The organism is Phocaeicola sp. RTP21198st1_B8_RTP21198_201120 (genome assembly GCF_040929485.1).
GTDB classification, from domain to species: Bacteria; Bacteroidota; Bacteroidia; order Bacteroidales; family Bacteroidaceae; genus Phocaeicola; species Phocaeicola dorei.
Window position 1 is genome coordinate 1 of the sequence record NZ_JBCOCI010000004.1, and the last position, 115,343, is coordinate 115,343.

The 115,343-nt window shown below is 42.7% G+C and carries 73 protein-coding genes, 1 tRNA gene and 1 pseudogene (1 of these 75 running past the window's edge); 54 read left to right on the forward strand and 21 right to left on the reverse strand.

Annotated features, from left to right (window positions below; all coding sequences use genetic code 11):
- Positions 1 to 80: 80 nt before the first annotated feature.
- The 3 genes from AB5935_RS03435 to AB5935_RS03445 all read right to left on the reverse strand — a co-directional run bounded on the left by AB5935_RS03435 (position 81) and on the right by AB5935_RS03445 (position 4,766).
- A complete protein-coding gene (locus AB5935_RS03435; protein ID WP_038611979.1) occupies positions 81 to 1,841 on the reverse strand; it encodes a fimbria major subunit in 1,761 nt (586 codons plus the stop codon).
- 882 nt (positions 1,842 to 2,723) lie between these two features.
- The gene (locus tag AB5935_RS03440; RefSeq protein ID WP_368327326.1) at positions 2,724 to 4,184 is read right to left on the reverse strand and encodes a DUF3868 domain-containing protein; all 1,461 of its coding nucleotides are present in this window, start codon (positions 4,182 to 4,184) and stop codon (positions 2,724 to 2,726) included.
- A 12-nt stretch (positions 4,185 to 4,196) separates the two neighbouring features.
- Positions 4,197 to 4,766 carry a DUF3575 domain-containing protein gene (locus tag AB5935_RS03445; protein WP_038611982.1) on the reverse strand — a complete coding sequence of 190 codons (570 nt, stop codon included), beginning with the start codon at positions 4,764 to 4,766 and terminating at the stop codon, positions 4,197 to 4,199.
- 436 nt (positions 4,767 to 5,202) lie between these two features.
- On the opposite strand from AB5935_RS03445, the gene AB5935_RS03450 reads away from it, so the two are divergent.
- From AB5935_RS03450 to typA, 3 genes and pseudogenes are all read left to right on the forward strand, one after another.
- Positions 5,203 to 5,808, forward strand: a complete 606-nt coding sequence (locus tag AB5935_RS03450; protein ID WP_007833707.1) for a DUF5033 domain-containing protein — start codon at positions 5,203 to 5,205, stop codon at positions 5,806 to 5,808.
- A 350-nt stretch (positions 5,809 to 6,158) separates the two neighbouring features.
- Positions 6,159 to 10,280, forward strand: a pseudogene (locus tag AB5935_RS03455) (two-component regulator propeller domain-containing protein).
- 66 nt (positions 10,281 to 10,346) lie between these two features.
- The gene (gene typA / locus AB5935_RS03460; RefSeq protein ID WP_007841350.1) at positions 10,347 to 12,149 is read left to right on the forward strand and encodes a translational GTPase TypA; all 1,803 of its coding nucleotides are present in this window, start codon (positions 10,347 to 10,349) and stop codon (positions 12,147 to 12,149) included.
- Between the two features lie 61 nt (positions 12,150 to 12,210).
- On the opposite strand, the gene AB5935_RS03465 is transcribed toward typA, so the two are convergent.
- Positions 12,211 to 12,861, reverse strand: a complete 651-nt coding sequence (locus AB5935_RS03465; RefSeq protein ID WP_007833714.1) for a nitroreductase family protein — start codon at positions 12,859 to 12,861, stop codon at positions 12,211 to 12,213.
- Positions 12,862 to 12,968: 107 nt separating this feature from the next.
- On the reverse strand, positions 12,969 to 14,576 hold the full coding sequence (gene pckA / locus AB5935_RS03470) for a phosphoenolpyruvate carboxykinase (ATP) (RefSeq protein ID WP_007833719.1): 1,608 nt from the start codon (positions 14,574 to 14,576) through the stop codon (positions 12,969 to 12,971).
- A gap of 260 nt (positions 14,577 to 14,836) precedes the next feature.
- Here pckA and upp point away from each other — a divergent pair, with 260 nt between their 5' ends.
- Positions 14,837 to 15,496: a uracil phosphoribosyltransferase gene (gene upp, locus AB5935_RS03475; protein WP_007841352.1), complete on the forward strand. Its 660-nt coding sequence runs from the start codon at positions 14,837 to 14,839 to the stop codon at positions 15,494 to 15,496.
- A 159-nt stretch (positions 15,497 to 15,655) separates the two neighbouring features.
- On the opposite strand, the gene AB5935_RS03480 is transcribed toward upp, so the two are convergent.
- Positions 15,656 to 16,660 (reverse strand): 2-oxoacid:ferredoxin oxidoreductase subunit beta, encoded by a 1,005-nt coding sequence (locus AB5935_RS03480; protein ID WP_007833723.1) that lies wholly within the window; start codon positions 16,658 to 16,660, stop codon positions 15,656 to 15,658.
- A gap of 23 nt (positions 16,661 to 16,683) precedes the next feature.
- Complete coding sequence (locus tag AB5935_RS03485) at positions 16,684 to 18,531, reverse strand: 2-oxoacid:acceptor oxidoreductase subunit alpha (protein WP_038611988.1); 1,848 nt, start codon at positions 18,529 to 18,531, stop codon at positions 16,684 to 16,686.
- A gap of 410 nt (positions 18,532 to 18,941) precedes the next feature.
- On the opposite strand from AB5935_RS03485, the gene AB5935_RS03490 reads away from it, so the two are divergent.
- Positions 18,942 to 19,013, forward strand: a tRNA-Arg gene (locus AB5935_RS03490).
- A 69-nt stretch (positions 19,014 to 19,082) separates the two neighbouring features.
- Here AB5935_RS03490 and kbl read toward each other — a convergent pair.
- The gene (gene kbl, locus AB5935_RS03495; RefSeq protein ID WP_007833739.1) at positions 19,083 to 20,273 is read right to left on the reverse strand and encodes a glycine C-acetyltransferase; all 1,191 of its coding nucleotides are present in this window, start codon (positions 20,271 to 20,273) and stop codon (positions 19,083 to 19,085) included.
- 170 nt (positions 20,274 to 20,443) lie between these two features.
- Between kbl and AB5935_RS03500 the strand changes: the two genes are divergently transcribed.
- Complete coding sequence (locus AB5935_RS03500; RefSeq protein WP_007833742.1) at positions 20,444 to 21,397, forward strand: NAD-dependent epimerase/dehydratase family protein; 954 nt, start codon at positions 20,444 to 20,446, stop codon at positions 21,395 to 21,397.
- A 143-nt stretch (positions 21,398 to 21,540) separates the two neighbouring features.
- Entirely contained in the window at positions 21,541 to 22,605 is a 1,065-nt protein-coding gene (locus AB5935_RS03505) for a sugar kinase (RefSeq protein WP_007833743.1), read from the forward strand.
- Positions 22,606 to 22,851: 246 nt separating this feature from the next.
- Here AB5935_RS03505 and secDF read toward each other — a convergent pair whose 3' ends face one another.
- From secDF to AB5935_RS03530, 5 genes are all read right to left on the reverse strand, one after another.
- Complete coding sequence (gene secDF / locus AB5935_RS03510; RefSeq protein WP_007833744.1) at positions 22,852 to 25,839, reverse strand: protein translocase subunit SecDF; 2,988 nt, start codon at positions 25,837 to 25,839, stop codon at positions 22,852 to 22,854.
- Positions 25,840 to 26,017: 178 nt separating this feature from the next.
- Positions 26,018 to 28,105, reverse strand: a complete 2,088-nt coding sequence (locus AB5935_RS03515) for a M3 family metallopeptidase (RefSeq protein ID WP_038611991.1) — start codon at positions 28,103 to 28,105, stop codon at positions 26,018 to 26,020.
- Between the two features lie 26 nt (positions 28,106 to 28,131).
- Positions 28,132 to 29,211, reverse strand: a complete 1,080-nt coding sequence (locus AB5935_RS03520) for an endonuclease/exonuclease/phosphatase family protein (protein WP_007833748.1) — start codon at positions 29,209 to 29,211, stop codon at positions 28,132 to 28,134.
- 3 nt (positions 29,212 to 29,214) lie between these two features.
- Positions 29,215 to 30,108, reverse strand: a complete 894-nt coding sequence (locus AB5935_RS03525) for a rhomboid family intramembrane serine protease (RefSeq protein ID WP_007833752.1) — start codon at positions 30,106 to 30,108, stop codon at positions 29,215 to 29,217.
- The gene (locus tag AB5935_RS03530; protein WP_007841361.1) at positions 30,089 to 30,766 is read right to left on the reverse strand and encodes a rhomboid family intramembrane serine protease; all 678 of its coding nucleotides are present in this window, start codon (positions 30,764 to 30,766) and stop codon (positions 30,089 to 30,091) included. The genes AB5935_RS03525 and AB5935_RS03530 overlap by 20 nt, the downstream gene beginning before the upstream one ends.
- Positions 30,767 to 30,976: 210 nt before the next feature.
- Here AB5935_RS03530 and AB5935_RS03535 point away from each other — a divergent pair, with 210 nt between their 5' ends.
- From AB5935_RS03535 to AB5935_RS03555, 5 genes are all read left to right on the forward strand, one after another.
- Positions 30,977 to 31,249, forward strand: a complete 273-nt coding sequence (locus AB5935_RS03535; RefSeq protein WP_007841363.1) for an HU family DNA-binding protein — start codon at positions 30,977 to 30,979, stop codon at positions 31,247 to 31,249.
- Positions 31,250 to 31,341: 92 nt separating this feature from the next.
- Entirely contained in the window at positions 31,342 to 34,671 is a 3,330-nt protein-coding gene (locus AB5935_RS03540) for a glycoside hydrolase family 2 TIM barrel-domain containing protein (protein WP_120053161.1), read from the forward strand.
- A gap of 171 nt (positions 34,672 to 34,842) precedes the next feature.
- Positions 34,843 to 35,706: a RhuM family protein gene (gene rhuM / locus AB5935_RS03545; protein ID WP_007841367.1), complete on the forward strand. Its 864-nt coding sequence runs from the start codon at positions 34,843 to 34,845 to the stop codon at positions 35,704 to 35,706.
- Between the two features lie 2 nt (positions 35,707 to 35,708).
- The gene (gene mnmA, locus AB5935_RS03550; RefSeq protein WP_038611996.1) at positions 35,709 to 36,764 is read left to right on the forward strand and encodes a tRNA 2-thiouridine(34) synthase MnmA; all 1,056 of its coding nucleotides are present in this window, start codon (positions 35,709 to 35,711) and stop codon (positions 36,762 to 36,764) included.
- Between the two features lie 147 nt (positions 36,765 to 36,911).
- Positions 36,912 to 38,474: a sulfatase family protein gene (locus tag AB5935_RS03555; RefSeq protein WP_008654329.1), complete on the forward strand. Its 1,563-nt coding sequence runs from the start codon at positions 36,912 to 36,914 to the stop codon at positions 38,472 to 38,474.
- 802 nt (positions 38,475 to 39,276) lie between these two features.
- Here the strand turns inward: AB5935_RS03555 and AB5935_RS03560 are convergent.
- Together AB5935_RS03560 and AB5935_RS03565 are read right to left on the reverse strand one after the other, a co-directional pair.
- Positions 39,277 to 41,256 carry an alpha-L-arabinofuranosidase C-terminal domain-containing protein gene (locus tag AB5935_RS03560; protein WP_007841371.1) on the reverse strand — a complete coding sequence of 660 codons (1,980 nt, stop codon included), beginning with the start codon at positions 41,254 to 41,256 and terminating at the stop codon, positions 39,277 to 39,279.
- Between the two features lie 23 nt (positions 41,257 to 41,279).
- Positions 41,280 to 42,815, reverse strand: a complete 1,536-nt coding sequence (locus tag AB5935_RS03565) for an arabinan endo-1,5-alpha-L-arabinosidase (protein WP_038611998.1) — start codon at positions 42,813 to 42,815, stop codon at positions 41,280 to 41,282.
- A 269-nt stretch (positions 42,816 to 43,084) separates the two neighbouring features.
- On the opposite strand from AB5935_RS03565, the gene AB5935_RS03570 reads away from it, so the two are divergent.
- The 33 genes from AB5935_RS03570 to AB5935_RS03730 all read left to right on the forward strand — a co-directional run bounded on the left by AB5935_RS03570 (position 43,085) and on the right by AB5935_RS03730 (position 88,080).
- Positions 43,085 to 47,311, forward strand: a complete 4,227-nt coding sequence (locus AB5935_RS03570; RefSeq protein WP_007833784.1) for a two-component regulator propeller domain-containing protein — start codon at positions 43,085 to 43,087, stop codon at positions 47,309 to 47,311.
- Positions 47,312 to 47,443: 132 nt separating this feature from the next.
- On the forward strand, positions 47,444 to 49,372 hold the full coding sequence (locus AB5935_RS03575; RefSeq protein ID WP_022185480.1) for a glycoside hydrolase family 97 protein: 1,929 nt from the start codon (positions 47,444 to 47,446) through the stop codon (positions 49,370 to 49,372).
- Between the two features lie 431 nt (positions 49,373 to 49,803).
- Positions 49,804 to 53,013 carry a SusC/RagA family TonB-linked outer membrane protein gene (locus tag AB5935_RS03580; RefSeq protein WP_007841378.1) on the forward strand — a complete coding sequence of 1,070 codons (3,210 nt, stop codon included), beginning with the start codon at positions 49,804 to 49,806 and terminating at the stop codon, positions 53,011 to 53,013.
- A 19-nt stretch (positions 53,014 to 53,032) separates the two neighbouring features.
- Positions 53,033 to 54,784 carry a RagB/SusD family nutrient uptake outer membrane protein gene (locus tag AB5935_RS03585; RefSeq protein WP_038611999.1) on the forward strand — a complete coding sequence of 584 codons (1,752 nt, stop codon included), beginning with the start codon at positions 53,033 to 53,035 and terminating at the stop codon, positions 54,782 to 54,784.
- Positions 54,785 to 54,808: 24 nt separating this feature from the next.
- Complete coding sequence (locus AB5935_RS03590; RefSeq protein WP_038612002.1) at positions 54,809 to 56,587, forward strand: bacterial Ig-like domain-containing protein; 1,779 nt, start codon at positions 54,809 to 54,811, stop codon at positions 56,585 to 56,587.
- Between the two features lie 79 nt (positions 56,588 to 56,666).
- Positions 56,667 to 58,550 carry an arabinan endo-1,5-alpha-L-arabinosidase gene (locus AB5935_RS03595; protein WP_007833791.1) on the forward strand — a complete coding sequence of 628 codons (1,884 nt, stop codon included), beginning with the start codon at positions 56,667 to 56,669 and terminating at the stop codon, positions 58,548 to 58,550.
- A gap of 390 nt (positions 58,551 to 58,940) precedes the next feature.
- Complete coding sequence (gene cysS, locus AB5935_RS03600; RefSeq protein ID WP_007833793.1) at positions 58,941 to 60,422, forward strand: cysteine--tRNA ligase; 1,482 nt, start codon at positions 58,941 to 58,943, stop codon at positions 60,420 to 60,422.
- A gap of 228 nt (positions 60,423 to 60,650) precedes the next feature.
- Entirely contained in the window at positions 60,651 to 62,183 is a 1,533-nt protein-coding gene (gene hutH, locus AB5935_RS03605) for a histidine ammonia-lyase (protein WP_051926322.1), read from the forward strand.
- A complete protein-coding gene (gene fabG / locus AB5935_RS03610; protein ID WP_038612009.1) occupies positions 62,180 to 62,908 on the forward strand; it encodes a 3-oxoacyl-ACP reductase FabG in 729 nt (242 codons plus the stop codon). The genes hutH and fabG overlap by 4 nt, the downstream gene beginning before the upstream one ends.
- 7 nt (positions 62,909 to 62,915) lie before the next feature.
- Complete coding sequence (locus AB5935_RS03615) at positions 62,916 to 64,145, forward strand: beta-ketoacyl-[acyl-carrier-protein] synthase family protein (protein WP_007854654.1); 1,230 nt, start codon at positions 62,916 to 62,918, stop codon at positions 64,143 to 64,145.
- A 21-nt stretch (positions 64,146 to 64,166) separates the two neighbouring features.
- The gene (locus AB5935_RS03620; protein WP_007841393.1) at positions 64,167 to 64,418 is read left to right on the forward strand and encodes an acyl carrier protein; all 252 of its coding nucleotides are present in this window, start codon (positions 64,167 to 64,169) and stop codon (positions 64,416 to 64,418) included.
- Complete coding sequence (locus AB5935_RS03625; protein ID WP_032933456.1) at positions 64,418 to 65,302, forward strand: acyltransferase; 885 nt, start codon at positions 64,418 to 64,420, stop codon at positions 65,300 to 65,302. The genes AB5935_RS03620 and AB5935_RS03625 overlap by 1 nt, the downstream gene beginning before the upstream one ends.
- A gap of 15 nt (positions 65,303 to 65,317) precedes the next feature.
- Positions 65,318 to 66,388, forward strand: a complete 1,071-nt coding sequence (locus tag AB5935_RS03630; protein ID WP_007848134.1) for a methyltransferase — start codon at positions 65,318 to 65,320, stop codon at positions 66,386 to 66,388.
- On the forward strand, positions 66,385 to 66,822 hold the full coding sequence (locus AB5935_RS03635; protein ID WP_007848132.1) for a hydroxymyristoyl-ACP dehydratase: 438 nt from the start codon (positions 66,385 to 66,387) through the stop codon (positions 66,820 to 66,822). Before AB5935_RS03630 ends, AB5935_RS03635 begins: the two co-directional genes overlap by 4 nt.
- Positions 66,819 to 67,262 carry an acyl-CoA thioesterase gene (locus tag AB5935_RS03640; RefSeq protein ID WP_007848129.1) on the forward strand — a complete coding sequence of 148 codons (444 nt, stop codon included), beginning with the start codon at positions 66,819 to 66,821 and terminating at the stop codon, positions 67,260 to 67,262. The genes AB5935_RS03635 and AB5935_RS03640 overlap by 4 nt, the downstream gene beginning before the upstream one ends.
- A complete protein-coding gene (locus AB5935_RS03645; protein WP_038612012.1) occupies positions 67,247 to 68,977 on the forward strand; it encodes a beta-ketoacyl synthase N-terminal-like domain-containing protein in 1,731 nt (576 codons plus the stop codon). Before AB5935_RS03640 ends, AB5935_RS03645 begins: the two co-directional genes overlap by 16 nt.
- A gap of 5 nt (positions 68,978 to 68,982) precedes the next feature.
- Positions 68,983 to 69,240, forward strand: coding sequence for a phosphopantetheine-binding protein (locus tag AB5935_RS03650; protein WP_007833804.1), 258 nt, complete (start codon positions 68,983 to 68,985; stop codon positions 69,238 to 69,240).
- Positions 69,237 to 70,427 (forward strand): beta-ketoacyl-[acyl-carrier-protein] synthase family protein, encoded by a 1,191-nt coding sequence (locus AB5935_RS03655; RefSeq protein ID WP_007833806.1) that lies wholly within the window; start codon positions 69,237 to 69,239, stop codon positions 70,425 to 70,427. Before AB5935_RS03650 ends, AB5935_RS03655 begins: the two co-directional genes overlap by 4 nt.
- 3 nt (positions 70,428 to 70,430) lie before the next feature.
- Positions 70,431 to 71,384 (forward strand): beta-ketoacyl synthase chain length factor, encoded by a 954-nt coding sequence (locus AB5935_RS03660; protein WP_038612015.1) that lies wholly within the window; start codon positions 70,431 to 70,433, stop codon positions 71,382 to 71,384.
- Positions 71,385 to 71,497: 113 nt separating this feature from the next.
- Positions 71,498 to 72,352 carry a KilA-N domain-containing protein gene (locus AB5935_RS03665; protein WP_005850183.1) on the forward strand — a complete coding sequence of 285 codons (855 nt, stop codon included), beginning with the start codon at positions 71,498 to 71,500 and terminating at the stop codon, positions 72,350 to 72,352.
- 50 nt (positions 72,353 to 72,402) lie between these two features.
- Positions 72,403 to 73,095, forward strand: a complete 693-nt coding sequence (locus tag AB5935_RS03670) for a polysaccharide deacetylase family protein (RefSeq protein ID WP_038612017.1) — start codon at positions 72,403 to 72,405, stop codon at positions 73,093 to 73,095.
- Between the two features lie 742 nt (positions 73,096 to 73,837).
- Positions 73,838 to 74,473, forward strand: coding sequence for a LolA family protein (locus AB5935_RS03675; protein WP_038612020.1), 636 nt, complete (start codon positions 73,838 to 73,840; stop codon positions 74,471 to 74,473).
- Positions 74,448 to 74,990 (forward strand): hypothetical protein, encoded by a 543-nt coding sequence (locus AB5935_RS03680; RefSeq protein WP_038612023.1) that lies wholly within the window; start codon positions 74,448 to 74,450, stop codon positions 74,988 to 74,990. The genes AB5935_RS03675 and AB5935_RS03680 overlap by 26 nt, the downstream gene beginning before the upstream one ends.
- 1 nt (position 74,991) lies before the next feature.
- On the forward strand, positions 74,992 to 75,384 hold the full coding sequence (locus tag AB5935_RS03685) for a hydroxymyristoyl-ACP dehydratase (RefSeq protein ID WP_007841413.1): 393 nt from the start codon (positions 74,992 to 74,994) through the stop codon (positions 75,382 to 75,384).
- A 244-nt stretch (positions 75,385 to 75,628) separates the two neighbouring features.
- Complete coding sequence (locus AB5935_RS03690; RefSeq protein WP_038612026.1) at positions 75,629 to 76,288, forward strand: DUF1573 domain-containing protein; 660 nt, start codon at positions 75,629 to 75,631, stop codon at positions 76,286 to 76,288.
- A gap of 25 nt (positions 76,289 to 76,313) precedes the next feature.
- The gene (locus AB5935_RS03695) at positions 76,314 to 76,598 is read left to right on the forward strand and encodes a hypothetical protein (protein ID WP_007841414.1); all 285 of its coding nucleotides are present in this window, start codon (positions 76,314 to 76,316) and stop codon (positions 76,596 to 76,598) included.
- A 72-nt stretch (positions 76,599 to 76,670) separates the two neighbouring features.
- The gene (locus tag AB5935_RS03700; protein ID WP_038612683.1) at positions 76,671 to 77,855 is read left to right on the forward strand and encodes a DUF4221 domain-containing protein; all 1,185 of its coding nucleotides are present in this window, start codon (positions 76,671 to 76,673) and stop codon (positions 77,853 to 77,855) included.
- Between the two features lie 121 nt (positions 77,856 to 77,976).
- Positions 77,977 to 79,170 (forward strand): DUF2062 domain-containing protein, encoded by a 1,194-nt coding sequence (locus AB5935_RS03705; protein WP_007854672.1) that lies wholly within the window; start codon positions 77,977 to 77,979, stop codon positions 79,168 to 79,170.
- Positions 79,163 to 83,017, forward strand: a complete 3,855-nt coding sequence (locus tag AB5935_RS03710; protein ID WP_038612029.1) for a trifunctional MMPL family transporter/lysophospholipid acyltransferase/class I SAM-dependent methyltransferase — start codon at positions 79,163 to 79,165, stop codon at positions 83,015 to 83,017. The genes AB5935_RS03705 and AB5935_RS03710 overlap by 8 nt, the downstream gene beginning before the upstream one ends.
- Positions 83,010 to 84,500, forward strand: a complete 1,491-nt coding sequence (locus AB5935_RS03715; protein WP_008654263.1) for a phytoene desaturase family protein — start codon at positions 83,010 to 83,012, stop codon at positions 84,498 to 84,500. The genes AB5935_RS03710 and AB5935_RS03715 overlap by 8 nt, the downstream gene beginning before the upstream one ends.
- Entirely contained in the window at positions 84,493 to 86,157 is a 1,665-nt protein-coding gene (locus AB5935_RS03720; protein WP_038612032.1) for a C45 family autoproteolytic acyltransferase/hydolase, read from the forward strand. Before AB5935_RS03715 ends, AB5935_RS03720 begins: the two co-directional genes overlap by 8 nt.
- A 1-nt stretch (position 86,158) precedes the next feature.
- Entirely contained in the window at positions 86,159 to 87,454 is a 1,296-nt protein-coding gene (locus AB5935_RS03725; protein ID WP_007833838.1) for a phenylacetate--CoA ligase family protein, read from the forward strand.
- 50 nt (positions 87,455 to 87,504) lie between these two features.
- Positions 87,505 to 88,080 (forward strand): hypothetical protein, encoded by a 576-nt coding sequence (locus AB5935_RS03730; protein ID WP_007833839.1) that lies wholly within the window; start codon positions 87,505 to 87,507, stop codon positions 88,078 to 88,080.
- A gap of 115 nt (positions 88,081 to 88,195) precedes the next feature.
- Here the strand turns inward: AB5935_RS03730 and AB5935_RS03735 are convergent, their stop codons facing one another.
- Positions 88,196 to 90,619, reverse strand: coding sequence for an ATP-binding protein (locus AB5935_RS03735; protein ID WP_038612035.1), 2,424 nt, complete (start codon positions 90,617 to 90,619; stop codon positions 88,196 to 88,198).
- Between the two features lie 199 nt (positions 90,620 to 90,818).
- Here AB5935_RS03735 and AB5935_RS03740 point away from each other — a divergent pair, with 199 nt between their 5' ends.
- Positions 90,819 to 91,640: a hypothetical protein gene (locus AB5935_RS03740; RefSeq protein ID WP_007841437.1), complete on the forward strand. Its 822-nt coding sequence runs from the start codon at positions 90,819 to 90,821 to the stop codon at positions 91,638 to 91,640.
- Between the two features lie 88 nt (positions 91,641 to 91,728).
- Here AB5935_RS03740 and AB5935_RS03745 read toward each other — a convergent pair whose 3' ends face one another.
- From AB5935_RS03745 to AB5935_RS03755, 3 genes are read right to left on the reverse strand one after another with little or no spacing between them, the layout of a single operon-like run.
- Positions 91,729 to 92,538, reverse strand: coding sequence for a DUF3108 domain-containing protein (locus tag AB5935_RS03745; RefSeq protein ID WP_007833843.1), 810 nt, complete (start codon positions 92,536 to 92,538; stop codon positions 91,729 to 91,731).
- Positions 92,535 to 94,457, reverse strand: coding sequence for an Ig-like domain-containing domain (locus tag AB5935_RS03750; protein ID WP_007833845.1), 1,923 nt, complete (start codon positions 94,455 to 94,457; stop codon positions 92,535 to 92,537). The genes AB5935_RS03745 and AB5935_RS03750 overlap by 4 nt, the downstream gene beginning before the upstream one ends.
- A gap of 4 nt (positions 94,458 to 94,461) precedes the next feature.
- The gene (locus tag AB5935_RS03755) at positions 94,462 to 95,967 is read right to left on the reverse strand and encodes a GH3 auxin-responsive promoter family protein (RefSeq protein ID WP_007833847.1); all 1,506 of its coding nucleotides are present in this window, start codon (positions 95,965 to 95,967) and stop codon (positions 94,462 to 94,464) included.
- A gap of 147 nt (positions 95,968 to 96,114) precedes the next feature.
- Between AB5935_RS03755 and AB5935_RS03760 the strand changes: the two genes are divergently transcribed.
- Positions 96,115 to 97,125 (forward strand): ATP-dependent 6-phosphofructokinase, encoded by a 1,011-nt coding sequence (locus AB5935_RS03760; RefSeq protein ID WP_007833852.1) that lies wholly within the window; start codon positions 96,115 to 96,117, stop codon positions 97,123 to 97,125.
- 9 nt (positions 97,126 to 97,134) lie between these two features.
- Here AB5935_RS03760 and AB5935_RS03765 read toward each other — a convergent pair whose 3' ends face one another.
- The gene (locus AB5935_RS03765; protein WP_038612038.1) at positions 97,135 to 101,208 is read right to left on the reverse strand and encodes a two-component regulator propeller domain-containing protein; all 4,074 of its coding nucleotides are present in this window, start codon (positions 101,206 to 101,208) and stop codon (positions 97,135 to 97,137) included.
- A gap of 183 nt (positions 101,209 to 101,391) precedes the next feature.
- Between AB5935_RS03765 and AB5935_RS03770 the strand changes: the two genes are divergently transcribed.
- The 7 genes from AB5935_RS03770 to AB5935_RS03800 all read left to right on the forward strand — a co-directional run bounded on the left by AB5935_RS03770 (position 101,392) and on the right by AB5935_RS03800 (position 114,305).
- Positions 101,392 to 104,559, forward strand: coding sequence for a SusC/RagA family TonB-linked outer membrane protein (locus AB5935_RS03770; protein ID WP_038612040.1), 3,168 nt, complete (start codon positions 101,392 to 101,394; stop codon positions 104,557 to 104,559).
- A gap of 12 nt (positions 104,560 to 104,571) precedes the next feature.
- Complete coding sequence (locus tag AB5935_RS03775; RefSeq protein WP_038612042.1) at positions 104,572 to 106,620, forward strand: RagB/SusD family nutrient uptake outer membrane protein; 2,049 nt, start codon at positions 104,572 to 104,574, stop codon at positions 106,618 to 106,620.
- A gap of 257 nt (positions 106,621 to 106,877) precedes the next feature.
- The gene (locus AB5935_RS03780; RefSeq protein ID WP_032951026.1) at positions 106,878 to 107,681 is read left to right on the forward strand and encodes a sialate O-acetylesterase; all 804 of its coding nucleotides are present in this window, start codon (positions 106,878 to 106,880) and stop codon (positions 107,679 to 107,681) included.
- Positions 107,682 to 107,825: 144 nt separating this feature from the next.
- Positions 107,826 to 109,262 (forward strand): sulfatase, encoded by a 1,437-nt coding sequence (locus tag AB5935_RS03785; RefSeq protein WP_038612046.1) that lies wholly within the window; start codon positions 107,826 to 107,828, stop codon positions 109,260 to 109,262.
- A gap of 3 nt (positions 109,263 to 109,265) precedes the next feature.
- Positions 109,266 to 110,651, forward strand: coding sequence for an alpha-L-fucosidase (locus AB5935_RS03790; protein ID WP_007848075.1), 1,386 nt, complete (start codon positions 109,266 to 109,268; stop codon positions 110,649 to 110,651).
- Positions 110,652 to 110,657: 6 nt separating this feature from the next.
- Positions 110,658 to 112,733 (forward strand): Sip1-related alpha-galactosidase, encoded by a 2,076-nt coding sequence (locus tag AB5935_RS03795; protein WP_038612049.1) that lies wholly within the window; start codon positions 110,658 to 110,660, stop codon positions 112,731 to 112,733.
- A gap of 18 nt (positions 112,734 to 112,751) precedes the next feature.
- Positions 112,752 to 114,305 carry a sulfatase gene (locus AB5935_RS03800; RefSeq protein WP_038612051.1) on the forward strand — a complete coding sequence of 518 codons (1,554 nt, stop codon included), beginning with the start codon at positions 112,752 to 112,754 and terminating at the stop codon, positions 114,303 to 114,305.
- 144 nt (positions 114,306 to 114,449) lie between these two features.
- Here the strand turns inward: AB5935_RS03800 and rnc are convergent, their stop codons facing one another.
- Positions 114,450 to 115,343, reverse strand: the 3' portion of a protein-coding gene (gene rnc / locus AB5935_RS03805) for a ribonuclease III (protein WP_007848068.1). It continues 33 nt past the right edge of the window; the window shows 894 of its 927 coding nt (coding positions 34-927); its start codon lies beyond the right edge, outside the window; it ends in the stop codon at positions 114,450 to 114,452.

A 115,343-nucleotide genomic window follows, 5' to 3' on the forward strand; every position in this document is an offset into this window, starting at 1 on the left:
ATTATCTGCAAATTCAGTAATGAGAGGACGTGTAAACGCAATAAGGACGTTCAAGGGCTTAGTTGCGGATTTGAGGTTAATTAGAAATTAACAGTGTTAAAGCGTACAATCCAAGGAGCTATTGTAGTTGTCAGTTTCAAGTATGCACTTTCATCGTCTATTGTTCCACCATCTTCCGGTATAATTGTCGAGCTGCCGATTTCCTTGAAAGTTCCAATCTTCAATGAATAGATGTTGTTACGCATGATAGCATATTGCATATTGTTTTCGTTTCCTTTGAAATGTTCGATAGGTGCGTAGTAATAACAATATCCATCTGTATAAGTTACCAAATTCTCAGCCTTATAAGCCGGGTAAACAGATTTCAAAGCATCCATTGAACGGAAATACTGATTGGCATATTTATATATGGTACCTACATTAGTACCCTCATTATCCAAGATTTCGCCACGGAATACAATACCTGTTACCACGCCTTTTTGCTGGTGATCCTTTGTTACTGAATTTTCAAGGCAATAAGTCAGGAATGCATCGTTAGATTGTGCAATTTCACCAATTTCAACATCACTTGACTTAGGAAGGTCCTTCAAGAAAGCATTGTTATAAATATCCTGTGAAGTCTGTAATTCACCTACTGTATTGAAGAAATAATCTGTAGCTGTTTTATCTCCATCAGCCCACAATCCGTCTGTTAGTGTCACGCTATTCTTGTCCACTGACTTAGGATCTACCAAATAATCACTATTAGTCAATGTACCAAATGGAGAGATGGTACTCCAATCACTGGTCTTATGTCTTACCGCATAAACGGTTTTTGACAAGTTCACCATAGCATATTTATCCAAATACACAGTCCATGTCTCCTCTGCTGTTGTAGAAGTTCCTTTTTCATAATGGAAAGCACCCGTTCTATCTGTTGCTACAAATACAGGAGCTTCTATTGAAGTCGTTGTTTCATTCTGTTTAACATTACCTTTATATTTATTATCAAGAGTTGACTCCAACTGATATCTGCCCGTTTCGTTTCCACCATTTAGCAAAACCCAAATTTCTGCATTATCAGCGTCAAGTAAAGCCTTGTTCAATTTAGTGATATAAATGTAGCTGGTTTTATCAGCTGTTGTTGTTTTCAACCATCCGTCAGTGGTTACCGTAGGGATAATGGTTACTTTAACCTTTACATTATATTTATTGTCATTATTGTTCGGTGTAAATGTTATCTTGGAAACCACACGCTCCACTCTTATGGCTTGAATGATAGGTTGTGTAGGGTCCTGACTTGTGATATTTACCATTGCCGCTTCACTATTAGCCATCATAAAATGATCTCTTGCCGATGCACCTTTCGTAACAACATCAACAGATGCGTCGTTAGAGCTTCCTGCGGTAATAGAATAATTTGTAACATACTCATATACACCGGCAGCTGTTGCACTTGTTTCTTTTGCCTTATTTGCTATATCTGCACAAGGATTCAAAATAACCAATACATTATAACTACCTGTTTGGTTCAATTGGAAGCTAGGTTCGTAAACGCCACTCGTTACAGTTATATTATCAGCATACTCCACTAATCCTGTCGCTGTATTTCCCTGAACCGGGCTAATGATAATGACAGCATCTTTAATACTACCTTCCGAGGGTGTTCCATTTTCCACATCATCTCCTGTTTCAGCATCGGCAGCACGTCCTGAACCTGTAGAAGTAGAGATACTTAATGTAAGGTTAGCTTTCACCTTTTCTGGTTGTTCAATATTGTTGTTTTCTACAATATCATCGTTTGTACATGCTACCAAAGCGGCGCAAGCAAACATTCCTAATAATAAACCCTTAATCTTCATAATCTTAAGTTTTTCAGTTTATAAATTCTTTATTTTTGTAATTTCTATTCTTGTTCATTGATATTGCAAAGGTAAAGGCCTTTTAAGGTTAGTCTTAATTGGTGTTTTCGGCAAAATAGATTGGCATCTTTGACAAAATGACTTTTGGAGTCTTTTTGAAGGGCATTTTCTTCATCCATGAATGAAACGCCCTATACTTTGCAAGAATCGCCACTTATATTTTTCGTAGCGATAAACAAAAAATACACCGCCATATATGTTTGCATTTTTCAATTTGTTAAATTGTTCAATATTCATCCTTTTGTCTAACTGAACTTCCTGTTACGCTTCCCCCTTTTGATACTCCTTCTGAAGTTGGTGAAGTGCATTTCATTCAAACTCCTTATTTATCTGGTACTTTCTTTCCGTATCGGATAGTCATGGAATATAGCGGCTTCAGAGATTGCGGACAAGTGGGAGAAAATACTAAGAAATTCAGCTTCACGGCTACTACACTACGCCAGATTCAATCCGCACCTACAGTAGAGGTTCTTCAAAGAGATTGGTTCAAATCCAGCAATGAGGTATTTCCTTAAGGAGTCGTTCACAATTATTTCACCTAATATTCCGGTCTGAATTCCACTCATAATGCAGTTCCAAAAAGTAAGTGCAGTTCATGAAGCAAGTAAGTGGCCTTACTTTTTTTCTATAATATGGGTAACTGTCCGGATGAAAAAATAATAAAGATATTTGCGAGTATCTACTTATCAGGTTTAATAAATAGCTATAGCCATAAAATTCAAAATCCGGGAATAGACTCTACTACCCCGGATTTTACCTTGCGCTTTTCACAAAGAACAAGTTTCTTCTAACATCTTTTATTGTACTGTTTGTCTATATGTCTTATTTTCCAAAGATTGCATCATCTTTACGTTTATTGACCATTTCTTCCAAATTGGCACCGACTTCAACAGAACCTTTGGCCTGCGCCTGTTTGAAATAACTTTCGGCAGAGTCGAGATCCCCTTGCAACAGTTTCAGCACGCCTCTGTTGTTCAGCGTCGCACTCGCTTGTGCATCAGCCTTATCCAAATAACGGACTGACTGTTGCAAGTCACCTCGTTGGAGTTCGATAGCGGCAGCGTTTATATTCGCTGTTGGGTCATCAGGGAACATGCGCACTGCCACATCGAACACTTCGTTAAACTCGTTGCTTCCCTTTTCGTATGTCTGAGCAACCAAGAACATTTCCTGCAAGCTCAACTGCTGGGGACGGGTTCTTATAATCTGTTTCGCTTCCTCTACATTGAATCCGCGTACTACATAACGCACTGTGTAATCAGAGTGACGCAAAGCCGGATAGCAATCTTGTAATAACGTGGCATATACTTTTCCACCATCCAAGGCTTTAATGCATCCCTCCTTCACATCATAATCGTTTTCATTCTTATCTATTATAGACAAAATTTCATCTTTCAGCGGTAAAGCATTCTTTGTGACATATTCACGCAATCCAGCCCAGTCTTCGGGCACAGAATTCACTTTGAACAGATCTGCTTTAAAACCATACTCGCTCATTACATAGTTCTTTAACGCTTCAGCACGACCTTGCGCCAGACGCGCATTAGCCGCATATCTGCCCTCAGGAGAGGCATAACCCACGATATCTATTTCAGTAACGGTAGTATTGGCATCATTCTTCACCACATCCACTGTACGCTTGATAGCTGCCAGTTCAGAGGGATTACGACGATAATCAGGATAAATCCTGGTCTGGTTTACCGGAAAATCCAAATAAGCACGGCCTTCTTCAGCACGATTCTTCACAGCCTCGACAGCAGGAGAAACAAATGCCACAGCAGGTTTCACCACATAACGCTCCAAATTGGCACGGGTCACAAAGGCGCTGCTTTCTTCTTTTTGGCAATTGGCACAACCACGGACATCAGCCAACAGTTCCAGTTCAGCACCATTCATCCATTTCTCGTATGGAATACGGGCTGAATAATTTACAGTCTGTTCCGTTCCATTCTTACGACGAAGAATGGTATATGCATCCGACGGAATACTGCGTTCACGCTGTTGCACGATGGAACGGATACGCCCATATACCCAAATAGCAGGCAAAATCCTGTTATAACTGTTATCCTGTGTCTTCAAAACCGGAGTCAGAGTTGCCACACAGTTGGAAGAAAGTTCCATTGCAGTCGGCAACGTGATATCCATTCCTATCATCACCTGTCCATTATCACTAATCAGGATTGACTGGTTGCTGACTTGTACCTGACCACCTGATAATGTCTGTGCACCTACCGGAATAGTCGGAATCAATAATATAAGAAGTATATAACATATAAGTTTCATAATCCGTAATTTTTAGAATATATAAATAAGATTCAGAGCAGCCTTAGTAGGACCCCAATAATTCTTGTTGGATTTCTTCAACATATCTCCACATTCTTCACACTCATATTTCTTATAACGCACATAAGCATAACCCAAGCCGATGGTGGCGCCCAGATTCCAATGACGTCCCAGCACAAACTGATAACCGTAACTGACACCGCCACCATAAAAATGTCCCTTATAACGGAAGTCTTTCAAATCATCGAAAGGAGAAAACGGCAAATCAATACCGGTAGTATTGTATGCTCCTCCCATTAAATGGAAACCGAAGAAATGACCATTGAACTTATCACAAAGCCAATAGCGCAACTCAGGCTGTACCATCACCAGTTTCAGCATTTTATTATCGCTGTATTTCCAGGGATTATAATAAAACGGAATATTCACTGTAAGCTTCTTACTCAACCCTACTTCCACTCCTAAGTTTGGTATGGCGACAGCATCCATCGCCACATTAGTTTTAACAGCCATCTGTCCATACATAAATAAGGAAGAAGCCAACAGACACACCCATGAAAATAAAAATCTTCGTATTACCATATTCTATTCTTTCTAGCTAAGTTATTGTTTACTTCACAAAGGTAAAGGCTATTTTTTTAACAGGATATTGGCAAATTAATCTTTATTAAGAGGTAGTTTCAGCAAAATGCAAAATGAACAAAAAACAATCCTAGTTCCTATTTTCGTCAAAAATAGAACATACATTCAATGAGAAACATTCCAACTATCAAATGGAACACCAACGGAGTTTTCTCCATTCATAGGTGAAACTCCTTTCATCATGATAGAAACGCCCCTTATATAGCCAAACACCCCCTTCTTTCCAACATAGCAGGCATTTTCATCAAAAAGAGGGTGTTTTCATCAAAAAAGCTTGAAAATAATTTGGATACATAAAAGGAATACCTATTTTTGTATCGGATGATAATGGGTCAATCATTCAAATAATCAAAAAACAATAAAAAATTATAGTTCTATGAAGGCAATGCATTTAATAATTGCCATGCTCGTCATGATGAGTTTGGCATCCTGCTCTGCAGATGGTAATGACCCCGTTGAAAACTCTGTTTCAACGTATCTCCTAGAAAAAACGTATGGAGCCAGAAGCGTTACATACAAAGAAAATAATTCTGACAAGTTAAAATTAAGTGAATTACCGGCTATCAGTCTTTCTGAGGCCGACCATATTCTATCTGTCCTACGAAAACATACTGATGCTCAAGAAGAACTTGATATTCGAACTGCTACCAAAGGAGAACAAACATGGCTGAGAATTGTAATGAAGCAAACAATAGATCATAAATATGCTTTCACTATCCAGCTGAATATGAACTGTTACAGTGACGGAAGCTTGTACTATGGCGGATATCAGGCGGAATGTTCTTCTTCTTTGATAAAATGGTATCTTAAAGGTTTTAGCCTGGCTACCGATAATGCCACAAAAAATTATAAATTCGAATCCCAAAGCTATATTTATATGAAAGTAATAGATAACGGAATCAAATATATGCAGATTCCTGTCACTATAAAAGGCAACTATAATCCCCGAAACCATGATGCTGCATTTTCCTACAATTTATGATATATAATGCAATAATCACTTTATAATATATACCATCATTCCCCCCTTGTTTCTAGCTTAGCCTACATACCTTAAAAAAAGCAAGAGACAAGGGGTGCACTTCATTCAAATACAATCGTCTAATAATCAAGGAAAAACAAAACAGTATGAATGAAATACCTACCATCCTTTATTTCCACCGAACCTGTTGATACTAAAAACAGAATATATTCTTATGATTTTTAGTTGGTTATGAAAATATAGTTTGCTATATTTGTAGGAATTCCTAAAATAGATTAAGGAATAATATCAGGCAGATTGTACGTGACCAATTTGATTACAGGGGAATAAAAGTGAAACAATTTATTATAATGAAATCTTTAATAATCACCTTATTATGTAGTTTTTGTCTATCAACTACTAATGCCCAAAGTTATTTCCGCCAGTGTGGTATCCAACTACTTACCAAACAAAACGGATTGAGCAACAATACATTGACTGGAATCTATCAGGATAAAGCCGGCTTTTTATGGTTAGGAACCGATGTTGGACTGAGCCGCTATGACGGAATACATTTTCATAATTACAATTTGATTGATAAAGAGCCACGTGCCTTAGCTCATTTATATGAAACATCAAACAATCTGCTATGGTCCCATATCGCCAATTTAAACCAAATAGCATGTTTTGACAAGATGCGTGGAATCTATATGCCACTTATCTCACCTACCCCTGAGGTATTGAAAGATATACAGGATATATGTGTACTGCAAGACAAATTATATGCCTTGACCTCCAATGTCATAGTAGAGTTAAAGATGGAGAAAAATGCAGATGAAATAAGACTGACCGCCCAACCGCTTATAGATATAAAAACAAAAGTCCTAAAACTTTATAATAACGAAGATATTTTATGCGCACTGACAGTAGAGAATCAAATCTTACTTTATAACGTTTCCGATAAAAGTAGCGAGCATATAAATGGAACCGATCTAGGTATTGTGAAAGCCGACAACATTGAAAAAATACATATATATAATAATAATGTGTGGATCTGTGACCAAACCGAAGGAATCATCTGTTATAATACAAACACTAAAACATCCCGCACACTGAATGACAACAGCCAGTCATCCTTCATTCAAAAAGATATACGCGATATTATCCAGATAGATAAAACCACATTCATTATAGCCACATGGAGTTCACTGTCAGCCATAAGATTTGAAACGGACAACTACCTCCAGTCGCCATTCCACATTATAGACCTGACCCAACATGATTCTTACTATACCCCTATCCTCAAAAACAGAATTACCGACATCCATTTTGACAAATCCAACAATGTGCTTTGGGTAGGAACTTTCGGCAGAGGATTACTGAAACTGAATCTCAAAGGAAACGATATCAACCGTATCCTGTTGAACGATGAAATAAGATATGTGAATGGTATAGCACAAGATGCCGATGGATACATCTGGCTGGTCACCGAAAAAGATGGCATATATAAAAGTATAGAAAATAAGATCTTCCCCAATCTGCGCTTTTCCTTATGGGAGAAAAGTAACAAGAATAATCATTATTGCCTGCACAAAGATCGAAATGGAGGACTATGGTTCGGCGATAACAAAGGAAACATTCTTTGGGTAAATCCTACTACCGGTGAAACAGTGATTCACCAACTACCCCCCGAAACAGCAGACTCTGCTGTAACTGCTGCTATCTTGAAACTATATCTAAACTCACAAAACCATTTATGGATTGCCACCGAAAAAGGAATAATGGTCTATAACCATCAGACACACGAATGTATAGCAGCACAACCTTATACGAAAGAATTCAAAAAAATAACCGCTATATGAGAAGATGGAGATGGAACCATGTGGCTGGGTACTGAAAAAGGGATACACCGTGCCAACTGTAAAGGGAAACAAATAAAATTCACTGGTGGTTATGAAAAGGAAAGAAACCTGACACCCGGAAAAGTATTAGCACTTTATCTGAACAACTATAACCAACTGCTTATCTCGTACACTGATAAAATTATCCAAATAGACGGAAAAGAGAAAACCGTATCCTCTACCATGATCTTGCAAAAGGACTTGCCTAACGGACACATAAGCTGTATGATAGATGATAAGAACGGAAATACCTGGCTAGGAAGCAATGCTGGTTTTATCACACTAAATAACAAGAACAATGCATCATATGCCTATGCATTACCGGAGAGTTATTACGATGTATGTCGGCTGAATGACGGGAAATTACTATGGGCGAACTCTACAGGGTTGCTCTATTTTGAACCGCGCACTTTAAAAGAAAGTTCAAGTAACCGCCAATTCCATATCTCCGATATAGATATTAATTACAATAAAGTAGAAATAGGAGAAAAAATAAACGGACAAGTCATCCTAGACATACCTGCGTACCTGATAGAACATTTATCTTTAGACTACAATAACAACAACTTGATTCTCTATCTAAGTGATTTGAAATACGGAACCTCGCCCAACACAGTGAAATATCGCCTGTTACCCACAGAAGAAAAATGGAATACGAATTATGACGATCATATAAAACTCAGCAATATCACTCCTGGGAAATATGTGCTGGAAATACGCTCGTCTTATCCGTTGGAAGAAAATGAACAAATAACCCGGTTATCCATCAATGTAAATAGATATTGGGCTGCAACCGGATGGGCCATCGCCGCATACATCCTGACTATTATCATTATTTCCTTGTTTACATGGATGTACTTTAACCGGAAATTACAGAAACGGCAAGTTTACAAAGCCAAAGAAGTGAAACTGAAAGAAAAGCTGGAAGAAGAAACAGAAATAAGAAAAGAAGAAGAGAAAAACCACCAATTGCGTGACCAAATCAGATATATGTTGGCACAGGAATTACGCACTCCGTTATCACTCATCACTGCTCCGTTAAAAGAAATGATTACTAATACGACCTTCCCGGAATCATTCCTGCAAAAAGCTAAAATGGCCTATCGGAATTCAATCAGCCTGCAAGACATTTGTAACCAGCTATTGAATATTCATCAGCAAGAAAGTTACAGTCTTAAATTGAATGTGGCCCCCTATCCCGCCAGCGTGATAGCCGACACTGTAGTTCGTGCCTCTCACGAGCTACTGAACGTCAGTCCCATTAACCTGCATTATGACAAAGACAACAAAATAAATACAGAAATATGGATTGACCGGAAAAAGATAACCTTTATTCTAAGTAATATATTATCCAATGCCTATCGGCATATCTCGTATTCCGGTTCCATCCGTTTTACTGTAAACACCAGTATTATCAACGGAAAGGATTTCTGCCTTTTTACTATAGAGGATGACGGGAAAGAAATGATAGAAGAGTCCTCTGTTATCTTCCTTGGATCGGATAATTACAACCCTCCAAGCAACCGGCTACACCCCGAATTAGGCATTGAAATTATGAAAACGACAGTACTCGCCCACCACGGTGATATCCAGATCACTCAAGAAAAAAACAAAGGAACCCGAGTTGTCCTTTATATCCCTCTAGGTAAGCAACATTTGAAAAATGATGAAAACGTATGTTTCATCGAACCCGAAACAATAGCGGAAGATCCAAATAAAGCAATGATTACCGCAGAGGATAAGAGACAACAGGAAATAGCAAACAGCATAACTGCCAAACCTATTGACAACCCCGAAACCAAATACAAACTACTGGTTGTTGAAGACCATGCAGATATCCGCCTCTATCTGAAAGTATTATTCTCTGCTACCTATAATATTATTATGGCGGAAAATGGGGAAGAAGGAGTAAGAATAGCGCGTAAAGAAATACCGAATCTTGTAATAACGGATGTCATGATGCCTATCATGAACGGTTTTGAATGTTGCCGTATCCTAAAAGAAGATCTAAAAACTTGCCATATCCCTATTATTCTACTGACAGCTTTGACAGATGACGAAAATATAGTGAAAGGAATAGAATTAGGAGCTGATGACTATATTCTGAAGCCGTTCAATCCGGAGATTCTCCGCACCAAAGTAAAACGTTTAATAAAAAGCCGGACTGAACTGAAACAGATTTATACCAAACTACTAATGCCTTCCATCACCGTCAACGGCTCGCAAGAAGAAAATACGGAAACAATCATCATAGAAGACCCGTTCATCACACAAATTCTGAATATTGTAAATGAGAACCTGCAAAATCCGGAATTCAATGTGAAAAAACTGGCCGAAATGCTGAATATGAGTCAACCTACCCTTTACAGGAAAGTAAAACAACTCACTAATTTCACTATCATAGAATTAGTAAGAGGAGTCCGGTTAAAACGCTCTGCCGAATTACTGAGAAGCCGCAAATACAATGTTCAGGAGGTAGCCGAAATGGTTGGTTATAATGACATCCCCACTTTCAGAAAGCACTTTGTCGATTTCTATGGCACTACTCCCTCCACATTTAATAGTAAAGAAGATACGGAAGATAAAAAATAATCGTTAACAGCCAAATATTTTTTGAATTAAAAATCGTACCTTTGCAGCCAAATATATAGGTATAGTATGCAAGACATTAGAAACATTGCGATCATCGCCCACGTAGACCACGGAAAAACAACACTGGTGGACAAGATGATGCTGGCGGGACATTTGTTCCGCAACGACCAGACAAATGGTGAACTGGTATTGGATAATAATGACTTGGAACGCGAAAGAGGGATAACTATCCTTTCAAAGAACGTTTCAATTAACTACAAAGGAACAAAAATCAATATTATTGATACTCCGGGACACGCCGACTTCGGTGGCGAAGTAGAACGTGTACTCAATATGGCTGATGGATGTATCTTATTGGTAGATGCATTCGAAGGCCCGATGCCGCAGACACGCTTCGTATTGCAAAAGGCGTTACAGATCGGTTTGAAACCTGTAGTTGTTGTGAACAAGGTGGATAAACCCAACTGCCGTCCGGAAGAAGTATACGAAATGGTATTCGACTTGATGTTCAGCCTGAATGCTACAGAAGATCAGTTGGACTTCCCCGTTATTTATGGTTCTGCCAAAAATAATTGGATGAGTACTGACTGGAAGACCCCAACAGAAAATCTGGTTCCGTTGTTGGATGCTATTATTGAGCACATTCCAGCACCGAAACAGCTAGAGGGAACTCCTCAAATGTTAATCACCTCTTTAGACTATTCAGCATATACAGGTCGTATAGCTGTGGGACGTGTACATCGTGGTACCCTGAAAGAAGGTATGAATATTACACTGGCAAAGCGTGATGGCAGTCTGATAAAGTCTAAAATCAAAGAACTACATACTTTTGAAGGCTTAGGACGTAAAAAGACAGATGCCGTTTCATCGGGAGATATCTGTGCTGTAGTAGGTGTAGAAGGCTTCGAAATTGGTGATACCATCTGCGATTTCGAAAATCCGGAACCATTGCCCCCCATCGCCATTGACGAACCGACCATGAGCATGTTATTCACTATCAACGATTCTCCTTTCTTCGGCAAAGAAGGTAAGTTTGTGACTTCACGCCACATCCAAGATCGCTTGACCAAAGAACTAGATAAGAACCTGGCATTGCGTGTACGCAAAAGCGAACTGGAAGACGGTAAATGGATTGTATCAGGACGTGGTGTACTTCATCTTTCTGTACTGATTGAAACCATGCGCCGCGAAGGATACGAATTACAAGTAGGACAGCCTCAGGTTATTTTCAAAGAAATAGACGGAGTAAAATGCGAACCTATCGAAGAATTAACGATCAGTGTGCCCGAAGAATATTCCAGTAAAATGATCGATATGGTAACCCGCCGTAAGGGTGATTTGGTTTCTATGGAAACACAGGGTGACCGCGTAAACATTGAGTTTGATATGCCTTCGCGCGGTATTATCGGTCTTCGCACCAATGTACTGACTGCATCGGCCGGAGAAGCGATCATGGCCCACCGCTTTAAATGTTACCAACCATACAAAGGTGAGATAGAACGTCGCAGCAACGGTTCTATGATTGCTATGGAAAGCGGAACAGCTTTTGCATACGCTATTGACAAATTACAGGATCGTGGCAAATTTTTCATTTATCCGCAAGACGAAGTATATGCCGGCCAAGTGGTAGGTGAACATGTTCATGAAAACGACTTGGTGATCAATGTAACTAAATCGAAAAAGCTTACCAATATGCGCGCATCAGGTTCTGATGACAAGGCACGCATCATTCCTCCGGTAGTATTCTCGTTGGAAGAAGCATTAGAATACATTAAGGAAGATGAATATGTAGAAGTTACTCCAAAGAGTATGCGTATGCGTAAAGTGATTCTTGACGAAACAGAACGCAAGAGAGCCAACAAAAGCTAATCAATCTACATTGAATATAAAAAAATCCCGAAGGCCATATTACCTTCGGGATTTTTTATCTCTAATCTACAAACTTCACTTTACTAACCTCTCTAGGTTTAGCAGCCGGCATTTCATCGGGATAACCGAAAGCAATCGCATAAAGCAACTCATACCCTTCACTGAATCCCAACTTTTTCATATATTCCGCAGCTGCAGGTGATTTCATGAAACGCACAGGTCCTCCCAAACAACAGGAACCTATTCCCATTGACCAGGCAGACAAAATCATATTCTCACCCAACAAACCACAATCGATCTGTGACATATCATATGCAGGATCGTTAGCAATAAACACTACTGTAGGAGCATTATTGAACATATTCTTAAATCCCGGACGTTCTGCCGCTTTGGGATTTTCTTTTTTGAATATTTCAGTCAAACCATTGATAAATTCCGGATTATCTACTACACGAACCTCCCATGACTGTTTATTCATTCCATTAGGTGCATTGATTCCACATTCTACTATAGTCTGCATCTTTTCACGCTCCACAGCCTCGGGCTTATACTTCCGTATACTACGGCGACTCATAATAGTTTCTACCACAGGGTTTACCTGGCTCACGGAAACACTATCCGCAACAACTTCCTTCTGTCGGGAGCCTTGCGATGTACAGCTGCATAATACGAACATGCCTGCACCAACTAACATTAATCTAAATAATTTCATTTGCTATCATATTTGGTTTGCAACAAATCTAGGCATTTTCAAGCATAAAAAAAAGTGGTTCCTTTATAAGGAACCACTTTTTATATGTTAAATCTGTAAAATTCAAATTACAACTTCGGACCAGCAGCAACCAATTTCTTACCTGCTTCGTTACCAGTAAACTTAGCAAAGTTCTTAATGAAGCGACCAGCCAAATCTTTAGCTTTTTCATCCCACTGAGCAGCGTCAGCATAAGTATCACGAGGATCAAGGATCTTCGGATCAACACCCGGCAATTCTGTAGGAACAACGAAATCGAAGTAAGGAATAACCTTAGTAGGAGCCTTATCAATAGAACCATCCAGAATAGCATCAATGATACCACGAGTATCACGGATAGAGATACGTTTACCAGTACCGTTCCAACCAGTGTTAACCAAGTATGCTTTAGCACCAGTCTTTTCCATCTTCTTAACCAATTCTTCAGCATACTTAGTAGGATGCAATGACAAGAAAGCAGCACCGAAGCAAGCAGAGAATGTCGGAGTCGGTTCAGTGATACCACGTTCTGTACCAGCCAATTTAGCTGTAAATCCAGACAAGAAGTAATACTGAGCCTGTTCAGGATTCAAGATAGATACCGGAGGCAATACACCGAATGCATCAGCTGACAAGAAAATAACTTGTTGAGCGTGAGGACCTTTAGAGATAGGTTTAACAATGTTTTCGATATGATAGATAGGATAAGAAACACGAGTATTTTCTGTTACGCTCTTATCAGCGAAATCAATCTTACCGTTAGCATCAACTGTTACGTTTTCAAGCAAAGCGTCACGTTTGATAGCAGCGTAGATATCGGGTTCGCTTTCCTTATCCAAGTTGATAACTTTAGCATAGCAACCACCTTCGTAGTTGAATACACCTTCGTCATCCCATCCGTGTTCATCGTCACCGATCAACTTACGTTTCGGATCAGTAGACAAAGTAGTCTTACCTGTACCAGACAAACCGAAGAAAATAGCTGAGCTAGTTCCTTCCATATTTGTATTAGCAGAGCAGTGCATAGAAGCGATACCACGAAGCGGGTTCATGTAGTTCATGATAGAGAACATACCTTTCTTCATTTCACCACCGTACCAAGTATTCAGGATAACTTGTTCTTTAGTCTTCAAGTTGAAAACAGTAGCTGTTTCAGAGTTCAAGCCCAGTTCTTTATAGTTGTCAACTTTTGCTTTAGAAGCGTTGAAACATACAAAATCAGGTTCTCCATAAGCTTCCAGTTCTTCAGCAGTAGGACGGATGAACATGTTAGTTACGAAGTGAGCCTGCCAAGCTACTTCCATAATGAAACGTACTTTCATACGAGTTGCAGCGTTAGCACCGCAGAAAGTATCAACAACGAACAAACGCTTGCCGCTCAATTGTTTTACAGCTTTAGCTTTCAAATCAGCCCAAGCTTCTTCTGTACAAGGTTTGTTATCATTTTTATATTCGTCAGAAGTCCACCATACTGAATTTTCAGAAGCTTCATTCTTAACGAAGAATTTATCTTTAGGAGAACGACCTGTGTAAACACCAGTCATTACGTTTACAGCACCCAGTTCAGTAACCTGTCCTTTTTCGAAACCTTCCAATCCCGGTTTAGTTTCTTCAGCGAAAAGCACATCATAAGAAGGATTGTGGAGAACTTCCTTCACGTCGGTAATACCGTACTTGCTTAAATCTAAATTTGCCATTTTTTAATGATTTAATTTGGTTATTGTATAATGTTATTTTTACTCTTTATTTTCTGAGAGAAGATGTTTTTCAACACCCCCTTGTCTAAGGCGCTACAAAATTAGTGCTTTATTTTAAAAAAAAGAAGTTATTAGAGAAAAATTTCCGTAATAATCAAATATTTATATTTGTGTAACAAAAATGCAATTCGTACTTTACAAATCTAGAAATTATTTGTTTCTTTGCAGGTCAAAGTCAACAATATAACAAAAGCATAGATATGAAAATCATCAATCTCAGTGAAGGCAATTCTCTCCTAAACCAATATGTAGCGGAATTGCGCGATATACATGTTCAAAATGACCGTATGCGTTTCCGCAGAAATATTGAAAGAATAGGAGAAATCATGGCATACGAGATGAGTAAAGCACTAACCTATTCCGTAAAGCAAGTACAGACACCCTTGGGAACTGCCACGGCCAGCACACACGATGACAAAATAGTGATTGCAACGGTATTCCGTGCCGGACTGCCGTTGCACACCGGTTTTCTGAACATGTTCGACCATGCCGACAACGCTTTCGTTTCCGCATTCCGTTTTTACAAGGATGACGAGCACCGTATTGTAGATGTGCACATTGAATACATCGCCGCCCCTTCATTGAATGACAGGACCTTGCTTCTCGTTGACCCCATGCTTGCCACCGGTGAAAGCATGGAACTTGCCTGGAAAGCTTTCCTTACCAAAGGCAAACCCGCTAAATTGCAAATGGCCTGTGTCATTGCCAGCCAACAAGGGGTAAAGCATATGGCAGAACTTTTTCCCGGCGATGATGTCACATTATGGTGTGCCGCCATAGACCCTGTCTTGGACGAGCACAAATACATTGTTCCGGGATTGGGGGATGCCGGTGATTTAGCATTCGGCGAGAAACTTTAGGGCTCAAACTATAAAGACAGTTTCACGTGTGTTCGCTTGCACACACTAAAATTCTAAATTAAATGGTTAGTAACCGGCAATTATTCACAGCCTATTACTAACCATTTAATTTTTAAAACAGTTCTGTAGATCTGGTCCCTACAGGGAAGATGAAAAATCTTATTTCACTTCCCAAATATCATTTGTCATCAGTAATTCCTGGAAATTATGATATTTTTTCTTTGCGGCCACTTCTTCAATCTGTGCATTAACAGCGTCATCATAAGTAGGCGCCTCTACATCACGGATCACCCCTAATGCAACCGGAAAATCCGGTCCTTCCATCAATGCCAGTTTCAACTGCAAAGTATTATCCATACAATGAGCATCGTGCACTAAAATATCTTTTTCCGTCACACCATTCTCACCAAGCTTTACCACTTTCAGTCCGAAACCTTCCTGCATCAGCCCGTATTCTTTGTCTACACCAAACAACATCGGTTTACCGTGTTCTAAATAAATGGCATTCTTTGAACGACCTTCTTTCGTATATACTGATTCGTGTGTTCCATCATTAAAAATGACGCAGTTCTGAAGAATTTCACATACAGCCGCACCTTTATGATTGGCAGCAGCTTTCAGAATCTCCACTGTACCAGGACCATCCGTAGCTACCGCACGGGCAAAGAAACGTCCACGCGCACCAAAACATAATTCAGCCGGATGAAACGGATCTTCCACAGTGCCGTAAGGAGATGATTTGCTAACAAATCCACGGGGAGAAGTCGGAGAGTACTGTCCTTTGGTCAAACCATATATACGGTTGTTCAACAAAATCATATTCAAGTCGATATTACGACGAACGGCATGTATAAAGTGATTTCCACCAATAGCCAGCCCATCACCATCCCCTGAAATCTGCCAAACAGTAATCTTTGGATTAGCCACCTTGCAGCCTGTAGAAATAGCTGCCGCACGACCGTGCACAGTCTGCATGGCATATGTATTCATGTAATAAGGCAGGCGGCTGGAACATCCGATACCCGAAATAACGGCAGTATCATGAGGAGCCACTCCCAATTCAGCCATCGCTTTGTGCAGCGAAGCCAAGAAAAAATGGTCACCACAACCCGGACACCAACGAGGTTGTCCCTTTTTGAAATCTTTTGCTGTATATTCGTTCATAGTCTTTACTTTCTTTACGGTTATTATTTATTTAAAATCTCAGTGAAAGCATCAACTAACTCGCTGACTACGAACGGCTGGCCTTTTACCTCATTAAACTGATAAGGAACAAATCCGTCCACTTTCATACGGAGATATCCGGCAAACTGACCAAGATTCTGCTCAGCCACGACTACCTTCTTATATTTCTTCAGCACTTCTGCCGTATTTTGAGGCAGCGGGTTCAAATGAACAAAATGTGCCAAAGCAACCTTCTTGCCTGCATGGTTCATTTCCTCCATTGCTGAATATAAATGACCGTAAGTTCCACCGAAACCCACTATCAACAAATCTGCATCCTCTACGCAGCCTTGCACCTTAACATCAGGCACTGGAATTTTAGCAATCTTCTCGGCACGCAAACGGCACATCAAATTATGGTTTTCAGGCTCGGTAGAAATAGCACCTGTATCACTGTCTTTTTCCAAGCCTCCCAAAATATGCATATAACCTTCCTGTCCCGGCAATGCCCAATAACGGACACCTGTTTCAGTATTACGCTTGTAAGGAGTATAATTATCCTTCATTTCCGGAGTAACATAGGGTGGGTTAATAGCCTGATAGTTTGCCAGATCAGGCAATTTCCATGCGCCGGAACCATTTGCTACAAAACCATCAGTCAGCAACACCACCGGAGTCATGTGTTCCAAGGCAATCTTACAAGCATCATAAGCAGCATCAAAACAATGAGTTGGAGAAGCTGCGGCAATGACCGGCATAGGAGATTCACCGTTACGGCCAAACAAAGCCTGCAATAAATCTGTTTGCTCAGACTTAGTAGGCAAACCAGTAGAAGGACCGCCACGCTGTACATTAATAACCACCAATGGTAATTCTGTAATAACAGCCAGATTCATAGCCTCTGATTTCAGACAAACACCCGGCCCCGAAGTAGAAGTAGCCGCCAACGCACCTGCAAACGAGGCACCGATAGCCGTAGCGCAACCTGAAATTTCATCTTCACATTGAACAGTAGTCACTCCCAATGATTTATGTTTAGAAAGCTCATGTAAAATATCTGTTGCCGGAGTAATGGGATAAGATCCCAAGAACAAACGCAGGCCTGCTTTCTCGGCAGCAGCGATCAAGCCATAAGCCGTAGCCTTGTTTCCGCTGATATCCATATACTTTCCGGGGACTTTAGACTTAGTTTCCACCTTATAAGTATGATCCACAGACGCATGGGTATTGTGGCCATAATCATATCCGGCGTGTATCACTTTAATATTCGCTTCAGCTATTTGCGGCTTCTTTGCAAATTTCTCGCGCAAAAAATTTTCAGCAACCGCCAGGTCACGATTAAACAACCAGCAAACCAATCCCAAAGCAAACATATTACGACATTTCAACATTGACTTGTTGTCCATGCCTGTATCTGCCAGACAGTCTTTCACCATCTGTGAAATAGGAGCAGCAATTACATCCTGCTTAATACCCATTTCTTCAATCGGATTGTCTGTTTTGAAAGCCGCCTTGTCCAGATCTGATTTCTGAAAACAATCTGTATCAATAATGATACAAGCTGTGGACTTCGCAAATTTGTATTGTGTTTTCAATGCAGCGGCATTCATTGCGACCAATACGTCGCATTTGTCACCAGGAGTAAAAACTTTACCCGCACCAATATGCACCTGGAAACCTGACACACCGGTCAACGAACCTTGCGGGGCACGTATATCCGCCGGGTAATCGGGGAATGTACTGATATCATTTCCCACTGTAGCCGAAATATTAGAAAAGATATTTCCGGCCAGCTGCATACCATCGCCTGAGTCGCCTGAGAAACGGACCACCACTTGGTCCAACTCCTTGACTATCATTTCATCTGCCATAACTTATTATTTAGGGTTACAAAATTTCACTGTTTGCAAAGTTCGGAAAGTTCTGTCAAAGGACAAAATATTCCGCTGTCAAACTACGTTTGAATATCAAAATGTACAAAATTAAAGGTTTATTTATTTCCAAGCTAAGAAAAAGTAGAGATAATTACCTGTTTAAAAGCATAAATTTCTATCATTATGACAGCAGCAAAAACGATTCATTTTTACAATTTATTATTTTTATCCATGTTTTATAAACAACATGAAAGTTCATAGCAGAATAATAACATTATTAGATTATAAAAAACAGACAAAAAACAACAAAACAACAAAGAAAGGATTATTTTCTTCCCACTTAAGACATTTTTCGATCTTTCATATTGCCATTTTAACAAAAAGGAGTACCTTTGTAGCCATAAAAGGGCCTTGTAGTTCAACGGATAGAATAGAAGTTTCCTAAACTTTAGATAGGGGTTCGATTCCCCTCGGGGCTACAAAAGCAGTAAACAATTACTATACAATCATTTACTGCTTTTATTTTATCTAGAAATTCTTTAGATTACTTATTTAATCACCCCAAGTTCTTTACCCACTTTAATAAATGCAGCAATTGCCTTATCCAAATGTGCCTTTTCATGACCGGCAGACAATTGGACGCGGATACGTGCCTGCCCTTTCGGAACAACCGGATAATAGAAACCAGTTACATATATGCCTTCTTCCTGCATCTTGGCAGCAAAATCCTGAGACAGTTTCGCATCATAAAGCATCACAGCACAAATCGCGCTCTGAGTTGGTTTGATGTCAAAACCAGCAGCCAGCATCCTGTCACGGAAATAATTCACATTATCCATCAACTTAGTATGCAAGGCATCACTTTCCTTCAACATCTTAAACATTTCCAAGCTAGCACCGATAATGGCAGGAGCTACAGAATTAGAGAATAAATAAGGACGTGAACGCTGGCGCAACATATCAATAATTTCTTTCTTACCGGTGGTAAATCCTCCCATTGCCCCACCAAATGCTTTCCCTAATGTACCAGTAAAAATATCCACACGACCGTATGCTTTAAATTGTTCGGCCACGCCATGCCCTGTAGGACCTACTACACCGGCCGAATGAGATTCATCCACCATTACCAACGCGTCATATTTTTCCGCCAGTTCACAAATCTTATCCAATGGAGCCACATTACCATCCATCGAGAATACACCATCTGTAGCAATAATGCGGTGACGCTGTGCCTGCGCTTCCTGCAAACAACGTTCCAAGTCAGCCATATCAGCATTAGCGTAACGATAGCGTTTTGCCTTACACAAACGTACACCATCTATAATAGATGCATGATTCAACGCATCTGAAATAATAGCGTCTTCTTCTGTAAACAGCGGTTCGAACAAACCACCGTTAGCATCAAAACAAGCAGCATAAAGTATAGTATCTTCTGTTTTAAAATAATCAGAAATGGCAGCTTCCAGCTGTTTGTGTAAATCCTGAGTCCCACAGATAAAGCGTACGGAAGACATACCGAAGCCATGTGTATCCATTGCCTCTTTGGCAGCATTGATCAAACGTTGGTTATCTGACAAACCTAAATAATTGTTGGCACAAAAGTTCAACACATCTTCTCCGTCATTCACCTTGATGTCTGCACGCTGAGGTGTGGTAATGATACGTTCATTTTTATACAATCCGGCTGCCTTAATATCAGCCAGTTCCTTCGCAAGGAACTCCTTCATTTTACCATACATAGCTTTGTTTTTTTATTAAGTATATAGTTTAAGTTTAAAAATCAGTCTGACTTGACAAAGTTCTTATTTTTTTTTGATATCCAATTAAATTATAGAGAAAATTTTGATAAAATATGCAGTTTTCTATCTATCTTTGCTTCCAAAAGGAAACTTAAAGCAAATAGCAAACTATGAAAAATGTATTAATTATCGGCTCCACCGGTCAGATCGGTTCGGAACTAACCATGAAATTGAGAAGTATTTACAATGGTAATATCGTAGCCGGATATATTCCCGGTGCCGAGCCTAAAGGGGAATTAAAAGAATCAGGCCCTTCTGCCATCGTAGATATCACCAATGAACAACAAATTGCCGAAACTGTATCAAAGTACAACATCGACACCATTTACAATCTGGCAGCCTTACTCTCGGCTGTAGCAGAAGCCAAACCTCAACTAGCATGGAAAATAGGCATGGGAGGCCTGTTTAATGTATTGGAAGTAGCACGCGAAATGGGTTGTGCCGTATTTACCCCAAGTTCTATCGGTGTCTTCGGTAACAACACCCCTAAAGACAAGACTCCACAAGACACTATCCGTAATCCGCGTACCATGTATGGCGTTACAAAAGTATCAGGAGAATTACTGAGCGATTATTACCATATCCGTTTTGGTGTAGATACCCGTTCCGTTCGTTTCCCCGGATTAATTTCGTATGTCACACCTCCGGGTGGCGGGACCACTGATTATGCTGTAGACATCTATTATTCGGCTGTAAAAGGTGAAAAATTTGAATGTCCTATCGCAGCCGATACATTCATGGATATGATGTATATGCCTGATGGTTTACGTGCAGCCATTGAAATCATGGAAGCGAATCCCGACAAACTAATTCATCGCAATTCGTTCAACATTGCTTCAATGAGTTTTGATCCGGAAATTATTTATAATAATATAAAGAAGTATATGCCTGACTTCCATATGGAGTACAAAGTAGATCCACTACGTCAAGCTATCGCCGAATCATGGCCGAACTCACTGGACGACACTTGTGCCCGTGAGGAATGGGGATGGAAACCGGAATATGATCTAGACAGTATGACACAGGATATGCTTGCCAAACTAAAAGTACGATTCAATAAATAAACCACTAATATTGAATGTATAAAAATAGCCTTCTCTATCTTTTCCATATAGAATAGAGAAGGCTATTTTTATACATTTCTTGCACTTATATAAAATTTTGATCGTATCTTCGTGCAAATTAACATACTGATTAAAAACATACTATGAATACAAGAGCTATTACCAAAAACAAGAAAGTCGTTACATTCGGAGAAGTAATGTTAAGGCTGACCACCCCCAATTTCCAGCGCTTTTCCCAAACAAACGAGTTTATTGCTACTTATGGAGGAAGTGAAGCGAATGTAGCCATATCACTGGTCAACTTCGGCATCTCCACAGAATTCGTTACCAGACTTCCCGAGAATGCAATGGCACAAGCTTGTGTAAACTCACTCCAAGCTTACGGATTAGGTACAGACGGCATTATTTATGGCGGGAAACGCATGGGATTATACTTTCTGGAGAGCGGTGCAGCATTTCGTAACTCCAATGTAGTATATGACCGTGAAGGATCTTCCTTTGCCACTTTACGTCCCGGCATGATAGACTGGGAAAAGATTCTTTCCGATGCAGGCTGGTTCCACTGGTCGGGTATAGCGGCGTCCCTGTCACAGGAAGGAGCAGATACCTGCCTGGAAGCACTACAAACAGCAGACCGTCTAGGGTTAACTATCTCGTGCGATTTGAATTTCCGCAAAAAATTATGGAATTACGGTAAATCCGCTTCAGAAGTAATGCTCCCTCTTGTCCAATATAGTGATGTCATTTTTGGTGCAGAACCCGAATACAAAGAAATTTTCGGCATTCCCCCGGTAGGTTTTAAAGCTGTAGACACCTCATATCCATTAGATTTGTCCGGTTTCAAAGTATTCGGTCAAAAAGTATCAGAACAAGCGCCCCGATGCCAGAAAATATTTCTGGAATTGCGTAATACCATCACTTCCAATCACAATCTGCTGGCAGCCATACTTTATTCTAAAGGGACATTAAGGCATACCGGTATTTACGATATTGTCCATGAGGTAGACCGTGTAGGTGCAGGAGATGCATTTGTAGGCGGCATGATTTATGGTTTGCTGACCTACTCCGACAATGACCAAAAAACATTAGAATTCGCCCTTGCCGCATCTGCATTAAAAAATACCATATATGGAGATTTCAATCAAGTAACAGTAGAAGAAGTGGAAGGATTAATGCAAGGAAACACTTCAGGAAGAGTAGTCAGATAACTATTTTCATGATTATAGCCAAACAGAATTGATCTGCAAAATGTAGCGTAAAAAAGCAAGTTTACTTCATGGGGCAAGCAAGCTAAGTTACTTATCCAATGTACTTAAGTTTATTTTTGAAGCCACAGAAGATTCATCTATCCTTTTTCCACAAATCAATTCCATTCAGTCATTATAAAAAGAGGAGGATTCTCATGATATGAGCATCCTCCTCTTTTTATTTATTTCTTAAAAGAAACTTTCTTTTTATGCCTTTGTTTCTTCCGGCATCTTGTTGCCCATAGTCAGGTAAGCGATAGGAGCAGCAATGAAGATAGAAGACAACGTACCGATCACAACGCCCAAAATCATTGCAAAGGCGAAGCTGCGGATACTGTCACCACCCAGCACAAAGATACACAACAATACGATTAATGTACTTAATGAAGTATTGATGGTACGAGCCAAAGTAGTATTCAGTGAATCGTTAAACAACTGCATACGGTTACGTTTCGGATACAGACCGAAGAACTCACGGATACGGTCAAAGATAACCACCTTGTCATTGATAGAATAACCGATAGCGGTCAAAACGGCACCAATGAAGGTCTGGTCAATTTCCAATGAGAACGGAACCCATCCATAACATAATGAGTATGCACCGATAATCAGAATAGTATCGACAGCCAATGCAACAGTCGCACCCACACTATAAGCTACATTGCGGAAACGCAGCAAGATATACAAACCGATAGCCACCAGTGCAAACAATACAGACCAAATAGCCGATGTCTTGATATCATCAGCGATACTGGGACCTACTTTCTGAGAACTGATAATAGAACCACCGACACGATTATCACGATCAATAAAGATTTCCAATGTAGTACCTTCGCCCAGCAAGTTACCATCTTTCAAAGACTGATACAAGAACTCTTCAATTTCGGAGTCGATAGTAGGAGACTCTTCATTAATACGGTAGTTGGTTGTAATACGGATTGTCTTCTTATCCGTACCCAAGGCGATAGCCTGTACATTATCTTCTGTGATTTTCTTCTTCAACAAGTCACGCACTGTTTCAGGTTCAACCTGCTGTTCAAACTGAACTACGAAGTTACGTCCACCGGTAAAGTCAATACTCTGCGCCAAACCACGGATAAAGAATGAAATGATACAGATAACGATAATCGCTCCGAATACCGTGAATGAACGTTTCATCATTCCCATAAAGTTGTAATTCACGTTCTGCATCAGGTTCTTGGAAATCCCTGTAGTGAATGTCAAGTTCAACCACTTGTCTTTATTCATGAAGTGCTCATAAACAATACGAGTCAAGAATACTGCTGTAAAGAATGAGCAGAGGATACCGATAATCAACGTAGTGGCAAAACCACGGATCGGCCCCGTACCGAAATAGAACAGAATGATACCAGTGATAATTGATGTCAAGTTTGAGTCAAAAATAGCAGAGAATGCGTTAGAATAACCGTCTGCTAAAGCAGCCTTAACAGTTTTACCGGCTCTCAATTCTTCTTTTGTACGTTCATAAATCAACACGTTAGCATCTACAGCCATACCCAATGACAACACCATACCGGCAATACCAGACATGGTCAGTGCAGCTTGGAACGAGGTAAGGATTCCTAATGTGAAGAAGAAGTTAACAACCAATGCGCAGTTGGCAACCATACCCGGAATCAATCCGTACATAGCGCACATATAGATCATCAACAGAATCAACGCAACAACAAATGAAATGATACCTTGATTGATAGATTCCTGACCCAATGACGGACCAACGATATCCTCCTGAACGATACGTGCAGGAGCAGGCATCTTACCAGACTTCAATACGTTAGCCAAGTCTTTTGTCACCTCCGGAGTAAAGTTACCGGTAATCTGAGAGTGTCCGCCCGTAATTTCACCGTTTACATTCGGAGCGCTGTATACGTAACCATCCAGTACGATAGCGATAGCCTTGCCTACATTGTTCTTTGTCAGAACAGCCCAGCGGCGCGCGCCGTCAGTGTTCATAGACATACTGACACAAGGCTTGTTGAACTGGTCATATTCATCTTTAGCATCAGTGATCACATCACCTTCCAACGGAGCACGTCCGTTACGTTCAGTAGACTTGATAGCATACAATTCAAAGATACGTCCCTGCTTGTCAAAATCAGCAGCCTTTACACCCCATTTCAAACGAAGATCTTTCGGCAACATTTCTTTCACTTCTTTCATAGCAAGGTACTGGTTTACCTGAGCAGTATCTTTATAATCGGCATAACCTACCACCGACCCGTAACCATTCGGATTTAATTGAAGAACAGAAGCCAACGGATGTTCTTTCTTCATCTGCTCCATTGCGGCAGAGTTACTTGCCGTTTCGCCTTTCAATGCGGCTGCAAGACTGTCGGCAGCAGAAATTGCAGAAGCCTGTGCAACAGCAACAGTATCAGCTGCTACAGAATCAGCAGAAGCAGCACCACTTTCAACAGCAAGAATATCACGCAGTCTGTTATCTACAGAAGAAAGATAAGGAACTATTTCTTTTGCGTCGAAAGTTTCCCAGAATTCCAAGTTAGCAGATCCCTGCAACAGTTTTCTGACACGTTCCGGTTCTTTGATACCCGGTAGTTCCACCATGATACGGCCCATCTTTCCTTCCAATGCCTGAATGTTAGGCTGTGCCACACCAAAACGGTCAATACGTGTACGTAATACATTATAAGAGTTGTCGATAGCAGCCTTTACCTCTTCGCGCAATACTTTTTCAACTTCACTGTCGGAACTGCGGGTGGTTACTTTGTCTTTCAACTGCTGAGTAGCAAATAATTCAGCCAATTTGCCATTGGGAGCTTGTTTCTTATACTCTTTTACAAAAAGAGTGATAAAGTCATCCTGACTAGTGATAGATTGTTTTGATGCTTCTGCAACCGCTTTGTTAAAAGCTTCATCAGTCTTGTTGTCAGCCAAAGCCTTCACTACATCCGGTACAGAAACTTCAAGGATAACGTTCATACCACCTTTCAGGTCTAGACCCAGACCAATCTCCATCTCGCGACACTGTTTCAGCGTATAACTACCCAAATAAACTTTTTCATTCTGCATAGAATCAAGGTAATGTGCTTCACCTTTCGGGTCCTGTGCCGCTTTGTCCATGTGATAGCGGGTCACAAAAGAGAAAGAAAGATAAAACACACATACAAGGGTGAGTAATACCGCAAAAACCTTTACAAATCCTTTGTTTTGCATGTTACTTTGAAATTTATTATTTTTACTTTTTGATTAATTCTTAGTTTATACAAGGTTGCAAATATAGTTTTTTTTTCACATTCCCACGGTATCAAACACAAATATTTAGATTCCAAAAGAGAAAAAAGGCTGCAAAAGCATTTTTTGCAGCCTAAATTATTCTATTTCACAGCCTATTTTATTTCAAACCCCTATTTTTAAGCAAGGGCTCCAAGCTGGGATCAGCCCCACGAAAACCTCTGTAAAGGGTCATAGGATCTTCCGTTCCACCTTTCTCTAGAATATTTTTACGGAAAGAGTCTGCGGTATTTTTATCGAACACTCCATGTTCTTTAAACGCTTCAAAAGCATCCGTGTCAAGAACTTCTGCCCATAGATAGCTGTAATACCCAGCAGCATATCCACCTATAATATGACTAAAATAAGTGGCGCGATACCGAGGAGCTATTTCAGGAATCAGCCCCAGCTTGTCCATCGTTTCTTTTTCAAAAGCAACGACATTCAGATTTTCTGTATCAGTCAGGTTATGCAGTTCCATATCAAGCAAAGCGGCTGCCAATAATTCCGTAGTCATAAAACCTTGATTAAAAGTACCCTGATTTTGGATTTTCGTAATCAACTCATCCGGAATCACTTCTCTTGTTTCATAATGCTTGGCATAGAGTTTCAGCACTTCAGGTTCTACAGCCCAGTGTTCCATAATCTGTGAAGGAAGTTCTACAAAATCCTGCGCCACACTGGTACCAGACACTCCTTTGTAGTTACACTTGGTCAGCATACCGTGCAATGCATGTCCAAACTCATGAAACATGGTTTCCACCTCATCCAAAGTCAGTAAAGAAGGCATATTTCCTGCAGGTTTAGTAAAACTTGCCACATTATAAATTAAAGGACGTACTTCACCGGCCTGTTCACGAAAATTACTCATCCATGCGCCACCACGCTTACCTGCGCGTGGAAAGTAATCTGCATAGAACAATCCCAAAAATGAGCCATCGGCATCCTTTACTTCATACACTTTCACATCAGACTCATATACGGGCACATCATTCAGTTCGGTCAATGTAATGCCATACAATTTGTTGGCCACGGTATACAATCCGCTACGCACATCTTCCAAACTGAAATAGGGTTTGATTTCATCTTCATTCAAATCATACTTTTCCTGACGCAATTTTTCGGCATAATACCACCAGTCCCATGCAGCCAGCTTCTCTCCCTTACCTTCCTTATCCATTATTTTCTGCAACTCGGCGGCCTCTTTCTTTGCATTTTCCAGTGAGTATCCCCACAGGTTATTCAAGAAATCCATGACTGTCTGCGAATTCTTAGCCATGTTCTCATCCAGTACAAAATTGGAATAACAATCGAATCCTAATAATTTTGCCTGTTCCAAACGCAATGCCATAATCTTTCCCAATATCTCTTTATTGTCATTCGCATCATCATGATTCCCCCGGTTGATATAAGCTTCATAAATATTTTTTCTTAGCTCACGGTTTTCAGCATATTGCAAAAAAGGCAAGCGACTGGAGTTTTGCAAAGTGAATAGCCATTTCCCTTCTTTTCCAGCAGCTTTCGCTTCCTCTGCGGCCCCCGCTTTCACCCATTCGGGTAACCCGGCCAAATCAGCCTCATTCTCGATAACCAACTGATAAGCGTTATTCTCATTTAAGATATGATTGTCGAAAGCAATCCCCAAAGTCGACAATTCTTTATTGATCTCCCTCAAACGGGATTGTTTTCCGGCATCCAGTCCGGCACCCGAACGGACAAAAGCTTTATAATACTTGTCCAACAGCCGGTGTTGCTCAGTCGTAAGAGTTATCTTACCTTCCTGTTCCTGTTGATGCACATCAGCCACCCGTTTATACAAATCCTGATTCAAATAAATATTATCACTATGTTCTGAAAGTACAGGAGCCATCTTTTCATTCAAGGCCGTCAACGAATCATTTGTATCCGCTTCGGTCAATGCAAAAAACACCCCACTTACTCTCGCCAGAATCCCGCCACTTTTATCCAGCGCCACAATGGTATTTTCAAAAGTAGGTTCCTCGGGATTATCAACTATTGCCTTAATTTCCGCATTCTGCTCCTCTATTCCTTTCAAGAAAGCAGGCTCATAATGCTCCAGTCTGATCTTAGTAAAATCGGGAGCACCGTACTCGGTCTGGAATTCCGTAAAGAACGGATTCATTTCTGTTTTCTGTTCACATGCACACATTACACAACACGTCGCTAACGTAAATAATAGTCTTTTCATAATCTGTCAATTAAAGGTATGTAAAATCACTTCTCCGCCACATAACACCAAATGGGGTAATGATCCGAACTCTTTATCGTATTATCCACCGTACAACGGTAAGATTTTAAATTCTTGCTCAATAAAATATTGTCTATTCTGAAATAAAAATGATTTTGATTATAAGATATGCCAAAGCCGTTTCCCGACTCCACAAAAGCATCATTCAGACCTTCCCCTACCACCCTGTGAGTGTATGATATAGGAGAATCATTGAAGTCACCGCATACAATTATGCCTCCCCCTTTGTAACCGGCCACCAAACGAGCTATGGAATCAGCCTGAACGGCACGTATAGCCGATGCTTCCGCCAGTTTTCTGATCAGCAAACGAGACCCTTGCGATACCTTTTGCTTATCAGGGTCCTTCATCATTTCGCGATAGACTTCTTTATCCTTCTCAGTCAGCTTATTGGATTCCAGATGATTATTAACAACCAGCAAGGTATCACCATTCACTTTGATTTTATAAGCAATGGAACCATTGTTAAGGCTGGCATATCTCACCGGATGTGCCGACAAAATAGGAAAACGGGAATAACAACCCAAACCGTTAGCCCCCGATATCTTATAATAATTTTTATAAGGATAATCTCTTAAAGCATAATCCACCTCTTTCTTGGTTAACCGTCCCCCTACAATATATTCCTGCAGGCAGATTATATCCGCATTGCTGTTTCTTAAATATTCCAACACAGGGTTCGGATTATCCTTGGTGTTCGCACGGTTCTTCTCAAAGGCCATCGTATTGTAGGATAAGAATTTGATTGCCCCTTCCGGTACATCAGATACAAATACATTGACTGGAAAATAAGTACGGATAGCACCAATGGAACATACCAAGCCTAAAAATGAAAGCAACGCATATTTACGATAAATCACCAACCAAAAGACCAGAAACAAAAGATTAACAATCAAAAAAGCAGGAAAAGCCAAACCGGCACATGACCATACCGGATGAGCCACAGGATCAATATAAGGGCTGTAAGCACATACCAGTAACAATACCACCATACACAAGTTTATGCCCAGTAGTATCCATCCCAAAAAACGACCAATATATTTCATATATCACTTCTTGCTCGCATCAAACAAGCTTTTCTTCTCTTCGGTAGTCAGACTGTTATAACCAGATTTCTTTAATTTATCCAATATACGGTCTATCTCCTCACTTTGCTGTTTTTTACGGGCATTATAATCGTAATCTTTTGCCTTATCACCATAATGAACTTTCATCTTCGGCTTTTTCGATTGACGACGAAACGAAAGGCCTTCTGAGAAGCAATCCAAGCATCGGTTTATCCATGACGTAGCATCATGTCCGCGGGACAATCCGGAAGCAAACCACCATCCGGCCAGAGCACCTCCTAAATGAGCGATATGGCCACCGGCATTGCCCGATGTCATAAACAGCAAATCGGTCACAACCATAAACAAAGCCACATACTTCAACCTAACAGTCCCAATAAACATAAAGTTTACTCTATATTCCGGTGCACGTACCGCAGTAGCTACAACAATAGCAAGTACGGAAGCTGATGCTCCCAACAAATAAGAATAATACAAAGAATCACTGAAATAAGGAAAAACATTGTAAGCGATCATATACAACAAACCGCCACAAATACCTCCCAACAGATAGAGTCCGCGGAAATGCTTTGCCGAGAAAAGAGACAGAAACATCTGCCCGAACCAATAAAGCCACAGCATATTAAACAGCAAATGCAAAATGCCTGCATGCATGAACATATAAGTCAGCAAAGACCAAGGCTGCTTGACAAACTGCAACGTCCAGGCCGGCAGTTCCAAATATTGAAGCACAAATGCTCCATTCCGGTTGAACAGCATCCATAAAATCCCCAATAAGGAAGTTACAATGAATACCCCTACATTAATATATATAAACTGGATATATATGTTCCCTTTGTTGAAGCTATTTTTCAAATCAGTAATAAAACTGCCCATTATTATTCTTTTTTCTCCAATACATTATTAATATAAAACCAAAAATCATACCTCCCAAGTGTGCAAAGTGGGCAACGCCATCGGTCGAAGCACCCAATCCCAAAAATATCTCCAAAGCAGCATATCCCATCACAAAATATTTAGCCTTGACAGGAAATGGGATAGGGAATACAAACATCTGACTATTGGGGAATAGCATACCGAATGCCAACAAAATGCCATATATCGCTCCCGAAGCGCCAACTGTAGTCATCAGATTCAAGTACTCCGCCATCGGAATCACGGCAATCCCCGTATTCACACTGTCATATTGCGATAATTCGGTCACATATTGTATATATTGCACCAGCTCCTGCACCAATCCCGCACCTATACCACATACCATATAATAGAACAAGAAACGTTTCGGTCCCCAAACCTGTTCAAGCGTACGTCCAAACATCCACAAGGCAAACATGTTAAAAAAGATATGCTGGAAACCGCCATGCATAAACATATAAGTAATCAACTGGGCAGGATTAAAATCAGATGCCATAAAAAAGTGTAGTCCCAGCAGGTCGTTTAGGTTAATTCCATACTTCATGGCTACCACGCCTCCAAAGAAACACAACACATTTATTATCAATAAATTCTTGGTTACTGTAGGTATACTGTTCATAAATATTCTTCGTCTAATAAAACATTGATTGCGCGCAAATTTACAATTTTATTCTGTTATATAACAGAAAACAAGAGTTCTCTTACGTTTTTTTGATTTTTGGAGCATCTTTTTTAGGCTATCTGTTTGATTTCTAATTTTGAAAGCATATATTTGTCACTGATTTTGGTAAAACTTTTGTGTTACATTTAATAATTAATCATTTTCGTTATGAATAAGGCAGATCTTATCAGCGCAGTCGCCGCTGAAGCCGGCTTGAGCAAAGTCGACGCAAAAAAAGCAGTTGAAGCTTTCGTTTCAACTGTAACAAAGGCCCTCAAAGAAGGGGACAAAGTATCATTAATCGGATTCGGAACATTCTCTGTTGCTGAAAGAAGTGCAAGAACAGGTATCAACCCATCCACAAAAGCAACGATTACTATTCCTGCTAAAAAAGTAACCAAGTTCAAACCAGGTGCTGAACTAGCAGACGCAATTAAATAATTGCTATTTTACATAAAAGGACTTAAGGAAAGGGGCGCCGGTACTAGCGCCCTTTCTTCTTCATTTTTCTATTTGAACCTATGAAACCTAAAATGACAACCTTATTTAAATGCCTGATTGGCGCCGCTGTATGCGCTTTTTCAACACAAGTTCTTCATGCAGAAGATACAAAACTACCTTATTGGAAAGATATTCAGACCGTAGCCGTCAACAAGGAATATCCGCGTACAGCTTTCATGACTTATGACAACCGGGACCAGGCACTGACCGGCGAGTATGAAAACAGCCCTTATTACAAACTACTAAACGGTACATGGAACTTTTATTATGCAGATACATACAAAGATCTGCCTGCCAACATTGAGCAACCGGATGCCAACATAGCCTGGAAGGAGATTAAAGTACCCGGCAACTGGGAGGTACAGGGCTACGGAGTGGCCATCTACACCAATCATGGATACGAATTCAAGCCCAGAAATCCACAACCGCCGCAATTACCCGAAGCCAATCCGGTCGGTGTGTATCAGCGTGATATCGAAATTCCCGCCGATTGGGATGGACGCGACATATTCCTCCGTTTGGAAGGAGCAAAATCCGGTGTATACGTATATGTCAACGGACAGGAAGTGGGATACAGCGAAGACTCCAAGAATCTGGCAGAATTTTTAATCAACAACTACCTGAAACCCGGTAAAAACTCGCTGGTCATTAAAATATTCCGCTGGAGTACCGGTTCTTATCTGGAATGCCAGGATTTTTGGCGCATGAGCGGTATTGAACGTGATGTATTTCTGTTCTCACAGCCCAAAACTCACATCAAAGATTTCAACGTGATGTCTACGCTGGACGACACCTATAAAAATGGTATCTTCAAACTGGATGTAGACGTAACCAACCATACAGCAGGCAACAAAGAGGTAACCGTAGCATACGAATTGCTGGATGCCGCAAAGAAAGTGGTGGCAGAAGGTAACACCCCCTGTCCTGTTACAGCGGACGGGCAGAAGAGTATCTCTTTTGAAGCCACCCTCAGCAACGTCAAGACCTGGACATCAGAACACCCTAACCTGTACCGGTTACTGATATCTCTGAAAGACGGAGAAAAAACAAGCGAGATCATTCCTTATACGGTAGGTTTCCGCCGTTTCGAGATCAAACCAACCGATCAGATAGCCGAAAACGGCAAACCATACATTTGCTTGTTCATCAACGGACAACCCATCAAGCTGAAAGGCGTAAACATACACGAGCATAATCCCGAAACAGGACATTATGTTCCCGAAGAGCTGATGCGCAAGGACTTCACCCTGATGAAACAGAACAACATCAACAGTGTACGTCTCTGCCACTATCCGCAAGACCGCAAGTTCTATGAATTGTGTGATGAATATGGCATCTATGTATATGATGAAGCCAATATCGAAAGCCACGGTATGTATTATAACTTAAGCCGAGGCGGAACATTGGGCAACAATCCCGAATGGCTGAAGCCGCACATGGACCGTACCATTAATATGTACGAGCGTAACAAAAACCATCCCTCTGTAGCCATTTGGTCATTAGGAAACGAAGCTGGAAACGGTTATAATTTCTATCAGACCTATTTATGGCTGAAAGAACGCGAAGTAAAAGGGATGAACCGTCCTGTAAATTATGAACGCGCCCTTTGGGAATGGAACACAGATATGTATGTACCCCAATACCCTAGTGCCGCCTGGCTGGAAGAAATAGGCAAAAAAGGCAGCGACCGTCCCATTGCGCCATCCGAATATTCACACGCTATGGGCAATTCCAATGGTAATCTGGCAGCACAATGGAGAGCGATCTACAAGTACCCGAACTTGCAAGGTGGTTACATTTGGGACTGGGTAGACCAAGGTATTCTGGAAAAAGACGAAAATGGACGTACCTACTGGACCTACGGAGGTGATTACGGGACCAATGCACCCAGCGACGGAAACTTCCTATGCAATGGAATCGTAGCTCCGGACCGCACTCCGCATCCGGCCATGACAGAAGTGAAATATGCACATCAGAATGTAGGTTTTGAAGCCATCGACCCGGCTGCCGGCAAATTCCTGGTAAAGAACCGTTTCTACTTCACCAACTTGAAGAAGTATATGATCAGTTATACCGTAAAGGCAAACGGAAAAACAATTAAAGGCGGAAAAGTATCATTAGATATCGAACCGCAAAGCTCCAAAGAACTGGACATCAACCTCAACGGATTGAAGCCCAAGGCCGGCACAGAATATTTTGTAAATTTTGTAGTTACCACCACAGAGCCGGAACCCTTGATTCCTGCAGGGCACGATATTGCTTCCGAACAATTCCGCCTGCCCATAGAACCATTGGCTATAGCCGAACATAAAGCAAGCGGTAAGACTACCGTCAGCACGGATGGTGACGTCATCACCGTATTATCATCACGTATGCAGTTCGTTTTCAACAAGAAAAGTGGACTCGTGACTTCATACAAAGTAAACGGTACAGAATATTTCGCTGAAGGCTTTGGTATTCAACCTAACTTCTGGCGCGCACCGACAGACAATGATTATGGTAACGGTGGGCCTAAGCGCGAACAAATCTGGAAGCAGTCCAGCAAGAACTTCAATGTAGCGGATGTTACCACAGAAACAGACGGCAACAAGACTATATTAACAGCCAACTATTTACTGGCAGCAGGTAACCTGTATATCATGAAATATACCATTTATCCTGACGGAATGGTTCATGCAGATATTACCTTTACTTCTACGGATATGAAAGCCGCCAGTACCGAAGTGTCAGAAGCAACTCTGATGGCCACCTTCACACCGGGACAGGATGCCCAGCGTCTGGCCTCTTCCAAACTGAACGTACCACGTATCGGCGTACGTTTCCGCTTGCCATCGGATATGAATCAGGTAGAATATTTCGGCCGCGGACCGGGTGAAAACTACATCGACCGTAATGCAAGTAGTTTCGTCGACCTCTACCGCACCACAGCCGACCAGATGTACACCAACAACTACGTCCGTCCGCAAGAAAACGGACACCGTACCGACACCCGTTGGGTGGAACTGAGCCGTAAAGGCGGAAAAGGTCTGTTAATACGCGCTGACAGTACCATCGGTTTCAATGCACTGCGCAATTCTGTAGAGGACTTTGATTCGGAAGAAGCCATTAACCGTCCTCGCCAGTGGACTAATTTCACCCCCGAAGAGATTGCCAACCACGACGAGGCAAAGGCTAAAAATGTAATACGCCGCATGACCCACGTCAACGATATCACTCCACGTAATTTCGTTGAAGTATGTATTGATATGAAACAGCAAGGTGTAGCCGGTTATGACAGCTGGGGAGACCGCCCGCTGCCGGAACATACCCTGCCCGCCAATAAGGAATATCATTGGGGATTCACATTGATGCCGATAAAATAAAAATATCGCAAGCATTCCTTCCTTAATAAGAAGAGTGTGTCAGAACTCCGATGGCGCTATCATATAGATTGTCATCGGAGTTTCATTTCCCATCCTACATTTCAATTATAGCCTGAAAGCAAGATCAGTCTGATTTATATTTGCTAGCTTTGTACCCCAAAAATCGAACACATGGAACAACAAGGAGAAATCATACTCTACCAGCCGGATGAATCGGTGAGGATGGAAGTGCGCATTGAAGATGAAACAGTGTGGCTGACTCAGGCACAAATTGCAGAGTTATTTGAGACCAAACGCCAAGCTATTACCAAACATCTTAAGAATATATTCCAAAGCGGCGAGTTGAACGAAAACTCAGTATGTTCCATTTTGGAACTAACTGCCTCGGATGGCAAGTCATACAAAACCAAAACATACAATTTGGACGCTATCATTTCTGTAGGCTATCGTGTCAACAGCAAAAATGCCACTTTGTTCCGCCGTTGGGCAAGCCAAGTTTTAAAAGATTATTTATTAAAAGGTCATGTCATCAACCAACGCATCAGCAACCTTGAACAAAGGGTGGATGCAAAGTTTCTTTCTTATGATATGCAACTGACCAGATTAAATGAGAAAGTAGATTTTTTTGTCCGCACCTCTCTTCCTCCGGTCGAAGGAATTTTCTTTGACGGACAGATTTTCGACGCATACGCTTTCGCCACAAACCTTATCAAATCCGCCAAGAATTCCCTTATCCTGATAGACAACTATATAGATGAAAACACACTTCTCATGCTTTCCAAACGCACAACAGGAGTAGATGCCACCATCTATACACAACGAATCACACCGCAACTTCAACTAGACCTTACCCGACACAACAATCAATATCCACCTATAAACATAAGAACCTACCGCCAGGCACATGACCGTTTTCTTATTATAGACCGATCCGACGTATATCACATCGGAGCCTCTTTGAAAGATTTGGGAAAGAAACTATTTGCCTTCTCCAAAATGGATATCCCAGCATCTATCCTCACAAAACTGCTATAAAGATGAAAGAAGCAGAGCCCAATAATAAAGTCCTACTAGGCATGAGCGGAGGAACAGACAGTTCCGTAGCCGCCCTTCTATTGCAGGATGCAGGATACGAGGTAACCGGCATCACCTTCCGTTTTTATGAAAAAGGAAATGATACAGAGTATCTGGAGGATGCCCGCGCTTTATGTGAACGTCTGGGCATCCCCCATCTCACATACGATGTTCGTGGTACCTTCCGGAAAACCATCATTGACTATTTCATCAACGAATATATGGCAGGTCATACCCCGGTTCCCTGTACTTTATGCAACAACTACCTGAAATGGCCTCTTTTGAAGAGAATATCCGATGAAATGGGGATCTATCACTTCGCTACAGGACATTATGTACGCCGACGCCTCATCAATGGATACTATCACATCACTACCGGTGCCGACCCGGATAAAGACCAATCCTTTTTCCTATGGGGGCTGCCACAAGAAATCCTGCAACGTATGCTTCTCCCTATGGGCAACCTGACTAAAGCCCGTGTCCGTGAGATCGCGGCAGAGCGTGGTTTTCTGAAAGCCGCCCATAAACGGGACAGTCTGGGAGTCTGCTTCTGCCCCATGGACTACCGCACATTCCTGCATAAGGAATTGCCTGAAGGAAGTATCCTACCGGGTAAATTCTTCGATGAAATGGGGAATTTTATCGCACGGCACAAAGGTTATCCTTTCTATACCATCGGCCAGCGGAGAGGATTGGGCATAGATCTTAACCGGGCTGTCTTTGTCAAAGAAATCATTCCGGCAGAAAACAAAGTCATACTGAGCGACTTGAAAGCACTGGAAAAAACAGAAATGAGACTGAAAGAATGGCGCATCACCAATCCCGCTTTATTACTAAATAAGGACGACATCATCGTCAAAATACGCTATCGGAAACAAGCAAACCGCTGCACAGTAACCCTGCAACCGGATAACACCCTGCATGTACAACTGCATGAGCCGCTGACAGCCATTGCCCCGGGACAAGCAGCCGCTTTTTATAGGGATGATGTAGTACTGGGTGGGGGCATTATCATCTAATTCCAGACACTTTCAAATCATATTTCGGCCCTCTTTTTTGCTGCTTCAAGATTTTCTTGATAACTTTCCGTCGTTTTTCACCTTCAGGTCGAGAAACCGGAAAGTGAAAATAGAGATGTATCCGAATCAAACCTTAAATAAATAGAGATGAAAAGTAGAAATTATGCAGGCATATCCTTACTTGCCTCATTAGCCGCTTGTAACTCTGCAACAGCAGAAACCGTTCAAAAAAACAGTACGCAAGACCCGAAAAAGCCCAATGTTATCGTTATTCTGGCAGATGACCTGGGATATGGAGATTTAAAATGTTACGGAGCCAAGAATGTAGAAACTCCCCATGTTGACAAACTGGCATCGGAAGGCATCCGTTTTACTAATGCACATACTGTAGCCGCTACCAGCACCCCATCCCGCTACTCCTTGCTGACAGGAGAATATGCATGGCGCAGACCGGATACGGATATTGCCGCAGGAGATGTAAAAATGATTATCCGTCCCGAACAATACACCATGGCAGATATGTTTAAAAGTGCCGGATATGCTACAGCCGCTATCGGCAAATGGCATCTGGGACTAGGAGACAAGACAGGCGGACAGGATTGGAATGCTCCTTTACCAGCCGCTTTGGGTGACTTAGGCTTTGACTATCACTATATCATGGCCGCTACAGCCGACCGTGTACCTTGTGTATTTATAGAAAACGGCAAGGTAGCCAACTATGATCCGTCCGATCCTATAGAAGTGAGTTACACCAAGAACTTTCCGGGAGAACCGACCGGAAAAGATAATCCCGAACTACTGTATAACCTACATCCCAGCAACGGACATGACATGTCCATCGTCAATGGCATCAGCCGCATCGGATTTATGAAAGGGGGTGGAAAGGCACTTTGGAAAGATGAGAACATTGCCGATTCCATCGCCGTTCATGCCATCGATTTTATCAAACAGCATAAAGACGAGCCTTTCTTTATGTATTTTGCGACCAATGATGTACACGTTCCCCGTTTTCCTCATGACCGCTTCCGTGGAAAGAATCCTATGGGACTACGCGGAGACGCAATCGCCCAATTCGACTGGACGGTAGGCCAGCTGATGGAAACATTGGACCAACTTGGACTAACTGAAAACACGCTGATTATTCTATCCAGCGACAATGGTCCGGTTGTAGACGACGGATATAAGGACAAGGCAGAAGAGCTGTTGAACGGACATACACCTTCCGGTCCATGGAGAGGGAACAAATACAGCGCTTTCGAGGGTGGAACAGCCGTTCCGGTCATCGTCCGCTGGCCACAGAAGATAAAAAAGGCAGGAGACTCGGACGTATTAATGTCACAGATTGACTGGCTAGCCTCTTTAGGAGCTTTGGTCAACGCCAGATTACCTAAAGGCAGCGCTCCGGACAGCTATGACCGTTTAGGGAATTTGATAGGAACCGATAAGACAGACCGCCCATGGATTGTGGAACAATCCATGAACCACACGTTGTCCGTCCGTACCAAAGACTGGAAATACATTGAACCGAATGATGATCCGACCACTTTCATGAAGGCAGAAAAAATAGAGACCGGAAACCTGAACGTTCCCCAGTTATATGAAATGGAAAAGGTGAGCGAACAAGAGAATGTAGCAGAAAAGTATCCTAAGAAAGTATTTGAGTTGCAGACAATTCTGAGGCAAGTACGCAATAAGAGAATAAAGATGTAAACAGGACTCATCCAATAAGAGGATATTTCAAAAGTTCGAAGTAACTATCAAATGTTCCACCGTAGGGGCAGACCCATGAGTCCGCCCCTACAACATAACGACAACAAAAATCACTTTTAACACATTTACATAAAGTACAAAAACATTCCGTCACAGCAACTCACTCATTACCAACCACTTTCTGTGTAATAGTCTTTCAAATCCTCCTCAATCGGTATGCCGGTGGCGAAATAAATCTGCTTCGGGGATTCTCTCGGACAGAATGTAAAATCACCCCCTCGTTACCTCCCGGCAACTCGTAGACATCATAAGAACCTATTCTCATCTTATCTTCACCTCACTCCATTTAATATTTCACCAAGGTGAAGCAATTATTCCACCTAGGTGAAAGCGGCTGTTCACCTAAGTGAAGCTAGCTCTTCACCTTAGTGAAGCAACGAACGCACCCGAACAAAAATACGCCTTATGACGCTCCCCTGCAAGGGAACAACCGTAGCTATGACACAGGAATTAGAACAACCGATATCCGTCAAACCAAATTTGGCAGCAGAAAATGGCAAACCGTTTCAGGGGGATTTAGAATGTATTTGCACAACATATCACTGATTTACAGCAAAATGCTGCGCATAATCCAAGATGATAATATACGTATAATCAAAAAAAACTCCCTTGGTACAACCAAGGGAGGCAGGTATACATTTCCTTTAAAAGTTCCGGATGCAGTTGGGATTATAAAGCAGCCCTTCGGCTGCTTCATGTTTCTCTATCCTCTGTGTTAGTATTTAAAGGAATGATTCATCTTTTACTTATTACTTGCTTTAACAAACTTATAAAGCACGAAAGTCTTGGGCGCCATCTCTACATTCAGTACATTACCCTCAACCGTAGCAGCACTTTCTTTCGGAGTGATGACATTCGGATGCTCTACCGTGTTATCTTTATCCAAATCGGCAGACTGGAGTGTGATGCATTTACCTTCCACAAGTTTATCACTCTTCTTCAACCCGTTGAAAGTCAATGATACTGGCTGTGTCTGCTCCGAAGTATTGGCAATTTTCACGATATAAGCCTTTTCATCCTTATCCCATACGGCACTGGCAAACAGACCATCCTGTCCTTCCTGACCACTCACAGCTTTTTTATCCATAGTCAGGGGCAACACATGAGTACCTTTGTTATGAGCATAAAGCTGCTGCACATAGTAACTACAAGTACGAACCGAGTTCAGATTGTCAAACCAGATCAAATCCGGACGCCATTGCCATCCTTCCACATGGGCAAACAAAGGCGCATAAGTAGCCATGTGCACCACATCAGCATTCCGTTCCAGTCCGGTCATGAACGCAGCTTCCATTAAAGCAGCGTTAAAATGGTTCCATTTCTTGCCTTTGCCATGGCAGGCATATTCTCCAGCAAAGACCTTCGGTCCTTTGCGGTCGTAATTGTCATAACGGTTGCCTTGTGCCAGGAACCAGCTTTCGGGACGATAGAAATGCTCATCCACCAAATCCACTTTCAGATTTTTCATTTCCGGCCATAAGTAATCAAAGTCTTTACCTTCAGACTGAGGTCCCGAACTACCAACAATCTTGATTTCAGGATGAGCCTTACGAAGCACCTCGACAAACTGTTTCAGACGTTCCGGATATTCCGGTCCCCATTGTTCGTTACCAATGCCCAAGAATTTCAAGTTAAAGGGAGCAGGGTGTCCCATATCCGCACGAACTTTTCCCCAAGTACTTGTGACATCGCCATTAGCAAACTCAATCAGGTCTAATGCATCCTGTATATACGAATCAAGCTTTGACAGGCTGACCTGCTGGTCGGGGTCATTCTGATACTGACATATCAATCCGCAGTTCAGAATAGGCAGCGGTTCGGCGCCTATATCCTCCGACAACTGGAAATACTCAAAGAAGCCCAGTCCGTAGGTCTGGAAATAATCAGGGAAGAAACGATGCTTGAACGTATAATGCCAGCGGTTTTCATTCAACGGGCGATTCTCTACCGCACCTACTGTTTTTTTCCATTCGTAACGGGTAGCCTCATCCGTACCTTCTACAATACAGCCGCCGGGAAAACGGAAAACACCGGGTTTGATATCATATAAAGCCTGCACCAAGTCTTTACGAAGACCGTTCTTACGCTCTTTCCAAGTATCTACAGGGAAAAGAGAAACATGTTCCAGATCCACCGTTCCCGCACTTTCAAGGAAAATACGAAGATGAGCCTTGGGCTCCGTTCTCGGCGATTTCAATATCACCTCATATTGTTTCCAATCCTTCGAATTCACTATCAGTTCTTTTGACTCAAAAGCCTGACGTTCCTCCATCGTATCATTTTTGATCAATTCAATACGAAGTTTCTGGTTCTCACCACGTGCCCATACGGAAAAGCGATACTCAGCCCCTTCCTTGACACCTATGCCGAAGAAACCTTCGTTTTCAATTCCTGTGTGCTTTTCCCTGTGTCCGGAATTACCCAGACGGACGTAATGCGGATTTCGCTCGAACGGCCCGTCGTCCATCAAGGTCACATTGCCGAAAATATTCCAACCCATAAAACGTTGCGGGAATTCAAATGAACGGTTCTTTATCAGTTCGGCATACAAGCCTCCGTCCGCCCCATAATTAATGTCCTCAAAGAACAAACCATACATGGTTGGTTGTATTTCCGCACCTAATTTATTGGTCTGCACGACCATGTTGTGCGCATTCTGTGCATGTAGCGCTACTCCGGCAGCAAATACCCATGCTGTGAATAGAGTTCTGTGTAATTTCATGATAGTAATATTATTGATTTTTATTAGTCAATTCTCTTTCCCCACACAGAATGCCCTTGAGCATCCAGGCCGGTAAAAAGAATGGTTTCTGTTTCATTTTCCCAATCGTGTCCGGCAAAGATAATCAAATTGTTAATATCTTCTGTGGCTGTTTTTATAGTAAGAAGTTGTTTTTTAACATTAAAATCCCAAGTTGCATCTCCAACACTGCCATCTGCTTCCAAAACAACACGGGCAGATAACGCCTGCTCCCCATTTCGCAAGTCCCCTTCATCCCACAATATTTGTCCAGCTTCCAAACTACGTTCCAAAGGCGGTTCCTGAATACGGATAATTTCCCACTCACCTACCAAATCTTCTTTAGTGAAAGAACGTGGAGCAGTACCTGCATAGCGTTCGGGAGAAACCACAGGCCATCCATTCACCGTAAAGAACACTTCGCGCACATGCAAATCCATCAACTGGTTCTGGGGGGAAAGCCGTCCCTGATGGGCCATAAAATAACGGCCGTCACCGGCATCAATAAGACCGCAATGAGCCGTTCCCGCCCATCCCGGATGATTTTCGAAGCGGTAAGGAGCTGTCAATATAGGAACATTATTCGTTGTATCTTTTATATCCTCTCCGTAGAAATCCACAAAAGGTCCTTCGGGAGAACCGGAATAAGCGACACGTACATTATAGGTAGTCATCAGCGGATCGTAGGATGTAAACAGATAATATTTGCCAAGTTGGGGTTGATACATGATTTCCGGCGCTTCCAAGTTATCTTTCCGGTAATTGGCCCGGCGTGCTATCAAGTGCCCATGATCCTCCGGCTGCATAGTCATTCCTGTTTCGGGATTCAGTTCCACACAGTACAGACCACCGAAATAAGAGCCATAGTGCATCCACCACTTTCCGGTTTCCGGATCCTCAACCACAGAAGGGTCTATGGCATTCATCGCATCCCCTTCTCCTGTCTTAACCACACACCCTTTCTGTATCCAGGGACCTTCGGGAGAATCCGACTCGGCCATACCGATATAGGATGTATTCCTGCCGAATGCCGAAACACAATAATACAAACGATAAATACCCTGATAAGGCATCAGATAAGGAGCCCAGATATTAGTCGCCCCTTTTCCCTCCGCCTGACTATGAACCCATTCTATAGCCGGAGCAGGAATCTCGGGAAAAGCCCAGCCCACAAAATCCCAATGTACCAAGTCTTTTGATTTGCGTACCTGGACAAAACCCAGAGGCACATTCTTCTCTTTCGCCTCTTTCCGGTTCTCAGCAAAAATAGCATCGGTAGAATACAGATAATAAGTATCTCCTATTTTTTTACAAGCCGGGTCGTGTACATTATATGTTCCCCACTGCTTGTAATTCTCCATAGATGAAAGAGCGGTATAATCATCAGCCCAAGGATTGGGAGAAGGGACAGGCACGAAAGCCGTAGGTGCACTGCATGATGCCAATACCCCTACGGCCAACAGGCCTAAACCGACCAACCTATTTATTATTAACCTTTTCATGTCCATGAATAATCTTTGAGGGAAAAATTGCTGTTTCATAGTATTTTTTTATTATGTGACCATTTGCTAATGTACTAATTTGCCAATGACATGCGGCATATAACGCAGCCAACTGTCACATTGACTAACTATTATTAATGCAAATATAACTGCAATCAAAAGCTCGCCAGGTGGACAATATCGCTTAAAGGGTGGACATTTGTGCAGCAGAGGGATAAAAATGATTTATTTGTTTTTGAGGAAAAACGAAAAGGTATATCTTTGTATAAGTAACGGTATATTCTTACGTCATTAATGAACAACACACTATGAAAAAACATTGTTTTCTATTCGCTCTGTTCATCTTTTTATCTAGTCTGTATATGCAAGCTGAAGGAACAGCCGGAAAATGGTCCGAACGTTATAATTTCACTGCCATTACGATGGATGAAGGACTGCCTCACAACTTTGTGGATGATATATTGAAAGACAGTCAGGGCTTTTTATGGATCGCTACCCGCGGGGAAGGAATCGCCCGTTATGACGGTTATGAATTCACCGCCTTCCATATGGGAAACACCCGTATCAAGCTACGAAGTAACTTTATAAACAAACTGTGTGAGGATAACTTCAAGCGTATTTGGGCTGTCAGTGAAATGGGTATTGACATACTGGATATACAAACCATGCAGACAGTACAAGTCACTGATATGAAAGACAAACTTATTTCACTGTGTAACCGCCCCTCTCATCTTATTCTCCATAGCAAAGCGGGAAATATTTGGGTTTGTTCGGAAAACAATTTATTCAAAATTACCTTTGACAAACAAGGAGATATAAAACAAATTATTAAAACATGCGAAGTACCGGCAGGAGAATCCATCCGGACTATTTGTGAAGTAGAAGACTATCTCTGGATAAACTACAAAGACGGTATCTACCGCATCAAAGAATCGGCTATGGAAGTACAGGAACCCACATTCATTTCATCTGCCCTTCAATTACCCGGTGTGTCCATACAAGTAATCTGCCGGAAAGAAAATGAAATTTGGATTGGCAGCGCACAAGGCCTTTTCCGATACAATATGGATACGGAACTGATGAAGCATTATATGTATGATCCGAATGACAATAGTTCGCTTTCCCAAAACTTTATCACAGACATAGCAGAAACAGGAGAACATACCATGCTGGTTGCCACCCTAAAAGGTATAAACCTTTATAATGCGTTGACAGACAATTTTGAGCGGATAAATAAAGATACCGGAGAAGGAGAAATCGTACAAAACACATTAAACTGTGACTTCGTAAACTGTCTGCTGACCGATGGTGATATTATCTGGGTAGGCACCGAAGTGGGAGGTCTGAACAAGATGAGCCGCCGGATGCTGTTCGTACAAAACTATTATCATACTCCCGCCATTCCCGGAAGTCTTTCCCAAAATCCCGTCAATGCCATTTATGAAGACCCGTCGGGTGTTTTATGGGTAGGAACCGTAGAAGGAGGTTTGAACCGGCGGGCTCCCGGCAGCAACACTTTTGAGCACTATACTACCGATGCACCCGCCCACCTAAGCCATAATACCGTCAGTTGCTTTACCAGCGATAACGATGGAAGACTTTGGATGGGAACTTGGGGAGGAGGCATAGGATGGATAGATATGAAAAATCCGCAGAACAAACAATTTCACCACATAGAAATACCCGAATGCGGAGACTTCTCATGGGGATGGGCCGGAAGTATCTGCTATGACCACTTGAATAATGCCATCTGGGTAGGAACCAGTATCAATATCTATGTTTACGATTTGAAAACACAAACGCTCACCGAACCATTCAAGGGCATGAACCTAGGTGGAATTGAAGGTTGTACAGGATACTACATAGATAAGGATAACCACCTGTGGCTGGGACTTACAGAAGGACTTTGCCGAATAGATTTAAGCAGTTTGAAAACCCCTAGACTGATTTATCAACTCTGGAGGATCAAGCTAGACGAACCGGAGTCAAAGTTAAAGGAAAGGGTAACCTACATCACCCAGTCTAAAGACGGAACCCTTTGGATAGGCAGCAACGGATATGGTTTCTACAAATCCTCACCAACAGAAAACGGAGAATATACCTTCCGCTCCTTCACCACCGAAGACGGACTGATAAACAACAGTGTCCGCTGCATATCGGAAGATAAAGAAGGGTATCTTTGGATTACCACCACCAACGGACTCTCCCGCTTCAATCCTAACAACAACAGCTTCTTCAACTATACCCGGAAAGACGGGCTATTATCCAACCAGTTCTATTGGAACGCAATATGCCGTGCCGCCAATGGAGATTTATATATAGGAAGTACCAAAGGACTGTCTGTGGTCAAGCCGGTCATAGATATAAACCCGAAGGAAGCTGTTCCCTTGGCGTTTACCCATGTCCGTGTGGCAAATAAAGAGCGATTGTACACAAACGGTACCTTACAGTTACACGAACGCGACAAATCTCTCTATATTGAATTTGCCGCATTGGATTATGATGCATCGACATTTGCCAATTATTATTACCGCTTGAAAGGATTTGACGACAAATGGATAAAAGTACCGGCCAACAGACGACAAGCCGCCTATACCAATCTGCGTCCCGGCAACTATACTTTCGAACTGCGTTATGCACCCGACGGCAAACAATGGCTGGAAGAAATGGCAGAACTCCACATTGCCGTATCACCTTATTTCTATAAAACCATCTGGTTCATTCTGTCCATATTGGTTCTTCTATCTTTCCTTATATATAAGGTATTATCATGGAGGCTTCGTTCGTTAAAAGAACAACAAGAAATACTCCACATCAAAGTAGAGGAACGTACCCGTGAACTGGAAGAACAGAAAAAACTGCTTTCCACTCAGGCAAGCGAGCTCTATCGTCAAAACCAACTATTAAAACAGCAAAACGAAAAAATAACCAAACAAAAAGGGCAACTGATCCAAATGTCAAAAAAGGTGCAGGAATTGACGGTTGACAAACTCGCCTTCTTCACCAATATCACCCATGAATTCCGTACTCCGTTGACATTAATCGTAGGACCTATAGAAAGAGCATTGAAACTAAGCTACAATCCTCAAGTCATTGAACAATTACATTTTGTGGAGCGCAACTCAAAATACCTGCTCTCACTGGTCAACCAATTAATGGACTTCCGCAAAGTAGAATCAGGGAAAATGGAAATTGTCCGCAACCCGGGCAATTTTGCCAAATTACTCAATGAACTACTAGTACCCTTCGACGCATATGCTTCCGAAAGAGGAATAACCATCGAACGTCGCTTCCGCCTTCCTTCATGTGAAATAATGTACGATGAGGATGCCATGCATAAAGTGATTGTCAATTTAATAGGAAATGCTTTGAAATTTACCCCCAAAGGAGGACAAATTACCATCTATGCCACCCCCCTCCGCCAGGAAGAGCAGGAAAAGTTATTCATCTGTATTCGGGATACAGGACCAGGACTTCCCGAAGAAGAGATAGACAAAGTATTCAACCGCTTCTACCAATCACAAAATAAGACGCATTCCTCTATCAACGGACAAAGCGGGACTGGAATCGGTCTCTATCTATGCAAACGAATTGTCCAGTTGCATGGAGGTTCAATTTGTGCCAAGAATAATCAGAGCAAAGGATGTTCTTTCCGTATTTTACTTCCTTTGCAATATGCCGATGCGGACAGTCTGCCCACACCAACAGAGCAAGTTAAAGAACCGGTCGACTCTCCGATGACATTGCAACCTGCCACCAATGGAAAACTGACGATTCTGGTAGTAGAAGACAACAAAGATATGCGCGACTATATCCGTTCCATTCTGACCGAATATTATAACGTACTTGAAGCATCCCAAGGTGAAGAAGCATTGACTGTGCTCCAATCCCAAAACGTGGATTTTATTGTTAGCGACCTGATGATGCCTGTCATGGATGGCATGGAACTGTCCCGCCGGGTAAAATCCAATTTCGCCATCTCACATATCCCCTTCCTGATGCTCACAGCCAAAACATCCAACGAATCGCGCATTGAAAGTTTCCGTATAGGTGTAGACGAGTACCTTTTAAAACCATTTGATGACACTTTGCTGCTGGCCCGGATATCCAATATACTGGAAAACCGCAAACGTTTCCAACAAAAGTTCTCATACAGTATGGACGTGGATGCACTGAATATCGAAAAAGAATCCAGTGACAAGAAATTCCTGGACAAGGCGATGCAGATTGTGAAAGAAAACTATAAGAACTCTTATTACGAAATAAGCGATTTCATCGAAGCAATGGGGGTAAGCAAAAGTTTGATGAACAAAAAAATGCAAAATCTGACGGGACAGTCTGCCGGACAATTCATGCGTAACTACCGGCTGAATCTTGCGCGGGAACTTATTATCCGTAACCGGCTGACGCACAATATGAATATATCTGAGATAGCATACGAAGTAGGATTCAATGATCCCAAATACTTCACACGCTGCTTTACAAAACATTTCGGAACAACACCCAGTTCGATGATGGAGAATGGAACCGACTGACTTATTCCAGAGCGTAAAATGAACGGATTGTATACCATAAATGCTCCGTTTTTCTACGCTCTCGTTTCGCTAAATAAATTATCTTTGCCCTACATTATAATAGCATATTTAATACCCATGAAAAAACAATTTATGACTTGGCTGCTTGCCATCACTACAATGTCAGCTTTTGCTCAACAAGCTACAGTTACAGGACCCGACTCCTTTTTAAGAGTAAATGTATCCGTAAAACAAGGCATCCCCGTTTATTCCGTCACCTATAAGGACAAGACCATCCTGGAAGATTCACCTTTAGGTTTCATTGCCAATGTGGGGGACTTCAGCCGGGATATGACTTTCACCGGACAAAAAGAGAATAAAATAGATAAAACCTATACACAAGACCGTATCAAACAATCACAAATTCATTATCAAGCCAATGAACTTACATGCACCTTTACCAATAAAGAAAAGAAAAATATAAATATAATATTCCGCGTAAGCAACAACGATATTGCTTTCCGCTACGAAATGCCCAAATATGGCGATACAGGAAGCATAGTGATAGAAAAAGAAACGACAGGTTTTGACTTCCCATCCTTCACCACTACTTTCCTGTGCCCGCAAAGTGACGCCATGATAGGTTGGAAACGCACCAAACCCAGCTATGAGGAAGAATATAAGGCTGACGCTCCTATGAATGTACGTTCACAATATGGGCACGGTTACACATTTCCTTGTCTGTTCCATGTAGGAGAAAATGGCTGGGCACTTATCAGTGAAACCGGAGTAGACAGCAAATACTGTGGCTCACACTTAAGCGATGCTACTGCCGACGGACTTTATACCATCGCTTTCCCCATGCCCGAAGAAAACAACGGTAACGGCACGGCATCTCCCGGCCTTGCATTGCCCGGTTCCACTCCCTGGCGTACTATTACTGTAGGCGAAAACCTAAAGCCGATTGTAGAGACAACGATTCCATGGGATGTCGTGGAACCTCTTTACCCAACGGAGCATACATACAAAATGGGACGCGGAACCTGGAGCTGGATACTTTGGCAAGATGGAAGCATCAATTTCGATGACCAGAAAAAATATGTAGACCTCGCCGCCGCCATGGGATATGAATATGTATTGATAGACAACTGGTGGGATACCAACATCGGCCGTGAACGTATGAAAGACTTCATAGACTATGCACACAGCAAGAAGGTTGATGTATTTTTATGGTATAGTTCCAGCGGCTACTGGAATGATATAGTGCAAGGTCCTACCAATTATATGGACAATCCCATTATCCGTAAAAAGGAAATGAAATGGCTGTATAATATAGGAGTAAAAGGAATCAAAGTAGACTTCTTCGGAGGTGACAAGCAGGAAACCATGCGTCTGTACGAAGCCATCCTGAGCGATGCGGATGATCATGGACTGATGGTCATTTTCCACGGCTGTACCCTTCCTCGCGGATGGGAGCGTATGTATCCTAATTATGTAGGAAGTGAAGCCGTGCTCGCATCGGAAAACCTGATTTTCCAACAACATTTTTGCGATGAAGAAGCATTTAATGCCTGTCTACATCCATTTATCCGCAACACCATCGGTTGCATGGAGTTTGGTGGCACATTCCTCAACAAACGCCTCAACCGCAACAATGACGGCGGAAGCATACGCAAGACCACTGATGTATTCCAACTGGCAACAGCCGTTTTATTCCAAAATCCTATTCAGAATTTTGCGTTGGCGCCTAATAACCTGACCGATGCCCCTCAAGTTTGTTTGGATTTCATGAAGCAAGTTCCCACCACATGGGACGAAACAAGATTCATTGACGGCTATCCGGGCAAATACGTAGTACTGGCACGCCGGCATGCCGATCAATGGTATATAGCCGGAATCAATGCACAAAAAGAACCGCTGAAATTAAAGTTGAACCTTCCCATGTGTACTAAAGGAGATAAAGTGATGCTTTATCAGGACGATAAAAAACTAAATCCTCACGCTGAAGAGATAACATTAAAAAAGAATGATGAAGTCAGCATTACGATGCAGGCGGAAGGAGGATTTTTACTTGTGAAATAATTCCTTTCAGAGAATTGTATTTTATCCCTCATGTAGCCGGACAGTCCTTCATCAGGTTGTCCGGCTACATGATTTTTTATAAAAAAGCCTTCTCCTGAGCCTATCTCACCGCCTCCAAAAGACATAAACTATAAGCGAAATAAATACATTTTTTCCCATTATTCATTCGTCCACCCTATAAAACCGTTTGTCCACCCCTGTTTACGGCATAAATTTTACTTTTGTCATGCAATCGGTACTCAACTTTCGGAAGAGACCCCTGCTTTTAAAATTTAATCCTAATCTTAAATATTATGAAGAATAGCTCCAGCATATTTATAAACTCTGTGGTTTGTCTACCTAGAGTATTCAACATTGGATTGTACAATAATCCAACATCTCAATTCAATATATCAGCAACAATTTAATCTACTAATTTAATACTTAAAAAAATGAGGAAACATTTATTATTTTCCGTAATGCTTAGTCTGTGTGCTATGGGTGGCATGATGGTGTATTCCACACCTGTTATGGCTACCGTGGCGCAATCTCCGACTATCAAGGTTCGCGGTCAAGTTATCGATGAACAAGGTGAACCCCTCACAGGAGCTACCGTCAGAATCAAAGACGGACAAGGCGGAACCATTACCGATGTGGACGGAAACTTCCAATTGGAGGTTGCCGGTAACGCTATCCTTTCGATAAGCTATGTAGGCTACAAGGATCGTGAAGTAGCTGTTCGCAACCGCGCCATCATTGAATCCATCCAATTGCAACCCGACAATCAGATGCTTGAGCAAGTAGTTGTCATCGGTTATGGTACACAGAAGAAATCCGACTTGACTGGTTCCGTAGCCGTAGTAGATGCGGAAGCCCTGAAACAGACATCCCATTCCAATATCTCCACCATGCTAGAAGGTAAAGTATCAGGCGTACAAGTCACCTCCGACGGACAGCCCGGTGCAGACCCTACCGTCCGCATCCGTGGTGTCGGATCTTTCGGTGACACTTCTCCTCTTTATGTTATCGATGGTGTTCCTATGGGTACCTCCATCCGCGATTTCTCTTCAAACGATATTGAAACCATCCAAATCCTAAAGGACGCATCAGCCGCTGCCATCTACGGTTCGCGCGCCGCCAACGGTGTGGTCATCATCACTACCAAACGCGGTCAGAAAGACCAACCGCTGAAAGTAGATTACAATGGCTACGTGGGTATGGACTATATCCCCAGTAATGTCTATGATGTAATGGATGCCGACCAATACAGCCAATACATCGGTCAGGCATGTACCAACTCCAACACTCCGCTGCCCGGCGGTTACAAGCTGGACAGTACCACCGGAAAATATCATTTCCAGGACAACACCAATACCAACTGGTTTAAAGAAGTATTCAAAACAGGTATCCGTCAGAATCACAATGTGAATCTCTCCGGTGGCGGCGCCCACAACACCTATAATGTTTCATTAGACTACTACAACCAGAAAGGAACACTGGAAGGCGCCGGTCCTAACTATGAACGTTACACGGCACGTGTCAACAACACGATGGACACCAAATTCATCAAGTTCCATACCAGCCTTGTCTACTCTCACTCCGATCAAGACAACATGGGGTTGTCAAACGCTTCCGAATACGTTCAAGGTCTGTATGGCGACGTAACCAATGTGCTGCGTGGTACTTTGCTGATGCAGCCCACCATCAAAGCCTATGACAACTCTACTTGGGTACTTGACAATCTGGTAGGTATCGCCAATAACTTCAACTATGACTCTTACGGCTATGGTGTTTACTACGATACTGTACATGGTGACATTTCGGCTTCCAACCCCTTGCTAGTCAACAATCTGCTGAAGCGCAACACCCGCGTGGACCGCTTCGTAGGAACAGCTTCCGCCGATGTGGATCTCCTGAAGATGATTGGCGTTGACAGCAAGAATCACAAGCTCAACTATAAAGTCAATCTCTCTTACAGCAAAACCCATTGCAAGGACTTCACCTGGATTCCCGCATGGGTACAGAGCAATCGTGTCTATCTGGCCAAGAGCAACGAACGCCTCACTAAGGCTAGCCGTTCTTATGCCGATGCTTTGATTGAAAACGTGCTGACTTATGATGCTACCGTCGGCAAACACCATTTTAACCTGGTAGCCGGCCAGACTTACGAAGAAGAAAACACCGACCTGTTGACAGGCTGGGGCGTCAACTTCACCGAGCCTTACTTCCTGCAACTTCAGAATGCCGCCAACACTTATGCCGAAAGCTTCGAATACAAACACACCATCCTCTCTTACATCGGGCGTATCAACTACAACTACGATGACCGTTACCTGTTCTCGGCAACCGTGCGCCGCGACGGCAGTTCCCGCTTGTCCAAGAATATCCGTTGGGGTACTTTCCCCTCCGTATCTTTAGGATGGCGTTTTGACAAGGAAACTTTTTTCCCCTTCAACAGAAACATTGTCAACATGTTCAAGGTACGCGCCAGCTATGGTGAACTCGGTAACGAAAACATCGGTGAATACATGTATCAGGCTGTAATGGCACGTAACAACATGACTTATAGCTTTGGTAACACACCCATCACCGGTTCTGCCATTTCTACTTTCGTAGACAATAACCTTTCTTGGGAAAAGAAGAAAAGCTACAACGTAGGTATCGACCTCGCCTTCTTCAACAACCGTTTGGAATTCACCGCTGAATGGTACAAGAATACCAGTGAAGACCTGCTGTATGCCGTTCCAGTTCCTGAGCAAGCCGGTGTATCCAACACCACTGTAACGATGAACGCCGCCTCGATGAATAACTCAGGTTTTGAATTTACGACTACCTACCGCAACCGCGACCACGACTTCAAATATGAAGTGTCAGCCAACTTGAGCACCATCCGTAACCGCGTAACCTCATTGGGCTTCGGTACCGATTCATATATATCCGGTGCCTACATCACCAACGTAGGTGAAGAAATCGGTAAGTTCTACGGATGGGTTTATGACGGCATCGCCCGCACACAAGCCGACCTGGACAACCATGCCACACAAGAAGGTGCCCAGATTGGTGACTGCCTCTATAAGGACGTAAGCGGTCCCGACGGAAAGCCCGATGGAAAGGTGGATGCCTATGACCAAGTAGTACTGGGCAGCGGTATGCCTAAGATCAACTTCGGTTTGAACGCCCGCTTTGAATACAAACGTTTCGATCTGAGCATCGCTACGTTCGGTGCACTCAACTATCACGTAAGCGATGATATCCACAACTCTCTGAACTCCTGCTACGGCTGGGGCAACAAAGATGTAGCCATGCTTGACGCGAACCGTTTCAGTGAAGACGGCAGTACCTATCTTTCCAACGTGCCACGTACCTATGTTACCAACAGTGCCAGCTTGGCCTGGAATGATCTCTTCAGCGACCGCAAAATTCAGAACGCAGCTTATTGGAAAATTGCCAATATAGAATTGGGCTACAACTTCCCCAACGAATGGTTTGGCAAATACATATCCGACGTACGTCTCTATGTGTCAGCACAGAATTTACACACATTCACCGGGTACAAAGGTTATAATGTAGACTATGCAGGAGGTACCTTCACACCGGGATATAACTTCTGTTCTTATCCTACCGCACGTACCTTCATGTGTGGTGTTCATTTCACTTTCTAATCACTAAAAACATAACAATATGAAACTCAATAAATATGCATTGGCTCTCATTTTGGGATTAGGCACATTGGCTTCTTGCAATGATAATTTGGAGCTGTTGAATCCCAACCAGCAAACCTCAAACACATTCGGCTTCAATGCCGATGATTTGGAAGAGAGCGTTATTGCCGCCTATAACCATATCCGTATGGAAGGTTCTTACGCCCGTGTAGGCTACACCATCGACGTGTGTCGTGGTGATGAAGCATGGAACTCATCACAAGTATGGTATCTGCCTTTCGATGACCTGAATGCGGAAGTAACCTCGGACATCACGTGGTGGCCCTGGCGCGAATGGTACTATACCATTAATGTATGTAATTTTGCCATTTCCCGTTGCGATGAAGACAACAGCCAGCTTTCCGAGAAAATGAAACGCATCAAAGGACAAGTACTCTTCCTGCGTGGCCTGTCATACTACAATCTGGTTGGTTATTACCAGAACCCACCCCTCATCACAGATTATGCTACCTATTCTTCATTGGATGGACTTTATACCGGCAACAGCACATACGATGCCGTACTCGACCAAGTGGAAAGTGATTTCAAAGAAGCCATGGAATTGTTACCCTCACGAGATCAAGGTGGTGAATGGGAAAAAGGACGTGCCACCTGCGGTACTGCAGCCGGCTACTATGCCCGTGCGCTCATGACACGCCATAAATTCAAAGATGCCCTTACTGTGCTGAAAGACATTATCGGCAAGAAATATGGTACTTATGAACTGATGGATAACTATGGCGACAACTTTCGTGAAGGTCCTGCCTATGAGAACAACAAAGAAAGCCTTTTCGAAGTGCAATTCCTCGACTTGGAATCACAAGGAACCGATGACGAGTGGACTCCGGTGAACACCAGTCCGAATGCCACCCAAGGTTCGGCCATCGAGAGTAACTTCGCCCCCGGCAATTATGGTGGTTGGGCAGACATCTCGGCTTCCCCGTGGCTCTACCATCTCTTCAAAGCTGAACGTACAACTGACGGGAAACTCGACCCACGTCTGTACTGGACCATCGGTACTTATGAATCCGACTGGGAAGATTTCGAGTTTGGTAATGTAGCTTATACGAACAAGCTTACAGCCACTGACAACATCGTAACCAACAACACATACGGTGGTCTGCCCATCGCCAAGTTCACAAACCTTCGTACCGGTCTCTATAGCACGGTTATTACAGGTTTGCACGATGGAATCAACTTGCGTCTGATGCGTTACTCCGATGTGCTGCTCCGCGCCGCCGAATGTGAAAACGAAGTCAACGGCCCCACACAACAGGCCATCGACTGGATTAACGAAGTGCGCAACCGTGCTGACTTGCCCGACCTTGAACTGGCTGACTTCCCTACAGCCGACAAACTCTTCGAGCAGATTGCCAATGTGGAGCGTCCGAAGGAATTCGGGTGCGAGTTCGGACGCGGATTCGACCTTATCCGCTGGGGATTCTTCTATAAGAATGACCGTTTGCAGCAACTCAAGGAACACAGCGTCGTACGCCGTTCTTTAATCGGAACCAAGGACCCTGTAAACTACAACGATATCGCAACCGATCCCGAACTGAAAAGTTCTTTCGACACCTATTTACCCGGACACGAATTCCTGCCCATCGTACAGCAGTTGTTGAACAAGAACCCCAATTTGAGTGGTAACTCCGCCAACTTCAGCACGGACAACTCTACTTATTTCAGTGAAAATGGATGGACAGTTCGTCCGGTTGTTGACTTAAGCAAATAAACAAACCTATTAAAATTTAAGACAATGAGAATACTCAAAAAATTAGTATACGTTTGCTGTTCCATCACCTTGGGGTTGATGGCATTGTCAAGCTGCGAAGGTGGCGAGTTATATGATGTAAACGCCCCTGACTGGATCTCCGAGAAAGTGGACTCTATAGCAGATTCAAAGAAAGAGCCGGAAGAAGAAGTACTGGAAGGTATGCAGGAAGATGTCTACTCCTTCGGTAACACAGACTACACCTCCGGTTTCTGGACAGCTTTCTCCAAGTATTACGTCGTGCCCGACGGGCAGAAATGGCATGGGGTGTTCAATCTCAACATCAATCCCGCCGACAATACCTATTATAAAAACTTCGCCCTCGTCATTACCAACGATACAGACCGTGGAGGAGAAGGATATACGGAATATGGTGCTTATCGTTTTGACACTACAAACGATACTTTGGCCTATAACTCCCAATGGGGTTCCCATCTTTTTTTCAAATACACATCCAGCACGCTGATGCTGTCACCCGTTGATAATCTGGACGAAACTGTACAGAAATTGGGCGGCAAAGTGACACTCACCGTAGACCGAACCAGTGAAAATGCCTTCTCTATCAAAATCCAGAACGCCTCGGCAACCAAAACCTACAAACAGCCGTACAAGTTACCCAATCTGAATATAGACAAGAGCAATACCAACATCCGCTGTTTCCTAGTACCTGAAGGCTCTTATATCAACTTCTTACAATCAAACATCATTCCTATCGGTGGCCTTACTTCTGCCGAGGACAAGAATCCGCTCTCGATGGTACTGCAAAATGTACCCGATCAGGTCAATGCCGGCACTTCACTCGAAGAAGCCGTGGTCGGTATTACTGCCGTCGTCAGCTTCGAAGAAGGGGTGACTAAGACCGTAACCGCCGAAGAACTCCAGTTCACCGCCATCCCCAATATGGAAGAACTGGGTACGAAGACACTGGTAGCCATCTATAACAAGACCTTCAAGGGTGAGAATTGCAACTTGCCGGTGGTAGCCAATGCTACGTTTGAAGTAGTGGAAAAGATTGTATCCATCCAAGTGACGGCTCAACCTACACATACACAATATTACTATTATACTTCGGCTGCAACCGAGGCGATGACGGATCGTACGCTGGCATTCCTTCCGGAAGGATTGAAAGTAACGGCTACTTATGCCGACGGAAGCACCCAAATTATTGACAACACAAAACTCAGTTTCTCTGCCATTGTCGCCAAAGCCGGTACACAGACCGTAACCATTACTGCCGATGAAGCTACCGCTACCGTAGCAGTTAAAGTGGCCGAATCAACAGTTTCCACTGTCAGCAACTCTGCAGACATTCTGGGAACCGAAGACAATACAACGGAGTGGTGGACTGTCTTTTCTGACAATTTCAACGTGCCGATCGGTGAAACTAAGTCCATCAGCTTCACCAATTACACCAGCCTGGCTAATAACTGGAGCAACTTCGCTGTCGTTCTCCGCAAAGCCGATCTTGCCGAATATGCAGTGGTACGCGCCGACAACTATGGATGGGGTGCAGGATACGATGGAAATGCCAGCCTCGTTCACAACGGTACACAAGGCGACTGGGCTACTTGGCTTGCCGATATGAACGGAGCCAAAGTCACCGTCTACGTGACCAATTGCGGCAATGGTACAACCGACATTCAGGCGGTAATGGAAGGCACTTCAGGTACCTCCTATGCCCAATACTATTTAGGGATCAACAAAGTAGATATGAACGACTTGAACTTCGCTTTAACGATTGAAGGCGGACATCTCGTCTTCTAAGCCGAATCAGTAATCACACAAACCATGCCGTTTTCCTCAGGAACCAGAAGAAGCGGCATGGCCTTTAAACTATCAACAGATGAAAAAACTATTATCCCTGTGGATGTTCTTACCAATATTCCTTGTTTTAGCCGCTTGTTCTGACAACAGCGAAGATATAGACCGCTATTATGCAACTGTAAGTACTCCGAAAGTAACTACAACCACACCCACCTCATTGACCGTCACCGCGTCGGTTACGGGTGATCTGAACCAAATAGTCAAGAAAGGCTTCTGTTACAGTACAGCAACTTCCACACCGACTATCAAAGACCACGTGGTGAATGCCGATGAGAATTTCAGCGCCACCCTCTCAACCTTGACCACCGGTACCTCTTACTATATCCGTGCATACGTCTACTGTGACAGCCGCTATGTCTATTCTGAGGTGATCACGGCCACCACAGAAAGCTTAAGCTTAGACGATGAACTCAAGAATTATGTGGCCCCCACCTACGCCGATGACTATACCTCGATAAGTGACTGGAGCAAACGCTCTCAATGGAATCTTGCCAACGTACACGACCCCTCGGTGGTATTGGCCGAAGATGGTTATTATTACATGTATCAGACAGATGCTTCCTATGGAAACGCCCACACGGCAGGCGGGCACTTCCACAGTCGTCGTTCCAAAGACCTTGTCAACTGGGAATACCTCGGCGGTACAATGAAGAACCTGCCCGAATGGGTAGTACCTAAGCTCAATGAAATACGCAAAGAAATGGGACTTGCCGAAGTTAACCCTAATATTAATGACTTCGGCTATTGGGCTCCCGTAGTACGCAAGGTAAAGAACGGCCTCTATCGCATGTACTATTCCATCGTCTGCCCTGGCACACTCAACGGTGCCAACACCTGGTCGGAGCGCGCCTTCATCGGCCTGATGGAAAACAACGACCCCGCCAACAACAACGGCTGGGTGGACAAAGGCTACGTCATCACCAATGCTTCTGACAAAGGACTTAACTTCAACATAAAGCCAAATGACTGGGCCAATTGCTACTACAAATGGAATGCCATCGACCCCTCTTACATCATCACGCCCGAAGGCGAACACTGGTTGGTCTACGGTTCATGGCATAGCGGCATAGCTGCTCTCAAACTCAATGGCGAGACAGGCAAGCCTGCCGAAACTTTGGGCCAGCCTTGGGCTACAGGCCAAGCACCTGCTGAGTATGGTCAGTTAATCGCCACCCGCCAGACAGGTAACCGCTGGCAAGCCAGTGAAGGTCCAGAAATTATTTACCGTGATGGCTACTACTACCTCTTCCTGGCCTACGACGCCCTTGACGTGCCCTACAACACCCGTGTAGTCCGTTCGAAGAGCATCACTGGTCCCTACGTAGGCATTGACGGCAAAGATGTGACCGCCGGTGCCGATGCACTGCCCATAGTGACCCATCCCTATAAATTCAGCAAAGGCTACGGCTGGGTAGGCATCGCCCACTGTGCTATCTTCGATGATGGCAAAGACAACTGGTTCTACGTCTCACAAGGTCGCATGCCTAAGGATGTTCCGGGCATCAACGCCAGTAACGCCATCATGATGGGACATCTACGCAGCATCCGCTGGACGAAAAACGGTTGGCCTCTCGTAATGCCCGAACGTTACGGAGCCGTTCCCAAAGTAGCCATCACCGAAGAAGAATTGCCCGGCAATTGGGAACACATCGACCTTACATACAAATATGGAGAGCAGAGAACTTCAGCAACAATGACCCTCGCCGCCGACCACACTATCACCGAAGGTACCTGGAAAGGCAGTATGTGGAGCTATGACGCCGGCCAACAGATTCTGACTGTTAACGGAGTGGAACTTTATCTGCAACGTGAAACCGATTGGGAAGCCAATCCACGTACCCATACCATCGTCTATGCCGGCTATGCCAACAACAAGACGTATTGGGGAAAGAAATCCAAATAACATTCCCGCTCCCGCACGCAAACTTCATATAGAAACAGGACCACTGCCCCTCAAAACAACACCAATGTTTATGGGGCAGTGGTCCTGTTTTACAAGTCAATAGCAGAAATTAAAGATCATTAAACAGATACAAGAGAAACCTATTTCATGAAAAGGAAAAAGAGTTAGGTTCCCTAATCTCCATACAAAAAATCATTATTTTGTTCTTTTACGTTCAAAGACAACCTTTTATCCTAATTCTTACTTTTATTTATCACCATAAATCTCTATTCCTTAAACCAACAAACATCATTTGTAGACAAGCAGAGGACACCAGCATCAGATTTTTTGTTAATTATTAGCCAAATACACACTTTAATTTATAACTTTGCAATTCTAATAGAATGAATTATGGAAAATAAACTAACCATTTACAATACATTAAGCCGTCAAAAGGAACTTTTCGTTCCCTTGCATGCCCCTCATGTAGGTATGTATGTATGCGGTCCTACCGTATATGGCGACGCCCATTTAGGACACGCACGTCCCGCCATCACGTTCGATATCCTGTTCCGTTATCTTACCCATCTGGGATACAAGGTACGTTATGTCCGTAACATTACCGATGTCGGTCATCTGGAACACGATGCAGACGAAGGTGAAGATAAAATCGCCAAAAAGGCCCGTTTGGAACAATTGGAACCCATGGAAGTAGTACAATATTACCTCAATCGCTACCACAAGGCAATGGAAGCCTTGAATGTACTTCCACCCAGTATCGAGCCACATGCATCAGGTCATATCATTGAACAGATAGAGCTGGTAGAAGAAATTCTGAAAAACGGCTATGCTTATGAAAGTGAAGGTTCCGTTTATTTCGATGTAGCAAAATACAACAAAGACCATCATTACGGCAAACTGTCCGGCCGTAACCTGGACGATGTGCTGAACACCACCCGCGAACTGGACGGTCAAAGCGAGAAGCGTAATCCTGCCGATTTCGCTCTGTGGAAATGTGCACAACCCGAACATATCATGCGCTGGCCAAGCCCGTGGAGTAACGGTTTTCCCGGTTGGCATTGTGAATGTACCGCAATGGGCAAAAAATATTTGGGCGAGCATTTCGATATTCATGGAGGGGGAATGGACTTAATTTTCCCACACCACGAATGTGAGATCGCACAAAGCGTGGCTTCACAAGGAGATGACATGGTTCACTATTGGATGCACAACAACATGATTACCATTAATGGGCAGAAGATGGGAAAATCATACGGCAACTTTATTAACTTGGATGAGTTCTTTCACGGTACTCACAAGTTACTGACACAAGCCTACAGCCCCATGACCATCCGTTTCTTCATCCTTCAGGCACATTACCGCAGTACAGTGGACTTCAGTAACGAAGCATTACAAGCAGCCGAAAAAGGATTGGAACGACTGACAGAAGCTGTAAAAGGTCTTGAACGCATCACCCCAAGCGCACAAACCACCGGCATAGAAGGCGTAAAAGACTTACGTGAAAAATGCTATACAGCCATGAACGATGACCTGAACTCACCGATTGTCATCGCCCATCTGTTTGACGGCGCCCGTATGATCAACACAGTGCTTGATAAAAAAGCGACCCTTTCCGCCGAAGATCTGGAAGAGCTGAAAAGTGTGTTCCATCTCTTTATGTATGAAATCTTGGGTATAAAAGAAGAAGCCGCCAATAACGAGGCACGTGAAGAGGCATATGGCAAAGTAGTAGATATGCTGCTGGAACAACGTATGAAAGCCAAAGCCAATAAAGACTGGGCTACAAGTGATAAAATCCGTGATGAGCTAGCCGCTCTTGGCTTTGAAGTGAAAGATACCAAAGATGGTTTCACATGGAGACTGAATAAATAGAATACGTAGAGCGGTACTATATTTTTTCACCACAGACTATACAGATTCACACAGATTATCCAACCTAACAATCAATGATTTAAGAAGCATCTGCGTTTATTTGTATAATCTGTGGTGAACCTTTCAGATAACCATCAAAACTGAAAAATCTCCCTTCGGATGGTAATACTTATTTTTAAATAACTATTTTTGCAGAAACTATACAAAACTGCTTATCACACCAATCCAATGCTAGTTGAGAATACAATAACTTTAGCGTCCCTATATAAGATTTTGTTTGAAGAAGAGCCACTGACACTCTCCGACCCATGTATGCAAAAACTGGAAGAGAGTTTCAATTTCCTGAAAACATTCTCCAACGACAAAATCATCTATGGCATCAATACCGGCTTTGGCCCCATGGCCCAATATCGTATTGAAGATGAATCCTTATCGCAATTACAATACAACATCATCCGCAGCCATGCTACCGGAGCCGGGCAACCTCTTCCGGAACGCTATGTCAAAGCCGCCATGGTAGCGCGTCTCTATACTTTTCTGCAAGGCAAATCCGGCGTACATAAAGAACTGGCGTTGCTCATTACCGAGTTTATCAACCGGGGGATTATTCCATACGTACCCGAACACGGCAGTGTGGGGGCCAGTGGTGATCTGGTACAACTCGCCCATATCGCCCTCACTCTGATTGGAGAAGGAGAAGTCTTTTACCAAGGCAAGAAAAGAGATACGGCCTCTGTGCTGGCGGAAAACGGATTGCAACCTTTTCAAATGCACATCCGCGAAGGGCTTTCAGTGACCAACGGCACTTCAGTCATGACAGGTATAGGTATTGTCAATCTGATTTACGCACGCCAACTTATGCAGTGGGCGGTAGGTGCATCTGTTATGATGAATGAAATAGCCGCCTCATACGATGACTTCATGTCTGAACCGCTGAACGGGGCCAAACAGCATGAAGGACAACAAGAGATAGCCCGCATGATGCGCCAATGGGTAAAAGGCAGCCTGTGTGTACGCAAAAGAGAGAATGAACTTTATAATGGGAAGCACGAAGAGAAGATCTTCACCCATAAAGTGCAGCCCTATTATTCGCTACGTTGCATTCCACAAATTCTAGGGCCGGTTTATGATGAATTACTCAATGCTGAAAAAGTATTGATAAACGAAATAAATTCAGCTTGTGACAACCCGATAGTGGACCCTGACACACAGAATGTATATCATGGTGGTAACTTCCACGGAGATTATGTATCTTTTGAAATGGACAAGTTGAAAATAGCAGTCACCAAACTGACGATGCTTGCCGAACGGCAGATTAATTACCTGTTTCACGACCGCATCAACGGCATTCTCCCCCCCTTTGTCAATATGGGAGTACTGGGATTGAACTATGGCTTGCAAGCATCACAATTTACCGCGACTTCTACCACGGCGGAGTGCCAGACTTTGTCTAATCCGATGTATGTGCATAGCATCCCCAACAACAATGACAACCAGGACATTGTAAGCATGGGTACCAATTCCGCCTTGATGGCAAAAACAGTCATTGAAAATGCTTATCAGGTGATGGCTATCCTGATGATGGGTATTGTACAAGCCATTGATTGCCTGGATATAGCCGACCGGATAAGCCCCCGGTCACAACAAGTATATAAAGAAATACGAGCATTTTTCCCTGTTTTCCGGGAAGATACACCTAAATATAAAGAGATAGAAAGCATGATGGTATATCTTAAAAAAGGGAGGTTTCAAGAAAAATGAAATACGCATTAGTAACAGGAGGAAGCCGGGGAATCGGACGAGCCATTTGTCTGAAACTGGCCGAAATGGGATATCATATACTGATAAACTACCAAAGCAACGATACGGAAGCTGAAGCCACCCTGCAACAAATACGGGAACAAGACTCGGATGGCGAACTGATGAAATTTGACGTGACAGATGCAGCAGCCACACACGCCGCACTGAACGGATGGATAAAACAGCATCCCGATACTTACATTGAGGTACTGGTGAACAATGCCGGTATACGCCGTGACAACTTGATGCTGTGGATGGAACAGGAAGAATGGAGCCGGGTACTGGATATCAGTCTGAACGGTTTCTTTAACGTCACCCAACCCTTGCTGAAGAATATGCTGGTAAAGCGATTCGGACGTATTATCAACATCGTCTCCCTGTCGGGGATCAAAGGAATGCCGGGACAAACAAATTATTCGGCAGCCAAAGGTGGAATCATAGCCGCTACCAAAGCGTTGGCGCAGGAAGTTGCCAAAAAACACGTGACGGTAAATGCCATAGCACCGGGATTTATCCGTACAGATATGACAGACGGAATTGATGAGAACGAGTGGAAAAAACACATCCCGGCAGGACGCTTCGGCGAGCCCGGGGAAGTAGCCGCACTGGTAGGCTTCCTGGCATCCGGGCAAGCTTCCTACATTACCGGAGAAGTGATTTCCATCAATGGAGGATTATATACGTAAGCAAAAGATGAAAAGAGTAGTTATTACAGGAATGGGCATCTATTCGTGCATAGGCAGGAATCAAGAGGAAGTGAAAGAGTCACTGTTTCAAGGAAAGTCAGGCATCGGAATCGCTCCGGCTCGCAAAGAAATGGGCTATTTCTCGGCGTTAACCGGTCTTGTCGAACGTCCCGATTTGAAGAAATTATTGGACCGCAAGAAACGCCATAGCCTTGCCGAGCAGGGAGAATACGCCTATATGGCTACCCTGGAAGCATTCCGGCAAGCCCGGATAGAAGAAAAGTTCCTGTTGGAGAACGAAGTCGGAATACTGTATGGCAATGACAGTAGTGCTGCTCCGGTTATTCAAGCAATAGATATTATCCGCGAGAAAAAGAATACGGCATTGGTTGGTTCCGGTTCTATTTTCCAGTCCATGAATTCCACCATTACCATGAATCTTTCGGTTATTTTCCATCTAAAAGGAATTAACTTCACTATATCGGGAGCCTGTGCCAGTGGTTCACACGCCATCGGCATGGCTTATCTGCTTATCAAATCAGGACTTCAGGACTGCATTCTGTGCGGAGGAGCACAGGAAGTGAACCCTTATTCCGTGGGTAGTTTCGACGGGTTGGGAGCCTTCTCCGCCCGGGAAGACGAACCGGAAAAAGCATCCCGTCCATTCGATAAAAACCGTGACGGACTAGTACCTAGCGGCGGAGGCGCCAGTCTGGTGCTGGAAAGTTATGAATCAGCCGTAAAGCGCGGAGCGACTATCCTGGCAGAAGTCATAGGATACGGCTTCTCATCCAACGGAGATCACATTTCCGTACCCAATGTGGATGGCCCCAGACGCTCTTTGCAGATGGCAGTCAAGGATGCGGGTATTCCTTTGGAAGAGATTGCATACATCAATGCACATGCCACATCCACTCCTGTAGGTGATTTGAACGAGGCAAAAGCCATAGCGGAAGTATTCGGGAGCCATCATCCCTACGTCACATCCACCAAATCACAGACCGGACATGAGATGTGGATGGCAGGAGCCAGTGAAGTCATTTACTCCACTTTGATGATGAACAACGGCTTCATCGCACCCAACCTCAATTTTGAGGAGCCCGATGAAGCCTCTGCCCTGCTGAATATCCCTTCCCGAAGGGTAGAAACGGAATTTGACACATTCTTGTCCAACTCATTCGGATTCGGAGGAACCAATTCCTCACTGATTATCCGCAAATTCAAAGAAAACAATTAATTTAAACCAATATATAAATTTATGACCAACGAAGAAATCATCGAAAAGATCAGAACCACCCTGGCCGAAGAATTTGAGATTGATGTAGAATTGATTCAGCCGGACGCCCCTTTGATGCAAACCTTGGAATTGGATAGCCTTGATTTGGTAGATATGGTAGTACTGATTGACAGGAATTTCGGTTTCACCGTGACAGCCAAAGACTTTGCCGGTATCAAAACCTTCCAGGATTTCTATAATCTGGTAATTTCGCACATACAAAAAGAAGACTGATGCCCGAAACATGGAAAGGTAAAACAAGAGGAGGTACATTCGGATACATGTTCTTCATCTACATGATTCGCTGTCTGGGTATCACTGCGGCTTACGGCTTTCTGTCATTGGTCGTCCTCTATTTTATACCTTTCGCACCGAAAGCTACCGCCAGTACCTGGCAATACGCACGGAACAGACTGAAATACGGACGTGCCAAAGCCGCCGGACTGTTATTGAAAAATTACTACCGGCTGGGGCAGATATTGATTGACAAAGTAGCCATCGGCAATGGGATGGCAGACAAATATCATTTCGAGTTCGAGAACTATCAGGCATTTTTGAACGTACTGAATGGAAACACCGGCGTAATTATGATAGGCGCCCATGTAGGTAATTGGGAAATAGGTGCTCCTTTCTTCGATGAATACGGCAAAAAAATCAATATTGTCATGTTTGATGCCGAACACGAACGGATAAAAGAGATTCTGGAAAAGAATGCCTCCACACGCGATTATAAAATAATTCCCGTGAATGAAGACAATCTGACCCATGTATTCCGTATTACAGAGGCACTGGAGCGCAAAGAATATGTCTGCTTTCAAGGTGACCGCTATCTGAATAAAGAGAAATTACTCAGCAGTCCGTTCATGGGAAAAGAAGCCGAATTTCCGATGGGTCCTTTCCTGCTGGCTTCCAAAATGAGAGTACCTGTCGTATTCTATTTTGCCATGCGTGAAGCGAAAAAAAACTATCGTTTCCATTTCTTTATTGCCGAGGCGGTGGTACATACCAAAGAGAAGCGGGCCGAACAAGCATTATTGGAGCAATATACACAAACGCTGGAAAAAATCGTCCGGCAGTATCCGGAACAATGGTTCAATTACTACCCGTTCTGGGCATAAATACAAATCTGGATTATGATGCATAAAAGATATACAAAAGAGCAATTGACAGCTGTAGAGGCACAAAGACTGGCGCAAGAGATCGCTTTCGGTCCCGTGGTATTCCAAGTTTCACGTCTGATGTTGAAATTCGGAATATTCCAATTGCTGGCCGACAAACGGAAAGGATACACGCTGCAAGAAATCAGTGTGCAGACCGGACTGACACGCTATGCAGCACAAGTATTACTGGAAGCATCGCTGACCATCGGAACCATCCTGTTGGAAGAAGACCGCTATGTACTGGCCAAGGCAGGCTGGTTTCTGCTGAATGATAAAATGGCACGTGTCAATATGGAATTCAATCACGATGTGAACTATCAAGGACTTTTCTATCTGGAAGAGGCTCTTTTAAATGGTCAGCCGGAAGGATTGAAAGTATTCGGCGGATGGCCTACCATTTACGAAGGACTTTCCCAACTGCCGGAACAGGTACAGAAAAGCTGGTTTGGCTTTGACCATTTCTACTCGGACAACTCGTTCAGCCAGGCATTAGAAATTGTATTTCTTCACTCACCGAAACGACTGCTCGATATTGGTGGAAACACCGGCAGATGGGCAACCCGATGCGTCCAATATAATCAAGAAGTAGAAGTAACCATTGTGGATTTGCCTCAACAACTGGAAATGATGAGAAAACAAACTGCCGACGTGCCCGGTGCAGAACGCATCCATGGCCACGGCGCCAATCTGCTGGATCGGACCGTGCCCTTTCCTTCAGGCTTTGACACCGTATGGATGAGCCAGTTTCTGGACTGCTTTTCGGAAGAGGAAGCAACCAGTATTCTAAGTCGTGTGGCACAGTCCGCCAGCAAAGACAGTAAAGTCTACATCATGGAAACGCTGTGGGACCGGCAGCCATACGAAACGGGCTCTTACTGCCTGACTCAAATCAGCCTTTACTTCACAGCCATGGCCAACGGCAACAGCAAGATGTTCCATTCGGATGACCTTATCCGCTGTATTAAAAATGCCGGACTGGAAGTGGAAGAGATTCATGATAACATAGGACTGGGACACAGTATCCTGCAATGCAGACTGAAATGAACAGAAAAGAAATCATTTGTCGGGGAGACGAACTGTTCCGGCTGATTCCACAACGTCCGCCCATGGTCATGATAGACCGTTTCTATGGGATAGAAGAAAATACATCCTGGTCAGGGCTGACCGTCACCCCCGATAATCTGTTTTGCCGGGACGGCGTATTACAGGAAACAGGAATCATAGAACACATCGCCCAATCAGCAGCGGCACGGGTAGGATATATCTATATGCTGCGAGAAGAGCCTGTACCACTAGGCTTTATCGGCTCTGTAGAAAAAATGAAAATATTCCGTCTTCCTTCTGCCGGAGCAGAATTATATACCGGAATAACCATTGTGCAGGAAATATTCGATATCACACTGATTACCGCCGAGGTGAAAGAAAACGATGAACTTCTGGCCGAATGCCGGATGAAAATATATCTGAAAAAAGAATGAAACGAAAAACAAGTCCACAGCAGGCAGCACTGACAGACCGGACCACCATCAAGGTCCGCTTCAGTGAAATAGATTCCATGCAGATAGTATGGCATGGTGAATATGTGCGTTATTTCGAAGATGGACGTGAAGCTTTCGGAAAGCGATATGGCTTGGACTATATGAGCATCTACCGGGAAGGCTATTTAGTTCCTATCGTAGACCTGAGCTGCCAGTTCAAACAGCCGCTGTCATTCGGTGAGGAAGCCATTGTCGAGACACGGTATATTCATAGTGATGCTGCCAAAATCCTTTTTGAATACACCATCTACCGGGCATCAGACCAAAACATTGTGGCAACAGGAACCACTACACAGGTATTCCTGAATACAAATAGAGAACTGGAATTGGTTAATCCTGCCTTTTACATAGAGTGGAAAAAGAAATGGAACATCATCTGACTACCTATATCACCCATGATACCCTGATCAGCGCGCTGGGTTTCGGCACACAGGAAAATCTGGAAGCCATCCGGAGCTATCACAGCGGTATCACCCTGCAGACGGACAAACGGATTGCAGACACTCCCCTATTGGCAGCTACTATCTCGCAAGAGAGATTGCAACAACAGGCAGAAGCCATAGGAGTAAGTGGCTATCCCCGGATGGAACAACTGTTCATACTGACTATCAACGAACTCATCCGTCAGTCCGGACAAACTTTGGAAGATAAAACCTGCGGACTCATCCTCTCTACCACAAAAGGGAACATCGACTTACTGACCCGTCATACGGAACATCCCGATGAAGCGGTCTTTCTTTGGAAAATGGCAGAAAACATTGCCGGTTATTTCCATGCCGAGGAACGGGTACATGTCATCTCCAACGCCTGCATATCAGGAGTGTCAGCCCTTGTAACAGGAAAACGCATGATAGAGAACGGCATCTACCGCAAGGTAATTGTAGCGGGAGGTGACCTTCTCTCTCATTTCATCACCAGTGGTTTCCTGTCTTTCCGGTCCCTCAGCTCCCGTCCATGCCGTCCGTATGACAGCAACCGTGACGGACTGAACTTGGGAGAGGCTTGCGGAGCCGTATTACTAAGTACGGAAAAGACGCCAAATAGCATCATTCTCTCCGGAGGAGCCATAAGTAATGACGCCAACCATATCTCCGGCCCTTCCCGTACAGGAGACGGACTCTTTTTCGCTATCCGCCAAGCCATGCAGGAGGCAGGAACAGCCCTCCAAAACATCAGCTTTGTCAATGCCCATGGCACGGCCACCGTATACAATGATGAAATGGAATCCAGAGCCCTCACGCTGGCTCATCTGGAACAAGTTCCCACACATAGCTTAAAACCCTATTTCGGGCATACCTTGGGAGCATCGGGAATCATTGAAAGCATTGTCTGTATGCACGAACTGAAACAAGGCATCCTGTTCGGCACTCCGGGTTACGAAACACCGGGTGTGCCTATGCCTATACCGGTCTATGCAACTCACCAACACATTCCGATGAAACATTGTGTAAAAACCGCTTCGGGATTCGGTGGGTGTAACGCAGCCATTGTCTTGTCTTTACCGGAATATGCTCCGTTCAAGGATGAGGACAACACCTTGCCCGAAATCCGATGTACACGGGAGGTTCGTATTGAAAACAGTTCTGTCTTCATAAACAACGAACTTATTTTTCATTCTGAAGAACCGGATTTCGGCATATTTATACGTGATACCTATAAAAAATCAGGCGGAAACAATATGAAATTCTATAAAATGGATGACCTTTGCAAACTGGGATATGTTGCCGCCGAATACTTACTGAAAGACAAGACATTCGCCCCACTGGAAATGGGGATGTTACTTGCCAACGCCACTTCATCCCTACATACGGATATCAGACACCAGCAACTGATAGACCAGGACGGAGACCGGGCAGCCAGTCCGGCTGTATTTGTTTACACACTACCCAATGTAGTGTCCGGCGAGATTTGCATCCGCCACAAGATACAAGGGGAAAACACCTTTTTCATAACTGAAGCCTATCAGCCGGAGAAACTGGAAAGATACGCACGTATAGTCATGCAAAAAGGGAAACTGAACTATTGTATCATCGGATGGTGTGAATTATTGAAAAACACCTATAAAGCAGTATTTAAACTGATTGAAAAACAATAAAGAATATGGAAGAATTGATTGAGAAATTGAAAGTTGAATTAATAGAAGCATTGAATCTGGAAGAAATCACTCCGGAGGACATTGATAGTGAAGCACCTTTATTCGGAGACGACGGATTGGGTCTTGACTCGATTGACGCATTAGAGATTATCCTGATTCTGGAAAGGAATTATGGCATTAAAATAGAGAATCCTGCCAAAGGAAAGGAAATATTCTATTCGGTGCGTACCCTGGCAGACTACATCACCGCCCATCAGAAATGAGGAAGATCTATGTCACCGGTCTGGGAGTGATTTCGGGCATAGGACAAGGAGTAAAAGAAAATCTGGACTCCTTAAAATCCGGAAAACACGGTATGGGGAAAATCACCCTTTTCCCCACCGTGCTTGACGTACCCGTGTCCGAAGTGAAACAAAGCAATGAAGAATTAAAGCAAATCCTGTTCCTTCCATCCGGCAAAACGTATTCACGTACAGCCCTGCTAGGCTTGTTGGCAGCTCAAGAGGCAGCCCGTGATGCGGAACTCGATTTCGCTTCTCCCCGTATCGGACTCATTTCTTCCACTTCCATCGGAGGAATGGATGCAAGCGAGCGGTTTTATGCCTCTTTCCGGGAGGATAACCGAAAAGGAAGATTACGTGATATTATCTCCCATGACTGTGGAGCCAGTACCGAAATGATAGCCGCTTATTTAGGAGTGAAAGGAATGGTGACCACCCTCAGCACCGCCTGTTCTTCGGCTGCAAATGCCATTATGTTAGGGGCACGCCTGATTCGACACGGTTATCTGGACACCGTCCTCGTAGGTGGAACGGATGCCTTATGCCGTTTCACGCTCAACGGTTTCAATTCATTGATGATACTGGACAAAGAGCACTGCCGTCCTTTCGACCGCACACGTGCCGGATTAAACCTCGGAGAAGGAGCCGGATACCTTGTTCTTCAATCGGAGAAATCCCTTACAAAGGCTCCTTATTGTGAACTCAGCGGTTACGCCAATGCCAACGAAGCCTACCATCAGACAGGAAGTTCCCCCGATGGAAACGGGCCTTTCCTTTCCATGAGTCAGGCCATAGCCTCTGCCGGACTGACAGCCGGAGCCATAGACTATATCAATGTACATGGCACAGGTACTCCCAGTAACGACGCTTCCGAAGGGAAAGCCATCCGGCGTATCTTCGATACCCGTATTCCACCTTTCAGTTCGGTCAAGGCTTTCATCGGTCACACCCTGGGAGCCTCGGAAGGAATAGAAGCCGTATATTCCGTACTCTCCATCCGTCACGGACTGATTTACCCTAATCTGAACTTTCATCTGTCCGATGAAGAAAGCGGTCTCATTCCTGAAACGATTTTCCGGTCGGGACTTCCCATACGGCATGTATTATCCAACTCCTTCGGATTCGGCGGAAACAACTCATCTCTCGTATTTTCCACTCTAAACAGATAGCGTATGCGCCCAGTATATATCAATCGTATCGCCTCTATTCATGCAGAGAGCAGCAATGAAAAGCCTTATTTCTCCGCACAGGAACCTGATTATAAAGAAATGATCACCAACGCCAATCTGCGGAGGCGCATGAGCCGCATGATCAAGATGGGAGTAGCTTGCGGACTGGAATGTCTGAAAGATATATCGCCGGAAAAGGTAGATGCCATTATCACCGCTACGGGACTGGGTTGTCTGGCTGATACGGAAAAGTTTATGAACGCCTTGATGGATAACCGGGAACAGATGCTCAATCCCACCGCTTTCATTCAGTCCACCTTTAATACGATCGGTGCACAGATAGCTTTGCTACTCAAAATACATGCTTATAATGTGACGTATGTACACCGTGGTTTAAGTTTTGAAAGTGCTCTGACAGATGGCATCATGAGTATTGCCGAAGGCAAACAGCATGTACTGGCAGGTGCTATGGATGAAATAACCCCTACCAGCTACATCATCCAGCAGCGTTTAGGACTGTTGAAAGGAACGACAGCCGGTGAGGGAGCACAATTTTTCCTGTTAAGCGCACAAAAAGAGGAACAGACTTTTGCTGAACTGAAAGGGGTGGACACTTTTATCACCCGGATGAGTGCTCCGGAAATCAGTAACAGGATGCATCATTTTCTAAAATCTCACGAGCTTGCACCCGAAGACATTGACTGGTTTATCAGTGGCAAGAACGGGCAGGAAGCAACAGATGCCGTTTATACAGAGCTGGAACACAGTCTGTTTCCTCATGCCCTGCATAGCAGCTTTAAAGAGCAATGCGGAGAATATCAGACTGCCTCATCCTATGCTCTCTGGATGGCGGCAAAAGCCTTGAAAGAAGAAGCTTCATCCCGTTACGCATTGATTTATAACCAATATCAAGGTATCAATCATTCAATCATCTTAATCAAGCGATGCACATCTTAATTTCTGTAGTCATCATAGTAAGCGTCATGGCCTATTAAAAAGATGCTTTTAAGATACTGAAAACAGGAATAATGCTTAACTTTATCCCTCATAAAATAAAAGTAGTAAAAATAATGAAGAAAATAACTGTTACGAATATTGATATATCCATATCTGTAAGACCTGATAATAATGATTATATCTGCCTGACAGACATGGCACATTTCAAAGACAGAGAACGTACTAACTACATTATACAAAACTGGATGCGTCTACGTAGTACGATTGATTTTCTTGGGTTATGGGAAAAACTAAATAATCCAAATTTTAAAGGCATCGAATTCGATGCTTTTAAAATGGAGAGTGGAACAAACAGTTTCACCCTAACCCCCAAACAATGGATAGAAAAAACTAAAGCAATAGGGATTATATCCAAGCCCGGACGATATGGGGGAACTTTTGCCCATAAAGACATAGCTTTTGAATTCGGGACCTGGCTCAGCCCTGAATTTAAACTATATCTCATCAAAGAATACCAAAGACTTAAAGAAGCAGAATCACACCCTTTATTAAGTGAATGGAACGTAAAAAGAATACTTAGTAAAGTAAATTATTCCATACATACGGATGCAATCAAAGACTTTATTATACCTAAAGTAGAAGATTTCAATCAAAAACTTGTTTATGCCGATGAAGCTGATTTGTTAAATCTCGCATTATGGGGATGTACCGCAAGACAATGGCGTGAAGCAAATCCACAATACGCAGATAAGAATATCAATATCAGAGATGTAGCAAGCATAAATGAATTAGTCGTATTATCGAATATGGAATCCTTCAATGCAGAGTTAATCAAGCGTAAGGTAGACAAGTCTAAAAGGTTTACTCATCTTCGGCAGATGGCCAAAGAGCAATTAGCACACTTGAATACGATTGATACCGAAAAGAAGTTCAGAATACTGACGGATAATGACAAGCAATTAGAATAATCTCTACAAGATCATTTATTAAAGTATCATTCAATCATCTTAATCAAGCGATGCACATCCTAGTTTCTGTAGTCATCATAGTAAGCGTCATGGTCTTTTTCTTTTACGCTTCTTACAGCATCCGTGCCTGTATTTATATGCGTGTCTTCTGTTGCAAGAAAACCGAAGAGAAAATCATAGCCATCACTTTTGATGACGGGCCCGATCCGATACAGACTCCCAAAGTGCTGAAAGTGTTAAGAGAAAAACACATACCAGCCTGCTTTTTTTGCATCGGAAACAAGATAAAAGGCAATGAAGAACTGCTCCGGCAAATCATAAAAGAAGGACATCATATCGGGAATCATTCCTTTTCCCATTCCGGCTATTTTCCTCTCTATACCTTCAAACGGATGTGCCATGATTTAATTACCTGCCAGCAAGAATTGGAAAAAGTAACCGGGCAACCGGTCCAATGGTTCCGGCCGCCTTTCGGAGTGACCAATCCTACCCTAGCCCAAGCAGTGCGCAGGCTGGGATACTTTCCCATCGGCTGGAACATCCGCACACTGGACACTCAGCAACCCACTCCTGAAAAAATAATAAAACGCATCAAGAAACGGCTCGTTCCGGGCTCCATCCTTCTGCTGCATGACCGGATGCCCGATAGTGACAGGCTGCTGGTACAAGTTCTGGACTTTATAGAAAAAGAGGGGTATACGGTGGTAGCATTAGACAGGTTGATAAAGGACATGACAAAATAAATTTCTTCTATATTTTCAACAGCAACATCACCAAGTTCCAGAAACGAGCCCCGGTTCACCCTTCATGATCAAACCGATAAAAAGATAACTTCGTCTTACGTAAAATATAAAATTCTTCCGCCACTTCATTCCACTCATTACCAACAACTTGCCGTGTAAAAAAGTCTGTAATACCCCCAAACCGGTATGTAAGCGATGGAGTGGAACATTCACCCGTTATTTGCAAGAGAAGCGTAGATATCAGATTAAATCTGACAGGATATGCTGTACTTTCGTTCAACTTAATAGGATGTCAGTGTGTAAACTTCCGATATATACTGTTGCTTCACCAGTGTGAAACGGTGGTTTCACACTGGTGACAACAGCTCTTCACACAGGTGAAAACCCATCTTCACCTAAGTGAAAATCATATCCTACCGTTCTCCTTGCAAGAATTCCAACAGACCTTCATCCTGCATAATGACGCTTTCTGCCAAACTGACTCCGACAGGGAAAACGGATAAACCGTTTCGAGGGGATACAGGAGGATTCTTCACTATAAATTATTGATTAACAATAATATGCGGTGATGAAACAAAAAAGTATTGCAACGCAGAAATATAACTTTTTTATTCATTATAATTGCCCATGTGAACGATTGTAGAAACAGGTAAAAATCGTAAATAAGCGATAAAGGTATGAATGGTTTCCCAAAATATACTATCTTTGCTTCCCATTACAAACGGATAAACCTCTATAAAGTATGACCTACATGAAAATACTTTTGCTCTTGATGTTCTGTACAGTCCTGCCGATGCAAGCCCAACAGATGAAGAAACTTACTGATTTGAAAGATTTTGAAGCCCGTCTGCTGCAAGAGGCTAAAAATATAGAGTCCATCGAAAGTAATTTCACTCAGATAAAATATCTGGATGTATTCGATGAGAAAATAACCTCAAAAGGAAAGTTCTATTATAAAAAGAGCAATAAGATATGCATGGACTACGCACAGCCCATGAACTACCTTATCGTGATCAACAACAACCAACTGAAAATAGTATCGGACGGAAAGAAAAGCATCATGGACCTTCACTCCAACAAGATGATGAACCAAATGCAGGATATGCTTACCGCCTGCATGGTGGGCGACCTGTCCAACATGTCGCCCGGCTATGCTTTGGAATATTTTGAAGACGCCCATTACTATCTCATTCTAATCAAGCCCGTCAGCAAAGCGGTACAGGCATATATCAACCAGATTCAAATTTATTTAGACAAAAAAGACATGTCTGTCCACAAACTACGTTTATCGGAAACCGCAACCAACTATACCGAATACGAATTCTCGGACAAGAAATTCAATTCTTTGAAAGATGAGACAAAGTTTACGATACGCTAGCTGGCTGCTGTTGCTGTTTATCCTGCTCTCCTGCTCACACCGGGTGACGGGGGAAGCTACGGCACTTCCTCCCATCCTGCAGGCAGAAGCACAGTCGCAAAAGTACAACCTGCAACTGGATTTCATGAAACATCATTTCAGCGGAATGCTCATTGTTCGCCAAATGCCCAATAACGAAATCCGTATCCTAGGCTCCACCTACTTTGGCCTCAGCCTTTTTGACTTCTCCTTGCACTGCGACACCTTCATAGTGAACAGTTGCATTGACCCGATGAGGAAGAAAAAGATGCTGAAAATACTGGAAACTGATTTCAAAAATCTATTTCTAAAGAGTGAAAAAGCACATATTAAAAAGAAAAGTAGTACTTTTGAACAAAGAATCAGTGGCAAAGGATTTGGAAAGACGATATTCACCTTGTCCGGCTTCGTAAACGGACAGGCAGGGAAAGTACAAATCAAGCATCCACTGATACGGTTAAGAATTCAATTGGACAAACTGAACATAAACAACCCTTGAGATGCTGCTGGAGAACTTTTATAAAATCATTCATAGAAAGGAAAGAGAAGATGGGAAACGGGAAATAGAGATAGAGCTGAATCCCGGTCATGCTCTCTATCAGGGACATTTTCCCGGACAGCCGGTGGTTCCGGGCGTCTGTACCTTACAGATGATAAAAGAAAGTGCCGAACAGATCGTCAGCCAACCTTTGCAGTATGTACAGATTGCTTCTTCCAAATTCCTATCTGCCATCAATCCGCTTGAAACTCCGCTACTGCAACTATTTATCCGACTAGAAGAAACGGAAGAGCATCTTTTCAAGTTGCAGGCAGAAGGCATTTGTAATGGAAAAGAATTTATCAAGTTGAAAGCGACACTGATGACAAATAGTAAAAAGACTCATTCTTTGTGATAAATATCGGATACATTTATCTCCGACATACTTCGTCAAAATACTTGTAAGTATCAGAAAAGCAGATTCTTCTGTTAAACATTCATAATAGCAAGAACAATAAGTCCATTTATACTTGTCAGCATCTATCAAATTTCTTATATTTAGACAATCTAAATCTGATACTTATGAAGAAAGGTTGGCAGCAAATAATGTTATATCTTATAGTTCTCACAAGCTATGGGTGTCTTTCTGATGAAGACAAATGTATCCGTCAGTTGGTGCAGGGGTAGGTATCTGCCTTCCAAACGTTTCAGACTCATGTTTTCTAATTATTATTCCCGGCAACGGTTGTGGCAGTTGCATTCAGGAGGCAATGGACCATATCAGGGAAGCAACAGACACGATATATGTCTTTATGTGTGATACGGAAAAAGATTTCTTCTTGCTGAGCGGTGGCAAAAAATCAACGGATTTCAACAATCTTTACCTAGATAAAGACAAAGTATCAGCCAGACTAAAAATGGTAACCACTTTTCCTATGGTATACTTCTTAAAAGACGGGAAATATGTAGAACGTCGGCCTTATCAAAGACCTACGGCAGAGAGCAGGAAACGAATGACCACTCTGACCGCTGACAAGCAGTATATCGACTGGGGTAGTTTCAGACAAGCGGAAATACAGGAAGAGAAAGTAATATTGACCAATACCGGAACAGATACTTTATACATCAATGCCATAGAATCATCTTGTGAATGTACCACTGTACAATGGGCGGATCCTCCTGTTCCACCCGGCGAGTGTACTACGTTGATAATTCATTTTCGAGCGGAAGAGAAAGGGGAATTTGAAAGATTTATCCATGTTCATTGTAATGTACCGGAATCTCCGATAGAAATTTCCGTAAAAGGAAAAGTACAATAAATCTAACCATTAAAAACGAATGCCTATGAAAACAAAATTCACAATGATGATGGCTGTTATTGCAACATTTGCAATAAGCTTGAACCTCCACTCTTCTAATGAGGAAGTAGTGTTTGGAGCACCTGCCGTGCAAATGCCACGAGGGGGTGAAAAGTACTGTGCTTTTAAGGACGATTGGCCAGACTGTAAAATGGCCATCGAAGGCACAGTGTGTATCAGTGAAGACGGTAAATGCGGTAATGGGGTAGAAATAGGCAGACCCGGTGAGGGCTCAGGAGAAGATGGGAATCATGGTGCTCCTACCAATTAACAACCAACAATTTATGTGGCCGGATTTTTAACCGGCCACATAAATTACAAACATCATAAAACCGAAAATATTATGAATCGAACACTTCTTTTTATAACAGCACTTTTTGTTCTGATTTTCATGTCTTGCCAGTCCACAAAGAAAAACAACACAGAAAGACAGAACGAAGTAGAACTGGTAGCAGAAAAACAGCTGGCCTTCCCTTTAGACGAACAGACCTATTACTTAAGCATATCCATATATCAATTTGAAGAAAACGGGAAGGAATACCTTCACTTTGAAAATACACGAAAATCATTATATGACATCGTCATTTTTGATATCGAAAACAAACAGATAGCCAAACGGATACCTCTTCACAAGACAGGTCCCAACGGATTGCCGGCAGTATATGGAAGCAGGCCTTCCCCCGACTCTAAATACATATTGATCGCACAAAATGATATCAGCCGGCTCAGCTCCATAAACGACAAGGGAGAAGTGATACGAAACTATGATTTCCAAACTCCTGAAGGCAAATTCGCTCCGTTACATTTTGGCAGCTATTACAACACGCCTGCTTTTGTCAAAGACTCATGCCTGTTCATGGAAATGAGTGCCCACAAGCCCAACATGAAGAAAAAAGACTGGCCCGAAACACATATGTTCGCCTCGCAGGATCTGCGAACAGGAGAAGTTAAATGGATTCCTATTTTCTATCCACCCATCTTTAAAGAGGAATATGACAATATCGCAGGAGGATACGGTTTTAGTTATGATTACAACTACAAAGAAAACCGTTTGGTCTGCGGATTTTTCGGATATGACAGCCTGATGGTTACAGATGACTTGAAACACATCCGATGGTATAACGCCAAGAGCAGATATCTGAAAAGCATGAAACCCAAACTGGGAAATTCTATGGAAGGCATCAATGCCATTATAAAACTCAGAGAAACACCGAAATATTGGCATATCATGTATGACAAATACCGCAATGTGTACTACCGTTTTGCCGAGATGCCTTACAAACTGGCTCCCAACGAAAGCCCCTATGACGAACCCAAAGGAAAGGAGTTCTCCGTCATTGTACTGAACGCGGATTTTGAAATCATTGGAGAAACGAGATTCCCCGGAAAGAAATATTTCTATAAAATGAGCTTTGTGGGAAAGGAAGGACTGTATATATCCGAAAACAATCTGGAAAATCCGCAATTTGACGAGAACAAGTTGGTGTTTACCTGCTTTAAAATTAAAAAAGCATCTCCAAATAAATAATTAACGCCAGAATGCCCGCATCCGAAAATATACTATCTTTGTCACCCATTAGAAACCACATAAATTCAGATACGAAAGTATTCATCCCAAACGTATCTGAATAGTTTGACTGAAAAACAAGATGAATACAAACACAACATCGGTTTGGCGGAAGAAATTAAAGGAACTGGAGATTGTCGTCGTTATTCCCACCTACAACAATGGGAAAACACTGGCGGCAGTCATTGAGGAGGTATACAGGTATGCAGACGATATCATTGTCATCAATGACGGCTCTACGGATGATACAGCCAACATTCTGGAACAATATCCGGCTATCCGCACTATTACCCATCCAGTGAATAAAGGAAAAGGAACCGCTTTGAAGCATGGTCTTTCCCAAGCAAAAAAAGAGGGTTTCCGCTATGCCATCACCATAGATTCGGACGGACAGCATTTCGCTTCCGATATTCCCTGTTTTATCGAAGCCATTGAGAAAGAGCCCGACACGCTGCTGGTAGGTGCCCGAAACTTGGCCTCCGACAATATGCCGGGCAAGAATACCTTCGCCAATAAATTCTCTAATTTCTGGTTCAGACTGGAAACCGGGCTGAAACTGGAAGATACACAGTCGGGATACCGTCTCTACCCTCTCCGCAAAATGGATGTGCAAAGCTGCTGGTACACCGCCAAATATGAATTTGAGTTGGAAGCCATCGTCTTCGCCGCATGGGGAGATGTAGTGGTGAAGAACATTCCTATCCATGTGTACTATCCCCCGCAAGCGGAACGGGTATCCCATTTCCGTCCCTTCCGGGATTTTACCCGTATCAGTGTGCTGAACACGGTGCTGGTGCTGATTACCTGCCTTTGGATTATTCCCCGTAACCTGCTCCGCAAACTGTCATGGAGCAACTGCAAGCGATTCTTTACCGACAATGTGCTGAATACACGGGAATCCAACCTGAAGATTGTACTCGCCATCATGCTGGGTATTTTTATGGGTATTGTTCCGTTATGGGGTTATCAGATGCTGATCACCCTCTTTCTTGCGCATCTGTTCAGACTGAATAAAGTGATTGCCCTTGTCGCCGCCAATATCAGTATTCCACCCATGATTCCCCTATTGCTGTATGGCAGTTACCGGACAGGCTGCATGGTACTGGGTAATCCTCCCGATTTGCACCTCGGAGACCTTTCTCTTGAAAATGTCAAATCAGTTTTAGAGCAATATTTAATAGGAAGCATTATCTTTGCAATGGCTTGCAGTCTGCTGTCGGGAGTAATCTCCACCGCGTTGCTGGCCATATGTAGGAGAAAAAACGGATATGACTAAATTCTTTGTTGGATTATATAACTATTTTGAAAGGCATAAAGTCTTGTTTTACCTGTCCCTCAGCGTATGCATTCTCTTTATGGCCCTTTTTGCCGCCCAAGTCAGATTCGAGGAAAACGTAACCAGTTTCTTTCCGGATACCAAGGACTCCCAAAACTCCATCAACGTATTTGAAAATCTGAAGATAAAGGATAAGATTATAATCATGCTGTCCGGCAAGGACGGCATGGCGGATGCGGATTCCTTGATTGAAGCTGCCGAGACAATAAAACAGGATTTACAACAACAAGCGGAAGGAACCCTGATTAAAGAGATCTTCTCAAAAGTCGACGAAAACCTGATCAACAGTGCCGGAGATTTTGTTTACGACAATCTACCCTTGTTCCTTTCCGACGAGGACTACCAACGGCTGGATACCTTGCTTACCGACGAAAACATAGCCGCCCTGATGCAGAAAAACTATTCCAACCTGATATCTCCGGCAGGATTCGCCTTGAAGGACTACCTTATGCGAGACCCGTTGGGGCTAGGCAGCCAGACGCTGAAACACCTGCAAGACTTCCAGTTGGAATCCAATTACGAACTGATTAATGAACATATTTTCTCACAGGACGGCTCCACCCTGCTGATGTTCATCACTCCGGTATTCAACACCGGAAGCACGGGCAAAAATGACAAACTCATCCGGCTGATTGAAGATGAACTGCAAAAAGCGGAAAAGGAACACCCCCAATTGGTTGCCGAATATTTCGGAGGTCCTTCCGTAGGAGTGTACAATGCACGACAGATAAAGAAAGATACGCTTGTCACTTCTTCCATCGCACTGATTATCATTATTGTCTTCATATCTCTGGTATTCAAGCATAAGAAATCCATTCCGCTTATCATCACCCCGGTGCTGTTCGGAGCTCTATTCGCCTTATGCCTTATCTACTTTATCAAAGGCGGCATTTCAGCCATTGCCGTAGGTGCGGGTTCCGCCGTAATGGGCATTGCCTTAAGCTACTCCATACACATGCTGGCGCATCAGAATCATGTATCATCGGTGCAACAATTAATCAGAGAAATCGCCTATCCGCTTACCGTAGGCAGTTTTACTACCATCGGCGCCTTTTTCGGCCTCATCTTTACCAGTTCTAATCTGTTACGGGATTTTGGTCTGTTCGCCTCGCTTGCCTTGATAGGAACCACCTTGTTTTGTCTGGTCTATCTGCCGCATTTTCTGAAAGGACAGGCGCATGTAAAACAAGGGGCGGTACTACGCTTTATCGAGAAACTGAACGCTTATCCATACGAAAAGAACAAAGGACTGGTAGGTTTCATCCTTATTCTGACCTTAGTATGTATCTTCACTTCGCAGAACGTGCGTTTCAACGAGGATATGATGAGTCTGAACTATGAGCCTGCCCACTTGAAACAAGCGGAAAACAAGCTGACCGAACTCTTTGACAAGCAAGAAAAGACCGTTCTCTTTGTCAGTACAGGCAAAGATATGGGAGATGCCACGGGACAATACGCCGAAACAAACCGGCTGCTCTCCCAATTGAAAGAAGAGGGAAAAATAAAAGATTATGCCTCTGCCGGACAGTTTTTGATACCGGAAGAGGTGCAGGAAGTACGGTTGAAACAATGGCACAACTACTGGACTCCGGAAAAGAAAGCCTGGCTACGCAAAACCATTCGGACAGAAGCTGCCCGCTATCATTTCCGTGAACATGCATTCGAGCCGTTTTTCCAATGGCTCGACCGTCCGTTCCAGCCTTTGGACTACCAAAATGAAATCACGACCCAGCTTCTGAACGAATGGCAGACTTCCGCTGATTCCCTGACCATGCTGATTACTCAGGTACGGATGAACGAGGCCGACAAGGAAGCGGTGTACCCCCTTTTCCAACAAAAAGAGAAGGTGGTTATCTTTGACCGTGGTTATTTCGCCAACCAATGGGTATCTGCTGTCAATCAGGATTTTTATCTGATTCTTTATATCTCTTCTTTCCTGATTTTCTTTGCCCTATGGATTTCCTACGGGCGCATAGAACTGACTCTGATGAGTTTCCTGCCGATGCTGGTCAGCTGGATTATCATTGTGGGATTAATGGGCATACTGGGTATTGAGTTCAATATCATCAACATCATTCTGTCCACTTTTATTTTTGGAATCGGGGATGATTTCAGCATTTTCATTATGGACGGATTGCAGAATAAATACCGCACAGGACGGCAGTTGCTGAACTCGCACAAGACAGCCATCTTCTTCTCCGCTTTCACCACCGTGATAGGTATGGGCACATTGGTCTTCGCACGCCATCCGGCATTACAGTCCATTTCCCTCATCTCCATTTTGGGAATGATCGCCGTCGTACTGGTGGCCTACACGCTGCAACCCATCCTTTTCCGATTCTTCATCACAGCCCCTGCTTCCAAAGGGTTGCCTCCTTATACATTGACAGGACTGGCAAGAACCGGCTGCTTGTTCCTGCTGTTCTTTATCGGATGCCTGTTCCTACGCTTGCTGATAGCTGTCATGACCTTGCTTCCTATCCGCAAAGCCTATAAGAAACAAGTACTTTGCCAACTGATACATGTCACCTGCAAAGGCCTGATCCATATAGCCACATTTGTACATAAAGAAAAGATAAACCGGACGGGAGAAACGTTTAAAAAGCCTGCCATCCTGATAGCCAATCATCAGTCTTTCATCGACATACTGGTATTGCTGGCACTGACTCCCAAACTGGTCATGATTACCAATCACTGGGTATGGCACTCTCCTTTCTTCGGAGCCATTATCCGCTATGCCGATTTCTATTACGTAGGAGACGGTTATGAGCTTTACGTGGAACGGATGCGCCAAAAAGTGAAGGAAGGATATTCCATCGCCATCTTCCCCGAAGGGACACGTACCTACGATGGAAGGATGAAGCGTTTCCATAAAGGAGCATTCTATCTGTCGGAAAAACTGCAACTGGATATTATTCCGGTCATCCTTTACGGCAACTGTAAAATCATAGCGAAAGCACAGCCGTTCAATGTACGGAAAGGCATCATGCTGACAGAGATTCTACCGCGTATCCCAGCCAACGATGCTACGTACGGAACCACTTATCAGGAACGTACCAAAAACATCTCCGCGCGGATGAAAAAAGAATATGCCCGTATCTGTCGGGAACAAAGCACAACGGACAATCCCGTCTTCTACGAAAATCTGGTACAGAACTATATCTATAAAGGACCGGTGGAGGAATGGTACATACGCATCAAGGTGAAAATGGAAGATAACTACAGGCTATTCAACCAACTGGTTCCTGTCAAAGGACAGATTACAGATATCGGTTGCGGATTCGGACCGCTTTGCTATATGCTTTCCCAGCTTTCCGAGGAACGGGAGATTACAGGGATTGATTATGATGAGGACAAAATAGCAGTGGCGCAACAGGGTTGGCTCCGCACTCCCCACCTGCAATTTGTATGCGCCGACGCATTGGAATATCCTTTACCGGAAAGTGACGTATTCATACTGAATGACATGCTTCATTATATGAGTTATGAGCATCAGCGGACTTTATTACTCAGATGCGTGGAACGGTTGCGTCCGGGAGGGAAGCTGATTGTGCGGGACGGCAATGCCGCCAATACAGGAAAACACCGTCTGACCCGTTTCACCGAACTGCTGTCTACCGGCATTTTCAACTTTAACAAAACGACAGAACAACTGTGTTTCACATCCGAAGAGCAAATAAGTAGTATCGCACAAGCATGTGGGATGCAGCTGGAAATTTTACCTAACGACAGATATACTTCGAATACAATTTATATCTTCCAGAAAAACAAACCGGAGCATGAGTAAGTACGATATCATCATCATAGGCAGCGGACTGGGCGGTCTGGAATGCGGAGCCATCTTAAGCAAAGAGGGCTACCACGTCTGTGTGCTGGAGAAAAACGAATTGTTTGGCGGCTGCTTCCAAACTTACCAACGCGGTGGGCACCGGATGGATACCGGCATTCACTATATCGGTAGTCTGGATGAAGGGCAAATTATGAACCAGTATTTCCGTTATTTCGGAATCATGGACAAGTTATCCATCAAACGGATGGATGAAGAAGTGTTCGACCGGATTTATTATAAAGACGCTATCTATGATTATGCCATGGGATATGAACGTTTTATGGAAACCCTGTGCTGCTCATTCCCTCATGAACGGGGGAACTTGAAAAAATATGTGGCATCCATCCGGTCGGTGGGAAACCTGATCAGCATAGATCACCTGAGAAAAGGCCGCCTGTCCCAAGAAGGCATGGATTTCTTTGCCACCTCAGCAGCCGGGATGATAGCATCCGTTACCACGAACAGGGATTTACAGAATGTACTTGCCGCAACCTCCCTGCTTTATGGCGGGATCAAAAATAAATCTACCTTTTATGAGCACGCCATGATTAACAACTCTTATATGGAGAGCGCCTATCGTTTCACGGAAGGAAGTATGCAAGTCAGTCTGGAATTAATCCATATCATACGTGCCAACGGCGGCACGGTACTGAACCGGAAAGAAGTGACCCGTATCCTTGTCAAGGATGAAGCCATACAAGGAGTAGAAGTGAACCATGAAGAGGTACTGGAAAGTACCTACGTCATATCCAACCTGCATCCGCAACTCACCTTATCCCTGCTGGATAAGAACCATTCCATCAAACCGGCTTTTGTGTCTCGCATCAAATCATTGGAAAACAGCTACGGGATATTCACGCTCAATCTGATGATGAAAAAAGACAGTTGCCCTTATCAAAACTATAATATATACCTGCACGGCAATGAGGATGTATGGTATGACAAAGAGGCACACAAAGGAAATATCCCCAGTTGTATGATTTCCATGCAAGTACCCCACGGAAACAGCAGATTCACAGATGTGGTTTCCATACTGACTCCCATGTATATGGATGAGGTCAGCACATGGACGGATACGACTCCCGAGCACCGTGGAGAGGCATACCGCCAGTTTAAAGAAAAAAAGACGGAACAGATCTTGCAGTTCCTGAGCCGGTTCGGGTTTCACTGGAGTCATTGCATTGAAAAGGTTCATACTACGACTCCGTTGAGCTATCGGGACTATACCGGAACCATAGATGGTTCGGCATACGGCATTGTCAAGAATTACCAATATCCGCAAATCAGTTTTGTGTCTACACGCACCAAACTGAAGAATCTGTTCCTCACAGGGCAGAATCTGAATGTACACGGTGCCTTGGGTGTGACGCTGACAGCCATGCTCACTTGTTCGGAATTTGTAGGTCAGGAATATTTAGCAAAAAAAGTAGGCAATGCATAAGATTTGGAAGAAAACAATAAAATACGGGGGGATAGCCCTGTTGATTCTGATAGCGACGATCATGATAGGCATGAGTTATCTCTATCTATCTGCCGATATGATGACTCCGCAATTTGCGTCTACCCCTGAAACGGATCGTGTGATACGGAAAGACAGCCTCCGGCAGTATGGCGGAAACTATCTGCGGCACAGTGAGAGCGGACTTTGGGAGCTGAAAGTAAGCGGACCTGCCTACGAAAGGGGCGAAGCCATAGGCAAGCTGACTTCCGATTTGCTTTATTTTCAAGAAAAAGTATTTGTGGACCAGATAAAAGAGATAGTTCCCTCTGAAAGTTATCTTAAATTCCTCCGCTTCTTCATTGTCCTTTTCAACCGGAATCTGGGAAAGAATGTGCCGGAAGAGTTTCGGGATGAGATTTATGGCATCTCACTCTCCTGTACCCACGAATATGATTTTATCGGCACTCCTTACGAGCGTCAGTTGAATTACCACTCCGCCCACGATTTGGGACATGCCATGCAGGACTATATGCTGGTAGGATGCAGTTCCTTTGCCTGTTGGGGTGAAAACAGCGCTGACTCCTCCCTTATCATCGGCCGTAATTTCGATTTCTACATGGGCGATGACTTTGCACATAACAAACTCGTTTCATTTTACCAGCCCGAAAACGGATATCGTTTCGCATCCGTGGGATGGGCCGGAATGACCGGTGTCCTTTCCGGCATGAATGAAACGGGGCTGACTGTCACCATCAATGCCGCCAAATCGGATCTGCCTGCCGCATCCGCCACCCCTATTTCCATTCTGACCAGGGAAATATTGCAATATGCTTCTACCATTGAGGAAGCATACGCTATCGCCCGGAAACGAAAAACATTTGTCTCGGAAGCCATATTAGTCGGTTCGGCTCAAGATGGCAAAGCGGCGATTATAGAGAAATCACCGGAGAAAATAGCTCTTTTCACGGGAAACGGACAACAGATTATCTGTACCAACCATTATCAGTCGGAAACATTCAGCCATGACAAACGCAACCGGGAAAACATAGAAACTTCGGACAGTCCCTACCGCTTTGCCCGTTTGCAGGAGCTGCTGAAAGCAAACATCCCCATAGATGCTTCGAAAGCCGCCTCTATCCTCCGCAACCGGAAAGGAGTGGGAGGAGCGGAACTGGGACTTGCCAATGAGATGGCTATCAATCAATTTATCGCTCATCATTCCGTTATTTTCCAACCGGAGAAAAAGCTGATGTGGGTATCCACCTCTCCCTGGCAATGCGGTAAGTACGTGGCATACGACCTGAACAGGATTTTCAGTGATTCCATCGATTTCAACCATGAAATCTATACCGGAGACCTGACCCTGCCTGCGGACTCCTTCCTGCAACAACAGGAATACCAACAACTGATGGCTTACAAAAGATTGGCTCCTGTACTACGGAAACAGATTAAAAAGAAAGAACGGCTGGACGAACAAACACTGCATGCCTTCCAACATGCCAACCCTCATTTCTTTTATGTGTACGAGTTACTGGGAGATTATTACCATGCCACTGGACAGCAGGACAAAGCCCTGCGCAATTGGAAGAAAGCCCTCTTGCTTCCTATCCCCAAGCGAAGTGAATCAGAACGTATAGAACATAAAATAAACAACTAAGATGAAAAAGAACCCGGAAATACAATTCCGCTCCCCTGAGGAAATCAAAGCCTATCAGGAAAGCCGGCTGGCTGAGGAACTGCTTTATTTGCAGAATCATTCACGATTCTACCAACGTCTGTTCCAAGCACATCATATCGATATACAACAGATAAAAACCATAGAAAGCTTGCAACAGATACCTGTCACAACCAAGACGGACTTGCAACTTCATAATGAAGATTTTATCTGCGTGAGCCGCGATGAAATTATTGACTATGTCACCACTTCGGGAACCTTGGGCGACCCCGTCACTTTCGTATTAACTTCCGAGGACCTTGACCGGCTGGCCTACAACGAATATCTGTCCTTCACCACCACCGGATGCAGCAGACAAGATATACTACAGCTGATGACCACCATCGACAGACGTTTCATGGCAGGCCTCGCCTACTATATGGGAGCCCGTGAGCTGGGCATGGGAGTAGCCCGCGTGGGAAATGGCATTCCAGAACTGCAATGGGACACTATCCGGCGCATCCATCCCACGTGTGGCATGGTAGTTCCTTCTTTCCTCATCAAACTCATTGAATTTGCTGAAAAGAATCATATTGATTACCATCACTGCTCCATGCAGAAATGCGTATGCATAGGCGAAGCACTCCGCAATCCCGATTTCACCCTGAACACACTGGGTAAACGGATACACGAGAAATGGGATTCCCTGCAACTTTACTCCACCTACGCATCTACCGAAATGCAATCCTCGTTTACCGAATGTAATGAATTTCACGGTGGCCACCTCCAGCCGGAACTGATTATCGTAGAGTTTCTGGATGATAACAACCAGCCTGTAAAAGAAGGGGAAGCAGGCGAAGTGACCATCACGACTTTGGGAGTAAGAGGAATGCCGCTGCTCCGTTTCAAGACCGGAGATATCTGTTACCATTATACCGAACCTTGCGCCTGTGGACGTAACACTATCCGTCTCAGCTCCATACTGGGGCGCAAAGGACAAATGATAAAATATAAAGGTACGACCCTTTACCCACCCGCTTTATTCGATATTCTGGATAACATCCCCCATATCAAGAATTACATTGTAGAAGTTTATACCAATGAACTGGGAACGGATGAAATACTGATCCGCATCGGAAGTGAAAACCGCAGTGAAGCTTTTGCTAAAGAAATCAAGGATTTGTTCCGTTCCAAAGTACGGGTGGCTCCGAGTATCAATTTTGAATCGGCAGAGTATATCGCGAAAATACAAATGCCGCCCATGAGTCGAAAAATAGTTAAATTTATTGATTTAAGATAATATTTTTCTACCTTTGGCAGCAACAAAACAACACTTAAAAAAGAACTAATATGAAACAGTTACTCGTTTTATTATTCCTTGTAAGCAGCATGGCTTGCTTCGGACAAAACAAAGACGCATTGAAAGATATCTCTTCTGTGACATTTTATGGCATAGACTTTACCCGTGCCAAAGTGTACGGAGCAAAAGAAGGCCCCATGCAGTTCAAATATACTTTTGATGACATCAACAAGCTTTTCATCACTGAGCCGAAGAAGTATGATATTGGCAAAAGATTGGGTGTCAATGTAGAAGTGACCTCATTAGAGGCAGTAAACGATGCCAACAAGACCATCAATCCCGATGAGATCATGACGACCAACAGCGGATACACCCTGGATGAAAAACAGATAGAAGAAGTCATCAAGACACTTCCTATTCTCTCTCAAGAAGAAAAAACAGGATTGATAATGGTTGCCATGCTTTTAAACAAGGCAGATGCAAGAGCAACCTATCAAATTGTGTTCTTCAACACGAAAACCCGTGAGATACTGTATAGCGCACCGACTAACGGCAAAGCACGCGGTTTCGGACTACGCAATTATTGGGCAGGTTCCGTACACAGCGCCATGAAGAAACTGGACTAACATATAATCCCGGTTCACTGTAGGGATGAAATGTTCCCACCCGATGCCACAAAATCAATGTATCCGGATGAGCTCAATTCACTCCTACAGCTAATAAACCTTTTTAGTCAAGCCCCTACGGTGGCAGAATACTACCAACTATATCCTGATAAGGATAAGTAAACCAAAAACAAGAGCCTTCTCCTTCTTCTGACTCCACACCGATAGTTCCACCCATCTGTTCCACCAGACTCTTACAAATAGACAAGCCAAGTCCCGTACCATGAACAAAACTGTTCAGTTTCACAAAACGGTCAAATACTGTTTTTATCTTATTCCTTGGGATTCCCATTCCTGTATCACGAACATAAAATCGCAGATACCCATCTGTCTGCCTATAATATCCTAACGTTATGCTGCCCGAAAAAGTGAACTTCAAAGCGTTATTAATGAAATTGGAAATGACTTGATTCAAACGATTCTTGTCTGCCCATACATGACATTCGGGCAAGCATTTTTCAAACACCAGCTCCACACCAGCCGGTACTTTCATGCGTAAAGAACGGATAATCTCACCGCAAAGCAAGTTGACATCCGTATCACTCTTGACAAATTCAAAAGCTCCCGACTCCATCTTCGATAAATCAAGAATATCTGAAATAAGCTGAAGAAGCAACTCCGTATTCTCCTGCACAATAGCCATGTACTGCTTGCGGTCCTTCATATCTTCCGTTTCCGTTAAAAGACTGGAAAAGCCCACTATAGCATTCAGCGGAGTGCGGATCTCATGACTCATATTAGCCAGAAAAGCAGATTTCAAACGATCCAGTTCTTCCGCTTTATCCCTTGCCGCTATCAACTTCCGCTCCGTTTCTTTCAGTTCAGTTATGTCATAATTGACACAAACCATATCAATGATCCCATCTTCCGGACGGAAATCGCGTACCATTACATTGACTCTTGTCCACGTATAAGTGCCATCTTCACGTAATATACGTACATCACGCCTCAAATGGCTGGCTTCCCGTATCAATACCTGATCAAAGAAGCGAAGCATCATCCTGCGGTCATCCGGATGAAAATGAGAATGCACTTTGATAATCTCATTCAATGGAGTTCCTTCTTTCTCACCTATATTCCGATACCAGCTATTCACAGCATAGCCATCACATTTCAAGGCATTAAAATGGGCATATCCTACTTTGGCATAGTTACCTATCAACGTGAAAAACTCCTCAAAGTCCTGTATTTTGCTGTATGCATTTGTTGTTTCCGTATTATCAATATTAATCAACAATATATTTATCAGATTACCCAAAGCATCATAAAGTGGAGCGAATTTCGAGATTAAACTAATAGTACCGGTACGAGAAGTAGAATAATAGCCATCCAAACGGTCGAAATCATAATTAAACGACATATCAATAGGTGCTCCTGCTTTCAACTTATCTTTCAGCCCCTGCGGCAGCAAAGGATTATCAAATAAATTCAATCCTATCACATCCTCCTTATGCCGGAGACCGAAGATTTCCATCTCCTTCTCATTCAAATCTGTCATAAACCCATCCTTATCATACAACTCGATACCAGCAGGAAGATTTTTATAAATATTCTGCAAATAAGCTTTTTCCAGCCGGGCTTCAGATTCAGAACGTCTCAATTCCATACAAATGCTGATAATATTACCCAAAGACACAAACCATTGATAATCCTCATTACACCAGTTCCGATGCTCACGCACCATATCCACCCCTATATACCCCCACACTCCGTCTTTTGAGTTCAAAGGCACCACCATAGTAGATTTCACTCCATATTCCTCTAATCTACGCTTATCCGCCCCGGCTGAATCAGGAAGCAAATTTAATGTAAAAAGAATGATAGGATTACCAGCCAATATCTGTCCTGTCCACCAAGAGGCATAATCAATAGAAGATTCCGATAATAAAACCTTGCGTTCTTTTATACCCTCCACTGCTATTTCATAGGTACAGACTTCCGTATGCAATTCCCTGTCAAATTCAAGAATATAAGTACGATCTGCTTGAAATTGGCGCAATACCTCCTTTAAAATCTTATTGATAACCAAGGTAATATCATCAGAATGTAAAAAATCAAGCAATGACTTGGAAATACCGTTCAAACGAGATAATAAAGAATTCAACCGGTCTACTGTCTGCTCCTGCATATTCATCCGTTGCCGGGAAATACATTGCAACATACCCATGACGCGGACATGACCTTCTTTGGTAATACGCTTCTCACCGACCTTGGTACTAACCCACATCATCCCATATTTGGAATGTATCGGAAAAACCTGCTCATAAATCTCCATCATCCGGAAAGAGCGAAATTCCTCCAAAATACGTTCCCGATAATTCTCACAAATCAGATTAGCGAAATCTTTAGCAGAAATCTTATTCCCTTCTATTCCTAACAAATCGGCTACAAACTCAGAACAATAGTAGACTCCTTCATCAAAATCCACCTCCCACCATCCTATGCGCGCCATTGATACAAGCTGCTGCAACCTTGCATCATTTTCTTGAATCTTCCCCATATTTACACTACCCTTGAATTTTATGTGCCAAGATAATCATTATATTTCAATACGAAGTGATTAAACATGAAAAATAAAGACCAACAACAAATAATCAAAGCCTGAAATCTATTTTTAACTCTGTTCATTTGCAAATGAACAGCAAACTGTGTATTTTCGTAAAGGAACTACATTACAAACCCTGCAAATTCATATGACTATGAAACGTAATATCCTATTATTAATGATTTTGACGGTAATATCCCTAGGAGCATCCGGACAAAAATATACGATTTATGTAGATGACTTCGACAGTGAAATCAAAATACCCAATAGGGCGATCAACCTGATTCGTCTCGCATTTATCGACGGTATCCGTAACACCAACCGTATCAATGTAGTGGACGCCGTTTCGGCTGGCAGTGATCTCAGTCTGAGTCCGCTGGAAGATGCACGCCGCTTCAGAGCAGAGTACCTGTTAAAAGGAAACCTGATACAAAGAGAAGCAACCGATGACGGAAGCTCCCACAGACGTTACCACAGCCGTGAGAACAGTTATAAAGAGAAATTCACCCTGCGTCTTGATTTAATACGGACAAGTGACGGAGTAACTATCAGCACACGCAATTATGAAGAAACAGGCTCAGCATCCGGTAAAGATGCCACCCAATATAGCGCTTTAGAGAATTCATTAATCAATGTGCCATACGAAATGGGACTTTTTGTTGAAAATCACTTCAAAGTATACGGTTCAATACTGAAAGTAGTATCTACCAAAAGAGACAAGGCAAAAACCATTTATATCAACCTGGGATATGATGATCCTATCAAAGAAGGATTACGCTTTGACGTAGTGGAAGATGGCATACTGGAAGAACATAATATAGAAACCAAAATCGGTGAAATACGGATTACCGAAATCATGGGACCGAAAATCTCTTTATGTAAAGTGAACAAAGGGGGTGAAACTATTCTTACTGCATTAAATGAAGGAAAGACCTTGAAACTTATTTCCAGACAGGCCAAACTGTTCGATGAATAAAATATCATTCATAATGAATATACAACACTACAACCGCCGATCCGGCATCTGCCAAAACCCGGCGGTTTTACTATGTCAAGACAAACCGCTACTTTTCTATAATGGAAGTTAGAGGATGACGATTCCCCTTTATCTCTCTCAGAAATGCTTTTGCCGAACCAAAATTCAAATATAAATCCAAACGCACCGGCAAATGGTTTTTATCATCAGTTACATAAAAGGTTATTACCTCTTTTTCTTTTCCTTTTTTATACTCTACTAAGGAAAAAACCAAACAACGGTATTTCACACCATTCTCCGCCTTAAAATTCTTCCGGCCACGATAAATCAATGTTTGCTGCTCTACTTTAGTACCTGTAGCCATATCAAACAATATTTTATCGCCGACTTTATAGTCACTTACATCAAATGAACGTGCTCTCATCAATATGCTCAGCATATCAAAGATACACTCATCACTTTGGTCCTTCGATTTCACCGTATCCCGTTCCCTCCTCATACGACGCTGATCGGCAATGCATTTTCCGTTTTTATAACTGAACCATACTTCATCCACCGTATAGCGGTCACCCTCTTCGGCCCCTTTACGAAAATAAACGGGTTCCAGACGACTGCTGGTAATACAAGTCAATGTGTCACGCATCTTAAAAAAGAAATCGACTTGTTTGTTACTGACAGAGATCAGATTACTACGAAAACAAGGTTTCCCCTGATAGGTAATAGCCTGCATGTCCATTTTTGCCTGTCCGGCAGCAACCCAAATAAATTTCCAGTTGAACTTCAAGTCGTATACCAACTCTTCGCCTGCCTGGATGGCTTCGTTTTGTGCCGCACATTGCGCTCTAGTTGCCATTATAGCAAACCAACCACACAATAATATTAGAATAGTTTTTTTCATCGGCCTAGCTTTCTAGCTCTTTCTTTATTTCTATCTTGTACCTTTTTAGTCTCTTCCGGTTTTTGTTTCTTTATTTCATCCAGCTTTTGCTTGTCTACAGGAATGGCATTCACATCCCAATTCTCTTCAAATTCAAAGTTGGCTTTCATCTCCCATACCTTCGGGAAATAAAAAACTTCTTCGGGCTGAATCTTCTTATCATAATCTCCTGTATCCCATACTCCATTATCATTACGGTCGTTAAACAAACGTATATAATATTTCGTACTCGGATTCAAGAAATAAAAGTCCGCCGTTCCTTCCACCGTCACCGGTTGCTGACGCAATACATTTCCACTAGCATCCAATAATTCGGCAATAGCATTGGGAGCAGCCCCTTTTATATTCAATAAAATAGTCCCGTATTCTTCCATTTTCTTCACCTTCACCGTTTGCTGGACTTTATCTGTATGCAGCCCATAGATTCCTGTAAATGCCAAAGAATCAATAGTCAACTGATATTCCTGCTCCGGTTGCCAATCTGCCAATATCTGATATTGCCGTGGCATCAACGAGTCTGCCATAAAGAAGAAAGGAGCCGGTTGCCACAAACTGTCCACTTTTACTTCCATATGAATGGCCGCCGTGTCTATACTTGCGATCGGTTCTTCAAAAGATAGATAGATATTCCTATATATATCGAATGCCGACGGAGCATCGACATTCATAGTCAAGAATTTAGTCGGTTCCACCCTGATGGTATCTCCCTTTTTCTCCCTCTTTTTACGTTCCTTCTCCTTTTCCTCATTTGCTTTTTTCTGCAATTTTTCCCGTTGCTCTCTTGTCAATTTATTAGCCAGATAAATCGTATCGGTTTTGGGAACCAACTGGTTTAATGTATCCGTATATAAATAATCCAACTGAACCTCCAGCGTATCCATCTGATAAACCAACGAATCCTTAATCCAATAACAAATTGAGTCGTTTCGTGGAGTCGTTTCTATGATAAACGCATCCTTCTCATCGAAGTTCAATCCTTTCAAGGTAGGTAACGTATCAGCCGGCGCACTGAAAGATAATACAAAATGATTCTCTTTATCACGCTCGCTCTTGGACAGATATTGACGGTCGTTTATCCCTTTAAAAGCTCTCAGAATAATATCATCCGGCAAAAAGCGGGTATAGCCCACCGTTTTGATGGTGTCAATAGTAACCGTATCTTTCCACAATGTATCCTGACGCATGGCCGCTTCCATAGAAGGGACAATAATAGAATCGCTAAAAGCAATCATCTCTGTCTTAGAGTCATATAAATAATTCTGATTACCGTCCATCAAACCAAAAATATGATATTTGCCGGGTGCTATACCACGAATAGTGAAACGCCCACGACTGTCTGTACGAGAAACACGATCGAACGGTTTTTTGGCAAAAGCACTATCATCCAAATCAACATGCAACCCCACCATCATCCCTTTAACTGGTTCCAAGTCAGCAGCCGCCAACACAGTTCCGGAAACTTCCAATGTATCAATAGTCTCCCCTGTAGAAAAAGAAAAAGAATAATTACCCAGTGGATTACCCTCATTATTATCTACAATAGCATCCGAGAAATCAATGGTATAGGTAGTATTGGGTTTCAATGAATCCATGAGATTAACCAAAACTCTTCTGCCGCTTGCCTTGATATCAGGTTGTTCCAATTGAGGAGGAGACACCACCACTTTTTCTGATGTTTTCTCCAGTTTGATAAACTCATCAAATTCAATGGCTATCTTCTTGTCCTTGTTGTTTGTTGCGTATGGCTTGGGAGAACTTCTGACGAACTTGGGCGGTTCCTCATCATAAGGACCTCCATCCGGTGTTCCCATGCTTGCACAGGAATATACTACGATCATCAGCATCAACAAAGCAGGTAATTTATGTTTTTTCCAATTCATGTTCTTATTGGTTCAAGCTTAGCATTTCTTCTATATAATCACGCGTATTGCTTAATCTCGGCACTTTGTGTTGTCCGCCTAGTTTGCCTTTTTCTTTCAGCCAATCGTGGAACAGATTAGGTCTTGCCACGATTATTTCCAACGGCTGCAAGGTAATGTTTTTATGGCGTTTAGCTTCGTAATCGGAGTTAATTTGTTGTAAAGAAGTGTCAAGAACCTGGCTAAAATTCTCTAAAGAATCTGGCATAACGGCAAATTCTATCAGCCACTGATGACGGCACTTGGCATATGCATCCATGAAAACAGGAGCAGCAGAATAATCAACAATCTGTGCACCGGTCGCCTCACAGGCTTTTGCTAACCCTTTTTCCGCATTATCCACCATCAACTCCTCACCAAATGCATTAATAAAGTGCTTGGTACGCCCTGTTATAACAAATTTATAGGGGTGTTTGTTGGTAAACTTCACAGTATCACCAATCATATAACGCCACAATCCGCAGGAAGTACTGATGACCATCGCATAATTTTTATTTAATTCCACATCTACTAACGGAACAATATGAGGATTTTCAGTACCGACATCTTCCATCGGAATGAATTCATAAAATACACCATAGTCAATCATCAGTAACATGGAAGGATCACTGAAGTCATTTTGTAATCCGAAAAAACCTTCACTGGCATTGTATGTTTCCATATAATGCATCTTGTCACTACGAATAAGCTGTTTATATTGTTCGCGATAAGGAGTAAAAGCAACCCCCCCATGAAAGAAAACTTCCAAATTAGGCCATACTTCCACCAAATTATCCGTTCCCTTCACCTCCAAAATATGTTTCAAGACGGCCATCATCCAGGACGGCACTCCTGAAAGGTTAGTTACATTTTGATTCATTGTGGCACGAGTAATCCTTTCTACTTTTTCCTCAAAATCACTCAGCAACGCTATTTTCTTCTCGGGCACCCGAATCAGATTGACCAACGGATTCACATTTTCAATCAATATAGCAGAAAGGTCTCCTACAAGACTCCGTTTCACATTATAGTTTGGTGCATGGCTCCCTCCTAGAATCAGGCCTTTTCCAGAGAAGAAACGACTCTCAGGATTTTGTTGAAGATATAGTGCCACTGCATCCATACCACCTGCATAATGAATATCATGAAGGCCATCCCTGCTTACGGGAATAAATTTGCTCTTGTCATTGGTCGTTCCCGAAGATTTAGCAAACCACTGCACCTCTCCACGCCACAGGATATCTTTTTCCCCATGGCGCATACGCTCTACGTATGGCTTGATTTCTTCGTAAGTCTGTATAGGTACACGCTGGAAGTCTTGATATCTCTTTATGTCTTTATAGCCATATTTCAATCCCCACTCCGTATTGGCAGCATCATTAATCAGCCGGCAAAATACTTTATGTTGGAGTGCCTCAGCCTGAGTTGCATACAAGGCTGTCGCTTTTTGTCTGGGCTTGAATAGCGTACTAATTAGTCTGGTAGAATTCATTTGTCTTAGTATACAATTCGTTATATCTTGCAAAAATAGCTTATTTCTATATTATAATGGCTGATAACATTATTTTTTTTATAGTTTTCTACATTACTTTTATTTTTTGTTATCTTTACGGTCACTTACAACTTAACATCAAAGGCTATGAAGATAGGAATATTGACATCAGGAGGAGACTGTCCCGGAATAAACGCCACAATTAGAGGAGTTTGCAAAACAGCGATAAATCATTACGGTATGGAAGTTTATGGAATTCATAGCGGATTCCGGGGGTTGCTGGACAATGACGTAGAACCATTGACAGAAAGATCATTATCAGGCTTGTTAAATTTGGGAGGAACAATATTAGGTACTTCCAGAGAAAAGCCATTCAAGAAACGCCTGTCGGCAGCCTCGGAAGACAAACCAGCTTTGATGTTAAAGAATATTCATGATTTAGGTCTGGACTGTATCGTATGTATCGGCGGAAACGGAACTCAAAAGACCGCAGCCAAACTGGCCCAAGCAGGTGTGAACGTTGTTTCTGTACCTAAAACAATAGACAATGATGTTTGGGGAACAGACGTTTCATTCGGATTCGATTCTGCCGTAACCATTGCTACCGATGCCATTGACCGGCTGCATTCTACAGCCAGTTCACACCAACGTGTTATGGTTATTGAAGTAATGGGACATAAAGCTGGCTGGATTGCACTTTATTCCGGAATGGCGGGAGGCGGTGACGTGATTCTTATTCCTGAACTTTCTTATGACATACATAACATAGGTAATACCATTATTGAACGCTTGAAAAAAGGAAAACCCTATTCTATTGTCGTTGTCGCAGAGGGTATCCAAACCATGGACGGCAAGAAAGCCGCCGAATATATAGCTCAAGAAATAGAATATGAAACCGGATTCGAGACCCGTGAAACTGTATTGGGATATATCCAACGTGGCGGCTCTCCTACTCCCTACGACCGTAATCTGGCTACTCGTATGGGTGGACATGCCACAGAACTGATCGCTTCCGGACAATTCGGACGAATGGTTTCTCTGCAAGGTGCGGAAATTGGCTCCATCTCTCTGAATGAAGTGGCTGGTAAATTAAAACTTGTCAATGAAAACCATGACCTGATTGTACAAGGTAAACGGATGGGAATCTGCTTCGGGTAAGAAGCAGATTCATTCCTTTTCCATATATTTGGATGGAGACACTCCGAATTGCTCGGTAAAATGCTTTCGGAGCGTACGTGTATCACTATATCCTACCATTTCGGCTATTTCCTGAATGGAATACCTGTTCTCCATAATAAGGGAGGCAGCCTTGCCCATCCGTACACTCCGGATCATATCAATAGCAGCCAATTCGCTACGTTGCTTTATTTTTCTATAAAGGGTAGGCTGACTCATATTCAATTGGTCTGCCAACATTTTTACATTAAAGTTTTCATTCGCCAGATTAGCTTCTATGACATGAATAATTTGCTGTATAAAATCATCCGGAGCATTATTCCCATCCGTTTCCGGTTCACTTTCCTGCTGCTTCAACATCAACGTCTTTGTATATATCCTCTTCAGGCGTTCCCGCTGGAGTATCAGGTTCCGGACTTTTGCCTTCAATACCTCCGGATTGAAGGGTTTCATCATATAATCATCCACACCTATTTTTGAAGCCTGCAACACATCCGCATCCTCAGCCTTTGCCGTCAGCATCAAAATAGGGATATGTGCTGTCCGAGGCTGCTCACGCAATTCCCGGCAACAGGTAAACCCATCTTTTACAGGCATCATTATATCAGAAATAATCAAATCCGGAATTTTACTTATTGCCACATCAACCCCCTCTTCACCGTTTTCCGCCTCATATACGGCATAATCTTTACAGAATAAAGAACAGACATAGTGCCGGATTTCCTCATTGTCCTCAATAACAAGAAGAGATGTTTTTTTATTCGAAGGCTTGTCTTCCTGCCCTTCCGCCTGCATTATCGGTAACGGAAGAGCATATTCCTCCATCTCCGGAGTACCAACAATCTCATACCGGTCCTCTGCAAAATGTGCATTTCCCTCAGGAATCAATAATGTGAAAGTGCTACCCTTTCCGAGAGTACTGTCCAAATTCACCGTGCCATGATGAAGATCCATCGTATTTTTAACAATACGCAAGCCTATGCCTACCTTATTAGAAAACAAAGGTGTATTTTCTCCGGTAATAAATGATTCAAAAATCCTCCCCCGTAACTCTTCCGGTATTCCTTTACCTATATCCGATATGATTATACTGCAAAATGAATATCCATCTATCTCGATACGGTTCATCTTAAAAATCACCTTTCCATTCGGAGATGTATACTTAAACGCATTAGATAATAAATTACGGATAGCCGAACTTATTTTTTCCACATCTATCCATAGCAAAAGTGGCTCATTCAGCGATTCAACCGTAAAGTTAATCCCTTCTGTTTCTGCCAGTTCATGAAAAGAATCGGTTATCTGCTTTGCCAATACCACTATATCGACTTTCGAAATTCGGAGTTTAATCATACCTGCTTCAATCTTCTGCACATAAAGCAAATGATCGACCAATGTCTGCAAAGAGGTTCCATTGCGATACATGGCAGCCAGTTTAGTATAGACGGTGTCTGAAGGGCGGACGGTTCCTAACAATTCCTGCAGGGGAGATAAGATTAAAGTTAAAGGTGTACGCAACTCGTGAGCTGCATTCGTAAAGAAATTCTCGCGTTCCATCCGAATCTGCTTCTCCTTGTCACGTTCTACAGTAGCAGCAAATATCTCATGTTCCAAGCGCAACTCGTGCTCCAACCTCTTTTGCCGTAATTTAATACGCTGTATAACCATATAAACTATTATCCCTCCCAGCACCATCATACAGAAGCGGAAAAAGAAAGTTTCACTCCAATGAGGCAAAATCTCTACTCTTAACGAGGTTATTTTACTGTCTCTTTCATCCGGATAAATATTTTTCACCTCAAAAACATATTCCCCGGCAGGAAGGTTAGCATACGAAACTTTTTCCCCTCCGTTGGCCACAAGCCAATCAGGCTGATAAGGACGAAGCCTGTAACTATACTTCTGCTGGCTTTCAGAATAAGAAAGGTTATTGAACGTCAGCGCAAAGTCACGATTCGCATGATTCAACCGGACAAAAGGCGTATAGAAAATACTTTGTGAAAGAATGGTCTGCCCATTTACCTCTCTTCCTATCTCTACAAGTTTATTATTTACCTCCAATCCGGTAATCACGACAGATTCGGAAGTGGTAAACGCTTTAATGTCATCGGGGTTAAAATAAGTAAGATTCTTATTATTCCCCCAAAACAGAACATCCTCCCAATGCAGGACAGAACGGTTACTGCCCGCAATGTAATAATTATAAAACAAATGTTGATGACGACTATAACGGGAAATACCTGAATTAGATCCCAGCCAGATTTGCCCGTGCGCATCCTCAGTCATACAACCAATAAAGTTACTGCACAATCCATCCCGGGTAGTATATACATGAGTTATCGCATCCTGTCCGGGAGAGAAAACTGCCAGACCGGCCATATATCCGACATATAGGTTACCATCGGACGAAGCTAATAATGAACGCACGGAATTCTCAACCATACCGTACTTCTTTTCATAGCCGGTCTGCAGTTCATTTTCATTTATCACTTTACATATACCATAATTAGCAGTGCCCAGCCAAAGCGTATGATCATCAGTTTCAGCCATAGCACGAATATAAAGAGGAGACAAATTCTGTAACCCGGATACTTTAAAATGCATCTTCTTACACCTGTTCGTCTCACGGTCGAATAACCAGAGTCCTTTATGTGTACCAATCCAAAAATGACCTTTGCTATCAAGGAATAAGGCCCAAACTGATGATTTGTTAAGGTCACCATTTTCCGTAATCAATCGCAATATCTTGAATGAGCGTTCCTTTTTATAATAACAAGTCAATGAACCATCTAAATTTCCAAACCATAAATTTCCTTTCTCATCTTTCAGACTGCACAACACTGTCTGTTGTTTTTTCACATTTTGATCTCCCACTTGAAAGAAGTCTATTTTTTCTGAAGTACCAAACGCTGTTCGGCTTCGCATAATTCCTTTATGGTATGTTGCCAACCAAAGATAATGATCGTCATCCGCTACAATAGAACAAATCTCATTATGCCTGTCCTGATAAAAACGATTATAAAACTGCATACGCAAATCCGACCAGATTACTCCTCCACCATCCGTACCAATCCACAGAATACCATGTGAATCGTAATAAGCCGCAATCATCCTCGTTTCAAGATTGCGGTGCATCAAAGAAGAAGTGTTACTATAAATTTCTGTCAATATCCCGTCCTGATTATTTTTATCTATTGTCATCACTGTATATCCATTCCACGTTACGGCCAAATATCTATTCTCATTCAATTTGATAACACCGAAAACATCTGTATGAGAAAGTTTGTCGGATACCGGAGCCACATGATAAGTCAGCTGCTTGATTTTCCCAGTCCGTTCATTATAATAAATAACCCCATGAGCAATTGTAGAAATCCATATCCGGCCATCATCATACAAAACAGAATTTACAGACAGACTACCGGTACGACCCAAGTCAATCACCCGAAAGAAACTCAGGTTTGTCGCATCCAGCAAGATAATTCTACCTTTTTCATCAATCAGGCAGATACTTTTTTTATCCGAAGAATAAGTTATGGCAACCAAAAGATTATCCTGATTATCCCAGCCTGTATATTTTTCTTCAACCCGGAGCCGAAGTTCACCTTCTTTTGATGCGCACCGCTTCATTAAATGTAACTCACTTCCGGAAATCACCCAAACCAACGAATCATTCTTCTGCAACATCCCTCGAGATGGAATGCCCTGTCCCGAAGAAGAAACCACAGACAAAAAGCGTTCTTTTTTCAAATCAAATGCAGAAAATACACCATTATCCACAAATGCCAGCACCCCATCAAAAGCTTCCTTCAAGTTTGAGATACTAGGATAACTACTACTTATTTCGAAGTTTGTAATCCGCCTGCCGTCATAACGACTCAACCCGTTTCTGGTTCCAAACCAAACGAAACCTTCTTTATCCTTATAAACAGCAGATACGGTATTATCGGCCAATCCGTTTTGCATATTGAGCAGATGCACATCTTTTGAAAAAAAAGCATAACACACATCCGGCAGCAATATACATACTTCAATTATAAGCAGTGATAAGATTTTAAGGTTCATATTTAATTCATTACTTGTAGCAAAGGAATAAAATAAAAAAGAGATAACAACAAAGATTCACCAAAAAATATAGAGATGCATTAAACGTGCATACTGAATGAAATGAACATGTACAAAACGATTTCATTGATTAACATACATTTGCAATACATTAACCTAATGTCTAATTAAAAACAGAAAAGCATGAAAAAAAACTTGATTCTATTTTTGATATTGCTTTGTAACTGTACATTCCTGTACGCCCAGCAATTCAACATCACCGGTGTAGTTACGGATAAAAAGCTCAAAGAACCTATTATTGGTGCCAGTGTCATTGTCAAAGGAACAACCTATGGAACAGTGACAGATCTTGACGGAAATTTCACATTACAAGTTTCAAAAGGAAATGTGTTGGTTATCTCTTTTATTGGATACACCACACAAGAAATTAAAGTAAATGAAAATCAATTCTCGTATAACATTCAAATGTCTGAAGACACGCAAACTTTAGATGAGGTCGTTGTAGTCGGTTTCGGTACACAAAGAAAAGCTAATCTGACAGAAGCTGTAGCCACAGTAGATACCAAAGTACTAGATTCCCGCCCTGTTACCAACTTAGGCCAATCATTACAAGGTACTATTCCCGGTTTAAATTTATCTGTTGGAGGCTTAGGAGGACAATTAGGACAAACTATGGATGTGAACATCCGTGGTACAGGTACAATTTCTACAGGTTCTAAAGCTGCTACCTTAGTCCTGATTGACGGTATAGAAGGTAACATGAACAACTTGAATCCAGATGATGTAGAGTCTATCTCCGTATTGAAAGATGCAGCCGCTAGCTCTATTTATGGTTCACGTGCGGCATTCGGTGTTATTTTGATTACTACCAAAAAAGGTAAAGCAGGAAAAGCTAGCGTCTCTTATTCCGGAAATGCCCGTTATGCCGGTCCTAACCATTTGCCGGATTTAATGAATTCCTACCAATTTGCTAACTATTTTAATGAAGGTAGTATTAACGGAGGAGGAAAAGCCATTTTTGATGAAGATACCATGGAACGCATCCAGCAATACATGAATGGTCAAATTACAACTAGCACTATTGCCAATGCAAATGGTAACTGGCAATTCCATGAAAAAGCCAATGACAATGTAAACTGGTATAAAACTCATTACAAGTGGGCATGGTCCCAAGAGCACAACCTGAATATCAATGGCGGCAGTGACAAAAGTCAATATTACGTATCTGCCAACTATTTGGATCAGGATGGCAACCTTCGTTACGGAAAAGATTCCTATGAACGTATTTCAACCAATGCAAAATTTAACGCACAGCCTTTTAAATGGTTGGATATAGAAGTCAATACTAAATATGTTTATACCAAACTAGACAACCCTCTTTATAGCGACATGAATGGACTGTTCTATCATGATGTAGTACGTATGTGGCCTACAATGCCGTTTAAAGATCCTAACGGTTACTATATGCGCAACGGAAAATTAGGGCAACTTACTAATGGAAGCCGCTCCATCACCAGTAATAATAACGTTTATCTGCAAGGACAACTTGTTTTTCATCCCTTGAAAAACTGGAATATATATGCAAACGTAGGATTACGCTTGATTGACCAAGTACAAAGACAGAATCTGAATAAAGTATATGAACACAACGTAGCCGGAGAAGCATTAGAACTGGCATACGGTGGAGAATATGCGGTGGGACAAACCGGAGCCATGCAATATTGGACTAAAGCCAATCATTTAACAACCAGCCTGTACAGTGATTATTCTTTTTCATTCGATGAACATCAATTCAAAGTGATGGCAGGAGTTAATACAGAAAAATACAATAACCGTTATCTTTCTGTGAAACGTATGGACCTCATTACCGAATCAATACCCGAAATCGGCGCTGCAACAGGTGAAGATAAAATCAATGAAGCCAGTGCCTATACTTGGGCTACAGCAGGCTTCTTTGGACGTATTAACTATGATTATTCTAATAAATATTTTATTGCCGGCAACTTGCGATATGACGGTTCTTCTCGCTTCCTTCGAAAAGATCGTTGGGGACTTTTCGGTTCTTTTTCTTTAGGCTGGAATATAGCGGCCGAAGATTTTTTCTCTGTAAATGAAAACATTATCAATCAATTAAAGCCTCGTGTATCTTGGGGCACACTAGGTAATCAAAATACTAAATCTTATTATCCCATGTATTTATTACAAACAGTCAAGACCAATGGAGGAAGCTGGCTAATGGGGGACTCTAAACCAACTGTTGCCGGTATGCCTGGAACCCTTAGCAGTTCATTGACTTGGGAAACAGTACAATCCTTAAATATCGGTTTTGATTTAGGAATGTTAAGAAATCGGCTTAACATAAATTTCGATTATTTTATCCGTAAAACATTGGATATGGTCGGTCCTGCTTCTGAGGTCGCTTCCATCTATGGCATCGGTATGCCAGCAAGCAATAATACAGACTTACGTACCAAAGGATGGGAAATAGCAGCCAGTTGGCGCGACAAGATAGGACAGATCAATTATAATATAGGCTTCAACATGGCAGATTCCCGCTCATTTGTTGACAAGTATCCCAATGAATCTAAATCGCTCAGCACCTATTATAAAGACCAGGAATTAGGAGCCATTTGGGGGTATGTAACCCATGGAATAGCTAAAAGTCAATCGGAAATGGATGAATGGATAAAAGATAACAATCCCTCATGGGGTTCAGGCTGGGGCGAAGGTGATATTATGTTCGAGGATCTTAATGGAGATAAAGTAATCAACGAAGGAGCCAATACAGTAGACGATCCGGGAGACCGCAAAATTATTGGTAACTCCACCCCACGTTTCAGGTTTGGTTTAGACTTGGGTTGTGAATGGAAAGGCATCGACTTTAGTATGTTCTGGCAAGGAGTCGCAAAACGCGATTTATGGTTGGATGGTCCTATGTTTTGGGGAATATCGGGAGGAGAATGGCAATCAACTGGTTTAAAAGAGCATTTGGATTATTATCGCCCAGAAAATACAACTTCTGTATTTGGTCCTAATACCAATGCTTATTTTCCTAAAATGTATATGAGCAAAGATATGAATCAAAAGGTACAAACCCGTTACTTACAAAACGGTGCCTATGCCCGTTTAAAAAATATCCAACTAGGGTATACTTTCCCGACACAAATTATCAACAAACTACATATGCAAAAATTACGTGTATATGTCAGTGCCGAGAATGTATTGACTATCACCAGTCTACCTAGCGGTTTTGATCCAGAAACAACTTATTCAAGTTATTCTGATGGGAACTCCGGAAAAACTTATCCGCTACAAACAACTATATCTTTTGGATTAAATGCAACATTCTAAATAATAAAACATATGAAAAAGATTCTATTATATACATTCATAGCCGCTGCAAGTGCTCTTGCGACCTCATGCAATGATTATCTGGATTGCGAACCTATCACTTCTGTCAGCACCAATGTCTATCTTTATTCCGAAACAGACCTAGCTGCTTATGCTGCCAAATTTTATAATGACAGTGAAAACGAAAACGATGACGAATATGGCAATATTCTTCCATCTCATGGTTCTGCCACTTATAATTTAGGATTATTCCAAAAAGATAATGGAACAGACGATCAAACCGCAGACTCACCAAGTAAACTTTTCATAAAAGGACAATACCATGTCGGTGACGATGACTTATGGCATAAATATTTCCGTAAGATACGTGCAGCTAATTACTTTATTCAAACTGTTACCGAACGATATGCCAACAGAGAAATATCCGGTAATGATGCAAATATCAAACACTATATTGGCGAGGTATATTTCTTCCGTGCTTATATTTATCTCACAGCATTGCAGAATCTAGGTGATTTTCCTATTCTAACTGAAATATTACCGGATGATTACAATGCCATACGTGAAGCTTCCAAACGGCGTCCGCGTAATGAAGTTGCACGCTTTATCTTATCTGATTTAGATAAAGCCTACGAATATATGCTTCCCACTGCTCCCGTAAGCAATCGGTTAAACAAAGACTGCGCTGCATTAGTAAAAAGTCGCGCAGCCCTATTTGAAGCAACATGGGAAAAATATCATAAAGGAAGTGCATTTGTTCCTGGTGGTCCCGGATGGCCTGGTGCTTCAATGGATTATTTAAAAGATTTTAGCATTGACATTGACTCTGAAATTAAATATTTTTTACAACAGGCCATAGAAGCAGCTGATATCGTAGCTCAAGGACACAATTTGCACGGAAATTATGCCTCGTTATTCAATTCTATTGATTTAAGCAGAATAGATGAAATCTTATTATGGTGTAAATACAGTGTCAACTCAGATGCCACTTCTTACCACTTTGTCGTAAGCTATTTGCAACGCAATGGCGGGGGAAACACAGGCTATACACGTTCCATGGTTAATTCTTATCTAATGTCTGATGGCCTACCCATCTATGCCAGTACCAATTATCAAGGAGACGATACATATGAACATATCTTTACCGACAGAGATGGACGTATGGGACAAACTATTTTAAAAACAGGAGATTTGTTATCTGATGATCCAAACTTTGCCACTTGGATAAAGAAGAGTGATGGATACGGCTACTTTTACCGCCCTGAAATTTTCGAGGCCCAAAAAGAAAATAGTAATCCGACCGGATACTGTCTGCGCAAAGGATTGAATACATCCGGAGATATGCAGTCAACAAAAGAATCCTATACAGGATGCCCGATCTTCCGTGCAGCAGAAGCCTACCTGAATTATATAGAAGCTTATTACGAATTAAACGGAAATCTAGGTGGCAACTGCGATAAATACTGGAAAGCTCTTCGTGCACGTGCCGGTATGAGTACAGACTATCAAAAGACCATAAACAATACAGACATAAGTAAAGAAAAACAAGATTGGGGAAGTTATTCTGCCGGTCAACAAATAAACACAACTCTGTACAACATCCGTCGTGAACGACGTGTCGAGTTGGTATCAGAAGGATTCCGTATGGCAGACTTAAAACGTTGGCGCGCTTTGGACCAAGTAAAAGATGTACACGTACAAGGATTTAATTTTTGGGATAGCATGTATCAACTGTATACAAACCCTCAAGCCGAAGACGCTGTAACCCCAATTCCCCAAATAACACTTTTAGAATATGGCGTAACAGACAAGACAGCCAATATTTCAGCAAAATCCGACCCATACGCAGAAGGAAAATATTTATTACCTTATCGTAAAAATGCTGCTAATATTGGTTTCAATGGATTAAACTGGAATACAAGCAAATACTTGTATCCTATTAGTAACAAGCAATTCCGCCTGACTACCGCTGTTCCAGGTTCTAATGAATATGAAAGTTCTACCATTTATCAAAACCCCGGATGGAGCAGAAATGATGGAACTTTACCTGAAGGTGAATAAACAAACATAGAAGTTTTCAGATAACAATGTAGAGAAACAGCCCTACAATCATTTATGGGAAGGAAAAGGAAAATTTCCGAAAAGTTTTCCTACCTTCCCATAGCATATTCACATTATATGAATATCTTTGTTTTGAAAACATAATCAATGTAGCAATAGACTATAATTACCGATATGGTGATAGTTTTATTTTCTTCTAACTACCGTTTTTTCGGTTTATTCTTACGAACTATTCTAGGTTGAAAAATAAACATATTATGAAAAGATTAATATCACTATTCTTGTTAACTTTAGGAATAATCTTACCTATCTTAGCACAGCAAAAAGAAATAGATGTCTACTTAGTAGGTGGGCAATCAAATGCAACAGGACAAGCTTATGTTAAAAATATCCCAGCCTCTTTTAAAATTGACACAAGAGTCCGAATCTATTATTCTCGTTTCCTCAACAAAGGAGAGGGCAGTGAGCAATGGAACCCTTTATGCCAAGCTTCTGAAACAAAAAATAAATTCGGAATAGAGTTAAGTTTAGGTACAAAGTTACAGTCTTTATATCCCAAGCGTCAAATTGCATTGATAAAACACGCTTTATCTGGTTCCAATCTATATCAACAATGGAATCCGGGAAACCGTCAGAAAAATATTCGTGGCGAAGAATATATAAATTTTATAAAGACTGTAAAAGATGCTATCATCAGTTTGAAGCAACAAGGATATCGCCCTATTATTAAGGCTATGGTTTGGCAACAAGGAGAAGCAGATGCACGTGATATAGCTGGAATGGAACAGTCTCACCAATATAGTTCGAATCTAAAGAATTTTATAGAACAAATACGAAAAGAATTTAATAGCGAAAACATGTTATTTGTATATGGAACTGTCATACCTATAGCCGCTTCTCGCTTTACAGGGCGTGAACTGGTAAGAAAAGCCCAATTTGCTGTTTCCAACAACTCAAACTCTGAGTTCTCCATTAATAATGCATTATTAATTCCAGCAGACGATTTACAAATGCTATATAATGACTATCAGATCCAGCACCTAAAGATGATGTACATTTAGGAATATATGGCATTCTAACATTAGGTGAGCGTTTTGCTGATGCTATTTATCAACATTTAAAATAAAAGTTCTTTTATTTGATAATTACACAATAAAACACAATCAGTCAAGAATGATGAAACCTCTATTAATCCTTTACAGATTATGAAGAAAAGACTTAATATTTTCTTGCTGGCATTCCCTTTGTGTCCAGTATTCCAGATTCAAGCTCAAGAAAAACCTAACTTGGTCTTCATCATGGCAGACCAATGGAGAGGAAATGCTTTAGGTTGTCTCGGAAAAGAGCCTGTCAAAACCCCTTGCCTGGACCAACTGGCCCGTGAAGGTGTGAATTTCACCAATGCTGTCAGCAGCTACCCTGTATCTTCACCGGCAAGAGGCATGTTGATGACAGGCATGTATCCGCATAAGAACAAAGTAACAGGCAATTGCAATTCTGCCAACGCTCCCTACGGAGTAGAACTTCCACAAGATGCACGCTGCTGGAGTGATATACTTAAAGCCAATGGATACCAGACAGGGTATATCGGCAAATGGCATCTGGATGCTCCCCATAAACCATACGTAGACACTTACAACAACCAAGGTGCAGTTGCTTGGAACGAATGGTGTCCCAAAGAACGCCGGCACGGTTTCGACTATTGGACCGCTTATGGCACTTACGACTACCATTTAAACCCCATGTACTGGGACACTGACACTCCCCGGGATAGTTTTTATTATGTCAATCAATGGGGACCGGAGTATGAAGCCGACAAAGCGATTGAGTACCTCAATAAACATATAGATAAGACGCAACCATTCGCCTTAGTCGTATCCATGAATCCTCCACACACCGGTTACGAGCTAGTGCCCGACCGATACAAGGAGATGTATAAAAATCTGAATGTAGAGACATTATGTGCCAACCGTCCCGACATTCCCGCCAAAGGCACTGAAATGGGCGACTATTTCCGCAACAATATCCGCAATTACTACGCCTGCATGACCGGAGTCGATGAAAATATAGGTCGGATAATCAACGAATTGAAACGTTTAGGATTATTTAAAAACACTATCGTAGTATTCATTTCTGACCACGGCATCTGCATGGGAGCTCATGAACAAGCCGGAAAAGATATCTTTTATGAGGAATCCATGAGGATTCCCGTCCTTATCTCATGGCCGGAAAAAATAAAGCCGAAAACCGACCAAACAACCATGATAGCTTTTGCCGACTTGTATCCGACCCTGCTTTCCATCATGGGCTTTCAGCAACAAATACCGGAAGAAGTACAAACATTCAACCTCGCTTCTATTCTCCTCTGCGGAAAAGAAAACAACTGCATTGTCCAACCCTACTATTACATACAGTCATCCAATCCAGCAACAGGCTACCGGGGATTGCGCACCGCCACACATACATTTACTATCCATGCAACCGATGGAAAGGTAGATAAGATTATTCTATTTGACAGGAGATCAGATCCTTATCAAATGAATAATATAGCTATGCAGCATCCCAAATTAGTAAACCGACTGACAAGCCAATTAAAAACATGGCTACAAAAAACAGAAGATCCATTTTTTAATTATTTATAACCCATGAAGATACTATATATATCCCTTCTCTTCCTTATGAACTGTGTACTGAGTGTTGCACAACCGGAAATCATTATACCCAAACCGCATCAATTGAAATGGCATGAGGCGGAAATGGGAGCCGTATTTCATTATGACCTCCACGTATTCGACGGCATCCGCTACGGACAAGGCAATAACCGTATCAGTCCCATTGAAGATTACAACATTTTCAACCCCACCCAATTGAATACCGACCAATGGGTCTCAGCAGCTAAAGCCGCAGGCTGCAAATTCGCCGTACTCACAGCCACCCATGAAACCGGCTTCGGATTGTGGCAAAGTGACGTAAACCCATACTGCCTGAAAGCTGTAAAATGGCGTAACGGCAAAGGAGACATTATCCGCGATTTTGTCAACTCCTGCCGTAAATATGGTATCCAGCCAGGCATCTATGTAGGCATCCGGTGGAATTCACTCCTGGGTATCCATAATTTCAAGGTAGCCGGTGACGGAGAATTTGCCGCCAACAGACAGGCGTGGTATAAACGCTTCTGTGAAAAAATGGTGGAAGAACTTTGTACCCGATATGGAGATTTATATATGATTTGGTTTGATGGCGGAGCCGATGACCCACGAGGTGACGGTCCTGATGTGGAACCCATCGTCAATAAATACCAGCCCAACTGCCTGTTCTACCACAACATAGACCGTGCTGATTTCCGTTGGGGAGGTTCAGAAACCGGCACAGTGGGATACCCCTGCTGGTCTACTTTCCCAGCCCCCTGTTCACATCATAAACGTATTGAAAGCCAAAAAGACCAAATAGCATTATTAAAACAAGGTGATCCCGAAGGAAAATACTGGGTACCAGCTATGGCAGACAGTCCCCTGCGCGGTGCCAACGGCCGCCACGAATGGTTTTGGGAACCCGATGACGAGAATAATATCTATCCATTGACAACGTTGATGGATATGTACGAAAAATCAGTGGGACGCAACGCTACGTTAATCATTGGACTGACCCCCGATCCCGATGGGCTATTGCCAGCAGGTGACGAACAGCGTTTAAAAGAATGGGGAGAAGAAATAAACCGGCGCTTTGGCACGCCATTGGTAGAAACCCAAGGCCGGAAGCAACGGCTTACGCTGAATCTGAATGAAAAGCAACCGGTCAACTACTGTATTATCCAAGAAGACATTACCAAAGGCGAAAGAATACGCCAATACAAGATAGAAGCGAAAGTCAACGGAAAATGGCAGACAGTATGCTCCGGCGAGTCTGTGGGACACAAACGCATTGCGCACTTCGAATCGGTAGAAACCACCGCCTTGCGCCTCACCGTCACCCAATCCGTTGCCTTACCCGCAATCAGCTATTTCAGCGCCTATAACGTAACCCTCAAATAAAAAATCATGAGAGAATATACAGCAATATTCATTTGTATTCTAATTTGCAATGTATTTATTTGTCCGAAATCCTTCGGGCAAACAGATTACACGTATAAAAAAGGAAAGTCATTCAAGAGTACAAACGCTTTGTCAATGACAGATACGATTGATTTAACTTCCATTTCTTCTCCCATACCCTATAAGAAATCCAGACCCGGACAAATCCAGACTATTGCCTGTCCGGTACGGTTACCTGGGTACGTCCGAGGTATTTTCTTCAGCCGAGACTCCCGTCCGGGAGATTTTGAATGGCCCAACAATACCAACCGGCTCCTACCTTGGGTGTTCAACGATTTAAAAGAATTAACCGACACCCGCTATCCGGGAATACCTTCCAATGCAGCCCCATCTACGTTGGGAGATGCATTATTGCTGGAACTGACAAACGGAGAATACTTGTTTGCCAAAGCCATTGCCGGCCGTAACAGTTTAAGCTGGCTGCAAGTAAACGATAACGGCTCTGTCACCCTATATGTATCCACCTTAGGAAAAGACTATCTGAAACCGGAAGTCCCTCTTCTACTCATCCGACAAGGAAAAGATATTTATTCAACCATTCGGCAAGCCTATCAAGCGCTGATGAAAAATACAGAAGCCGCCGACTTAAAAAGCCGCACAGCCAAGGAATATTTCGAAGCTTTCCGCTATCTCGGTTGGTGTACATGGGAACATTATCATGATGATATAAACGAATCCAAGGTAATAAACGATATGAAAACGATAGAGGCATCCGGCATTCCTATCCGGTATGTACTGATTGACGACGGTCATCTCGCCCACAAGAACAGGCAACTGACCGATTTCATACCGGATAAACAACGTTTCCCGTCGGGATGGAAAAAAATCATGTCATACAAAAAAGAAAATAAAATCAAATGGATCGGACTGTGGTACAGCCTTTCGGGATACTGGATGGGATTATCCCCCGAAAACGGATTTCCACAAGTCGTCCGACAAGCCCTATACCCACACGCCGGCAGCCTTCTGCCAGGAACGGACAGCACCCGCATCCGTTCCTTCTATCGCTACTACGTCAGCACCTTAAAAGAACAAGGATTCGATTTTCTGAAAGTAGATAACCAAGCTTTTACACTACCACTCTACATGGGAGGCCATGAAAGTATCCGCCAGGCAACCGACTGTAACCGAAGCCTAGAAGCCGAGACCCACCGGCAAAATATGGGACTAATGAACTGTATGGCACAGAACGTCATCAATACTGACCATACGTCATACAGTAACAGCACCCGTGTCAGCATAGACTATAAGAAATATGATGAGGATATGGCAAAATCACATCTATTCCAGTCTTATACCAATACCTTGCTACTAGGACAAACCGTATGGCCCGACCATGATATGTTTCATTCCTGCGATACCGTTTGCGGCACCTTGATGGCACGTTCCAAGGCTATTTCCGGAGGTCCGGTCTACCTGTCGGACGCCCCTCGGGACTTTATCAAGGAAAACATTTTCCCCTTAATTGACGAACAAGGCAAACTGTTCCGTCCCGAAGCTCCCGCCGTACCTATGCCAGAATCTATACTGACCAATCCATTATGGAGTGGAAAAGCGTATCGAGTAGCAGCTCCCTCAGGCAACGGAGCAATGACATTAATCTGTTACAACCTGAATGTTTCCCCCCGGCATCAGCAAGTCCAAGCCATTATAAAAAAAGAAGATTATTCTCTTCGGAACAGTTTTGAAAAAATGTCTGCCACCTCCGAAGAACGCGTGCTGCTTTATAATTGGGAATCACAAAAGGCAGAAGAACTATCAGACAGCAGTACATTCGAACTCATCGGATTTACAGACAAACTGTTTCATCTCTGCCCCATACGGAAAGGATGGACAGTCATTGGCGTACAGGAAAAATATCTATCCCCGAGCACCGTCCAAACTATCTCTTTAACAGAGAATCGGTTGGAGCTGAACGTACTATGTACAGGTACACTAAAAGTATGGATAGAAAATTCCGGCAAACAAGAACTGAGAAGTATTTCCATAGATACCCCCCAAAAAATTGTAATCGAAAAATAACTTATAAAACCAGCCGATATGAATAAAAAACTACTTGTATCTTTCGCTCTCGCTTCCTTAACAGGAATCTCGACGCAAGCAAAAGAAAAAATGTCTTCAGAAACAACCCAACAACGTCCCAATATCATCTTATTTATGGTGGATGACATGGGTTGGCAAGATACATCCTTACCTTTCTGGACACAGAAAACCCACTATAACGAAACCTATGAAACCCCCAATATGGAACGTCTGGCCAAAAAAGGGATGATGTTCACACAGGCATACGCCTGCAATATCAGTTCCGCTACCCGTTGCAGTCTGATAACGGGTGCCAACAACACCCGACATCGTGTAACAAACTGGACGCTTGAAAAAAACAAAGCTACCGACAGACCAAGCAATACAATACAATTACCAGACTGGAACTACAACGGAGTCAGCCAAGTAACAGGAACGTCCAATACCTTTGTCGGCACTTCTTTCGTTGAGTTACTCAGACAGAACGGTTATCATACCATCCACTGCGGAAAAGCTCATTTCGGTTCTATTGACACACCGGGAGAGAACCCTACCCATTGGGGGTTTGAAGTAAATATAGCCGGACATGCCGCCGGTGGTCTGGCTACTTATCTGAGCGAACAGAACTACGGGCACACCCGCGATGGAAAACCCTATTCACTAATGGCTATCCCCGGCTTGGAAGATTATTGGGGAACAGGTATATTTGCTACAGAAGCCCTGACACGAGAAGCTATCAAAGCATTGGACAAAGCAAAAAAATACAATCAACCTTTTTATCTATATATGGCACATTATGCCATCCACGTTCCTGTTGACAAAGATATGCGCTTCTTCCCCAAGTATATTAAAAAAGGACTTAGTGACAAAGAAGCCGCATATGCATCCTTAATTGAAGGAATGGATAAAAGTCTGGGGGATTTGATGAACTGGTTGGAAAAAAATGATGAAGCAGATAATACCGTTATTATTTTTATGAGTGACAACGGAGGGCTAGCTGCCGAACCCGGATGGCGCGACGGACAAATTCACACTCAAAACGCTCCTCTCAACAGTGGTAAAGGCTCCTTATATGAAGGAGGAATACGCGAACCAATGATTGTAAGCTGGCCCGGAGTAGTCACCCCAGATACTCGTTGTGACAAATATCTTATAATTGAAGATTTTTATCCTACCATACTTGAAATGGCGGGTATCACAAAATATAAGACAGTCAACCCTATAGACGGTATCAGCTTTATGCCCCTGCTGAAAGGTACAGGAGACCCGTCTAAAGGACGCGCACTGGTATGGAATTTCCCTAATATCTGGGGTAATGACGGGCCAGGCATCAATCTGGCCTGCTCTATCCGCAAAGACGAATGGAAACTGGTCTATTATTATGAAACCGGTAAAAAAGAACTTTTCAACATACCAAATGATATCAGTGAAAAAAATGATGTAGCAAAGCAACATCCCGGCATCGTAAAACGGCTCTCCAAGGAATTAGGGAACTATTTGCGAGCAACAGGAGGACAACGTCCCACATTCAAAGCCACCGGAAAACCCTGCCCGTGGCCAGATGAAATCTAACTCCTGTCAGTATATGAAATATGCCCGACTACATTTTCTTAATGTAATCGGGCACATTCCAATGTATTATGTATTCCTGCCGAACATTTCTCAAGCCACCGGAATAGCTAATTAATAAATTATAAACAATATCAATAAAATCCGCTAAGCGTTTTCCTTAAAAGCCTTTTCTTCCGCTTCACTGATTATCTGCTCAACCACATCCGTTTTCTTAATCTCCTCCAAAGAAAGATCCGGAGTAACGACCCCACTGTCTGAAGGCTTACTATCAGAAACCGTTACCTCCTCCTGAGATAACTCACGGGCAGCCTTAGCCGCAAAAATACATTCAATAAAACCGGAATCATTCTTGATTTTTCCCAAAGCCACACGCGCAGCCATTTGCTGAGACTCTTTTTTAGAATAACCGGTTCCTTTTCCTCCCGAAATACCTTCCACCAAAACTTCACTCTCGAAAGTAGGATTATATCCCTGATCGTGTGATTGGGTTATCAGCTCAAAGGTAACCTCAAAACGATTTTTTTGACTCCATTCTATCAACTTGGATTTAAAATTTACCTCCTTACGGGAAATCTTCTCCAAATTTATATAAGATCCAATAATACGATGCTCCATGAAATATTTACAGGCACGATATCCCCTGTCTAAATAAATAGCACCTACCAATGCTTCGAATGCATTGCCGCACATATAGCTGTTATGAGAAGACTGGCGGGCTGTATACTTGATCAGCTTATCCAAACCAATCTCTATAGCCAAACGATTCAATGTTTCACGCTGCACTATTTTAGAACGGGTGTTCGTGAGAAAACCCTCACGCTTTCCTTCAAACCTTTTGTAAACAATATCTGCCACCACAGCATCCAAAATAGCATCCCCCAAAAATTCCAAACGTTCATTATTAAGCAAACGCCCCTTTTCAGACTTCACTGATAAAGATTTGTGAAGCAAAGCCTGTTCGTAGATGCTAATATCTTTGGGATAGAATCCAAGCATCTTATAAAAACGAAAATAAGACTCCCTATCCTTACGAAAAAG

What these genes read in the sequence shown, in the direction of transcription:
- AB5935_RS03435 (WP_038611979.1), bottom strand. Translation starts at nt 1,841, where the DNA reads ATGAAGATTAAGGGTTTATTATTAGGAATGTTTGCTTGCGCCGCTTTG.
- AB5935_RS03440 (WP_368327326.1), bottom strand. Translation starts at nt 4,184, where the DNA reads ATGAAACTTATATGTTATATACTTCTTATATTATTGATTCCGACTATT.
- AB5935_RS03445 (WP_038611982.1), bottom strand. Translation starts at nt 4,766, where the DNA reads ATGGTAATACGAAGATTTTTATTTTCATGGGTGTGTCTGTTGGCTTCT.
- AB5935_RS03450 (WP_007833707.1), top strand. Translation starts at nt 5,203, where the DNA reads ATGAAGGCAATGCATTTAATAATTGCCATGCTCGTCATGATGAGTTTG.
- typA (WP_007841350.1), top strand. Translation starts at nt 10,347, where the DNA reads ATGCAAGACATTAGAAACATTGCGATCATCGCCCACGTAGACCACGGA.
- AB5935_RS03465 (WP_007833714.1), bottom strand. Translation starts at nt 12,861, where the DNA reads ATGAAATTATTTAGATTAATGTTAGTTGGTGCAGGCATGTTCGTATTA.
- pckA (WP_007833719.1), bottom strand. Translation starts at nt 14,576, where the DNA reads ATGGCAAATTTAGATTTAAGCAAGTACGGTATTACCGACGTGAAGGAA.
- upp (WP_007841352.1), top strand. Translation starts at nt 14,837, where the DNA reads ATGAAAATCATCAATCTCAGTGAAGGCAATTCTCTCCTAAACCAATAT.
- AB5935_RS03480 (WP_007833723.1), bottom strand. Translation starts at nt 16,660, where the DNA reads ATGAACGAATATACAGCAAAAGATTTCAAAAAGGGACAACCTCGTTGG.
- AB5935_RS03485 (WP_038611988.1), bottom strand. Translation starts at nt 18,531, where the DNA reads ATGGCAGATGAAATGATAGTCAAGGAGTTGGACCAAGTGGTGGTCCGT.
- kbl (WP_007833739.1), bottom strand. Translation starts at nt 20,273, where the DNA reads ATGTATGGTAAAATGAAGGAGTTCCTTGCGAAGGAACTGGCTGATATT.
- AB5935_RS03500 (WP_007833742.1), top strand. Translation starts at nt 20,444, where the DNA reads ATGAAAAATGTATTAATTATCGGCTCCACCGGTCAGATCGGTTCGGAA.
- AB5935_RS03505 (WP_007833743.1), top strand. Translation starts at nt 21,541, where the DNA reads ATGAATACAAGAGCTATTACCAAAAACAAGAAAGTCGTTACATTCGGA.
- secDF (WP_007833744.1), bottom strand. Translation starts at nt 25,839, where the DNA reads ATGCAAAACAAAGGATTTGTAAAGGTTTTTGCGGTATTACTCACCCTT.
- AB5935_RS03515 (WP_038611991.1), bottom strand. Translation starts at nt 28,105, where the DNA reads ATGAAAAGACTATTATTTACGTTAGCGACGTGTTGTGTAATGTGTGCA.
- AB5935_RS03520 (WP_007833748.1), bottom strand. Translation starts at nt 29,211, where the DNA reads ATGAAATATATTGGTCGTTTTTTGGGATGGATACTACTGGGCATAAAC.
- AB5935_RS03525 (WP_007833752.1), bottom strand. Translation starts at nt 30,108, where the DNA reads ATGGGCAGTTTTATTACTGATTTGAAAAATAGCTTCAACAAAGGGAAC.
- AB5935_RS03530 (WP_007841361.1), bottom strand. Translation starts at nt 30,766, where the DNA reads ATGAACAGTATACCTACAGTAACCAAGAATTTATTGATAATAAATGTG.
- AB5935_RS03535 (WP_007841363.1), top strand. Translation starts at nt 30,977, where the DNA reads ATGAATAAGGCAGATCTTATCAGCGCAGTCGCCGCTGAAGCCGGCTTG.
- AB5935_RS03540 (WP_120053161.1), top strand. Translation starts at nt 31,342, where the DNA reads ATGACAACCTTATTTAAATGCCTGATTGGCGCCGCTGTATGCGCTTTT.
- rhuM (WP_007841367.1), top strand. Translation starts at nt 34,843, where the DNA reads ATGGAACAACAAGGAGAAATCATACTCTACCAGCCGGATGAATCGGTG.
- mnmA (WP_038611996.1), top strand. Translation starts at nt 35,709, where the DNA reads ATGAAAGAAGCAGAGCCCAATAATAAAGTCCTACTAGGCATGAGCGGA.
- AB5935_RS03555 (WP_008654329.1), top strand. Translation starts at nt 36,912, where the DNA reads ATGAAAAGTAGAAATTATGCAGGCATATCCTTACTTGCCTCATTAGCC.
- AB5935_RS03560 (WP_007841371.1), bottom strand. Translation starts at nt 41,256, where the DNA reads ATGAAATTACACAGAACTCTATTCACAGCATGGGTATTTGCTGCCGGA.
- AB5935_RS03565 (WP_038611998.1), bottom strand. Translation starts at nt 42,815, where the DNA reads ATGAAACAGCAATTTTTCCCTCAAAGATTATTCATGGACATGAAAAGG.
- AB5935_RS03570 (WP_007833784.1), top strand. Translation starts at nt 43,085, where the DNA reads ATGAAAAAACATTGTTTTCTATTCGCTCTGTTCATCTTTTTATCTAGT.
- AB5935_RS03575 (WP_022185480.1), top strand. Translation starts at nt 47,444, where the DNA reads ATGACTTGGCTGCTTGCCATCACTACAATGTCAGCTTTTGCTCAACAA.
- AB5935_RS03580 (WP_007841378.1), top strand. Translation starts at nt 49,804, where the DNA reads ATGAGGAAACATTTATTATTTTCCGTAATGCTTAGTCTGTGTGCTATG.
- AB5935_RS03585 (WP_038611999.1), top strand. Translation starts at nt 53,033, where the DNA reads ATGAAACTCAATAAATATGCATTGGCTCTCATTTTGGGATTAGGCACA.
- AB5935_RS03590 (WP_038612002.1), top strand. Translation starts at nt 54,809, where the DNA reads ATGAGAATACTCAAAAAATTAGTATACGTTTGCTGTTCCATCACCTTG.
- AB5935_RS03595 (WP_007833791.1), top strand. Translation starts at nt 56,667, where the DNA reads ATGAAAAAACTATTATCCCTGTGGATGTTCTTACCAATATTCCTTGTT.
- cysS (WP_007833793.1), top strand. Translation starts at nt 58,941, where the DNA reads ATGGAAAATAAACTAACCATTTACAATACATTAAGCCGTCAAAAGGAA.
- hutH (WP_051926322.1), top strand. Translation starts at nt 60,651, where the DNA reads ATGCTAGTTGAGAATACAATAACTTTAGCGTCCCTATATAAGATTTTG.
- fabG (WP_038612009.1), top strand. Translation starts at nt 62,180, where the DNA reads ATGAAATACGCATTAGTAACAGGAGGAAGCCGGGGAATCGGACGAGCC.
- AB5935_RS03615 (WP_007854654.1), top strand. Translation starts at nt 62,916, where the DNA reads ATGAAAAGAGTAGTTATTACAGGAATGGGCATCTATTCGTGCATAGGC.
- AB5935_RS03620 (WP_007841393.1), top strand. Translation starts at nt 64,167, where the DNA reads ATGACCAACGAAGAAATCATCGAAAAGATCAGAACCACCCTGGCCGAA.
- AB5935_RS03625 (WP_032933456.1), top strand. Translation starts at nt 64,418, where the DNA reads ATGCCCGAAACATGGAAAGGTAAAACAAGAGGAGGTACATTCGGATAC.
- AB5935_RS03630 (WP_007848134.1), top strand. Translation starts at nt 65,318, where the DNA reads ATGATGCATAAAAGATATACAAAAGAGCAATTGACAGCTGTAGAGGCA.
- AB5935_RS03635 (WP_007848132.1), top strand. Translation starts at nt 66,385, where the DNA reads ATGAACAGAAAAGAAATCATTTGTCGGGGAGACGAACTGTTCCGGCTG.
- AB5935_RS03640 (WP_007848129.1), top strand. Translation starts at nt 66,819, where the DNA reads ATGAAACGAAAAACAAGTCCACAGCAGGCAGCACTGACAGACCGGACC.
- AB5935_RS03645 (WP_038612012.1), top strand. Translation starts at nt 67,247, where the DNA reads ATGGAACATCATCTGACTACCTATATCACCCATGATACCCTGATCAGC.
- AB5935_RS03650 (WP_007833804.1), top strand. Translation starts at nt 68,983, where the DNA reads ATGGAAGAATTGATTGAGAAATTGAAAGTTGAATTAATAGAAGCATTG.
- AB5935_RS03655 (WP_007833806.1), top strand. Translation starts at nt 69,237, where the DNA reads ATGAGGAAGATCTATGTCACCGGTCTGGGAGTGATTTCGGGCATAGGA.
- AB5935_RS03660 (WP_038612015.1), top strand. Translation starts at nt 70,431, where the DNA reads ATGCGCCCAGTATATATCAATCGTATCGCCTCTATTCATGCAGAGAGC.
- AB5935_RS03665 (WP_005850183.1), top strand. Translation starts at nt 71,498, where the DNA reads ATGAAGAAAATAACTGTTACGAATATTGATATATCCATATCTGTAAGA.
- AB5935_RS03670 (WP_038612017.1), top strand. Translation starts at nt 72,403, where the DNA reads ATGCACATCCTAGTTTCTGTAGTCATCATAGTAAGCGTCATGGTCTTT.
- AB5935_RS03675 (WP_038612020.1), top strand. Translation starts at nt 73,838, where the DNA reads ATGACCTACATGAAAATACTTTTGCTCTTGATGTTCTGTACAGTCCTG.
- AB5935_RS03680 (WP_038612023.1), top strand. Translation starts at nt 74,448, where the DNA reads ATGAGACAAAGTTTACGATACGCTAGCTGGCTGCTGTTGCTGTTTATC.
- AB5935_RS03685 (WP_007841413.1), top strand. Translation starts at nt 74,992, where the DNA reads ATGCTGCTGGAGAACTTTTATAAAATCATTCATAGAAAGGAAAGAGAA.
- AB5935_RS03690 (WP_038612026.1), top strand. Translation starts at nt 75,629, where the DNA reads ATGTATCCGTCAGTTGGTGCAGGGGTAGGTATCTGCCTTCCAAACGTT.
- AB5935_RS03695 (WP_007841414.1), top strand. Translation starts at nt 76,314, where the DNA reads ATGAAAACAAAATTCACAATGATGATGGCTGTTATTGCAACATTTGCA.
- AB5935_RS03700 (WP_038612683.1), top strand. Translation starts at nt 76,671, where the DNA reads ATGAATCGAACACTTCTTTTTATAACAGCACTTTTTGTTCTGATTTTC.
- AB5935_RS03705 (WP_007854672.1), top strand. Translation starts at nt 77,977, where the DNA reads ATGAATACAAACACAACATCGGTTTGGCGGAAGAAATTAAAGGAACTG.
- AB5935_RS03710 (WP_038612029.1), top strand. Translation starts at nt 79,163, where the DNA reads ATGACTAAATTCTTTGTTGGATTATATAACTATTTTGAAAGGCATAAA.
- AB5935_RS03715 (WP_008654263.1), top strand. Translation starts at nt 83,010, where the DNA reads ATGAGTAAGTACGATATCATCATCATAGGCAGCGGACTGGGCGGTCTG.
- AB5935_RS03720 (WP_038612032.1), top strand. Translation starts at nt 84,493, where the DNA reads ATGCATAAGATTTGGAAGAAAACAATAAAATACGGGGGGATAGCCCTG.
- AB5935_RS03725 (WP_007833838.1), top strand. Translation starts at nt 86,159, where the DNA reads ATGAAAAAGAACCCGGAAATACAATTCCGCTCCCCTGAGGAAATCAAA.
- AB5935_RS03730 (WP_007833839.1), top strand. Translation starts at nt 87,505, where the DNA reads ATGAAACAGTTACTCGTTTTATTATTCCTTGTAAGCAGCATGGCTTGC.
- AB5935_RS03735 (WP_038612035.1), bottom strand. Translation starts at nt 90,619, where the DNA reads ATGGGGAAGATTCAAGAAAATGATGCAAGGTTGCAGCAGCTTGTATCA.
- AB5935_RS03740 (WP_007841437.1), top strand. Translation starts at nt 90,819, where the DNA reads ATGAAACGTAATATCCTATTATTAATGATTTTGACGGTAATATCCCTA.
- AB5935_RS03745 (WP_007833843.1), bottom strand. Translation starts at nt 92,538, where the DNA reads ATGAAAAAAACTATTCTAATATTATTGTGTGGTTGGTTTGCTATAATG.
- AB5935_RS03750 (WP_007833845.1), bottom strand. Translation starts at nt 94,457, where the DNA reads ATGAATTGGAAAAAACATAAATTACCTGCTTTGTTGATGCTGATGATC.
- AB5935_RS03755 (WP_007833847.1), bottom strand. Translation starts at nt 95,967, where the DNA reads ATGAATTCTACCAGACTAATTAGTACGCTATTCAAGCCCAGACAAAAA.
- AB5935_RS03760 (WP_007833852.1), top strand. Translation starts at nt 96,115, where the DNA reads ATGAAGATAGGAATATTGACATCAGGAGGAGACTGTCCCGGAATAAAC.
- AB5935_RS03765 (WP_038612038.1), bottom strand. Translation starts at nt 101,208, where the DNA reads ATGAACCTTAAAATCTTATCACTGCTTATAATTGAAGTATGTATATTG.
- AB5935_RS03770 (WP_038612040.1), top strand. Translation starts at nt 101,392, where the DNA reads ATGAAAAAAAACTTGATTCTATTTTTGATATTGCTTTGTAACTGTACA.
- AB5935_RS03775 (WP_038612042.1), top strand. Translation starts at nt 104,572, where the DNA reads ATGAAAAAGATTCTATTATATACATTCATAGCCGCTGCAAGTGCTCTT.
- AB5935_RS03780 (WP_032951026.1), top strand. Translation starts at nt 106,878, where the DNA reads ATGAAAAGATTAATATCACTATTCTTGTTAACTTTAGGAATAATCTTA.
- AB5935_RS03785 (WP_038612046.1), top strand. Translation starts at nt 107,826, where the DNA reads ATGAAGAAAAGACTTAATATTTTCTTGCTGGCATTCCCTTTGTGTCCA.
- AB5935_RS03790 (WP_007848075.1), top strand. Translation starts at nt 109,266, where the DNA reads ATGAAGATACTATATATATCCCTTCTCTTCCTTATGAACTGTGTACTG.
- AB5935_RS03795 (WP_038612049.1), top strand. Translation starts at nt 110,658, where the DNA reads ATGAGAGAATATACAGCAATATTCATTTGTATTCTAATTTGCAATGTA.
- AB5935_RS03800 (WP_038612051.1), top strand. Translation starts at nt 112,752, where the DNA reads ATGAATAAAAAACTACTTGTATCTTTCGCTCTCGCTTCCTTAACAGGA.